We start from the raw sequence: 111,075 nt of genomic DNA on the forward strand, positions 1-111,075 counted from the left end.
TCGAAGACGGGCAGTCCGGCGAGCCGGGAGACGTACGCCCTGGTCACCGTCGTCACGGGCTGAGGCTACCGTCGGGGGTGTGGCCGCCCCCGCCTCCGTGGAGTACGAGGTCGTCGACGTCTTCGCGGCGCGGGCCTTCGCCGGCAACCCGCTCGCGGTGGTGTTCGACGCCGACGACCTGACCACCGCGCAGTGCCAGGCGCTGGCCGACGAGTTCGCGCTGTCGGAGACGTCGTTCCTCTGCGCGCCCACCGAGCCCGGCGCCTCCTACCGGGTCCGGATCTTCACCCCCTACGCCGAGCTGCCGTTCGCCGGACACCCGAGCGTGGGTGCCGCGCACACCCTCGTCCGCACCGGCCGGCTCCCCGCGGGCAGGCTGCACCAGGAGTGCGGCGCCGGCGTCCTGCCGATCGACGTCACCGAGGACGGCGCCACGCTGACCGGCGGGCGGCCGACGCTGGAGGACGGTCCCGACCCGGTGGCGCTGGCCGAGGGCCTGGGGCTGTCGGCGGCCGACGTCGCCGGGCCGCCCGCGCACGTCGCCGGGTGCGGCCTGCCCTTCGCCTTCCTCGCCGTGCACCCCGACGTCGTCGACCGCGCCGTGCCCGACCCCGCCGCGCTGGCCGGGCTCGGGGTGGGGGAGGGCGTCTCGGTGCTGTCGTGGGACGGCGCCACCGCGTACGCCCGCGTCTTCGCGAACGACCTGCGCTGGGGCGAGGACCCCGCCACCGGGTCGGCCGCGCTGGGCGCCGGCGTCTGGCTGGTGGCCACCGGGCTGGTCGCGCCCGACGGGACGTCGTCCTACACGGTGCGCCAGGGCGAGGCCATGGGCCGGCCCTCGGTGCTCGCGTGCACGGTCACCGCCGACGGAGGCCGGGCCACCGGGGCCACGGTGGCCGGCGCGGTGGTGCCGGTGGCCGCGGGCCGCATCCGGGTCCCGGGGTGAGCTCGGGGCAGGCCGCCGTCGCGCCGTCCCCGTGGGCGGTGCACCGGCCGGAGGGCCGCGACCTCGCGCTCATGGCGGTCGCCGTCGTCGGCGTCTCCTTCTCCGGGCCGCTCACCGCCCTGGTGACCACGTCGTTCCTCGCCATCGCCTTCTGGCGCAACGCCGCCGGCGCCGCGCTGCTCGTGCCGGTGCTGCTCGGCCGGGAGCGCGCCACGCTCACCGGGCTGCGGCCGCGGCAGCTGGGCAGCTCGGTGGCCGCCGGCCTGTTCCTCGCCGCCCACTTCGCCGCCTGGCTGCCGAGCCTGTCGATGACCAGCGTCGCCGCCTCCACCGCGCTGGTCACCACCACGCCGATCTGGACGGCGCTGGCCGCGCGGGTCTCCGGCGTGCGGCTGCCCGCGCAGGTCTGGTGGGGGCTGGTGCTCGCGGTGGTCGGCGTCGCGCTGATCGCCGGGGTCGACGTCACCGTCAGCCTGGACGCGCTGGCCGGTGACGGGCTGGCGCTGCTGGGCGCGGTCTGCGCCGGCGGCTACATGCTGGCCGGCGCGCGGGCGCGCACCCGGCTGGCGACCTCGGCCTACTCCGTCGTCTGCTACTCCACCTGCGCGCTCACCCTGGCCGTGGCGGCCCTGGTGACGACGACGCCGCTGGCCGGGTTCAGCACCCGCGACTGGCTGCTCATCGCCGCGATCACCGTCTGCGCGCAGCTGTTCGGGCACACGCTGCTCAACCTGGTGCTCGCCGGCGTGGGGCCCACCGTCGTCGGCCTGGCCGTGCTGCTCGAGGTGCCCGGCGCGCTGCTCGTGGCGCTGGTGCTGCTGGGCCAGACGCCGCCGCTGCTGGCGCTGCCCGGCATGGTCGCCGTCGTCGCGGGGGTGGCGCTGGTGGTGCGGGCCGCCCGGCCGCCGACGCCGGTCGAGCCCGCCACGTGAGCGTCGTTACCCTCCGGTAGCCGAAGACCCCACCCGCTGAGTCGTCCACCCACCCCACCACCCCGACGGAGGCATCCGTGGCCGAGCTCCGATCCCGTCGTTCCAACCTCGCCGTGCCGGGCAGCAACCCGCGGTTCCTGGAGAAGGCCAAGGGGCTGCCGGCCGACCAGGTCTTCCTCGACCTCGAGGACGCCTGCGCGCCGCTGGCCAAGCCCGGCGCCCGCAAGAACATCGTCGCGGCCCTCAACGAGGGCGGCTGGGGCGAGAAGATCCGCACCGTCCGCGTGAACGACTGGACGACGGAGTGGACCCACCGCGACGTGATCGAGGTGGTCGAGGGCGCCGGCGCCGAGCTCGACTGCATCATGCTGCCGAAGGTCGCCGACGCCGCCCAGGTGGCGGCGCTGGACCTGCTGCTCACGCAGGTCGAGAAGGCCAACGGCCTGCCGGTCGGGCGGATCGGCATCGAGGCGCAGATCGAGACCGCGCAGGGCCTGATCAACGTCAACGACATCGCGTTCGCCAGCCCGCGGATCGAGACGATCATCTTCGGCCCGGCCGACTTCATGGCCAGCATCAACATGAAGTCGCTCGTGGTCGGCGCCCTGCACCCGGACTACCCGGGCGACCCGTTCCACTACATCCTCATGCAGATCCTCATGGCCGCCCGCGCCCGCGGCGTGCAGGCCATCGACGGCCCCTTCCTGCAGGTGCGCGACGTCGACGCCTTCCGCGAGGTGGCCAAGCGCTCCGCCGTCCTCGGGTTCGACGGCAAGTGGGTGCTGCACCCGGGCCAGATCGACGCCGCCAACGAGATCTACGCGCCGTCGCAGGCCGACTACGACCACGCGGAGCTCATCCTCGACGCCTACGACTGGTCCACGTCGGAGGCCGGCGGCGCGAAGGGCTCGGCGATGCTCGGCGACGAGATGATCGACGAGGCCAGCCGCAAGATGGCGCTGGTCATCGCCGGCAAGGGCCGCGCCGCCGGGATGAGCCGCACCTCGTCGTTCACCCCGCCCGAGGACTAGGGGGCCCGGCGCGCCGGGGTCAGGGGGCGAAGGACGCGCCCACGGTGGCGACGACGACGATCGCGACGACGACGCCCAGCACGGCCAGGGCGGTACCGATGCCGCCGATGACGATCCCGGCCAGTGCCAGGCCGTCGCCCTCCTCGCCGGTCTGCCGGATCTGCCGGCGGGCCAGGATGCCGAGCACCAGGCCCGCCGGCGAGGCGACGAAGGCGAAGACCAGCGCGAGGATCGCCAGGGTGTTCGTGGGCCGCCGGTAGGGCGGCCAGCCCGGTGGCGGTGGGCCGTAGGCCTGCGCGCTCCCGTACCCGGACGGGTCCTGGCTGCTGCTCATCGCGTCCTCCTCGGTGCTGCCAGCGGCACCGTAGAGGGCGCGGGGTCCCCGGCGCGGGCGCGCGACCACGGACACGACGACGCGTCCGGAGGGGACTGCTCCATACTCACCGGTAACACGGACACCGGAGTCCCGGAGGAGCAGACGTGGCCCGACTGGCGCAGACCGCCGACCTGACCGACATCCAGCAGGAGATCCTGGCGACGGTCCGCAGCTTCGTGGACAAGGAGATCATCCCGCACGCCCAGGAGCTGGAGCACGCCGACGCCTACCCGACGGAGATCGTCGAGGGGCTCAAGGAGCTGGGCATCTTCGGGCTGATGATCCCCGAGGAGTACGGCGGCCTGGGTGAGTCGCTGTTGACCTACGCGCTGGTGGTCGAGGAGATCGCCCGCGGGTGGATGAGCGTCAGCGGCGTCATCAACACCCACTTCATCGTCGCCTACATGATCCGCCAGCACGGCACCCAGGCGCAGAAGGAGCACTTCCTGCCGCGGATGGCCACCGGCGAGGTCCGCGGCGCGTTCTCGATGTCCGAGCCGGGCCTGGGCTCCGACGTCGCCGGCATCCGCACCAAGGCGGTCCGCGACGGCGACTCCTACGTCATCGACGGCCAGAAGATGTGGCTGACCAACGGCGGTTCCTCCACCCTGGTCGCCGCCCTGGTGCGCACCGACCTCGGCGCGGACAAGGCGCACCAGAACCTGACGACGTTCCTCGTCGAGAAGCCGGCCGGCTTCGGCACCGTCGCCCCGGGCCTGACCATCCCCGGCAAGATCGACAAGATGGGCTACAAGGGCGTCGACACCACCGAGCTGGTGTTCGACGGCTACCGCACGAGCGCGGACGCGATCCTCGGCGGGGAGCCGGGCCGCGGCTTCGCGCAGATGATGGACGGCGTCGAGGTCGGCCGGGTCAACGTCGCCGCCCGCGCCTGCGGCATCTCCATCCGCGCCTTCGAGCTGGCCGTGGAGTACGCGCAGCAGCGGGAGACCTTCGGCAAGCCGATCGTGGCGCACCAGGCGATCGCCTTCCAGCTCGCCGAGATGGCCACCAAGGTCGAGGCGGCGCACCTGATGATGGTCAACGCCGCGCGGCTCAAGGACGCCGGCCGGCGCAACGACGTCGAGGCCGGCATGGCCAAGCTGCTGGCCAGCGAGTACTGCGCCGAGGTGACCACGCAGTCCTTCCGCATCCACGGCGGCTACGGATACTCCAAGGAGTACGAGATCGAGCGCCTCATGCGCGAGGCGCCGTTCCTGCTCATCGGCGAGGGCACCAGCGAGATCCAGAAGACGATCATCAGCCGCGGACTGCTCCGGGAGTACGGCATCGAGCGCTGAGCCGGCGGGTCGGTCCGCGGCGGGACGTGCTCTGCCCCGCGGGTGTGGGCAGAGCACGACCGCGCCCGGATCACCTCGCCGGCCGGCTCAGGTCGTAGACGGTGACGCCGTCGATCGTCTGCGCGGTGTAGTGCTCCGCCACCCACGCCACGATCTCCGCCGACGCCGAGCTGCCGCCGTCGCCGGCCATCCCCAGCCCGCCGCCGACGAACCAGTGGACCCGCCCGTCGGCGACGTACTGCTGGAACTGCTCGAGGGTGGGCGAGGGGTCACTGCCGTTGAACCCGCCGACCGCCATCACCGGCAGCCCGGTGGCCAGCTGGTAGCCGGCGGCGTTGTTGGACCCGACCGCGGCGGCCGCCCAGGTGTACCCGTCGGCGTCCTCGCTGAGCGCGGCCACCAGCTCCTCGCCGACGTCGGAGGCGTCGAGCAACCCGCCCGGCCCGCCGCCGGCGCCGCCTCGGGGGCCGACCGGGACCGCGGTGTTGCCCGGCGCGGTCCCCGGCGCCACCCCGCCCGGTGCGGCACCGCCGGCAGCGGCCGGCGGGCGGCCGAGTGCGGCACCGCCGGGGCCCGCGAAGCCGGCGCCGGCGACGGCCGGACCGGCGCTCGGGATGGAGCCGGTGTGCGGGGTGGCGGCGGTCTGCACGGCGTAGGCGGCCGGTCCGGCGACCCCGCCCAGCAGCCCGGCGGCCAGCACCGCGGCGGCAACGGCGCGGCCCAGCCGGTCGACGACGACCAGCCCGAGCGCCGCGACCAGCCCCACGGCCAGGACGGCCCAGCGCAGCCACGGCAGGAAGTCCGCCGAGCGGCCCAGCAGCACCCACGCCCACAGCGCGGTGCCGGCCAGCACGAGCGCCAGCACCAGCCGCGCCCCGGCCCGGTCCCGGCGCCGCCAGAGCAGCGCGCCGCCGATGGCGACCAGGGCGGCGACCGCGGGGGCGAGGGCCACCGTGTAGTAGGCGTGGAAGATGCCGGCCATCAGGCTGAAGGTCAGGCCGGTGACGGCGAGCCAGGTGCCCCAGGTGAGCAGCGCGGCCCGGCGCGGGTCGGTGCGGGGTGCCCGGCCGACGGTGACCAGCCCGGCGGCCAGCAGCGCCAGCGCGGCCGGCAGCAGCCACCCGACCTGCCCGCCGACCTCGGCGCCGAACAGCCGCAGCAGCCCGGTCTCGCCCCAGCCGCCACCCGGCGCGCCGCCGACGCTGCCGGTCTCCTCGCCGGTCAGCCGGCCGAGGCCGTTGTAGCCCCAGATCAGCTCCCACACGGAGTTCGTCTGCGAGCCCCCGACGTACGGGCGCGACGCCGCGGGCACCAGCTCGACGACGGCGACCCACCAGCCGCCGGCCACGACCGTCCCCGCCCCGGCGCCGAGCAGCTGCAGCACGCGGCGGCGCAGCGTTGCCGGAGCGGCCACCAGCCACACCAGCGCGAAGCCGGGGACGACGAGCACCGCCTGCAGCGTCTTGGTGAGGAACGCGAACCCGAGCAGCACCCCCACGGCGACCAGCCCGCGGGTGGAGGCCCGCTCCAGCGACCGGGTGAGCACGTACGCGGCCGCGGTCATCAGCAGCACGAGCAGCGCGTCGGGGTTGTCGAAGCGGAACATGAGCGCGGCCACCGGGGTCAGCGCCAGGACCGCCCCGGCGAGCAGCCCCGCGCCCGGGCCGGCCACCCGGCGCACGGCCAGGTACAGCAGCCCCACGGTGGCCACGCCCATGAGCGCCTGCGGCACCAGCAGCGACCACGGGCTCAGGCCGAACAGCCGCACCGACAGCGCCATCACCCACAGCGACGCGGGGGGCTTGTCCACGGTGATCGAGTTGGCCGCGTCGGAGGAGCCGTAGAAGAACGCCTCCCAGCTCTGCGAGCCGGCCTGCGCGGCCGCGGCGTAGAAGGCGTTGGCCCAGCCCGACGCCGAGAGGTCCCACAGGTACAGCGCGCCGGTGGCGGCCAGCAGGCCGAGCAGCGCGGGCCGCACCCAGCGCGGGTCGGTGGGGTGCCGGCGCAGCAGCCGGGCGGCCCGGCCGGCGCGCGCGGGTGCCGGGGGAGCGGCGGGCGCCGGGGGTGGCGGCACGGTGGCGGTCACCGGGCGGTCTCCGTCTCGGGGAGGGCGGCCGTGGCGGGCGCGGCCACGGGGGTGCGGGGGGTCCGGGCGCCGCGGAAGACCCAGTCGCGCAGCAGCACGAAGCGCAGCAGCGTGGCCGCGGCGTTGGCGGCGAGCAGCACGGCGAGCTCGACGGCGCGGGCCGGCGAGGGGGCGGCCAGGTGCAGCAGGCCCAGGGAACCGCTGGTCAGGGCGAGGGCGAGGGCGAACACGACGAGCCCCTGCAGCTGGTGGCGGCCGGCCCCGGGCCCGCCGCGGATGCCGAAGGTGACCCGCCGGTTGGCCGCGGTGTTGGCCACCGCGGTCACCAGCAGGGCGACGAGGTTGGCCGGCTGGGCGGCCAGGACGCCGCGCAGCAGCAGGAACAGCAGCAGGTAGGCCGCCGTCGACAGCACGCCGACCGCGGCGAAGCGCACCAGCTGGCCGGCCGGCGACGACGAGTCGCCGGGCAGCCGGTCGGGCAGCGGCCCGCGGCCGATCGAGTCGCGCAGCTGCGCCAGCGGCAGCCGCCCGGTGGCCAGCGCGCGCAGCACCCGGGCGATGCCGGCCAGGTCCGCGCGCGCCGTCGCCACGACGTCGACCCGGCTGTCGGGGTCGTCGACCCAGTCGACGGGCACCTCGTGGATCCGCAACCCGGCCCGCTCGGCGAGCACCAGCAGCTCGGTGTCGAAGAACCAGCCGGTGTCCTCGACCAGCGGCAGCAGCCGCACCGCGACGTCGGCCCGGATGGCCTTGAAGCCGCACTGGGCGTCCGACAGCGAGGTGGCCAGCGTGCGGCGCAGGACCAGGTTGTAGCAGCGGGAGACGACCTCGCGCCGGAGGCCGCGGACCACCCGCGACGAGCGCGCCAGCCGGGTGCCGATGGCCAGGTCGGAGTGGCCGCTGACCAGCGGGGCGACCAGCGGCAGCAGGGCGTCGAGGTCGGTGGAGAGGTCGACGTCGGTGTAGACGAGGACCGGCGCGTCCGACCGCAGCCAGGCCGTGCGCAGCGCGCCGCCGCGGCCGGGCTCCGGGATCTGCAGCACCTCGACCCCGGGCAGCTCCGCGGCGACCCGGTGCGCCACCTCCGGGGTGCGGTCGGTGCTGCCGTTCTCCGCGACGGTGATGCGGAACGACCAGGGCAGGGACTCGGTCAGGTGGGCGTGCAGGCGGCGCAGGCACGGCTCGAGGTCGGTCTCCTCGTCGTGCACCGGGACGACGACGTCGAGCACGGGCCGTCCACGGCCGGCGGTACCGGCGCGGTCGTGCGCGCCGAGCAGGAGCGGGGGCATGACGCCGACGGTCGCGCCCGGGGCTGGGCCGGCCTGGTGCGCGCGCTGGGGATCGGCTGTGACCGGCGGGGCGCCACCGGTGGCCGTAGGTTCGGGGCCGTGCGTGCCGTGGGAGTGGTCCGGTTCGGCGGGCCCGAGGCCCTCACCGTCGTCGACGTGCCGGACGAGCCCCTCGGGCCCGGGCAGGTGCGGCTGCGGGTGCGCGCGACGGCGGTCAGCCCCACCGACACCCACCTGCGCGAGGGCGCCTACGCCGGGCGGGACCCGGTCACGACCCCGCCGTGGGTGCCCGGCATGGACGCCGCCGGCGAGGTGGTCGAGGTGGGCGAGGACGTCGACCGGGTGCGGGTCGGCGACGCGGTCATGGCGGTCGTCGTCCCCACCGGCGCGCACGGCGGCTACCGCGAGGACCTCGTGCTGCCGCAGGGCTCGGTGGCCCGGGTGCCGGCGGGGACGGACGCCGTCGCCGCGTGCACGCTGCCGATGAACGGGCTCACCGCCCGGCTGGCGCTCGACCACCTGGCGCTGCCCCCCGGGTCGGTGCTCGCGGTGACCGGCGCGGCGGGCGCCTTCGGCGGCTACGTCGTCCAGCTGGCGAAGGCCGACGGGCACACCGTCGTCGCCGACGCGTCCGAGGCCGACGAGCAGCTGGTCCGCGACCTCGGCGCCGACGTCGTCGTCCGGCGGGGGGACGACGTGGCCGAGCGGATCCGCGCCGAGTTCCCCGGCGGCGTCGACGGGCTGGCCGACGGGTCGGTGCAGGACGCGCTCGTGCTGCCCGCGGTCCGCGACGGCGGGAAGGTGGCCACCGTGCGCGGCTACCGCGGCGACGGGTCGGGCCGGGTCGAGGTGTTCCCGACCCGGGTGCGCGACTACGCCGAGAACGGCGCCGCACTGGACCGGCTGCGCGAGCAGGTGGAGTCCGGCGCGCTGACCCTGCGGGTGGCCCGCACCTTCGCGCCGGAGGAGGCGCCCGAGGCGCACCGCGCGCTGGCCCGCGGCGGCGTGCGCGGGCGGCTGGTGATCACCTTCTGAGCCCGCGCGGGGCCCCGGTCGCGGCCGGCCGGGCGGGCCTGCCAGGGTGAGGGGGAGTCCCGCGGCAGCGGTGCCCGGGCCGACCGCGGAGGTGGCGCAGATGGTGCACAGGCTCGTCGTCAGCTACGGACAGCCCGACGACCCGGCAGCGTTCGACGCCCACTACCGCGACACGCACACGCCGCTCGCGGTGCAGATGCCCGGCCTGGTGCGGCTGACCACCGGCCGGCCGCAGTCGATGGACCCCTCGCAGCCTGCGCCCTACCTCGTCGCCGAGCTCGACTTCGACTCCGAGCAGGCCATGGGCGCCGCGTTCGCCTCCGACGAGGGCAGGGCGACCGCGCGGGACGTCCCGAAGTTCGCCAGCGGCGGCGCCACCATGACCCACTACGAGGTGAACGAGGTGCACGTCTCCCGGTGAACGGCGCCCAGGCCCTCATCCGCACGCTCGTCGACGCCGGCGTCGACGTCTGCTTCGCCAACCCCGGCACCTCCGAGATGCACTTCGTCGCCGCGCTCGACGACGTCCCGGGGATGCGCGGCGTGCTCACCCTGTTCGAGGGGGTCGCCACCGGCGCCGCCGACGGCTGGGCACGCATGACCGGCCGCCCCGCCGCGACCCTGCTGCACCTCGGGCCGGGCATGGGCAACGGGCTGGCCAACCTGCACAACGCCCGCCGCGGCCGCACGCCGATGGTCAACGTCGTCGGCGACCACGCCCGCTCGCACAAGCGGCTCGACGCGCCGCTGGAGAGCGACATCGACGCGGTGGCCGGCACGGTGTCGGGCTGGGTGCGCCGGTCGCTGACCCCCGAGGACCTCGCCGCCGACGCCGCCGAGGCCGTCGCCGCGGCCGCGCGCGGGCAGATCGCCACGCTGGTGCTGCCCGCCGACGTGTCCTGGTCCGAGGGCGCCGCGGTCGCCGACCCGGTGCCGCCGCGCCCGCGGCCGCAGGTGCCCGCCGCCGTGGTGTCCGACGTGGCGACGGCGGTGGGCTCCGGTGAGCCGACCGTGCTGCTGCTCGGCGGGGACGTCGTGGCCTCCGAGGCGGGGCTGCTGGCCGCCGGACGGGTCGCCGCGGGCACCGGCGCCCGGCTGCTGGCCGAGACGTTCCCCGCGCGGATGGTGCGCGGCGCCGGGCTGCCCGACGTCGGCAAGCTGCCCTACCCGCCGGAGGTGGCGATCAAGGCGCTCGCCGGCACCCGGCACCTGGTGCTGGCCGGCGCCACCTCCCCGGTGCACTTCTTCGGCTACCCGGGCGTGCCGGGGACGCCGGTGCCCGACGACTGCGCCGTGCACGTGCTGTCGGCGCCCGGCGAGGACGGCGTCGCCGCGCTCGAGGAGCTCGCCGGGAAGGTGGCCGGCGGCGCCGAGCCGCGGCTGCTCGAGGCCTCCCGCCCGGAGCTGCCCACCGGCCGGCTGACGCCGCGGGCGGTGTCGGCGGTGGTCGGGGCGGTGCTGCCCGAGCGGGCGGTGGTCGTCGACGAGGCGATCACCTCCGGCGTGGGGATCGCCGAGCTGACCTCCGGCGCACCGCGGCACGACTGGCTGGCGCTGACCGGCGGGGCGATCGGCGACGGCCTGCCGATGGCCGTCGGCGCGGCGGTGGCCTGCCCCGACCGGCCGGTGCTCGTGCTGCAGGCCGACGGCAGCGCGATGTACACCGTCCAGGCGCTGTGGACGATGGCCCGCGAGCAGCTCGACGTCACCGTCGTCCTCTACGACAACGCGTCCTACGCGATCCTGCAGGGCGAGCTGTCGCGGGTCGGCGCCACCGGCGGGGGCGAGCGCGCCGGGCAGCTGCTCGACCTGGGCGGCCCCACGCTGGACTTCGTCTCCCTCGCCACCGGGATGGGCGTGCCGGCCACCCGCGCCGAGACCGCCGAGGAGCTGGCCGGGCAGCTGCGGACGGCGCTGGCCGAGCCCGGCCCGCACCTGGTGCAGGCGGTGCTGCGACCGGCGGGCTGAGCACCTCCCACCCCGCACCCCGCACCCCGATGGGGGGAGCGGCGGGCGGCCCGGTTTGAGTCGGGTCGGTGGCGCGCCGATGAGCACTGCGTGTTCCCGACCCCCAGGGCAGCCGACCGCGCCGTCGGCAGCTCCCCGACGCCCCCGGGCCGCAGCCGCGCCGTCGTCGGCGTGGCCGGTGCGCTCGCCGCGGTCGGCCTCCTGGGCCAGGCCTCCCTCGCCGGCACGGTCGCCGGCACCGCGTCGTACTTCGCCGTCGTGGCGCTGGCCGTGGCGCTCGCCGTCTCCGGCGCCCGGCGCGGGGGCGCGCGGCTGGTCGCCCTCGGCGTCGCGCTGTCCGCGGCCGGCGACGTCGTCTGGCAGGCGCACCACGCGCTGACCGGCGCCGGCACCGCCACCTGCCCGGCCGACGTCCTGTGGCTGGCCTCCTACGGCGTGCTCGCCGCCGGCCTCTGGCGGCTCGCGCACGGCGAGCTCACCAGCCGGGAGCAGCAGCTCGCCGGCTGGATCGACGCGCTGGTCGTCCTGGTGGCCGGCCTGCTGGTCGCCTGGCAGCTCTCCATCTCGGCGACCGTGCACGACGGCTCGCTGTCGGTGCTCGACCGGGTGGTGCAGGCGCTCTACCCGGCGGCCGACGCCGCGCTCATCGCGGTCGTGGTCCGCCTGGTGGCCACCCGGCGCCGCGGTGACCGGGCGCCGCTGGTCGCCACGGCGGCGTGCGCCTGCTGGCTGGTCTCCGACCTCGCCCTCCTCCTGCAGTCGGGCAACGACGGCTTCGGCTCGTGGGGCGACTCCGGCTGGCTGCTCGGCTCCCTGCTCCTGGCCGCGGTCACCTGGGTCCGCCCGGCCGCACCGGCCCCGGCCGCGCCCGGTGCCGACGACGGGCGCTCGGGCCTGGGCCGCCTCGCCGTCTGCCTCGGCGCGCTCGTGGTGCCGCCCAGCGTGGACGCCGTCTCCCACCTCGACGGCCACTCCGCCGGGCTCGCGGTCTTCGTCAGCACGGTGCTGCTGGCGGCGCTGGTCTTCGCGCGGGCGGCGCTGCTGCTGCGCTCCGAGGCCGCCGCCCGCTGCCTGGTCCGCTCCCGGGAGCAGTACGCGGTCAAGCTCGCCGCCTGGTCGGCCGACGCGGTGGTGGTCGTCGACCGGGACCGCCGCTTCCTCAGCGACCCCGCCCCGCTCGCCGCCCTGCTCGGCGTCGAGCCGTCGGAGCTGGCCACCGTGCACGACGCCGTCCGCGTCGCCGGCGCCGACCCCGGGCGCGCCGACGCCTTCTTCCAGCAGGTGCTGGCCAATCGCGGCACCGTCGTCGACGGTGAGCTGTCCACCCGCCACCGCGGCGAGGACCGCTCGCTGGGCATCCGGATGGTCGACCTCACCGACGACGGCGACGTCCGCGGCATCGTCCTGCACGTCACCGACGTGACCAGCCGGCGCAGCGCCGAGCGGATGCTGGTGCACACCAGCCTGCACGACGGGCTGACCGGCCTGGCCAACCGCACGCTGTTCACCGACCGCGTCGGCCAGGCGCTGCTGCGCACCGTGCGCGGCGGCGGCTCGGCCGCGGTGGTGACCGTGGACCTCGACGGCTTCAAGGCGGTCAACGACACCCTCGGCCACGACGCCGGCGACTTCCTGCTCTTCGAGGTGGCCGGGCGGCTGCGCGCCGCGGTGCGCGCCGACGACACCGTCGCCCGGCTCGGCGGCGACGAGTTCGCCGTGCTCGTCGAGCAGCCCGGCGACGGTGAGGCACAGGCCCAGGCCACCGCCGAGCGGCTGCTCGAGGTGCTGACCCGGCCGATCCAGGTCGACGGCACGGCGGTCACGGTGACCGCCGCGGTGGGCATCGCCGTCGGCCGCGGCGACGTCCCCGCCGGCTCGCTGATCGCCGACGCCGACCTCGCGCTGCAGGCCGCCCGGGCCGGCGGCCGGGGCCGGGTGCAGCGCTACGACCCCGGGATGCGCGCGGCCGCCGAGGCCGCCCGCGAGCTGGAGCAGGAGCTGCGCGGTGCGCTGGAGCGCGGCGAGTTCCGGCTCGTCTACCAGCCGGTGGTCACCCTGGCCGACCGGCGGGTGACCGGCTTCGAGGCGCTGCTGCGCTGGGCGTCGCCGCGGCTGGGCCCGGTGGGCCCCGACCGGTTCGTGCCCGCCGCCGAGGCGGCCGGCTTGATCGGCGAGATCGGCGCGTGGGTGCTGCGCGAGGCGTGCGCCACCGCCGCCGCGTGGCGGCAGGCCCACCCCGGCGCCGGCGACCTGACGATGGCGGTCAACCTGTCGGCCGCGCAGCTGACGTCGGCCGGCCTGGTCGAGCAGATCTCGGTCGCGCTCGCCGAGAGCGGGCTGCCCGCCGGCGCGCTGGTGCTGGAGGTGACCGAGACCGCGCTGGTCCGCGACCCCGAGCACGCGGCCGCCTCGCTGGCGGCGCTGCGGGCGCTGGGCGTGCGGCTCGCCCTCGACGACTTCGGCACCGGCTACTCCTCGCTGGCCCACCTGCGGCAGTTCACCGTCGACGTGCTCAAGATCGACCGCTCGTTCGTCAGCACGATGGCCGAGGGCGAGCCGATGCCGGCGATCGTGCGCGGCACCATCGACCTGGGCCGCACGCTGGGCCTGGAGGTGCTGGCCGAGGGCATCGAGCACGAGCACCAGGCGCGGCTGCTGGCCGAGGGGCGGTGCGACTCGGCGCAGGGCTACCTCTTCGCCCGGCCGCTGGAGCGCGCCGACGCCGAGGCCGTGCTGCTGGAACAGGCCGCCTGCCCGGACGCCGCGGTCCCGTCGCCGCGCGCCGCGGGCCCTGTCCCGGCCGTGACCCGGCCGTGAACCGACCTGACCGGGAGGAGGGAGGTGGTCCTCATGCTGCGTCGTCTTCGTCGACTCGCCCGCGGCCGGCTGTGGCGCTGAGCGCCCGTCCCGGCGCCGCGAGGCGCTGAGCCCGTGACGAGGCGCCGCGAGCACCCCGGTCCGCCCGGGGACTCGCGGCGCCTCCGCGTCCCGTCCCGAACCGTCCCGTCCCTGGGGGAGCCGTGCACCTGGCCGACGACGTCCTCTGGCGTGCCAGCAAGCGGGGTCTGCTGGTCTCGGTGCCCGACGGGGACGCCGCCCTGCTCGAGCACCCGCGTGCCACCCGGCTGCCGGACCTCCTGGCCGACGGGCCGGACCGCGCCACCCTGGCCGCGCGCCTCGGCGGGCCGGACGGCGAGCGGCTGGTCGCCGAGCTCGTGGACGCCGGCGTCCTGACCGACCCCACCGACGTCGCGGACCGCCCCGCCGGGGACCCGCGCCGCGACCGCCGCGTGGTGCTCACCCGCTCCGGGCTCGAGGTCGCCGGCATCGAGCGGCCGGCCCGGTGGATCGACCGCCATCTCCTGCCGCTGCTGTGCTCGCTGCCCGGGCGGTTCCTGTTGGCCGCGGTCGTGGTCGCAGGCCTCGTCTCGATGACCACGGGACGGCCTGCCGGGCCCGCGGTCACCGACCGTCCCGTGGTCGACGCGCTGGTGGGCTTCGTCGTCGGCCTCCTGCTCGCCGCGCTGCACGAGCTGGCCCACGCCGTCGCGCTGGTCCACTTCGGCCGCCGTCCGCGCCGGGCGGGTTTCGGCTTCTACTGGGGCGGGATCTCGTTCTTCGTCGACTCCACCGAGGCGCTGACGCTGCCCCGGCGGGCGCGGGTCGTGCAGGCACTCGCCGGGCTGATGGTGGACGTGGTGACCACCAGCCTGCTCGCGATCACCGCGCAGGTGAGCTCCTCGGTGCTGGTCGCGGGGGTGGCCTGGCGGCTCGTCGTCCTGGGGCTGCTCGACCTGGTCACCAACCTGCTGCCGGTCCTCGAGGTCGACGGGCACTGGGCGCTGGCCGACCACCTCGACGAGCCCGACCTCGCCCCCCGGGCACGGGCCGCCCTCGCCGACGCGCTGCGCGGCACCTCCCGCCCGGGGACGCCCCGCTGGATGGCGGTCTACGGCGCGGTGACCCTGGTCGGCGGGCTGGCCCTGCTCGCCGGCGGGGCGCTGGTGTGGTGGTCGGCGTTCGACGACCTGCTGGGCAGCCTGTTCGCCGGGGACCTGGCCGAGGTCGTCGTCGGGGTCCTGCTGGTCACCCCGGTGGCGCTCGGCGCGCTGGTCAGCTCCCTCGGGCTGCTGCTGCAGGGGCTCGTCCCGGACGACGCCGGCCGTGAGGCGGCTGGTGCGCCGGCAGCGCACACCGTCACCGGCGCCCCCGCTCGCGACGCCTAGCCACCGACCCCGACGGCAGCCTCGGGCGCGGGGAGTGCGCCGACCTGCATCAGGAAGCTGGCCAGGTTCCAGTACTCCGTGAGCTCGACGATCTTCCCCTCGCGGATGCGGCCGACGCCCGCGCCGACGATGCGGAACGGGCGGTGGGTCGCGGGCAGGCCGGGCAGGTCGCCGGTGTGCACGCCGGTCATGGCCCACTGCTTGGTGAAGGAGTCGCCGTCGACCAGCACGTGGATCACCTCGAGGCGGAGGTCGCCCCACGCCGCGAGCAGGTCGACGAAGTCCTGCCGGGCGGCCGCCCGGCCCTCGACGCGCTGACCCGTGCCCACGTTGAAGAAGACGCAGTTCTCGTCCATGTAGTCGGCGTACGTCTCGACGTCGTGCCGGTCGAAGGCCGCGCTCCAGTCGAGGACGGTGGACCGGGTGTCGCCGCTCATCGGTCCCTCCGGGGGTCGGTGGGAGTGGTACGGCGGTGAAGTTAGGGAGCACCGGGGCGCCGCGACAGGGCCCGAAGCCCCCGCGTGCGCAACCCGCCTCCAGCTCCGCGGGGGCCGACGGTGTGCGCTGACGGCGCGTTCCGGTCGAGGAAGTGCGCCGTCAGCGCACACCGTCACTCGGCCGCCACCGGCGAGGATGTGCCGGCCGACCTCGCCGACCCCCTGCCGTCGTCACCGGGTGCGGACGAGCGTGACGACGTCAGGGTCGCCAGTTGTCCAAGCCGAACCTGACGAGGTCGGTCATCGCCCGGTACCCCGCATAGACGTCCCGTGTCGGATCGAGTCCGTCCGTCTCGTACCCGCTCGTGACGCCGATGGCGTACGGATCCGTGCCCGCGAAGTACCAGAGCGGTCCGCCCGACCAGCCGGCCGAGACGTGGTGCACCGTCTCGTACTCCCTGCCGGGGTCGTCACTGTCGATGTCGCGGATGCCGAGTGCGAAGTTGACCGCGGGGCGGCCACCGAAGGTGTCCGGGTAGCCGGACGAGATGTAGTCGCGACTCCCGATGTCGCCGTCCCCCGCGCTGCGTGTGCCGAGCCACCCGAGGGCGTTCCCGAGCGGTTGGTACAGCCTGCACACGGCGTAGTCGTAGCCGAAGGGTGAACTGCCCTGTGGCCGGTAGCCGCGGTACTCGGACACGTACGAGGAGCCGAACGGTGTCGGGTTCGAGTCGCCGGATCGGTACGCGGGGATGAACTGCACCCACCAGTTCGCCTGGTCCCACGGCATGACGTGTCCGGCGGTCAGGACGAGGTTCGGTCCCACGAGGTACCCGGTCCCGCCTCCTGTCGGGGTGTAGACCTTGCCGATGGTGCGCCACGGGTACGGGAACCGCTCCGCCTCGGACGCGAACGGCTCGAGGAACACCCGGTCCCTGGTGAGGCCGGAACGCTGGGCGGAGAGCGGGTACGGCGCGAGTTCGGGGAGGAACCGCTGTTCGACCCACGACGGGCGGTATCCCTCGGTGTGTGCGTCGTCCTTCGGCGGTGCTGCACCGGGGTCGAACTCGAGTGCGGTCTGCGCGAGTCCTGGAACGGTGGACCTGATCTGGCCGTCCGACTCGAGGACACGCCAGTCCGCGGTCGCTCCGGGTGGATCGCCGACCCGGAGAGCCGCCGTCTCGGTGTAGTCCGACCGGATGTAGATCCCGCTGTCCGGCTTGATCAGTGCAGCCACGTCGGGCGGCATCGTCTCCGTGGCCGGGATGGGAGCGCTCGCACGTAGTTCGTCCAGCGTCAGCCCGGGAGCCGGAGCGGTGGCCGGTGTCGTCATGGGGTCCTCCTCGTGGTGGGCGCAGAGCTCCGTCGATCGGAGAGCTGCTGGAGGGATCGCTCGGGAGTCGACGCCGGAGGGCACCGGTGCGCTCAGGTGGGTGGACCGCCGCCACGCTAGGTCCGCCGCGTCACCCAGCCGTCACCGCGGCGTCACGCCCGTGCCGGCGCGGCCATCCCCTCGTCTTGCCACCAGGTCGGCACGACCGCGCCGCCAGCCACACGGTTCCGGTGCCACCCTGCTCACCCGGCGGCCGGACGAGGCTCCCCCGGAGCAGGTGCAGCGGGCCGCAGCTCGTGCGCGACGGCCGGTGGTGTGCGCTGATGGCGCACTCCCTCGACCGGAGTGCGCGCTGGGCGCGCACCGTCACCCGGGACGACCGAGGTGCCCGGCCGGCGGTCGCCCGGTCGGGTGGGATCGGCCGGAGCTGTCCACAGATCGGCTGACGGGGCGCCCACGCAGCGTCGCCGCCGACCTATCGTCCCGTCGTCCTGGGCACGGAACGGCTGGTCGACGGGGGTGCGGTGCCGACTGCGACGAGCGCGCTCGACGTCGTCGACGGCGAGGTGCGCGAGCTGATCCGCCGCCGCGGCCTGGACCCGTTCACCGACCCCGCGCCGGTGCGGGTGCTGGTGCGCGACGTGGTCGCCGACTACGCCGAGCGGTCGCTGACCTCGGCGCTGCCGCCGATCGCCGACCCCGACGCCGTGGTGCGCGACGTGCTCGACCGGGTGGCCGGGTTCGGGCCGCTGCAGCGCTGGTTCGACGACCCCGAGGTCGAGGAGATCTGGGTCAACGAGCCCGGGCGGGTGTTCGTGGCCCGGCGCGGCCGCAGCGAGCTGACCACGACGATCCTGGGTGCCGGGCAGCTGGCCGACCTGGTGGAGCGGATGCTGCGCACGTCGGGACGGCGGATCGACATGAGCCAGCCCTTCGTCGACGCGGTGCTGCCCGACGGGTCGCGGCTGCACGTGGTCATCCCCGACGTCACCCGGCGGCACATGGCGGTCAACATCCGCAAGTTCGTGCTGCAGGCGCACTCGCTCGACGAGCTGGTCGCCGGCGGCACGCTGACGACGCAGGCCGCCCGGTTCCTGGAGGCCGCCGTCGCCGCCGGCCTGAACGTGCTCGTCTCCGGCGGCACGCAGGCCGGCAAGACCACCCTGCTCAACTGCCTGTGCGCGGCGATCCCGGCGCGGGAGCGGGTGATCACCTGCGAGGAGGTCTTCGAGTTGCGGGTGCCGCTGCCCGACGTGGTGGCGATGCAGACCCGCCAGCCCAACCTCGAGGGCGCCGGTGAGATCCCGCTGCGGCGGCTGGTCAAGGAGGCGCTGCGGATGCGGCCCTCGCGGATCGTCGTCGGCGAGGTGCGCCAGGAGGAGTGCCTCGACCTGCTCATCGCGCTCAACAGCGGCCTCCCCGGCATGTGCACGCTGCACGCCAACAGCGCCCGCGAGGCGGTGGTGAAGATGTGCACGCTGCCGCTGCTGGCCGGCGACAACATCGGGCACGCCTTCGTCGTCCCCACGGTGGCCGCCAGCGTCGACCTGGTGGTGCACGTGGCCACCGAGCCCTCCGGGCAGCGACGGGTCCGCGAGGTAGTCGCGGTCCCGGGCCGGTCCGAGGACGGCGTGGTGGAGCTGGCCGACGTCTTCACCACGCGCGAGGGCCGGCTGGTGCGCGCGGAGGGCTTCCCGCCGCACCAGGAGCGCTTCGTCGCCGCCGGCCTCGACCTGGCCGCGCTACTGGAGTCCCCCCGGTGATCGGCGCCCTCCTCGGGCTGCTGCTCGGCGTCGGATTGCTGCTGGTGTGGCGCAGCGGTCCGCGGGCGCCGCGGCGGCGGACCGGGCCGCGTCCTCCGGGGCGCCGGGCGCGGCTGCTCGCCGAGGCCGGGCTGACCGGGATCAACGCCGCGCAGCTGGTGGCGCTGCAGGTCGGCCTGGGCCTGCTCGCGCTGGTCGTCGTCCTGCTGACGACGGGGACGGTGACGGTGAGCCTGGCGTTCGGCGTCTTCGGCTTCGCGCTGCCGCACGTGCAGGTGCGCCGGCTGGCCGCCCGCCGCCGCGCCGACCTGCGCGAGGTGTGGCCGGAGGTGGTCGACAACCTGGCGTCGGCGGTGCGGGCCGGACTGTCCCTGCCGGAGGCGCTGTCGGCGCTGGGCACCCGCGGGCCGGAGGTGCTGCGCCCGCCGTTCGCCGGGTTCGCCGCCGACCACCGCTCCAACGGCCGGTTCGGCGAGAGCCTCGACCGGCTCAAGGCCGACCTCGCCGACCCGGTCGGCGACCGCATCGTGGAGACGCTGCGGGTGGCCCGCGAGGTCGGCGGCAGCGACCTGGGCCGGGTGCTGCGGACCCTGGCCACCTTCCTGCGCGAGGACGCCCGCGCCCGCGCGGAGCTCGAGACCCGGCAGGGCTGGGTGGTGCAGGCGGCCCGGCTGGCGGTGGGCGCGCCGTGGGTGGTGCTGCTCCTGCTGGCCACCCAGTCGACGACGCTGGCCGCCTACGACTCGCCGCTGGGCACCGGGCTGCTGGTGGTCGGCGGCGCGGTCTGCCTGCTGGCCTACCGGCTGATGCTGCGGATCGGGCGGCTGCCGCAGGACGTGCGGGTGCTGCAATGAGCGCGTCGCTGCTCGGCATGGTGCTGGGCGCCGTGGCGGCCTCCGGGCTGCTGCTCGTCGTCACCTTCGCGCCGCCGTTCCGGTCGGTGCGGCTGGTCGACCGGCTCGCGCCCTACGTGCACGACACCCCGCCGCCGTCGCGCCTGCTCGGGACCGCGACCGAGCCCGGCCTGCTCTCCGCCGCCCGGCGGGTGTTCGGCCCGGTGGTCGCCGACGGCGCGCGGCTGGTCGACCGGGTGCTCGGCGGCCGTGCCGCCGTCCGCCGGCGGTTGGACGCCCTGGGCGGCGACCAGACGGTGGAGGACGTGCGGGTCGAGCAGGTGGTGTGGGGCGGCCTCGGACTGCTCGGCGCGGCCCTGCTGGCCGGTGTCGGGTCGCTGGCCGCCGGGAGCGTCAACGTGCTGTCGGTGGCGCTGCTGTGCGTCGGCGGGCTGCTCGGCGGGGTGCTCGGTCGCGACTGGTGGCTGACCCAGCAGGTGCGGCGACGCGAGGAGCTGCTGCTGGCGGAGTTCCCGGTGGTCGCCGAGCTGCTGGCGCTGGCGGTGACGGCGGGGGAGAGCCCGACCGCGGCGATCGCGCGGGTCACCCGGCTGTCGGGTGGCGAGCTGGCGCGCGAGCTCGGCTCGGCGCTGGGCCGGGCTCGCGCCGGGATGCCACTGGTCGAGGCGCTGCAGCAGGTGGCCGACCGGACCTCGGTGGAGGCGCTCGCCCGCTTCGTCGACGGCCTGCTGGTGGCCATCGAGCGCGGCACGCCGCTGGCCGAGGTGCTGCGCTCCCAGGCCGCCGACGTCCGGGAGGCCGGTAAGCGGCGGCTGCTCGAGGCCGGTGGCCGCAAGGAGATCCAGATGATGGTGCCGGTCGTGTTCCTGGTGCTGCCGGTCACCGTCCTGTTCGCCCTGTTCCCGGGGCTGATCAGCATCGTCTCGCTGGCGCGGTGAGCGCCGGTGCACAACGGAGGAGGACGACGGATGCGGGCCCTGGCCTGGCTTCTCACGCTCACGGCGGCACTGGCCGCGCGGCTGCGGGGCGGCGATCCCGAGCGCGGCGACGTCCCGGGCTGGGTGATGATCACGGTGATGACGGCGGCCCTGGTGCTGGCCATCCTCGTCCCGTTCCGCGAGGCGATCGTCGCGGCGGTGACCAACGCGCTGGCGTCGGTCACCAATGGCGGTTAGGCGGCCCGGCAGCCCGGACGACGGCGAGCGGGGGAGCGCCGTCGTCGACTTCGTCCTCGTCTCGGTCCTGGTCGTGGTGCTGCTGCTGGCGGTGCTGCAGGTGGCCGTCTACGTGCACGTGCGCAACGTGGTGGTCGCCGGCGCCCAGGAGGGTGCCCGGTTCGCGGCCAACGCCGACGTGCCGGTGTCGGAGGCGACCGGCCGGACGCTGGCAGTCGTGGCCCGGGCGACGACGGAGCAGACGGCCGACGGCCTGCAGTGCACCGCGGCCGAGGAGGTCGACGCCACCGGCCTGACCCTGGTGACGGTGCGCTGCGCGGGCGCGGTGCCCACGCTGCTGGCCGGGCTGGGCGACGTGCTGCCGCTGGAGGTCACCGGCCGGGCGGTGGAGGAGGCGCCGTGAGGTGGCTGCGGGCGCGGCTGGGCAGCGGGGAGCGCGGCTCGGCGCTGGTGGAGTTCGTGTTCGTGGCGCTCGTGGTGTTCGTGCCGCTGGTGTACGTGGTGGCCGGGTTCTCCGCGGTGCAGCGCGGGGTGTTCGCCTCCACGGCCGCGGCGCGGGAGGCCGGCCGGGCGCTGGCCACCGCGCCGGACCCGGCCAGCGGGCTGGCGCGGGCTCAGCGGGCGGCGCAGCTGGCGGTGGAGGACCAGTCGGTCGACGCCACCGACGTCGTGCTCGGCTACGCCCCGCCCGGCGCCGGCTGCGACGCCGCGGGTGCGTACGCGCCGCAGCTGACGCCGGGGGAGGAGTTCTCGGTGTGCGCCACGGTGACGGTGCGCATCCCGCTGCTGCCGGAGTTCGTCGACGCCAACACCGCCACCGGCCAGTTCGTCGTCGAGACCGACCGCTACGTCGACGGCTGACCGGCGAGCGCCTGCTCGCGCAGGGGTGGGGTCGGCTCAGCAGAGGTGTTCGCGCGCCGCGTACACCAACGCGCTCGTCTCCGAGGGGGTCAGCCCGTTGTCGATGAAGCTCGCTCGGACGGCCCAGTCCTCCATGCCGGCGTCGTCGGCATCGCAGACCGTCTCCCCGCTGTCCACGAGGGTGCTGTCCGGGATGTCGAGGAAGGACGAGGACGACTGCCGCACGGTCTCGAGGAAGTCGCCGCTCGAACCCCCGAAGAGCCACCCGATCACCGTGAGAGCCAGCCACGCGGCGCCCACGACGAGGACCAGTGCGCCGACCGCGCCGAGCGCGGCTGCTGCCTGACCCAGGCGATCCGGCTTCTCGTACGCCTCCCGGTCGAACTCCGGGATGTCGACGTGCTGCCTCGTGCTCTCCTTGGCCTCCTCCAGCTCCGCGGCCAGCTCCTCCTCGGTCCAGTCGCCCGCGAGGTGCCGTGCCTCGAACGCGGCGCGGACCTTCTGCCGGGCCGCGACGAACGCCGGGACCTGCTCGTAACCGCCCGCCTCGGCAGCGAGCTCCAGGACCGCGGCGTACCGCCGGAGGCGCTGGGTCTCGATGTACCCCTCGGCACTCTCCTGGGGACTCGCGCTGCGGCGGTTGACCGCGCTCACGGTCAGCCACGGCTGCTTCCAGTGGACCGATGGCACACGCATCTCCTCCGCCGTCACCGACCTCGTCCGCTCCCGGTTGTCGGCACACCGCCGTCCGGGCTCAAGGCCAGTGGGGCGTCGACGACCCCGGGGAGCCCGGGCGGCCCGCCGTCCGGTCGCGCGGCTGACCGCAGGTCGTGAGCATGGGGGTCCCCGAGACGACGAGGAGGCCGGGATGGACGCCGCCCAGCTGCGCGCACTGCAGGCTCCGCTCAAGCAGCGCTACCGCGACGAGCCGGGCTCGGCCTGCGCGACGATGTCCGCCGAGGCGGACTTCTCCGCCCCGGGCATCACCGCCACCGTGCAGACGTGGTCCGGACCCGTCCGCGCCGGCCTGCACCCCTCCACCGGGGGCGACGGCAGCGACGCCTGCTCCGGGGACATGCTGCTGCAGGCGCTGCTGGCCTGCGCCGGCGTGACCATGCGCAGCGTGGCGACGGCGATGGGGGTCGACGTCCGCTCGGCCCGGCTGACCGCGCGCGGGGAGATGGACGCCCGCGGCACGCTCGGGGTCTCCCGCGAGACCCCGGTCGGGTTCGGCTCGATCACCGTGGACGCCGAGCTGGACACCGACGCCGACGACGCCACCCTGACCAGGCTCGGAGAGCTGACCGAGCGGTACTGCGTGGTGGCCCAGACGCTGGCCCGGCCGCCGCACCTGACCGTCCGCCGGGCCGGCGGCTCGGGCTCCTAGGGGCCGACCGCTGTCCCGCGGTCGGTCGTGCTCTGCCCCGCGGGTGTGGGCAGAGCACGACTGCGCCCGGACCTCCTCCCGCCGGGCGGGCCGGCGGGCGGGCCGGCGGGCGCCAGCGTTTGCCGGCCCGACACCCCGCTCCTAGCCTCCGGGCAGGGTCAACAGCGCCCTCCGCGACGGCGACGGGAACGACGATGTCCACCTCACCTGCGGAAGCGCCTGCCCTCGACCGCCGGGCCCTGCGCAAGCTGATGGCCGCCGGGCTGATCGGCAGCTCGATCGAGTGGTACGACTTCTTCATCTACGCCACGGCGGCGGCGCTCGTCTTCGGTGAGCTGTTCTTCCCCAACGCCTCCCCGCTCGTGGGCACGCTGCTGTCCTTCAGCACGTTCTGGGCCGGCTTCATCGCCCGGCCCATCGGTGGGCTGGTCTTCGGCCACTTCGGCGACAAGGTCGGCCGCAAGCCGGCCCTGGTCACCTGCCTGGTCCTGATGGGGTCGGCGACCTTCCTCATCGGCCTGCTGCCGACGGCCGGCTCGATCGGCGTGCTCGCGCCGATCGCGCTGGTCCTGCTGCGGTTCCTGCAGGGCATCGCGGTCGGCGGGCAGTGGGGCGGGGTCATCCTGCTGCTCACCGAGAACGCCGGACGGGACCACCAGGGGCGCGCGGGCACCTTCGGGCAGATGGGCGTCCCCATCGGCGTCATCCTCGGCAACGTCGTCTTCCTGACGGTGAGCGCCACGGTGAGTCCCGAGGCCTTCGTCTCCTGGGGCTGGCGCATCCCGTTCCTGGCCAGCGCCGTGCTGCTGCCCGTCGTCATGTTCATCCAGCTGCGGGTCGAGGACACCCCCGTCTTCCGGCAGCTGCAGGAGCACCACGCCAAGGACCCCGGGGAGCAGGTCGCGCAGGCGCCGCTCACCGAGGTCGTGCGCAAGCACCGCCGGCCGGTGCTGCTCGGCGCGGGGCTGCTGTTCGGCACCAACGCGATCTTCTACATCAGCATCGCCGGGGTCCTGGACTACGCCACCCGCGACCTCGGGGTCGACCGCGACCAGCTGCTCACCATCACCCTCGTCGCCTCGGCGATCTCGGTGTTCGTCATCTACGCCAGCGGCGCGGTGTCCGACCGCGTCGGCCGCCGGCCACCCATCCTGATCGGCGCGGCGGTCATCGCCCTGTGGGCGTTCCCGTTCTTCTGGCTCATCGACACCGCGTCGCTGCCGCTGATCTTCCTCGCGCTCGTCGGCGGGCTCATCGGCTCCTCGCTCACCTACGGCCCGCTGGCCGCCTACCTGGCCGAGCTGTTCGAACCGCGGATCCGCTACTCCGGGGCCTCGCTGGCCTACCAGCTGGCCGCCATCCTGGTCAGCGGGGCCACCCCGTTCCTCATGGCCGCGCTGCTGGCGGCCACGGGCACCACCGCCGCGGTGTCGGCCTACGTCTGCCTGATGGGGCTGATCACCTTCGTCTGCGCGTTCGTCCTGCGGGAGACCCGCACCCGGGAGGAGGTCCGCGGCGGGGCCCTGTCGCCAGCGCCGGAGAGCGGTCGACGAGCGGGCTGACCCCGCGCCCGACACGCCGGGTCCGCCGGACACGCCGGGCCCGGCCGACGCCGCGCGCACCCGGCCCTGGCGGGTGTCCGCCGTCCGCGGCACGGTGCTCGGACGGGGACGAGGAGGCGTGCGAGCGCCGTATCAGCTCCGCTCCGTCCGCCTCCTGGGGGAGTGGCCCGCGTGGGTCACGGCCCGACCACGGAGGGGGACGACGCCGTGCGACACCAGGACTACGAGCGCTACGAGGGCGGCAGCGAGCAGGCGGAGCTGGAGACCTTCGCGGAGCTGGCGCGCGAGCTCATGGCCGTGCAGGAGCGCAACCGCCGGGTGCGGGGCGCACCGAGCGTGGACCGCGCCTTCCACGGCAAGACCGTGCTCGCGCTGCAGGACGGCTGCCTGCGGGTGCGCCAGGACCTGCCGGCCGAGCTGAGCCAGGGCTGCTTCCGGCCCGGCGCCGAGCTCCCGGTCACCGTCCGGTTCTCCAACGCCAGCGGCGTCGCCCAGCCCGACACCGCCCGCGACATGCGCGGCGTCGCGCTGCGCGTCCACGCGGGCGGCGACACGGTGCACGACCTGCTGATGACCAACTGGCCGGTGTCCCCGGCGGCCGACGCCCGGCAGTTCGTGGCGATGGCCTCGGCGGTCGCGGGCCGGACGTCGACCCCGGGCAAGCTGCTGTCCCTGGCGCTGCGGCTGCCCCGCCGGGTCGGCCTGCGCGCCACCGTCCGGATCATCGGCAACCTGGTCCGGTCCGCGCGCCGCTGCGACAGCCTCGCCCGGGAGACCTACCACAGCCGCGGGGCGGTCATGTGGGGAGACGCCGGCCCGGTCCGCTACCGCTTGGCCCCGGCGGCGTCCCCGACCGTCCCGCCGAGCAGCGGCCCGGACAAGCTGCGCGCCGACCTCGCGCGCCGGCTCGCGGCCGGCGACGTCGAGTTCGACCTGCAGGTGCAGCGCCACGTCTCGGAGCGGCGGACGCCGGTGGAGGACACGGCCCGGCGGTGGCGCGGCGACGTCGTGACCGTGGCCCGCCTGGTGCTGCCCCGCCAGGACCTCGACACCCCGCAGGCCCGCCTCGTCGAGCACCGCGTCGACCGGCTGGCGTTCAACCCGTGGAACACCACCGAGGAGTTCCGGCCGCTCGGCAACCTCAACCGGGCGCGGCGGGCGGCCTACGAGGCCAGCAGCGCCCACCGCCTGCACCAGCGGTTCCCCGCCGAGGAGAGCCGGCGCACCGCCCTGCTCAACGAGCTGGTCGGCCGGGTGTTCGCGCGCGTCAACCGGCGCCGCCCCTGGCACCGGCTGCCGTCGCGGCTGGCCCTGCTGAACCTGGCGGTGCTGCGCCGGCAGCTGCGCCGGCACAACCTGGTCGACCCCGACGCGCCGGAGCGGGTCGAGGTGCGGCGCCCCGGACCCACGCCGCCCCCCGAGGCGGTGGCGCACCGGACCGCCGACGGCTCCTGGAACGACCTGTCGGACCCCGGCATGGGTGCGACGGGGGCCCGGTTCGGCCGCAACCTGCCCGTCGACGCCGGCCAGTCCGACCGCCCCGACCCGGTGGAGGTCGCCGAGGCGCTGCTGACGCGCAAGGAGTTCATCCCCGCTCCCTCGCTCAACGTGCTCGCCGCGGCGTGGATCCAGTTCCAGGTGCACGACTGGGTGCAGCACCGCCGCCACCCGGTGGGCGTGCGCAGCATCGACCTCCCGCTGCCGGCCGGCCGCCGCTGGCGCAACACGACCGACGGCGAGCCCGAGCAGGTCATGCGCATCGGCGAGGACGACGGCGACCGCAACCAGGTCTCGCACTGGTGGGACGGCTCGGAGGTCTACGGCAGCGACCCCGCGAAGGCGGCCCGGCTGCGCGAGGACGACGGCCGCGGCGCGCGGCTCCGCCTCGAGGACGGCCACCTGCCCACCGGCCCCGACGAGGTGGTGCTGACCGGCTTCTCCGACAGCTGGTGGCTGGGCCTCAGCGCGCTGCAGACCCTGTTCGCGCGGGAGCACAACGCGGTGTGCGACGCCCTGCAGGACGAGTACCCGGACCTCGACGACGAGCGGACGTACCAGACCGCGCGGCTGGTCGTCTCCGCGCTGATCGCGAAGATCCACACGGTGGAGTGGACGCCGGCGATCCTCGGCACCCCGACCCTGGACACGGCGATGTCGGTCAACTGGCGCGGGGCGCCCGACCAGTGGCTCACCCGCCTCGGCATCCGGCTGCTGGACCCGCACGCCCTCCACGGCATCCCGCGCACCCGGCCCGACCACGCCGGCGTCCCGTTCTCCCTCACCGAGGAGTTCGTGACGGTGTACCGGATGCACCCGCTGATCCCCGACGAGTACGTGTTCGTCGACTCCACCGGCGGCGAGCCGCGCACGCTCCGGTTCGACGACATCTCGGGACGCAAGACCCAGCAGGTCTTCCGCGAGATCGGGCTCGCCGACTCGCTGCGCTCCCTGGGCAGCGCCTGCCCGGGCGCCATCACGCTGCACAACTTCCCCGACGCGCTGCGGCGCTTCGAGCGGGACGGGGAGGTCGTCGACCTCGCGGTGGTGGACCTGGTGCGCACCCGCCTCCGGGGCGTGCCGCGCTACAACGACTTCCGGGCCGGGCTGCACCTGCCCCGGATCCGCGCCTTCGAGGAGCTCACCACCGACCCGGACACCCTGGCCGCGCTGCGGCGGCTGTACCCGTCGATCGACGACGTCGACACCGTGGTCGGCCTGCTCGCCGAGACCCCGCCGACCGGGTTCGGGTTCAGCGACACCGCGTTCCGGGTGTTCCTGCTCATGGCGTCCCGGCGGCTGCAGAGCGACCGGTTCCTCACCGTGGACTTCCGGCCGGAGGTGTACACGCCGCTCGGGATGGACTGGGTCGAGCGGGGGGGCTTCGCCGACGTCGTCCGGCGGCACTGCCCGGAGCTGGCCGGGGTCGTCGGGACCGGCAAGGCGGCGTTCGCCCCGTGGCGCTGACCCGCCGGTCCCGCGACCCTCACGCCGCGCACGCCGGGCGGGCGTCCGCCAGGTAGCGGCTGAGCGCCGGCGTGGCCTCCAGCCGGGCCAGGGTGCGGGCCCGCGTCGGGCCGATGCTGCCCACGGGCATGCCCAGCCGCGCGCTGATCTCCCGGTAGCTCAGCGGCGGGTCGGCCACGAGCAGGAGCAGCAGGTCCCGCTGGGTGCTGGACAGCCCGGCCAGGCCCTCCCGCACGGCCTCGACCTGCTCGGCCTGCAGCAGGTCGGCGTCGACCTCGGGGTCCTGGCCGGCGAAGGCCCGGGTGGCGTCGTCCAGCGGGTCGACCGGCAGCGTCCGCTCGCCGGCGCGAGCCACGCGGAGGCTCTCGCAGCGGGCCGTCGTCGCGATCCAGCCGGGCAGCGCGAGCGGCTCGCGCAGGCGGTCGAGGTGCTCCACCAGGCGCAGCCAGACCACCTGGGCGACGTCCTCGGCGTCGTGCTCACCGAGCCGGAACCGGCCGGTGACGGCGCGGACGAGCGGGGTGAAGCGCTGCACGAGGCACTCCCAGGCGCGGGCCTCGCCGCGGCGGGCGGCCGCCACGAGCGCGGTCAGGTCGGCGCCGGCGTCGTCCCGGGTGGGCGCGTCGTGGGGGGTGTCGAGCACGGTCATGTCCGTCCTCCGGAGCGTCCGTTCGCTGGTGGGACGACTGTCGAGCGGCCGGACGAGGCAGGTCCAAGCCCATCAGGGGCGGCGGGCGCACCCCCAGCCGCGGGCCCGGGCGCGCGCTCCCCGGGACGCGAACGGGACACCTCCAGCGCTGGAGGTCCTACGCTGGAGGTCCAGCTCGCGACGGGGCCGGGGGAAGCCGATGTCGGAGGACGACCTGGCGACGGTGCTCAGCAACGTCGCGTCCGACGCCCGCCCGGCCACCCGGGTGAAGATCGCCAACAGCCCGGAGACGCGCGCCTTCCTCGACGTCGGCCTGCAGCTGCTGTGCGACGACCTGCTCGACCACCGCGGTCCCGACCTGATGGACGACCACGACGCCGGCACGCGGCTGTTCACCGGGCTGTCGCAGGCGCGGCTGATCGAGCGCGCCGAGCACGAGGACGCCCACCGGGAGCACCCGCGGATGCTGACCGTGGGGATGTTCCGGGACCGCTGGCGCTACAAGAGCCGCTACACCGAGGACCTCATCGCCTACCTGCTGCGGCCGGCCCTGGTGGAGCACGCCATCCGCGACGTGGCCGACGCGGCGCGGGGACTGCCCGAGGACCTGCCCTTCACCGAGCTGGTCCGGCAGCTGGTGGCCCGGGTGATGGCCGTGACCCTGAAGGACCAGCTCTGGAGCCTCCAGACGGTCGTCTGGGTCGCCCTGCCGAACCACCCGCTGGTGCAGACCTTCCTCAAGGTCCAGCACGAGCAGTGGATCGCGTACTGGACCGCCACCTACGAGCGGCTCGCCCGCCGCTTCGACCTGCAGCTGCGGCCGGAGTACACCTGGCACGACGTCGCGGAGGTCTTCCACGCCACGGCGGAGGGTGCCCGGCTGCGGGCGCGGGTGACGGGGTCGGCCGCGGTGCTGTCCTCGGGGGACGACGTCCTCGTCGGGGCCATCCACATGCTGGTGCCCGGGCTGTTCCTCAATCCGGAGAGCACCGCGCGGCGGTCCTAGGCGGGCACGCCCGCGAGGGACGGCACGGGACCCGAGCCGTTCCCCTGCGGCGACGGGGGAGGGCCGGGCGGGCTGCCGGCGTCCTCCGGCACGGACAGGCAGCGCCGACCCAGCTCGTAGCCCAGCCGCTTGTAGGAGGAGAACTTGGCCTCGTCGAACCACTGGTCGGCCGTGCTGTCGTGCGGGAACACGGGGTCGGTGGCGGCGTAGGCGAGGACCTCGTAGGGCAGGTCCCGCCAGAGCACCGCCTTGGCGAGCACGAGGACGCCGCTGCGCTGCCCCTCGGGCAGCCCGCTCTCCTCCGGGTAGGTGACCCGCAGGGTGACGACGCCCCGCGCGCACAGCCGGGCGTTGAGCGCGGCCAGCGGGTCCTCCGGCGCGAAGGGCTCCCCGCTGCCGGGGACGAGGTCGAAGAGGTCCACCCCCGGCTCCGGCTCGATCTGCACCCCGAGCTCGTCGCGCGCCAGGCGCAGGGCGGCGGCGAAGGTGCCGGCGGTGGGGGGCGCGTCGCCGCTGGCGTCGACCACGTACACCGTGCGGCACCGGCGGCGGAGCGCCTCGACCAGGCCGAGGTTCTCGTAGTGGCCGCCGTCGGTGACGTGCAGCAGCCGCTGGAAGTACGGGTGCACGCCCAGCACCTCCCGCAGCAGGTAGGGGAAGCGGCGCACGCGGGGCAGGCCCGGCAGGGTCCAGTCGTCGGCCGCGGCGAGCTCCTGGCGCAGCAGCAGGTAGTCCGGGTGGGGCAGCCACGACCCGAGCCGGGCGCCCGAGACGGCCAGCAGGCTCCCGTACCAGGACGACGCCCGGCCCATCGACGAGGCGAAGGCCGCGCCGCTGATGGCCACGGCCGCCTGGACGGTCAGGTCGCGCTGCAGCTGCCGGTGGCAGGCCGCGACCGCCAGCGGCGTCGGGACCCAGCCGACGTCGGGACCCCCGATGTGGTCGCTGCCGAGCACGTAGGAGACGGCCCGCAGCCCGGGGGCGGTGCGGTCGTCGTCGACCAGGTTGGCCGCGGCGGCGAACAGGAACCGCGGTGGCGGCGATCCCCAGTCCTCGGGGTCGACGCGGCCGTGGGTGCTCAGGGTCGTGGGCTCGGCCGGCGGGTAGGGGACGGCCACCCCGCGCTCCGCCCGGACGGCGAAGGCGGCGGCCAGCCGGGTGCGGTAGAAGGGGTGCAGGCTCAGCGCGGTCTCGTCGACGAGCCCCCCGAGGACCAGCCAGACGGCGCCGACGGCGAGGGCGGTCCACAGCGCCGTGGTGTCCGCGTGGGTGGACACGGCCGCGCCGAACACCAGCAGCCAGACGGCACCCAGCAGGACGAGCACGAGGGTGACGAGCAGCAGCCGCACCACCGAGGCCGGCGTCGTCCCCGCTGTCGTGGTGGACCGGGCGCGCCGGCCCAGTCCGGTCACCCTGCGGGGCTTCTTCGCGACGGCGGCCACCAGCGCCGCGAGGTAGCTGAGCAGCACGGTGGCCAGCGGTCCGCCGATGGTCAGGGCACTGCTCTGCCCGGTGCGCGCGTAGAGCCAGCAGCTCGCGAACGTGACGGCCGGGACCGCGAGGACGACGGTGGCCACGACGGCGGTCAGGGCGGCGAGCGGTCCCGCGACGCGCGCCGGCACCCGGCACACCAGCGCGTCGCGGTCCCACCAGCTGGCCAGGACCGCGCCGGCCATCCAGCACAGGCACGCGGCGCCGGCGAGGACGCCCAGCCCCCAGAGGGCGGCCGCGTGCGGTGCCGGGTACTCGACGACCGACGAGCCCCCGGCCGGGACCCGGACGGAGCCCAGCTGGGTGACCGGGACGGCGTCGTAGAAGACCCCGGCCAGCACCCCGACGACGACGGCCCCGCTGAACAGGACGAACAGGCTGCCGACCAGCCCGCGGCCCAGCAGCGCCAAGGCCAGGACCAGCCTGCCCGCCGTGCTCGCCAGGTAGCTGGAGTGCCGCCGGAGGTGGTCCTCGACCACCCCGCCCGGTGCCAGGGCGTGGTCCGGGTCGCGGTCCACGCCGTCGCCGCCGGCCGAGCCACCCCGGGTCAGGGCCTGCACCAGTGCACCGGCGGTGTAGCCGCCGCCGGACACGGACACGACGTAGTCGGCCTCCCGCACCACCGGCCGCAGCGCCTGCAGGGCGCCGAGGGCCACGCTGGCCGAGCGCACACCCCCACCGGACAGGCAGACGGCCACCCGCCGACGGTCCGCGGCCGCGCTCGCCTCCGGCTCCCCCGGCACGCGGTAGGCGTTGCGCCACCGCGTGGAGTCGAGCTGCTCCGGGGGCACCGCACGCGGCACGTTCCCGGGCGGCGGCGGTTCCAGCGGCGGCGGGGCGATGACCCCGTCGGTGCCGAGCCCGGCGGTCCTCCTCAGCGCGCGCGGGTTGTTGCCGAGCGCCCGGGCGCACGTCAGCACGAGACCCGCCAGCGCGGTCAGCGCGGCGGGGACCGCGGCCGACCACTTCACCGTCGCGGCCGCCCCGGCGGCGGTGGCGGACCACCCGGCGCTCCCGCCGTCGTGCAGGAGGACGTTCTCCGCGACGTCGGCGACCACGGTGGCGACCGCGCAGATCAGCCCGAGGTCCGCCACCCGCCGGGACGTCCGGCTCCAGGTCGTCATCCGGGCGAGCCGGCACAGGACGACGAGGGCGTACCCGTAGCCCACCACCAGCGCGAGGTCCGGTCCGAGGGTGTCGCGCACGAGCGCCGGGTCGTCGGGGGGCTCGCCCCCCAGCACGGTGGACACCAGGCCGGGGACCGGCGGGGCGAGGTGCCGGTAGGTCGCCCACCCGGCGGCCGCGGCGGCGACGGCGGACGCGGCGAGCAGGACGGCGGCCGTCCGGGGGATCCGCCCCGTCTCCTGGGCGGTCGGCCGCATCGTCGACCCGCGGCGGCGCCCCGCCGGGGGATCGGCCGCGCTCGGGCCGGGAGGGGTCGACTGGGTGCGGTGAGCGGTCACCGTGTCCTCCGCCGGGGGGTGCGGTCCGGGAGGCGGTCGCCGTCCCCGCGGGGCGCCGGCCGCCGTCGTCCGGAGGGCCGAGGGGGCGTGCAGATACGTGCCGGGTGTCGCCGCGTCGCCGAGCGCCTGGTCTGCACGTGCCCTCACTCCCCGCTGCAGCGGCCCGCCGACGAGGCGTCGGGGAACCGGTGCCCGCAGGTGGCGGCGACCTCCTCGAACGGCGAGCCCACCGGGGTCACCGCGTAGAGCCCGTCGCAGGCGGCCAGGTCGCCGTCCAGGCAGTCCTGCGCCAGGAGGTCGAGGAGCTGCGTGCAGCCGCCGCGGTCACCGCCCGCGCAGGCGGTCAGGAGGGAGGTGGCGAACGGGTCGTCCCGGGTGAGCGGCTCCAGGACGTAGAGCCGGTCGGGCAGGACGAGGTCGGCGGTGCCGCCCCCGCGAGGGGGAGGAGCAGGAGGAGGAGGTGTCGCGCCGGTGTCGGGCGCCGGGGTCGTGTCGGGCGCCGGGCCCGCGGACGAGGGCGAGGGGGTGCCGGTCGCCGGGGCGGCCGGCGGGTCGCCGGCATCCCCGTAGAGGGTCGTCAACGGCACCACCGCCGCGGCGACGACGCCCGCCGCGACGAGTCCCCCGCCGATGGCCAGCCGGCGTCCCCAGGACCTCCCGCGGGGAGCGGATGGGGGACCCGGGACGGAACGGGGTGGGTCGAGGTTGAGCCCGTCGCGGAGCCACTCGTTCTGGCTCGCGCCGTCCCCCTCGCCGTGCCCGCCGCCGCTCGACACGTCGTCACCCCCGGGCCAGGACCATGGCCAGGACCAACAGGGCCACCTGCGTCATGAGCACGACCACGGTGACCCGGTAGGCGGTCATCCGCCGGCGCAGGCGGCGGTCGTTCGAGGCGATGCCCGCGACCATGGCCTGCGTGGCCGCGGTCAGGACCTCGTCGCAGTCCTGGCCCGCGCAGTCGAGGATCTTCCGCGCGCTGGGCCCGAACAGCCAGCCGCGCGTGGGCCAGAGGACCACCATCACGCCGGCGCCCACGACGACGACGCAGGAGAGCAGCAGCCAGCCGGCCCAGGCGGGGAAGACCGGACCCCGCCGGGGGTCGACGTTGAGCAGCCCGACGGTGGCGGCGAAGGACGTGCCCACCGCGGTGGCGGCCAGCAGCGCCGTCGCCCGGTTCCGGACGTTGGCCAGGGTGGCGTCCTGCTCGCGGAGGGCGGTGCGGGCCTCGTCGTAGGCCAGGCGGACCACCGCGTCGGTCACCGCTGCTGTGTTCCGGCCCCGCCGCCCCGCGGTCGAGCGGGCCGGCGGAGGGCGTCGGGGAGCGGCGTCCGCACTCGTGCGGGCGGGACGCGTGCGCGGGCGCCGGCGACCGACGTCGTCCCGGGCTGCTGCGTCGACGGCCGGCGGCACGGGTCAGCCCGGGGTCAGCGGCGGGTTCGGGAGGACGCCGGTCACGTCGATCTCGGCCCGCGACACCTTGCCGTCCAGGTCGTCCCTCGGGTGGTACCGCACCCGGACGCTGCTGTCCTCGTAGGAGCGCTCGAAGGAGTGGACGCCGTACTCGCGGATGTGCCGGCGGGTCGTGATCTCGACCCAGTCGTCGGACCTCCGGCCGCTCGAGTCGTCGTAGAGGCGGATGGTCGTGTTCGCGGGCAGGTCGACGATGCGCAGCGACCGGGCTTCGTCGTTGCGGAAGCCCGGCGTGCGGTTGAAGCGGATGACCGGTGGGTCGTCGTCCTCGGACCACACCCCGACGACGTCGCCCCGGCAGCCGTTGTCCTCGAAGAAGACCAGCGCGCCCACCGGGGACCTCCGTCGCGGTCGTGCGGGACGCCGGGCCGGCCCCGCTCCGGCCGATCGTCGGCTCCGGGCGTCACCGTTGCGTCACCGCGCGACGGTCAGCCGGCGCGGTCGGCCAGCTCGCGGAGGCGGTCGGCCAGCTGCTGCGCCTGCTCGGCGGCCGCCCGCAGCCCGTCCCGGTCGGGCGGGGGAGGCGGCAGCGCCGGGCCGGACGGGCTCATCGGCCCGGCCTCCAGGTCGACGTCGAAGGCGATGTCCTCGGCGCGGTGCCAGGTGGCGAACACCTCCAGCGGGCGGCCGTCCTGGTCCTGCGTCTGGCCCTCCAGCAGCAGCAGGGGAGCGCCGGTCCGGGTCTCCAGCTCGCGGGCGAGGTCGGTGTCGGCGGCGACCGCGCGCACCTGCCGCCGCCCCCCGGTGGGGCGGGCGCCGAGCCGCCGGGTGAGCACCTCGTGCAGCGAGGCGTCGGTGAGCTCCTCGGCGGTCAGCCCGGCGCAGCGGGGGAGCGGCAGGGCGGTGCGGATGCGGGCCAGCGGCCGGCCGTCCACCCGCCGCAGCCGCTCCAGCCGCAGCACCCGGTCGCCGCCGAGCCAGCGGTCCTGCGCCGAGGAGGCCGGCTCCTCGGTGAGCGACAGCACCGCGGTGGTGACCTCGAGGCCCTCGGCGGCCATCTGCGTGTAGAGCCCGCTGGCGCGCTGTACCAGCCGGTGGTGCTGCCGCGCGGGCGCCACCACGCTGCCCCGCCCGCGGCTGCGCTCCACCAGCCCCTCGGCCACCAGGGTCGACAGCGCCTGCCGGACCACCGAGCGGGCCACCCCGAACCGCTCCTGCAGGGCGACCTCGCTGTCCAGCGCCGACCCCGGAGGCAGGCGGTGGTCGCGGATCTGCGCGCGCAGCGCGTCGGCGACCTGCACGTGCAGCGGCCGCCCCGCGGCCCGGTCGAGAGCCGGCACGGGCACCGAGCCTAGGCGCCGAGCCGGACGGCCGAGGTCTGCGCGGTCTGCCAGACCTGGTCCCAGCCCTGGGCGAGCGCGGCCGCGCGCCGGCAGGACAGCACCAGGCTGCCCTCGCGGGCGATGCCCTGGCCGGCGATGTCGAAGGCGGTCCCGTGGTCCACCGACACACGCACCACGGGCAGGCCGACGGTGATGTTGACGCCGTCGTCGCCGTAGACCGCCTTGAACGGGGCGTGGCCCTGGTCGTGGTAGCAGACGACGACCATCTCGTACTTGCCCTTGACCGCGGCCGGGATCAGCGCGTCGGCCGGCAGCGGGCCCACCGCGTTGACGCCGTCGGCGCGCACCGCCTCGACGGCGGGGGCCAGCACGTCGGCGTCCTCGTCGCCGAAGATCCGGTTCTCCCCGGCGTGCGGGTTCAGGCCGGCCAGCGCCACCTCGGCGTCGGGCCTGCCCAGGGCACGGGTGAAGGCGCCCGCCAGCCGCAGCACCGCCTGCGTGCGCTCGGGGGTGACCGCCTCGATCGCCTGCCGCAGCGACACGTGGGTGGTCAGGTGGAACAGGTAGAGGTCGCCGGCCGACAGCACCAGGCTGAAGTTGTCCACGCCGAACTCGTGCGCGAGCAGCTCGGTGTGACCGGGCCAGGCGTGGCCGGCCGCGTGCATCGCCGCCTTGTTCAGCGGCGCGGTGACGATGCCGTCGACCGCGCCGGACTTGGCGAGGTCGCACGCGGCGACGACGAAGCGGTAGGAGCCGTCGCCGGCGACCGCGCTGAGCCGGCCCAGCGGCACCTCGGGCATCGGTTCGCCGACCTGCACCACCTCGACGGTGCCCGGCTCGTTGGCGGCCGCGCGCGGGTCCTCGATCGGGCGGACCGCGCCGGCGTCACCGCCGACGGCCCGCACCGCCCGGCGGACCGCGCCGACGTCGCCGACGACGACGGGCACGCACTCGGCGCGCAGGTCGTCGTGCCCCAGCAGGGCCTTGGCGGTGATCTCCGGGCCGATGCCGGCGACGTCGCCGATGGTCACGGCGAGCGTGGGCTTGTCCACGACTGTCCTCTCCTCGTGCGGTCTGTTCAGGGTCGCCGGGCGTGCGCGACGGCGCGGACGAGGGTGTCCGGGTCGCCGAAGCCGCCGGCCTTGGTGGTCACCGGGAGCCCGTCGGCGTCCCCGCCGACCAGCCGGCCGTGCGGGACGCCCTCGGTCACCGCCCCGAGCACCTCGATGCCGGTGCACCCCCACCGGTCCACCAGGGCCCGGGCGCCGTCGCCGCCGGTGACCACGACCCGGCCGAGGGGACGGTGGGCGTGCAGCCGCGCGACGAGCCCGGCCAGCGCGGCGGCGACCGCGTCGGCGCGGACCCCGGGGGTGCGCTCCTCCGGTGCGGTCACCAGGACCAGGCCGGGCAGCGGCCCGGCGGGGACGGCGCGCTCGACCCAGCCGGCCCACGCCGCCTCCTCGGCCAGGTCCGCCGCGGTGGGGGCCAGGTGCAGCAGGTCGCCGCCGCACTCCTCGCGCAGGCGGGCCTCCTGCTCGCGCGCGGTCCGGTGCAGCGAGGTGACCAGCACGAGCAGCGGCCCCTCGCCCGACGGCGGCGGCTCCCCGGGGCCGGCGGCCGTCGCGGGGCGCCACCGGCCGGCCAGCGCCCCGGCGAGCCCGGCCGAGCCGGCGGGCACCGCGTCGGGACCCACGCGGTCGACCGCCTCGGCGAGGCGGGCGAGATCGGCGTCGTCCCCGGCGTCGACGGTGACCACCCGGGCGGTGCGGCCGGCCGCGGTGAGCGCGGCGGCCAGCGCGGCCGGGTCGCCGTCGGCCGGCTGCGGGACGTGCACCGAGCCGGGCAGCAGCTCGGCGAGCCGGGAGGTGGCCACCGGGGTGACCGGGTCGCGCCCGGCCGGGCCGTCCTCGAGCAGCCGGCCGCCGGCCAGCACGACGCCGCCGGCGACCACCCGGTCCATGGCCGGGTAGGCGGGGCAGACGACGGCGAACGCGGCCGGCCGCACCGCCGACCAGCTCTCCAGCGCGCCGCGCACCTGAGCGGCGACCGAGCCGCGCACCGTGGAGTCGACCTTGACGTAGAGCCGGTCGACCCCGGAGGCGTGCAGCCGGGTGACGGCGGCGGCGGTGGCCGGGGCGGCGGCGTCGCCCAGGGCGCGGGCGTCGGTGCACTCGGCGAGCACCGCGTCGGCGGGGAGCCGGTCGGCCCCGGGGCGCAGCCGCAGCAGCGTGGGCCGGCCCTGGCGGGCGAACTGCACCGAGGTGTCGGTCGCGCCGGTCAGGTCGTCGGCGACGACGCCGATGCGGCTCACCGGCCGTCCCCCGCCGTCCTCCCGTCGGGTGCCGACGGGGCGGGTCCGCTCACCGTGGCGACCGGGACGTCGACCTCGTCCTCGCTGGTCAGCCCGCCGGCGCGCTTGAGCACGAAGGACGCGACGATCGGCGCGAGGATCGCGGTGACCAGGGCGGAGGCGGCCACCTGGGCGGTCGCCGTCCCGACGTACTCGGCGAAGCGGGGGTCGGCGGCCGCGACGATCCCCGGGGTGGCGATCGCGTTGCCGGCGGTGGTCGCGGCGGCGAAGCCGATGCCGGCCTTGCGGCCCCGGCGCAGCACGAAGCGGTAGCCGACGTAGACCAGCGCACCGGTGATGAGGACGACGGCGACGCCGATCACCAGGCCGCCGATGCCGCCGGTGACGACCGCACCGAGGTCGATGCCGGTGCCCAGGGCGAAGGCGAAGAACGGGATGACGATGTTGGGCACCGGGCGCAGCACCTCGCGCCACTGCGGGTCGAGGTTGCCCACGAGCGCGCCGAGGAGGAACGGCACGAGCGCCGCCACCAGGGTGAGCACGGGGATGTCGCCGAGGCCGGAGGCGCCGAGGAACAGCAGGCTGAAGAACGGGCCGTCGTTGATCGCCGAGGCCAGGTAGGCGCCGCGGTCGCGGTTGTCGCCGTACTTGCCGGTGAAGGCCAGCCACAGCCCGCCGTTGCTGTTGTCGAAGGCGGCCAGCAGCCCGAGGATCGACAACCCCCAGAAGCCGTCGAGGCCCACGACCAGGCCCAGCAGCACGATCAGGCCGGCCGGGATCAGGCTCTTGAACAGCAGGATGACGCCGGTGTGCGCCAGCACCGGGCCGCCGGTGCGGAACGTGACCTGGGTGCCGGTGGCGAAGATCAGCAGCGCGATGAGCGGCAGCGCGCTGTCCTGGAACAGCGCGGTGGTGAAGCTGCCGATGCCCAGGGCGCCCGGGGCGAAGGTGCCGAGCACCGAGCCGAGCACCAGCGGGATGAGCATCAGCCCGCCGGGGATGCGGTTCATCGTGGCGAACAGGGGCACCCGGGACCGCTCGGTGCCGGAGGGGGCGGAACTCATGGAGCACTCCTCGGTGCGCAGCTCTGCGCCGTCAGTTGTGCGTACAAGATGTCCGTACCGTTGTACACGCGACGGGGCCCGAGGGGAAGACGTGCGGGGGGACGGGTGCGCGGGGCAGTAGCTGGGGCCGCCGTCGACGGCGGCCCCCGTGAGCGCGCCCGGAGCGATCGGCACGGGCGGTGACGGCACACCCGAGCCGGGGGACTGCTGCAGGGGGAGGAGGAACGGGAGGGGGTCACCCGGGACGGCGACCGGACAGGGGAGGTCGCCGCCCGGCGCCGGTGGGCCGGGCGGCGACCTCGCGCCGCGTCAGGGGGTCACTCGCCCCAGGGCACGTAGTCGGTGCCGCCACCGAGGGCGGTGAGCACGATCATGCCGACGAACGCCAGCACGATGAACGCCACGACCGCGGCGAACAGCAGCGGGCCGCGCTCCTCGATGCCGCGCTTCTCGGTGGGCGGTGCCGGGGTGCCCGACGCCTCGGTGGCCGGCCGCGGTTCCTCGGCGGGGGCGGACGGGTGGTCGACGGGCGCGCTCATGGTGCCTCCCGGGGCGGGCCGGCCGACGAGGCCGGCGGCCGGACGCCGCTGCCTCGGCGTCCGGTCCCACGCTAGGGCGGGCGGGTGCCGCCGGGGCGGGTCGGAGGTCCCACGCGGCGGTGACCTTCCGCGTCGGCCCTGACGGGCACCGTGACGGCACGCGCGCGGACGGGCGGGGCGGGCCGGCGGCGGGGCGACGGACTCCGGCCCCGTGCGGGGCGGGCCTACCGTCCGCCGGACGGGGCCGCCTCCGCCGGGACGGCAGCGGCCGGGATCGGCATCGGGGAGCGGGGATGGAGCTCACTGCCGGGACGGTGTTCGCCGGCTACCGCGTGCTGCGGCAGCTCGGCGTCGGGGGCATGGGGTCGGTGTACCTCGTGCAGCACCCGCGACTGCCGCGGCAGGACGCGATGAAGGTCATCCACCCGCACCTGTCCTCCGCCCCCGGGTACGCCGCGCGCTTCGAGCGCGAGGCCGAGCTGGCCTGCACGCTCGACCACCCGGCGCTGGTGCGGGTGCACGACCGCGGCTGCGACGAGGGCCGGCTGTGGCTGACGATGCAGTTCGTCGACGGTGCCGACGTCGACCAGGTCCTGCGCCGGGAGGGCCCGATGACGCCGGCCCGCGCCGTCGGCATCCTGGAGGCGGTCGCCGACGGGCTCGACCACGCCCACGCGATGGGCCTGGTGCACCGCGACGTCAAACCGGCCAACATCCTGCTGTCGAAGCGCGGTGTGACCGGGGAGCGCGCCTTCCTCGGGGACTTCGGCATCGCGCACACCAGCGAGGCCACCCGGCAGCTCACCGACACCGGCGCGCTGCTCGCCAGCCTGCCGTACGCGGCTCCCGAGCAGCTGCTCGAGCGTCCCGTCACCGGGGCGGTCGACGTGTACGCGCTCGGCTGCGTGGTGTTCGAGCTGCTCACCGGGCAGCGGGTGTTCCCCCACGCCTCGCCGCTGGTCCTCATGGGCGCCGTCCTCGCCGGTCCCCGGCCCGAGACCTGGGACGCGCTGCCCCCCGGCCGGACGGGGCTGCGGGAGGTGCTGCAGCGCGCCCTGGCCGCGGACCCGGCCGACCGCCCGCCCTCCTGCACCACCCTCGCCGCGGCCGTGCGCGACGCGCTCGCGCCGGTGCCGACGACCGTGGGACCGGCACCGGTGCCGGCCCCGACCCCGGTGCCCAGCCCCGCCCCGGCCGGCGTGGGCACGGCCGCGCACCCCGACCCCTGGTCGGACCGGTCCCCGCAGTCCTCACCCCCTCCTCCGGGCCCGCCGTCGTGGCCGCCGCAGCCCGCCGTCGGGTCGCCGGCCGCCGCCGGCGGGAGCTGGGACGGGCGGGGGACGACGGACCCCGGCCCGCAGGCCGGGCCGGGCGGCTGGGCCGGGGGCCGGTACCCCACCGACCCGTACCCCGGCGGCCCGCACCCCGGTGAGCCACTCCCCGGCGGGCCCTACGCCGGGGGGCCGTACCCCGGTGGCCCGTACGCCGGCGGCACCCATCCCGGTGGCCCGCCTCCCGACGGGTCGCACACCGGCGGTGCGCGGGCGTCCGGGACCGGCTCGCGGGCACCCCGCCGCTGGCCGTGGCTGCTCGCCGTCCTGCTGCTGCTCGCCGCGGCGGCGGTCGGGATCGTCGTCTGGCGGCCCTGGGCGCTTGACCGCCCGCCCTCCCTCGCGGCGGACGCCGGGGCCGAGGGCGTCGAGCTCCGGTGGCAGCCGGTCGAGGGGGCCGTCGCCTACGAGGTGCACCGCGACGGGGTCCTGCTCGACCGGTCGGACGCCACGACCTACCTGGACACCGGGGCGGGCAGCGGAGCCCGCGTGACCTACTCCGTGGCCGCCGTCGCCGGGGACGGTGAGCGTTCGGCCCTGACCACGGGGGAGACGGTGGTCAGCGCGCTGCACCCGGTCGGTGACCTCACCGCCGAGGTCGTGATGACCGGCGTGGCCCTCTCCTGGACGGCGGTCGACAACGCCGAGCGCTACGAGGTCCACCGGGACGACGACGTGCTCGAGCGCAGCGCCGCCGGCTCGTCCTTCCTCGACGAGGACCCGCCCCCGGGCACGCACGACTACTCGGTCGTGGCCGTCGACGAGGACGGGGACGCGCCCTCGTCCACCGCGTCCCTCGTGCAGGAGGTCAGCCCGTGGCTGGCTGCGGCCGACCTCGCGGCGGCCTTCCGCGACCTGCTGCCCGAGACCCCCGGTCCCGGCGGGTGGAGCGACGCCACGTGCCAGACCTACGAGCCGCGCAGCTCGTCCCCGGCCGCCGCGGGGATCGCCTGCACGTACCCGTCGGGCCTCTACCTCGAGCTCACCCAGTACCCGGACCAGGCGGCGCTGGAGGAGCGGATCGCGCAGCTCGACGAGATCGCCGACCCGTCGGCACCGCAGGGCATCGACGGCGGCGGGTGGTACCGGCAGGGCCCACCGGGCACCGACCGGGCCTGGGAGGCGTGGGGCTTCGTCCAACCCGAGCGGCGGCTGATGGAGGTCTACGTCGAGTGGGTCGGCCACTCGATCGCCGACCTGGACGCGGCGTTCTACAACACCGCGCCGTACTGACCCGCGGTGTCCTGCGGGGTCTCCCGTCGACGCGACGGCGGCCGCCCGGTCCGGCGCGGGACCGGGCGGCCGCTCGGTGGGAGCGCGGTCAGCCGCCGCGCTCGATCTCGGCCTGCACGATGCCGTTCACCGCGGTCCGCAGCGCCTCGCTGGAGGAGTCGCCCTCGGCCAGCGCCGCACGCGCGTCCTCGGGCAGCAGGCCGGGGTCGACGTCGTCCAGCCAGGTGACGTCGCCGCCGACGGTGCGGCCCACCCGCAGGCCCTCGTCCCCCTTGCGCAGCACGTACCGCTCGCCGTCGATGTCGAGTGTCAGGTCGTCGCTCATGGGCGGCCACCTACCCGGCGCGGGCCGCCGCACGCACCCCGCAGGATGACCCCGTGGACGTCGTCGAGGTGGTCGTCACCGGTCCGGACGCCGACTGGCTGGCCGGGTACACCCGGACGCTGGTCGAGGAGCGGCTGGCCGCCTGCGGGCACCAGCTGGTCCCGATCCGGTCGGTGTACCGGTGGGAGGGGCGGGTGCACGACGAGCCGGAGGCCCGCGTCGCGCTGCACACCCGCGCCGCGCTGGTGCCGGCGCTCACCGCCCGCACCGCCGAGCTGCACCCCTACGACGTCCCCTGCGTGCTCGCCCTCACCGTCGCCGGCGGCAGCCCCGAGTACCTGCGCTGGGTGCTCGCCGAGACGCGCGAGCCCTGATCAGGGCACCAGCACCAGCTTGCCGCGCACGTGCCCCTCGCGGCTGCGCCGGTGGGCCTCGGCCGCCCGCTCGAACGGGTACACCTCCGCGACCGGCAGCCGGAGGCGGCCCTGCGCGACCAGCTCACCGACCTCGGCCAGCCGCGGGCCGGCGTCGCCCCCGCCCGTGGTCACCTGCACGCCGAGCTCGGCCGCGCCGAAGTCGGCGATGGTGACCACCTTCCCGGGGTCGCCGGTGAGCGCGACGAGGTCGCGCACCGAGCCGCGCCCGACGGTGTCCACCGCGCCGGCCACGCCGTCGGGCAGCACCTCGCGCACCCGGTCGGCCAGGCCCTCGCCGTAGGGGATGGGGACCGCGCCGAGCGAGCGGACGAAGTCGGCGTTGGCCGGGCTCGACGTGCCGACGACGACCAGGCCCCGGCTGACCGCGACCTGCACGGTGCAGCTGCCGACCCCGCCGCTGGCACCGTCGACGACGACCGTGCGGCCGGTCCGCAGGCCCAGCAGGTCGAGCACCCGGACGGCGGTCTCGCCGGCCACGCCCAGCCCGGCGGCCTCCTCGAAGGACGCGTTCGGCGGCTTGGGCGCCCACGCGCGCAGCACCGCGAACTCCGCGGCGGTGGCCGAGCCCAGGCCGAACACCGGGTCGCCCACGTGCACGCCGGTGACGCCCGCGCCGACCTCGTCGACGACACCGGCCGCGTCGGCCCCGGGGACCCGCGGGCCCGCCAGCGGCCGGCCGCCGGCCATCGCACCCGAGACGACCTTCCAGTCGATCGGGTTCACGCTCGCCGCGCGGACGGCGACGCGCACCGCGCCCGGCCCGGCGTGCGGCTCCTCGACCTCCCGGACGGACAGGACGGCCTCGGGGTCCCCGTACTGGCTGTGCACGACGGCGCGCACGGCGCTCACCTCCCGGACGTGGGACGACGTCCGGCTGCAACCGCGGGGACCGCCGCGCCCTTCCCGGTCGGCCCGCCGGCCGCTGCGAGGATGGCGGCGTGACACCGGCCGCCCGCGACACGACCGCCGTCCTCCGCGACCTCGGCGCCGCCCTGCTGGCCGCCCTGCCGGCCGGTGCCGGCCGCCTGCGCTACCGCGCGGTGGTGGTCGGCGACGTCCGCCGCGACGACCTCACGGCGGAGTCCGCCGACGGGCGGGTCCCCGTGGCGGTGCCCGCCGCCGTCCGCACCACCGTCGAGGAGCTCAAGCGGGTCATGTGGACCCCCGAGCGCGGCACCTGGCTGCAGACGGACATGACCCTCGACCGCTCGTCGGGCCGGCTGCTGCCGCTGTTCAACGCCGAGGCCGAGCCCGGTGGCCCGCCCGTGCCGCGGGAGGCGCTGGTCGCCGAGCTTCAGGCCTTCCCCCGGCCGCCGGAGGCCGTCCCCGGGTGGATGGCCGAGCGGATCGGCTGACCGCCCCGAGCGCGGGGCGCACTACCCTGGGTCGACGTGGCCGCTGACTTCGCCGTCGTCCTGGACGAGCTCGACACGACACTGCAGAGCATCGAGTCCGTCATCGACGTCGACCGGCTCCGCCGCGAGGTCGCCGAGCTGGAGCAGCAGGCGGCCGCGCCCGACCTCTGGAACGACGTCGAGGCCGCCCAGGCGCTGACCTCCCGGCTGTCCTACCTGCAGGGCGACCTGCGCCGGGTCGAGGAGCTGCGCCGCCGCCTCGACGACGTCGGCGTGCTGCACGAGATGGCCGAGGAGGAGTCCGACGAGGCCACCGCCGCCGAGGCCGAGCGCGAGCTGGCCGCGCTGCGCAAGGAGATCGACGAGCTCGAGGTCCGCACGCTGCTCAACGGCGAGTACGACGCCCGCGAGGCGCTGGTCACCATCCGCTCGGAGGCGGGGGGCGTCGACGCCGCCGACTTCGCCGAGATGCTCATGCGGATGTACCTGCGCTGGGCGGAGCGGCACAGGTACCCGGTCGAGGTGATGGACATCAGCTACGCGGAGGAGGCCGGCATCAAGTCGGCCACGCTCGCCGTCAAGCAGCCCTACGCCTACGGCACCCTCTCGGTCGAGCAGGGCACCCACCGGCTGGTGCGCATCTCGCCCTTCGACAACCAGGGACGGCGGCAGACGTCGTTCGCGGGTGTCGAGGTGCTGCCGGTGGTCGAGCAGACCGACCACGTCGAGATCCCGGAGAACGAGATCCGCATCGACGTCTTCCGGTCCTCGGGGCCGGGCGGGCAGAGCGTGAACACCACCGACTCCGCCGTCCGGATCACCCACCTGCCCACCGGGATCGTCGTCTCCTGCCAGAACGAGAAGAGCCAGATCCAGAACCGCGCCGCGGCGCTGCGGGTCCTCCAGGCCCGGCTCCTGGTCAAGCGGCAGGAGGAGCAGCGCGCCGAGATGGACGCGCTCAAGGGGGAGGGCAGCAGCTGGGGCAACCAGATGCGCTCCTACGTGCTGCACCCGTACCAGATGGTCAAGGACCTGCGGACCGAGCAGGAGACCGGCAACACCAGCGCGGTCCTCGACGGGGACATCGACTCCTTCATCGAGGCCGGCATCCGCTGGCGCCGTCAGCAGGAGACCGTCGCCGCGTCCTGACGCGGACCGGCGCCACCGCCCCCCGGCGCGCCGTCCCGTCGGGGACGCGCCGGGCCGACTCGCGGCGAACGGGTCGTGGGGAGCCCCCGGAGAGGTACCGTGGCCCCTCGTGATCGAACTGCAACACGTCACCAAGCTCTACCCGGCCAGCGCGCGGCCGGCCCTCGATGACGTGTCGACCGAGATCGACAAGGGGGAGTTCGTCTTCCTCATCGGCTCCTCGGGTTCGGGCAAGTCGACCTTCCTGCGCCTCCTGCTCAAGGAGGACGACCCGACCCGCGGCACGGTCGTCGTCAACGGCAAGACGCTGAACACGATGAGCAAGTGGCAGGTCCCCAAGCTGCGCCGCACGATGGGCTGCGTCTTCCAGGACTTCCGGCTGCTGCGCAACCGCACCGTGGCCGAGAACGTGGCCTTCGCCCTGGAGGTCATCAACAAGCCGCACCGCACCATCAAGCGCGTCGTCCCCGAGGTGCTGGAGATGGTCGGCCTCGAGGGCAAGGCCGCCCGGCTGCCGCACGAGCTCTCCGGTGGCGAGCAGCAGCGGGTGGCGATCGCCCGCGCGTTCGTCAACCGGCCGCTGGTGCTGCTGGCCGACGAGCCCACCGGCAACCTCGACCCCGAGACCAGCGAGGGGATCATGCTGCTGCTGGAGCGGATCAACCGCACCGGCACCACGGTGATCATGGCGACGCACGACTACCACATCGTCGACTCGATGCGCCGCCGCGTGATCGAGCTCAACGGCGGCCAGATCACCCGCGACCAGTCGCGCGGCGTCTACGGCGTCGGCCGCTAGGTCCCCGCCCCACCGCCGACCTGCACCTCACGCAAGGGAACCCATGCGCGTCAACTTCGTCCTCTCCGAGGTGGCCACCGGGCTGCGTCGCAACCTGACCATGACGGTCGCGATGATCCTGACCACGGCCATCTCGCTCGGTCTCATGGGCACCGGCCTGCTCATCGCCGGGATGATCTCCGACATGAAGGAGATCTACTACGACAAGGTGCAGGTCTCCATCTTCCTGGCCGACGACGTCACCGACGAGCAGCGCACCGCGATCGAGACGCAGCTGTCGGACTCGCCCGAGGTGGCCAGCTTCGTCTACGAGTCCAAGGAGGAGGCCTACGAGCGCTTCCAGCAGCAGTTCTCCCAGCAGCCCGAGCTGGTCGAGAACACGCCGCCGGACGCGCTGCCGGAGAGCTTCCGGGTCGAGCTGGTCAACCCCGAGCGCTACTCGGTCGTCGCCGCGGAGTTCCCCAACGGGCAGAACGGCGTGGACCAGGTGCGCGACGAGGGCGACTTCCTCGACCGCCTGTTCAGCCTGCTCAACGGCGCCCGCAACGCCACGATCGCGGTGGCCGTCGTCCAGGCGCTGGCCGCGCTGCTGCTGATCTCCAACACGATCCAGCTGGCGGCCTTCAACCGGCGCAACGAGACCAACATCATGCGGCTGGTCGGTGCCTCGCGCTGGTACACCCAGCTGCCGTTCATCCTCGAGGCCGCGCTCGCCGGGCTGATCGGCGCGCTGCTCGCCGTCGGCGGGCTGGTGCTCACCAAGGTGCTGTTCGTCGACAAGACGCTGGCCGGGCCGATCAAGGCCGGCATCATCCCGCCGGTCGACTGGAGCGCGATCGCCACGATCAGCCCGATCATCGCCGCCGCCGGCGTGGGCCTGGCCGCGGTCGCCGCCTACGTGACCCTGCGCCTCTACGTCCGGCTGTGACACCGTCGGCCTCCGGCCTCCCACCGCGGCCAGGTGCCGTCCCCCGGTCGCGCTGAGCCCCTCCGTCGGACCCGTCGGGAGCCCTCCGGGCCCCGCGCCCGGTCCGACACCCGTGCGCGTCACCGGCCCGCGGCGGGTAGGGGAGGGACGTGACGACGACGGCTGGTGCCACCGCCCACGACACCGCGGACGACCTCGACACCGGCCGGGCCGACGTCCGCCCGGCCCTGCGGCGGCTGGGGGAGGTCGGCGCGTTCGGCGCGGACGACGACGACCCGACCGAGGCGCTGCTGGCCTCGGTGCGGATGCTGCGCCAGCTCGCCGCGGTGTCGCTGTCGACCGCCTTCTCCGCGTGGTCGCAGCGGATGGTGCTCGAGTACCTCCGCTGCTTCCCGCCGCCCGCGCCGCCGGACGGCCTGCTCGCCGCGCTGCGCGCGGGCACCGTGCCCGGCGCCACCGCGCTGGCCCCCGCGGTCGCCGACCTCGCCGGCACCGGCACGCTCCCGGTCACGGCCGTCCGCGACGGCGCCGGCTGGCGGCTGTCGGGGACCGTGGGCTGGGCGTCGAACCTCTTCGACGACGCCGTCGTCGTCGCCCCCGCCCGCACGGCCGACGAGGGCCGGCTGGTCGTGCTCTTCCGCCGCACCGACCCCGGCGTGACGCCGACCCGGCCGCACGACACGCTGGGCCTGCGCGGCACCGGCACCGGCGGGCTGCACCTCGACGGCGTCGCCGTCGGCCCGGGACAGGTGCTCGGCGATGACCTGAGCGCGTTCATGGCCGTGTGCCGCCCGGCGATGATGCTGCTGCAGACCGCCCTGGCACTCGGCCTCGCCGACGCGGCGCTGGCCGCGGCCCAGGAGCACCTCCCCGCCGTGCTGCGGGCCGACGGCGACGCCCTCGCCGAGCGCCGCGACGACCTTGCCCGGCGGCTGGAGGACCTCGCCGGCGACCGGGTGGGCGTCGGCCCCGGCGACCTCGCCCGGCTGCGGCTGGCCGCGCTCGACGTCGCCGCCGAGGCGGTGCGGCTGGAGACCGCGGTCGCCGGCGGGGCGGGGTACCTGGCCGGCAGCGGCACCGCCCGCCGCGTGCGGGAGGCGGCGTTCCTGCCCGTGCAGGCCCCCACGTACGGGCAGCTCCGGCGCGAGATCAGCGCGGCGGGTCCCCGGCAGTAACCTGGGGTCCATGCCGCGGGAACAGGGGCGCAAGCTGATCGCCCAGAACAAGAAGGCGCGGCACGACTACTCGATCCTCGACACCTACGAGGTCGGCCTGGTGCTCACCGGCACCGAGGTGAAGAGCCTGCGGGCCGGCCGGGCGTCGCTGGTCGACGGCTTCGCCACCGTCGACGGCGGCGAGGTGTGGCTGCAGCACGTGCACATCCCCGAGTACACGCAGGGGACCTGGACCAACCACGCCCCGCGGCGCAAGCGGAAGGTGCTCATGCACCGCGAGGAGATCGACAAGCTCATCGGCAAGACCCGCGAGGGCGGCCTGACGCTCGTGCCGCTGGACCTGTACTTCAAGGACGGCAAGGTGAAGGCGACCCTCGCGCTCGCCAGAGGCAAGAAGTCCTACGACAAGCGGCAGGACCTGGCCGAGCGCGACTCCCGCCGGGAGATCCAGCGCGCCTTCGGCCGCTACGTGAAGGGACGTCGGTGAGGGGCATCGCCTACGACCGCTTCGGCGGCGCCGACGTCCTGGACCTCCGCGACGACCTGCCCGACCCGCCCGTCGGTCCCGACACCGTCCTGGTGCGGGTGCACGCCAGCGCGGTCAACCCGGTCGACCTGCTCATCCGGGAGGGCGGGCTGGCCGGCGCGTTCCCGCACCACTTCCCGATCGTGCCCGGCTGGGACGTCGCCGGGGTGGTCGAGGTGGCCGGTCCCGCGGTGACCGGCTTCGCCACCGGCGACGAGGTGTACGGCTACGTCCGCCGCGACGACGTCCAGTGGGGGACGGCGGCCGAGCTGGTGCCCGCCCCGCAGCGCTGCCTGGCGCGCAAGCCCTCGTCGCTGTCGTTCGCCGAGGCCGCCGGGGTGCCGCTGGCCGGGATGACCGCCTACCAGGCACTGACCGAGGCGCTCGAGCTGGGCGAGGGCGAGCGCGTGCTGGTGCACCGGGCGGCCGGCGGCGTCGGGTTCCTGGCCGTGCAGATCGCCGTCGCCCTGGGCGCGCACGTGGTCGGCACCGCCAGCCCGCGCAACCACGGCTTCCTCACCGACGCCGGCGTCGCCGAGGTGCTCGACTACTCGGCCGGGCCGGTCAGCGGGCAGCTGTCCGAGCCGGTCGACGCCGTCCTCGACCTGGTCGGCGGGGAGACCCTGGCCGACGCGCCGGCGCAGGTGCGCGACCCCGTGCGCATCGCCAGCGTCGTCGACCCCTCGGTGCGCCAGATGGGCGGGCGCTACGTCTTCGTCCGGCCGGAGCACGAGCACCTCGAGGAGCTCGCCCGGATGGCCGACGCCGGGCAGCTGCGGGTGCCGGTGGCGCGGGCGTTCCCGCTGGAGCGCCTGGCCGAGGCGCACGAGCTGGTCTCCGGCGGGCACGTGCGCGGCAAGGTCGTGGTCACCCTCCGCTGACCACACCCGGCGTGGCGACCGGCCGCCGGGGCACCGGCCTCCCGGGGAGCCCGCCGGGCGAGCAGCCTGCCCGCATGCCCGGGCCTCGGCGTGCGCTGTCCCTGCTGGTCCCGCTGGTCACGGCGGTGGCGCTGGCCGGTGTCCCGGCGACGGCGGTCGCCGACACCGCGCGGACGCCGGACACCGCGGAGCTGCAGGCCGCGCTGAGCGACCTCGTGCGGCAGCCCGGCGGCCCGCCCGGCGCGATCGTGACGCTGGGCCGCGACGGGGACCTCGACGTCCTCACCGCGGGCGTCGCCGACCTCGCCACCGGCCGCCCGCCCGCGGCCGGGGACGCCGTGCGGGTCGCCAGCGTGGCCAAGGCGTTCACCGCCGCCACGGTGCTGACCCTGGTGTCCCGCGGTGTGCTCTCCCTGGACGACCCCGTCGGCACCTGGCGCCCGGACCTGCCGCCGGCCTGGCAGCCGGTCACCCTGCGCCAGCTGCTCGGGCACACCAGCGGCATCCCGGACTTCAGCCGGAGCGAGGCCTTCGTGGACGCGCTGCTGGCGTCGCTGCAGGACCCGCCACCGCCGCGGGAGCTGCTGTCCCACGCCGAGGACGAGCCCCTGCTGTTCGCGCCGGGCTCGGAGTACCGGTACTCGAACTCCGACAACGTCGTGGCCGGCCTCGTCGTCGAGGCGGCCACCGGCCGTCCCTACGCCGAGGTGCTCGCCGCGCTGGTGCTGCGACCCGCCGGGCTCCGGGCCACGGGCCTCCCGGCCGGGTCGGACCTCCCGAGCCCGTACCTGCACGGCTACGACGTCTCCGAGCAGCCGCCCGAGGACGTGAGCACGGCGATCGCCGCGGGCTGGTCGTGGGCCTCGGGCGGGATCGTGTCCACCCCGGCCGACCTCGCCCGGTTCATCGGCGCCCACGTCCGCGGCGACCTCACCGACCCGGAGACCCGGGCCGAGCAGCTCACCGTCCGGCCGGGCTCGTCGGAGCCGCCCGGCCCGGGGGAGAACTCCGCCGGCCTCGGGGTGTTCCGGTACGACACCCGCTGCGGCACCGTGTTCGGCCACACCGGCAACACCGCCGGCTACACCCAGTTCGCCGCCGCCACCGCCGACGGCGCCCGCACGGTCACCGTCTCGGTCACCGGGCAGCTCACCCCCGCCGGTGCGCCGGAGCTGTTCCCGCACCTGCGGGCCGTGTTCGAGCTGGCCACCTGCGCCGCCGTCGCCGGACACCGGTGAGCCCGGTCCCCGGGCCGCCGCTACGTTCGCTCGGGTGAGCTGCGATCCACCGGTCGACGACGCCGACGTCCCGCGGTTCTGGCGGGAGCTCGGGCTGCCCGGGCTGGTCGACGTGCACGTGCACTTCCTGCCCGAGCGGGTGCAGGCCAAGGTCTGGTCCTACTTCGAGGCCGCCGAGACGCACTACGGCGCCGCGTGGCCGGTGCACTACGCGCTGCCCGAGGACGAGCGGCTCGCCGTCCTCACCCAGCTCGGCGTCCGGGCCTTCCCGACACTGCCCTACCCCCACAAGCCGGGGATGGCCGCCTGGCTCAACGACTGGTCGCACGAGTTCGCCGCCGCGCACCCGCAGGTGCTGTCGTCGGCGACGTTCTTCCCCGAGCCCGAGGCGCCGCGCTACGTGGCCGAGGCGCTCGACCGCGGCGTGCGGGTGTTCAAGGTGCACGTGCAGGTCGGCGCCTTCGACCCGCGCGACCCGCTGCTCGACCCGGTCTGGGCCCGGCTGGCGGAGAGCGGCACTCCGGTGGTCATCCACTGCGGGTCGGGTCCGCTGCGCGGCGAGCACACCGGGCCGGCGCCGATGACCGGCCTGCTCGAGCGCCACCCGCGGCTGCAGTTGGTCGTCGCCCACCTGGGCATGCCGGAGTACCGGGAGTTCCTCGACCTGGCCGAGCGGTACGAGCGGGTGCACCTGGACACCACCATGTTCGCCACCGACTTCACCGAGCGGCTGATGCCCTTCGACCCCGCCGACCGGCCACGGCTGGCCGCGCTGCGCGACAAGGTGCTGCTGGGCAGCGACTTCCCGTCCATCCCCTACCCCTACGCCGAGCAGCTCGCCGCGCTGTCCCGCCTCGGCCTCGGCGACGACTGGCTGCGCGCGGTGCTCTGGCACAACGGCGCCCGGCTGTTCGGGGTGGCCGGGTGAGGCTCGGCCGCCGCCGGTCCCCTCGGCCGGGGGACCGGCGCGCCCGTCCAGCGGGTCAGGCGGTCGGAGGCCGGTAGTCCGGCCGGATCTGCCCGGCCGCGTCGACCTCCTCGGGCGTCATGAGCACGACGGTGCGCAGCCGCGCCACCCCGCTGCCGTTGATGGTCAGCGCCACGGCGGCCGCGGTCCGGGCGTCCGGCAGCTCGACGATCGAGTAGACGTCGTCGGTGCCGAAGGCGAAGTCGAAGGTCTCCACCCGGCCGCCCACACCGGCGCACATCTTCTCGATGGCCGCGCGCCGCGCGGTGCCGCCCGCCGCGAGGACCGCCTGTGCGCCCTCCGGTGCGTAGTCGGCGATGAAGAGGAAGCGGGGCATCTCGACCTCCCGGGCTCGACCCCCGTGCCCGGTCGATGCTGCCGACGGGTCCCGGCGCGGCACAGGTCCTCCGGCACCGGCGCCACAGGACCGGCGTGGCGGCGACGCAGCGTCGGGACGGGAAACCGGTCGCGACGCCGCCCACCCCGACCTACCCTCGCGTCCCGTGCCCGACGTGCTGCCCGCCGACGTGACCGGCCTCCCCGCCGGCCTCACCGCCCGCCCGCTCACCCTCGACGACGCGGACGCCGCGGCGCAGCTGCTGGCCGCCGCCGAGGCCGTCGACGACACCGGCGAGCACGAGGACGCCGACGACCTCACCGAGTGGTGGGGCCGCGAGCTGGTCGACCTCCCGCGCGACGGCCGGGCGGTGGTGACCGCCGAGGGGCGGCTGGTGGGCTGGGCGACGTCGATCGCCCCGCGCGGCGGCCGGGACGCCCTCCGCATCTGGAGCGAGGGCCGGGTGGACCCCGCGTGGCGGGGCCGCGGCGTCGGGCGGGCGCTGCTGGCCTGGCAGGTGCGGCGCGGCACCGAGCAGCACGCCGAGCACGCACCGCCCGGACTCCCGGGCCGGCTGGTCGCGGCGGCCTACCCGGCGATGACCTCGGCCGCCCGGCTGTTCGAGCGCTCGGGCTTCACCGCGGAGCGCTGGTACCACGCCATGGAGCGCGACCTGGCCGACCTGCCGGAGGGGCGCCCCGCCGCCGGCGTGCAGCTGGTGCCCTTCACCTGGGACCGCGACGACGAGGTCCGCCGCGCGCACAACGCCGCCTTCACCGCCCACCACGGCTCCACCGAGCGCGACGAGCAGGCCTGGCGCAGCTGGTTCACCGGGCAGCGGGCGTTCCGCCCCGACCTGTCGGTGCTGGCACTCCGCGACGGCGCGGTGGCCGGGTACGTGCTGGGCTACGTGTACGAGGCCGACACCCGGGCCACGGGGGTGCCGACCGTGCACCTGGGCCAGATCGGCGTCCTGCCCGCCGCCCGGGGCACCGGCGTGGCGACCGCCGCCATCGCCGCGTCGCTCGGGGCCGCCGCGCGGGCGGGCTGCGGCCGGGCCGCCCTCGACGTCGACAGCGAGAACAGCACCGGCGCGCTGGCCCTCTACGAGCGGGTCGGGTTCCGCACCGTGCGGACCCGCACCGCCTGGTCCCACGCCGTCCCGCCGGCCGCCGGGTGATGCGCCCGGCCACGGAGGCCGACCTGCCGCTGGTCGAGGAGGCCGAGCGGGCCTACGTCCGGGACGTCGAGCCCGGGCAGCTCGCGGCCTGGACCGCCGCGCTCGACCGCAACCGGGCGCTGTGGCGGGAGGACGTGGGCCGCACCACCGTGCTGGAGGTCGAGGGGGAGACCGCCGGGTTCGTCGCGTGGACGCCTGCCGACGGGGCGGCGCTGGTGGTGACCGTGCAGGTGCTGCCGCCGTTCCGCCGGCGCGGTTACGGGCGGCGGCTGCTGGAGGCCTGCGCCGCCCAGGCCGCGGCCGCCGGGCACGGCGAGGTCCGGCTCGGCGTGCACCGGGACAACCCCGCCCGCGCGCTCTACGCGTCCGCCGGCTTCGCACCGGCCGGCGAGGACGGCGAGTGCCTCCTCCTCCGTCGGGCGGCCCGGGCCGCTCGCTAGGGTCGCCGGCATGGTCAGCGTCGATCAGCCCGCGTCCGTCGACCCCGCGGTGGCCGGGCGGGCCCACCGCGCGGTCGAGCCGCTGCACAACCACGTGTACTTCGTGCCGGAGACCGAGGAGCACCTCACCGCGGCCGGCCTGCGCCCGGGGCGGATGGTCTACTTCGCCGGCCGCGCCGCCCCCATGGGCGCGGTCGGCCCGGGCGTGGTGACGGCGACGTTCTCGAACTTCTCCCCGGCGGTGGTCGCCCGCCACGTCCCGCGCGCGTGGACGCTGGCCTCCCCGGAGCAGGTGGTCACCGCCCGCGCCGCCGCCGCCCGCGCCTCGCTCACCCGGCTGCTCGGCGGGGAGGAGGCTGCGGCCGCGCCGGAGGTGGCCGAGCTCGGCGACCTGCTCGCCGACGCCTGCTCGGTGCTGACCGCCGAGGGCCGCCCGCTCTACGCCGGGCATGCCGACCTGCCCTGGCCCGAGGACGCGGTCACCCGGCTCTGGCACGCCGCCACGCTGCTGCGGGAGTGGCGCGGCGACGGGCACGTCGCCGTCCTCGTGCGGCACGGCCTGTCGGGGATGGAGGCGCTGCAGACCCACGTCGCCACGGGCCGGGCGTTCCTCGAGCCGGTCGCCCAGACGCTGCGCGGCTGGACCGACGAGGAGTGGGCCGCCGGGTGGGCCCGGCTGGCCGAGCGCGGGCTGGTCGACGGCCGCTCGCTGACCGAGGCCGGGCAGCGGCTGCGCGGCGAGCTGGAGGCCGAGACCGACGCGCTGTCGCTCACGCCCTGGCGGCACCTCGGACCGGACCGCACCGCCCGCGTCGTCGCGCTCGGCAAGCAGCTGTCGGGCACGATCGTGGCCGCCGGTGCCTACCCCGCCGGGGTCTTCGCCGGCCGGTGAGCGCCCGGCTGCCCGACGGGCCCGCCGAGGGACCTGCCGCCGACCTGCTGCGGGCGCGCCGCGGCGGGGTGCTGACCACCCTCGACCGGCTGCTGCTGCACAGCCCACCGGTCGCCGAGGGCTGGAACGCGCTGCTGGGCGCGCTGCGCGGGGCCACCACGCTGCCGGCCGACCTGCGCGAGCTCGTCGTGCTGCGCGTGGCGGTGCTCAACGCGGCGGAGTTCGAGTGGACGTCGCACGAGCCGATCGCCCGCCGGGCCGGGCTCACCGACCTGCACCTGCGGGTGCTGCGCGCCGCCGACGCCACCGCCGAGCCGGTGTGGTCGCCGGTGCAGGCCGCCGTCCTCGCCTTCACCGACGCCTCCACGCGGGACGTCGCCGTGCCCGAGGCGGTCCTCGCCCGCGTGCGGGAGCACCTCGACGACCGCCAGGTGGTCGAGCTCGCGGTGCTGGTGGGCGGCTACGGCATGGTGTCGCGCTTCCTGGTGGCGCTGGGGGTGCCGCCCTCCGACGGGGAGGTCCCCGGCTGACACGCCGGGGTGGACGGCGGGTGGACGGCGGGTGACGTCGTCCCCTCCCGGTGGGCCCGGGCCGGCACCGCGTGTCACGATGGACGACGGCCCGCGCGACGCCGGCCGCCACCGACGGGAGGGAGGGAGAGCGCCGTGCGCAGCGAACCCCCCAGTCCCAGTCCCGAGGTCCTCGCCCGCTAGCCCCCCGGTCGCCGCGCGCCCGGTGCGGAGTCGCGGCGAGGACCGCAGCTGTGTCCTCGCCGTCCAGCGTCCCCGGGAGCCCGTCATGGCCGACCGCCGCCTCGCCCCCCTCTCCGCCCTCGCCCTCGGGCGCCGTCCCCGGCCGGCCCCGCCCCGCCGGGTCGTCGTCCCCGCGCCGCCGCCCGAGCCGGAGCGCCAGTCGCGGCTGGTGGACAACGCCGTCTACGCCGGCGGCCGCCGCGTGGCCACCCCCGGGTCGGCCGCCGAGAGCCACGACTGGCTGACCGAGGGCTTCGACGACCGGATGGTGTGGCTGGGCCTCTACCGGCCCGAGCCGGCCGAGCTGGGTGAGCTCGCCGAGCAGTACGGCCTGCCCGACCTCGCCGTCGAGGACGCCATCCAGGCCCACCAGCGGCCGAAGTTCGAGCGCTACGGCGACACGCTGTTCGTCGTCCTCAAGGCCGCGCGCTACCTCGACGCCGTCGAGCAGGTCGAGTTCGGCGAGCTGCACCTGTTCCTGGGCCGGCAGTTCGCGATCACCGTGCGGCACAGCGAGTCGCCCGACCTGGCCCGCGTGCGGCGCCGGCTGGAGAGCGAGCCGGCGCTGTTGGCCAAGGGCAGCGAGGCGGTCCTCTACGCGATCCTCGACGCCGTCGTCGACGGGTACACGCCGGTGGTGCTGGGGCTGGCCAACGACATCGAGCAGATCGAGACCGAGGTCTTCCGCGGCGACCCGGGCGTCTCGCGGCGCATCTACGAGCTGTCGCAGGAGGTGCTGGAGTTCCAGCGGGCCGCGCGGCCGCTGACCGGCATCCTCGCCGCGATCACCGCCGGGTTCGACAAGTACGGCGTCGACGAGGACCTGCGCAGCTACCTGCGCGACGTCGCCGACCACGTCGTGCAGGTCAACGAGCGGGTGGAGGGCTTCCGCCAGCAGCTGCGCGACATCCTCACCGTCAACGCGACGCTGGTGGCGCAGCGGCAGAACGAGGAGATCCGCGAGCTCACCGAGGCCTCGATCGCGCAGGGCGAGGAGGTCAAGAAGATCTCCGCCTGGGCGGCCATCCTGTTCGCGCCGACGCTGGTGGGCACGGTCTACGGGATGAACTTCGCGGACATGCCCGAGCTGTCGTGGCACCTCGGCTACCCGTTCGCGCTGGTGCTGATGCTGGGCGTGAGCCTGACGCTGTACGCCGTCTTCAAGCGCCGCGACTGGATCTAGGGCGGCCGCCCGCGATCATCGGCGAGTGGCTGCCCCCACCGGCGTGTCGAGCCGCCACCTGCCGGTGATCACGGGTGCCGGGAGCGGCGGGGAACACCGCGGTGGCCTGCCCGGTTAGGATGGGTGCACAACTGCACAGGGGGTGAATGGTCTCGACTGCGGTCGGGTGACCAGGGGAAGCGAGCCGAGGAAGCCGACGATGAGCTCGTTAACCACGCGTCGGAAAACACACAAGCGCCGACAAGAGTCAGCGCGCGTACGCCCTCGCTGCCTGATCAGCGAGTGTGACGCTGTCAGCCCGGGTTCGGTCATCGGCCCGGTGTCTGGCATCAGCTAGATGACTCACCGTGCGTGCCGGTCGCGGGCGCGCACGGGACACCTCACAGCGACTGGGCCTGTCATCTCGACGTGTTCGTGCGATCGGGAGGGCCGAGCAGAGGCACAGCGGACTGCGCTCGGAGAAGCCCTGGTGATGCGTCGCAGGACGCGGGTTCGATTCCCGCCACCTCCACCCCTGTCCCACACGGAGGGCCCGGTCAGCCGACCGGGCCCTCCGTGCGTCCGGGCCCGGTGGCGGCCGGGCGCCACGGGCGCAGCCGCGGGACCCATCCCCGCACGTGGCGCCGGTAGTCCCGGTACTCGTCGCCGTACTCCGCCTCCAGCGTGGGCTCCTCGTAGCCCAGCACGAACAGCACCACGGCGACCAGGACGACGCCGGCGTACACGAGCGTCCCCCAGCTCCCGCACAGCAGCGCCTGCCCGAGGACGATCGCCAGCACCGCGAGGTACATCGGGTTGCGCACGTGGCGGTAGGGCCCGACGACGACGAGGTGGGCGGTCGGCGCCGGCGGCGCGGGCGTCCCGTCGGCCCGGGCGAACCGGACGAACGCGTCGAGCAGCACGACCGCCCCGGCGGCGATCCCGGCGCCCGCCACCACGGCGACCGGCGACGCCCAGCCGCCGCTCCAGGGGATCCGCCACCCCGAGATCAGCCCCGGGACGAGTCCGGCGACGACGCCGGGCGCGAGCAGGAGGAACACCGTCGTGCCGACCCAGGAGCGCACGCGCACGCGGTCCACCGGTCGAACCCTGCCAGGGTGTGCAGCGCGGTGGTCACCCAGCGCGCGGCCGGCAGGCGTCGGTCGCGGCCCGCCTCGGCGGCGTCGGCGCGCGAGGGCCCCGCGTCGCGCGGCGCGCCGTCGAACGACGCGAGCGCAGCGGCCGGGACCGCCATCCCCAGCGTCGATCGCCAGCGGGACAGCCTCCGGCCGTCGAGGTCCTGCTTCAGGCGGGCGAGGTCCTGCGTGACCATCTCTCTGCTCCTCTCGTCCGGCCCGCCGGGCGGCGGGCGGGGGGACCGGTCCGCCGGCGGGCCGCCGGCGTCACCAGTTGGCGGGTGGGTCGCTCGCGGGGAACGAGTGCCGCCCCCACTGGTCGATGACGTCGTCGCGGGCGGCGGCGGTGTCCGTGCTGCGGGCACGGACGCGGACGTCCCCGCGGCGCACCCGGACGGTCGGCGCCGCCTCGGGAAGTGGGGTGCGAGGTGGGCCGAGGACGCCTCCGGCTGCGTCCGGCTGCACGGCGCGGATGAGGACGGTGGTCATACCGGGTATCTCCCGAGGTGTCGTCGTCCACGATCCTGCCCTCCCACCGCGCGGGGATCGAGGGGCCCGGTCGGAGATCTCGGGGGACACCTGCTTGCCGATGAACGGCAGGATCGAGGTCGGGCGCAGGAGGTCCGGGCGGGTCGAGGTGGCCGGTCCCCGGCAGCGGCCTCGTCCGTGGGAGTCGGCGTGTGTGCACGGCACACACCCGGCCCACCGGTGACTGTGCGGCGGACACCTGTCGCCCTCCGTCGAGCAGTCGCAGTCTGTGACCCGGAACACCGCCGGACGGTCGCGGACAAGGGAGTCCTCGTGTCACAGCGCAGACGCACCACACTGACCACCCTCGGCATCGCCGCGGCGCTCGCGCTGCAGGCGGCCCCGGCCGCGGCCGCACCCGGGGGCCCGGGCGCGGGACCGCGGCCCTGCACGGCGGACGACGCCGTCGAGGTCCCCGGCGCGGAGCACAGCGTCACCGCCTGCCTGCCCGACCTGACCACGGCCGGCCTGCAGACGGCCCCGCCCGGGCAGTACACCGACGTCACGGACTGGACGGGGCTGCACGTGCCCGGCACGCAGAACCCGACCGGCGTGCCGGGGCTGCAGGTCGACGGCTACTTCCCCGACACGTCCACCTCCAACACCCTCCACGGCTGGGACCACGACAGCCAGTTCGTGCTGCGCATCCCCGACGACTGGAACGGCGGCCTCGTGGTGACCGGCGCGCCCGGCACCCGCAAGCAGTACGCCTCGGACTTCCTGGTCTCGGACTCCGTGCTGGCCCAGGGCTTCGCCTACGCCTCGACGGACAAGGGCAACAACGGCGTCGACTTCTACCGGGACGGCGTCGCGCCCGGTGACGCCGTCATGGAGTGGCACGACCGGGTGACCGAGCTCGCCGTCGCGGCGAAGGCCGCCCTGCGCCAGCACCTCGGCCGGGCGCCGGAGCGGACCTACGTGGCCGGCATCAGCAACGGCGGCTACCTGGTGCGGTGGCAGCTGGAGAACCGGGCGCACCTCTACGACGGCGGCGTCGACTGGGAGGGCACCCTGTTCACCCCGGACGGGCCGAACCTGTTCACCTACCTGCCCACCGCGGTGCGCTACACCCTGGGTCAGGCCGGTGCCGAGGACATGTACGCCGCCGGGTTCGCGCGCGGCTCCGAGCCGCTGTGGGAGTACCACAGGCAGGTCTACTGGGGGCTGACGCAGAAGACCTACCGGGCCGAGTTCGACCCGGCGTACGACCCGGCGTGCCCGGGACCGACGGCCGGCGCGACGCTGCCCGCCATCCTGGCGCCCTGCCCGAGCGACGCCGGCTACGACACCTGGTTCGCCGACCCGCGGTCGCAGGACGTCCACGACGCCCTGGCCCGGATCAGCCTCACCGGGAAGATCAAGAAGCCGCTGCTCACGCTGCACGGCACGCTGGACACCCTGCTCCCGATCGGCACCGACAGCGACGTCTACGCCGAGATGGTCGCCGACCAGCACCGCGACCGGCTGCACCGGTACTACCGCATCGAGGGCGGCAACCACGTCGACAGCCTGGTGGCGCTCGACCCGCTGCACCTGCGGCCGATGCTGCCCTGCTTCCGCACCGCCTTCGACGCGCTGACGGCGTGGGTCGAGGAGGAGGCGCCGCCGCCGGCGAGCACGACGGTCCCGCGCCCGGCCGGGGTGGTCGCGACCGACCCGGCGCTGCTGGACACCTGCTCGCTGGGCTGAGCAGCCGGTCACTCGAGGGGGTCCCGGGGCGGACGACGTCCGCCCCGGGTCCCCCGGCCGACGATCAGCCGACGATCACCACGTCCTCGGTGAACGCGGTGACCAGCGCCGGGTCGGCGAAGTTGTCCACGTCGGCGACGGCCGCGGCGAACTCCGCGGACTGCCCGGCGGCGGCGAAGGCGTCCTGGTCGTCGAAGGACAGGCTGGCCACGCCCAGGAAGGGCGGGTCGCCCTCGGGCGCGCCGACGGCGTGCTGCTGCACGTAGCGGCGGACGCCGGGCACCTTCGCCGCGATCGGGCCGTGCGTCTCCCGCCAGTAGCGCAGCGCCTCGGCGCGGTCGGTGCCGGGCTTCTCGTGGAGCACGAAGGTGACCGTGAACATCGTCGTCCTGCCTCTCCGGCGACCGCCGCGGCAGGACGCGGCGGCCGCGGTCGTCGGTGCTGGGAGGCCGACGCTAGACCCGCCGTCCACCGGGTGTCCGGGCTCGGACGACGGGCTGGTCCCGAGACGGCCACGTCCGGCAGAGTGACCCGCGTCACCCGCCTGAGCAGAGGAGCCGCCGTGATCGAGAACGCCTTCTACACGCCCGAGGTGCAGGGCGCCTACCAGCTGCACTCGCTGGGCGGCTTCGACCTCGAGGAGGGCGGGTGGATCCCCGACCTCCAGCTGGCCTACGCCACCTACGGCGAGCTGAACGCAGCCCGGGACAACGCGGTCCTCATCCCCACCTGGTTCAGCGGCACGCACGCCACCTGGGAGCAGGTCTACATCGGCCCCGGCCGCGCGCTGGACCCCACCCGCTGGTTCATCGTGGTGGTCAACCAGATCGGCAACGGGCTGTCGACCTCACCGCACAACACCGACGGCGACATCGCCATGTCCCGCTTCCCGCAGGTCCGCATCGGCGACGACGTCCGCGCGCAGCAGCAGCTGGCCGCGGAGCTGTTCGGCATCGAGCGGTGGGCGCTGGTGGTCGGCGGCTCGATGGGCGCGCAGCAGACCTACGAGTGGGCCGTCCGCTACCCCGACCAGGTGCTGCGCGCCGCCCCCATCGCCGGCACCGCGCAGAACACCCCGCACGACTTCCTCTTCACCCGCACGCTGATGGACGCGATCACCTCCGACCCCGGGTGGAACGGCGGCGAGTACCGCTCGCACACCGAGGTCGCCGGCGGGCTGCGCCGGCACGCCGACATCTGGGCGGTGCTCGGGCTCTCGACGGAGTTCTGGAAGACGGAGTTCTGGCGTGGGGTGCAGCTGCCCGACGTCACCTGGTCGACGTTCGAGGAGTTCCAGGAGCGGTTCGTGCAGGCCACCTTCGCGGCCATGGACCCCAACGCGCTGCTGTCCATGGGCTGGAAGTGGCAGCGCGGCGACGTCGCCCGCAACACCGGCGGGGACCTCGCCGCGGCGCTGGGCCGGATCACCGCGAAGACCTTCGTCATGCCGATCGACGAGGACATGTTCTTCCCGGTGCGCGACTGCGCCGCCGAGCAGGCGATGATCAAGGACAGCGAGCTGCGCGTGCTGCCCAGCATCGCGGGCCACTTCGGCCTGTTCGGCTTCGAGCAGACCTACCTGGCCGCGGTCGACCGCAACCTCGGGGAGCTGCTCGACACGGCGGTCTGACCCGCTCAGCTCCCGTCACCGGGCGGGGCCGGGACGGCCCCGCCCGGCGCGTTCGGTGCCGCGCCCTGGGCCTGCACGTCGTCGGCCTCGGCGGTGCCCACCAGCTCGCTGACCCCGGCGGTGTCCTCGCCGTCGTGCCGGTCGCGGCCCTTGGTGTCGTCGCTGCGGGGGTGGTCGACGGCGCTCTGTCGCTCGGTCACGGGTCCTCCCGGTGGGGGTCGGGGACGTCGCCGACGCTCCTACCCGCGGAATGGCCGGCCGTCCCCTCCAGTTGGCCCCCGGCGGAGACCCTGCCGCACCCGAGGAGCACCGCATGACCACGTACGCCGTCACCGGAGCCACCGGAGGACTGGGCCGACGCGCCGTCGAGGAGCTGCTCGACCGCGGCGTCCCCGCCGGTGACGTCGTCGCCGTCGTCCGCCGTCCCGACGCCGCCGCCGACCTCGCCGCCCGCGGCGTGCAGGTCCGCGAGGGCGACTACTCGCGGCCGGAGACGCTGCCCGGTGCGCTGGCCGGCGTCACCCGGCTGCTGCTGGTCTCGGGCAGCGAGCCCGGCGCGCGGGTGGCGCAGCACCGCGCGGTCGCCGAGGCCGCCGCCGCGGCCGGGGTGCAGCGGCTCGTCTACACCTCCATCGCGCACGCCGACACCTCGACCAATCCGCTCGCCCCCGAGCACCGGGAGACCGAGGAAGTGCTGCGCGAGGTCGGCGTCCCGACGACGGTCCTGCGCAACAGCTGGTACGTCGAGAACTACACCCGCCAGCTCGACCAGTACCTCGCGAGCGGCGAGATCCTCGGCGCCGCGGGGGAGGGACGGGTGTCGGTCGCGCCGCGGGCCGACTACGCCGTCGCCGCCGCGACCGCCCTGCTCGCCGACCAGGAGGGCAGCGGCGTGCTCGAGCTCGGCGGCCCCGGGGTGACGCTGGCCGAGCTGGCCGCGGCCGTCACCGAGGCCACCGGCACCCCGGTGCGCTACCGCGACCTGCCGGCCGACGAGTACGCCGCCGCGCTGCAGGAGGCCGGGATGGACGCCGGCACCGCCGGGTTCGTCGCCGGGATCGACGCCTCCATCGCCCGCGGCGAGCTCGACACCGGCGAGGAGACCCTCACCGCGCTGCTCGGCCGCCAGGTGACCCCGCTGGTCGAGGCGGTCCGCGCCGCCCGGGACTGAGGGCGCCCGCACCGTGGGCCCGGCCGAGGCCGCCATCGCCTCCGAGCGGCTGCTGCGGCCCGGCGTGCCCGACTCCGCCGCTCCCGGCTCGGCGAAGGTGCTGCTCGTCCGCTCCGCCGCACCGCCGCTGGCCTCCTCGACGCTGCACCTCGTCCCGTGCGGCACCGACGCCGACTGGGCGCGGTACGCCGACGCGCGGGTGGCCGTGGAGGCGGGCCTCGGCCTGGACGAGCCGGCCGCCCGGGCGATGGTGGCCGGGCTCCGCGCACGTGCCGCACGGCTCCCTCTCCAGCTGTGGCTGGCCCCCGGGACGGACGGCGACCCGGTGGCGGCCGTGGCCGCGTTCCGGCTGCTCGCCGACCCGGCGACGGCTCGGCTGCAGGAGGTCGACGTGTTCCCCGGGCACCGGGGGGCCGGGCGCGGGGACGCCCTGCTCGAGGCGGTCCGCCGCCTGCTCGTCGCCGACGGCGTCACCCGGCTGGTGCTCGGCGCCGACGAGGACGACTGGCCGCTGTCCTGGTACCGCCGCCGCGGCTTCGTGCCGGTCGCCCGGGTGCCGCGGGCCTGACCTCACGTCGACGGCGGCGAGTGGTGCTCGTGGCCGATCAGCCAGCGCCCGAACTGCCCGCGACCCTGTGCCTCCCGGAACGGCCGCCACTGCTGCAGGTGGTCGGGGATGCCGGTGACCGTCATCGGCGGCGGGACCCCGCACCTCGTCGGTGTCCCTGCGGGGCGGACCGGTGCGACCGGCGGATCTCATCCCACGGGGTGAGGTCCGCGACCGGGCTCCAGTGCGGCGCCGTCGGTGCCGATCCCGGGAGCATGAACCCCATCGCGTGCCGCGCCGTCGCGCAGGCCGGCCTGGTCGCCGCCACCGCCTCGGCCGACGACGAGGCCCCCTGGCCGCTGCTGCTCGTGGCCGGCTGGCACACCACCGCCGCCGACCTGGTACTGGCCGACGTCCGGCTGGCCGACGACCTGGCCGCCCTGCCGGTCTGAGGCGCTACTCGGCGCGCGCGAAGGCGCGGCCCGTGGGCCCGTGCGAGCGGACCACGACCAGCACGTCCTCGCTCTGCAGCGTGCCGATCAGCGGGTCGTCGTAGCGCAGCGTGCGCCCGCCGCGGGTGACCGAGAGCACGATGTCGCGCAGGTCGCGCGGGCCGAGCCCGACCTCGCCGGAGTTCACCGTGCGCTGCGAGATGTCGAGCCCCTGACCGCCGGTGAGCAGGTCCTCGACGACGGAGACCACCCGCGGGCTGTCGGTCGACAGGCCGAGCAGCCGCCCCGAGGTCGCCGAGGTCGTGATGACCGTGTCGGCACCGGACTGGCGCAGCAGCTGGGCGTTCTCCTCCTCCCGGACACTGGTCGTGATCGGCACGCTGGGGTTGAGCTGGCGCACGGTGAGGGTGATGAGCACCGACGCGTCGTCCCGGTTGGCCGCGACGATCACCGCCCGGGCCCGCTCGACGTGCGCCCGGCGCAGCACGTCGGTGCGCCCGGCGTCGCCGACGATCCCGGTCAGCCCGATGGAGTTGGCCTCGTCGACGGCCCGCTGGTCGGCGTCGACGACGACGATGTCCTCCAGCGGCGTCCCGGTGGCCCGCAGCGACCGGACGGCGCTGCGGCCCTTGGTGCCGTAGCCGCACACGATGACGTGCTGGCGCACGTGGGACCTCCAGCGTCGGATGCGGAACTCCTCGCGCGAGCGCGTGGTGAGCGCCTCGAGCGTGGTCCCGATGAGCACGATCAGGAACATCACGCGCAGTGGCGTGATGAACAGGATGTTGACCAGCCGCGCGCCCTCGGTGATCGGCGTGATGTCGCCGTACCCGGTGGTCGAGAGCGTGACGGTGGAGTAGTAGACCGCGTCGAGCAGGTCGATGCCGACCTCGTCGCCGTCCCGGTAGGAGTCGCGGTCCAGCCACACGATGAGCACGGTCAGCGCCAGGAAGAACGCGGCCAGCACGACCCGCTGCCACACCTGCCGGACCGGGGACTGCTCCACGTGGGCGATCTGCACCCCGGTGTGCGGGTCCTCGTCCGCGTGTCCGCCCATCACGTCCGCGGACGATAGCGAGCGACGGCGGTGCGCACCGCGAGGCCGGCGCGCACCGCCCCCGAACGGGTCAGCCGGAGACGGCCTCCCGCTCGCGCGCGGCCAGTTCGCGCTTGAGCACCTTGCCCGCCGCCGACACCGGGATGGCGTCGATGAACACCACGTCGCGCAGCCGCTTGTAGTGGGTGACCCGGTCGTTGACCGCGGCCATCACCGACTCGGCGGTCAGCGCCCGCCCGGCGTCGTCGTCGCGGCGCACGACGTAGGCGACCGGCAGCTCCCCGGCGGCCTCGTCCGGCCGCCCCACCACCGCGGCGCCGGCCACCCCCGGCAGGCCGAAGAGGATCTCCTCCAGCTCCCGCGGGAACACGTTGTAGCCCTTGTAGAGCAGCATGTCCTTGGTGCGGTCGACGATCGCCAGGTAGCCGTCCTCGTCGAGCACCCCGACGTCGCCGGTGTGGAACCAGCCGTCGGCGTCGATCGACTCCGCGGTGGCCTCGGGCCGGTGCGCGTAGCCGCGCATGACCTGCGGGCCGCGGATGCACACCTCGCCCCGCTCGCCCACCGGCAGCGGGTCCCCGCCGCCGAGCGGGCGGATGGTGATCTCGGTGTCGAAGATGGGCACCCCGACGGTGCCGGCCTTGCGGGTGCCCGAGCGGAACGACGGGTTGCCGGTGGCCATCATCGTGACCTCGGTGAGCCCGTAGCCCTCGCCGATGGTGGCGTTGGGCAGCACCGCCTGCAGCCGCTCGATCAGCGGGACCGGCAGGGGCGCCGCGCCGCTGGAGACCCCGCGGACCGAGGACCAGTCGGCCTCGGCGAAGCCGGGCACCTGCAGCAGCGCGACGAACACCGGCGGGGCGCCGCCGATGCTGGTGACGCGGTGGCGCTGGGCGTCCTCGACGTACCTCACCGGGTCGAAGCGCATGTGGACCACCGTCGTGGTGCCGGCCATCACCATGCCGTTGAGGTAGCCGATCGCGCCCATGGCGTGGAACCACGGGGTCAGGTTGATCAGCCGGGCCTCGCCCAGCCGGGTCGGGCACTCGTCCTCGCCGAGCACCTGCCGGATCGTCACGTCGCCGGCCTCGTCGAGCTCGGGCAGCGACCCCGACGTCCAGCACGACGACTGCAGCACGTTGGTGACCACGTTGCGGTGCGGCAGCTCGACGCCCTTGCTCACCCCGGTGGTGCCGCCGGTGTAGGCCAGGTGCGCGAGGTCGGTGGCCGGGTCGATCACCGCGTCGAGGTGCCGGTCGGTGGGGTCGGCGGCCAGCAGGTCGGCGAGGTCGACGTCGGTGTCCTGCAGGCCCTCCAGCCGGGACGAGAAGTCGAGGGTGTGCGCCTCGCCGGTGACGACGACGGTGCGCACCGGGGTGGCCGCCAGCGCGGGGCGCACGAACGGCAGCACCTGGTCCCAGGTGACCAGCACGGTGGCGCCGGCGTCGGTGAGCTGGGCGGCGAGGTCGGCGGCCGGCAGCAGCGGGTTGGTGGGGGAGAAGACCGCGCCGGCCATCACCACGCCGTAGTAGACGGCCGGGTACTGGCGGCAGTTCGGGACGTGCACGGCCACCACGTCGCCGCGGCCCACCCCGTGGTCGGCCAGCCAGTTGGCGACCGCGCACGCCCGCCGGCCCAGCTCCTCGAACGTCAGCTCGACGTCGTGGTCCACGAACGCCGTCCGCGTCCCCCAGCGGCGCACCGCCGCGCGCAGGACCGACCCGACCGGGACCGTCGGGTAGTCCAGCGAGCGGGGCAGCCCGGGCGGCCAGCTGGCGGCGGTGGGCGTGGGCGCGTCCTGCGTGGCGGTCATGCGGGTCCTTCCGGTCCGGGGCCGTTCCACCACAGCGTGGCCCAGCCCACACCGCCTGTCGAGCACCCTCCGGTGGGGTCCGACCGCGGCTTGCGACGATGACCGGGTGAGCGACCAGCGCAGGGCCCTCGTCCTCGGCGGCGGCGGGATCACCGGCATCGCCTGGGAGATCGGCCTGCTGGCGGGGCTCGCCGAGGCCGGGGTCGACCTGACCGACGCCGACCTCGTCGTCGGCACCTCGGCCGGCAGCGTCGTCGGCGCCCAGGTGACCAGCGGCGCCGGGCTCGAGGAGCTGTACCGGCGGCAGCTCGCGCCCCCGGCGTCGGAGCGCGCCGCCCGGATGGGGCGCGGGGCGCTGGCCGCGTTCGCCTGGGCGGTGCTGCGCAGCCGCGGCAGCGACACCGCGTTCCGCCGGCGGGCCGGCGCGCTCGCGCTCCGCGCCGAGGCCGCGGGCACGACCCCGTCGGAGCAGGAGCGGCTCGACGTCATCGGCTCGCGGCTGGTCTCCCAGGAGTGGCCCGACCGGGCGCTCACCGTGACCGCCGTCGACGCCGCCACCGGCGAGTTCCGCACCTTCGACCGCGACTCCGGGGTGCCGCTGGTGCACGCGGTCGCGGCCAGCTGCGCCGTCCCCGGCGTCTACCCGCCGGTGACCGTCGGCGGCCGCCGCTACGTCGACGGCGGGATGCGCTCGGCGGCCAACGCCGACCTCGCCGAGGGCTGCGAGCGGGTCGTCGTGCTCGCGCCGATCCCGCGCGGAGCCGGGCCGATGGCCAGCGTCGACGCGCAGGTCAGCGGCATGGTGGCGCGGGTCGCCGTCGTCTCGCCGGACCCGGCCGCCCGCCGGGCCATCGGCCGCAACGTGCTCGACCCGGCGGCCCGCCGTCCCGCGGCCGAGGCCGGCCGGGCGCAGGCGGCCTCGGTGGCCGCGCAGGTCGCCGCCGCCTGGTCCGGCTGAGCGCGGTGTGATCCCCGGCGGCCCGGGATGCCGGGAGGCACCCGGTGCGTTACCGCTCCTCGTGAAGGTGGAGATCTGGTCCGACGTCGTCTGTCCCTGGTGCCACATCGGCAAGCGCCGCTTCGAGGCCGCGCTGGCCCGCTTCCCGCACCGGGACGCCGTCGAGGTCGAGTGGAAGGCGTTCGAGCTCGACCCGGGTGCGCGCTCGGCCGCCGCCGGTGAGCCGGTGTCGCCGACGGAGTACGCCGAGCGGCTGGCGCGCAAGTACGGCACCTCGGTGGCCGGTGCCCAACAGATGACCGACTCCATGACCCAGCAGGCCGCCGCCGAGGGCCTGGACTTCCGCTTCGACCGGGCCGTGCGTGCCAACACCTTCGACGCCCACCAGGTCATCCACCTGGCGGCCGAGCGCGGGGTGCAGGACGCGGTCGAGGAGCGGCTGCTGACCGCCTACTTCGGCGAGGGCGAGGCCGTGGGCGACCACGAGACCCTCGTCCGGCTGGCCGCCGAGGCCGGGCTGGACGCCGACGAGGTGCGCGCGACGCTGGCCGACCAGCGCTACGCGGGCGCGGTGCGCGCCGACGAGGCCGAGGCGCAGGCCTTGGGCATCAGCGGCGTGCCCTTCTTCGTCGTCGACCGCAAGTACGGGGTGAACGGCGCCCAGTCGCCCGACGTCCTGCTGCAGGTGCTCGAGCGCGCCTGGGCCGAGCGCACGCCGCTCATCCCGGTGGTCACCGGCGGCGAGGTCTGCGGCCCCGACGGCTGCTCCGTGTAGTCCCCCCGTGCGACTCGGCGGAGGTGCACCGTGCACTTCCGCGGAGTCGCGCGGTCAGACGACGGGCTCGGCCACCAGCGAGCCGGCGGAGTGCTCCTCGCGCAGCCGGGTCTTGAGCACCTTGCCGCTGGGGTTGCGCGGGAGCGCGCCGACGACCGAGTACTCCCGCGGGTTCTTGTAGCGGGCCAGCCGCTCGCGGCACCACGCGGTGAGCTCCTCGGGCGTCGGTGGGTCGGCCGGGTCCCGCGGGGCGACGACGGCCAGCGGCGCCTCGCCGTAGCGCGTGTCGGGGACGCCGATCAGCGCCACCTCGGCCACCTTCGGGTGCGCGGCCAGCACGTCCTCCACCTCGGCGCAGTACACGTTCTCGCCGCCGGTGATGATCATGTCCTTCTTGCGGTCGACGACGTAGTAGTAGCCGTCCTCGTCCTGCCGGACCAGGTCGCCGGAGTGGAACCAGCCGCCGGCGAAGGCCTCCGCGGTCGCCTCCGGCTTGTTCCAGTACTCCTTCATCACCATCGGGCTGCGGTAGACGATCTCGCCGACCTCGCCCCGCGGCACGTCCTGCATCGCCTCGTCGACCACCCGGACCTCGACGTTGAGCATCGGCGTCCCGATCGAGCCGATCTTGCGCACCGAGTCCTCGCCGCGGAGGAAGCAGGTCACCGGGCTGCACTCCGTCTGCCCGAAGGCGGTGACCACCTCGGCCTGCGGGAAGGTGTCGATCATCGTGCGCAGCAGCGTCGTCGACGCCGGGGCCGCGCCCCAGGAGATGCGCCGCAGCGAGGACAGGTCGCGCTCGGCGATGCCCGGGACCGCGACCACCGCCGCCCACATCGCGGGCACCAGGAAGATGCTGCTCACCCGCTCCCGCTCGATGAGGTCGAGCGTGGACACCGGGTCGAAGCCGCCGGACCTGAGGATCACGTGCGTGCCGCCGAGCAGCAGCGGCGGCAACCCCCCGGCCAGCCCGGCGATGTGGAACAGCGGCGCACCGGGGACGCCGACCTTGTCCTCGGCGTCCCAGCCGAGGTGGGTGACCTGGCTGAAGACGTGCATGAGCAGGTTGTGGTGGGTGAGCACGGCGCCCTTGGGCCGGCCGGTCGTGCCCGAGGTGTACATGATGAACGCGGGGGAGTTCTCGTCGACCTCGACGTCGAGCGGCTCGGGCGACGCCGCGGCCAGCGCCTCCTCGAGGTCCCCGCCGACGGTGAGCACCGTCCGCAGGTCGGGGGCCTGCTCGCGGGCCTTCGCGGCCACCTCGGCCAGCGCGGCGTCGACGACGAGCGCGGTGGCACCGGAGTCGGCGAGCACGTAGGCCACCTCGTCGGCGACCAGCCGGAAGTTCACCGGGACGACGACGGCACCGAGCCGGACGCCGGCCAGGTAGGCCTCCCACACCTCCATCGAGTTCAGGCCCAGCACCGCCACGCGGTCACCCGTGCCGACGCCGCGGTCGGCCAGGACGCGGGCCAGCCGGGTGACCCGCTCGTCGACCTCGGCGTAGGTGCGCCCGCCGCCCTCGAAGCGCAGTGCCCACGCGTCCGGGGTCCGGCGGGCCCAGCGGGCGAGCTGGTCGGCGGCCGTCATGCCGCGGCCCTGCAGGGTGGGGATCGGGGCGCTCACGGGTCCTCCTCGGTCGGGGTGTGACCCGCGTCATGCTGGTGGGCGCGCGGAGTGGCGGTCAACCCTGACCGGAGGGTGGGGGGAACAGCAGCCGGGTGGCGAGTGCCTTCCACAGCGCCAGGTGCGGGTCGGTCGCCGCCGGGCGGTCGGCGAAGGCGTACACGCAGGCCACGCCCCGCATGCTGGTGAACAGCAGCTCGCACAGCTCGGCGTACAGCGGCGCGGCGGCGACCTCCGGGCCCCAGATGCCGTCGGCCACCCGCCGGATCGCCGCGCGCAGCCGGCGCTCCTCGGCCCGCAGCGCCGTGCGCAGCCCGGGGTCGGTGCGCGCCGCCGTCCACAGCTCCATCGCCGCCCAGAACGGCGGCTCGTGGAAGGTCGCCCACATCAGGTCGATGGCCCGGTCGACCCGCTCGGGCCCGGGCGGCTGGTCGGCCATCAGCGCGGCCGCGCGCTGCTCGACCCCGGCCAGCAGGGTGGTCGACAGGTGCCCCGCGGCGGCCACCAGCAGCTCGGCGCGGGAGGGGAAGTGGTGCAGCAGCCGGCCGCGCGAGACCCCGGCCCGGGCCTGGACGGCGAGGGTGGAGGCGCCCGCGTAGCCGTCCTCGACCAGGCAGGCGACGGCGGCGTCGAGGATGAGCGCGCGGCTGCCCTCCGACCGGGCCGAGCGCGCGGGGGCAGCGGTCACCCGGCGCAGGGTAGGCCCGCGCCGCGCCCACCGACAGTCACCGTTGACCGTTCGGGGTGACCGCTGTCACGCTGCGGCCGTCCCCGCCGACGACGAGAGGTGCTGCCCGTGGACTTCGACGACACCCCCGACGAGGCCGCCTACCGTGCGCAGGCGCGGGCCCTGCTCGCCGAGCACGACGCCGAGCTGCTGCACGTGCGGCCGGGCGAGTCGGCCGACGCGCGGCTGCGGGAGGCCGAGCTGCGCGCCACCCAGCGGGTGCTCGCCGACGCCGGCCTGGTCGGCGTCACCTGGCCGCGGGAGTACGGCGGCCAGGGCGGCACGCTGGTGCAGCAGGCGATCGTCGCCCAGGAGCTGTCCCGCGCCCGGGTGCCCACCCTGATCAACCACATCGGCATCGGCATGTGCGGGCCCACCGTCATCGCGCACGGCAGCGACGACCAGCGCTCCCGCTACCTGGCCCGGCTGCTGCGCGCCGACGACGTCTGGTGCCAGCTGTTCAGCGAGCCGGCGTCGGGCTCGGACCTCGCGGCGCTGCGCACGTCGGCGGTCCGCGACGGCGAGGACTGGGTGGTCAACGGCCAGAAGGTGTGGACGACGCTCGCCCACGTCGCCGACTTCGGCATCCTGCTCACCCGCACCGACCCGGAGCGGCCCAAGCACGCCGGGCTGACCATGTTCGTCGTCGACATGCACGCCCCGGGTGTCACGGTGCGGCCGCTGCGCCAGATGAGCGGGGACGCCGGCTTCAACGAGGTCTTCTTCGACGACGTCCGCATCCCCGACTCCGAGCGGCTCGGCGAGCCCGGCGAGGGCTGGCGGGTCGCGCTGACGACGCTGATGAACGAGCGGGTGGCCATCGGCGGGGCCGGCAGCGACATCGGCCAGTCGGCCGAGGCGCTGGCCGCGCACACCCGCGACCGGCTGCCCGCCCTCGGCGCCGAGCAGCAGGCGCTCGCCCGCCAGGCGGTCGGACGCGCGCTCGTGGCCGCCCTGGCCGCCCGCTACACCGGCTACCGCCGGTTCACCACGCTGTCCCAGGGCGGGGTGCCCGGGCCCGAGGCGAGCGCCGGGAAGCTGGGGGGCACCGCCGCCGCCCGGCTGGTGTCCGACGCCGGCGTCCGGCTGCTCGGCGACGACGCCGTGTACGGCGCCACCGCCGACGGCGACGAGACCTGGCAGAAGGCGGCGGCCTACGTGCCCGGCATCGCGATCGCCGGCGGCACCGACCAGGTGCTGCGCAACATCCTCGGCGAGCGGGTGCTCGGCCTCCCCGCCGAGCCGCGCACCGACAAGACCGCTCCGTTCTCCGGAGGACGCAGGTGAACTTCGACCTCTCCGACGACCAGCGCGCCGCCGCCGCCGGCGCCCGCGAGTTCTTCACCGGCTCGGTGCCGCTGTCGGCGGCCCGCGCGGCGCTCGAGGGCGACGGCGCGCCCGCGCCCGGCCGCAAGGCGCTGGCCGACATCGGCTTCCTCGGCATCACCGTCCCGGAGTCGGCCGGGGGAGCGGGCGGCAGCGTGCTCGACCTCGCCGTCGTCGCCGAGCAGGGCGGCGCGGTGCTCGCCGGGCCGTCGCTGGTCACCGCGGCCCGCGCGGCGGTGCTGCTGGAGGGCGCGCCCGACCTCGCCACGCAGCTGGCCGACGGGTCGGCCGCGATGGCCGTGCTCGACGGCCCGGTCACCGGCTCGGCACCCTCGCTCGACGCCGCCGACGCCACCCTCTTCCTCGGCCTCGACGACGGCGCGCTCGTCGTCGGCGAGGGGGAGGTGGTGCCCGGCAGGCCGCTGGACGCCACCCGCGGGCTGGCCTCGGTGCGGTTGACCTCCCGGCGCGTGCTGGCCGAGGACGCCGGGGAGCTGTGGGCGCGCGCCCGCGCGGTGGGCGCGGTGGTGATGGCCGCCGAGGACCTCGGCGCGGCCGACCGCGCGGTGCTCATGGGCGTGCAGTACGCCCAGCAGCGCGAGGCCTTCGGCCGGGTCATCGGCTCCTACCAGGCGGTCAAGCACATGCTGGTCGACGCCTGGGTGGGCGTGGACCAGCTGCGCTCGCTGGTGTGGTGGGCGGCCTGGGCGGCCGACTCCGCGCCCGGCGAGCTGCCGCTGGCCGCGGCGGCCGCGAAGGCCTACGCCGCGGAGGTGTTCGAGCGGGCCGCCGAGACGGTGGTGCAGGTGCACGGCGGGATCGGCTTCACCTGGGAGCACGACGCGCACCTCTACTGGCGGCGGGCCAGGGTCGACCGGCTGCTGCTCGGGGACGCCGCCGAGCACCTCGACGCCGTCGCCCGGCTGGCCGTCGACGGCGCCCTGGGATGACGTTCGAGCAGCTCCGCTACGAGGTGGCCGATCGGGTCGCGACGATCACCCTCTCGCGGCCCGAGCGGCTCAACGCCTTCACCGCGGTCATGGCCGCCGAGCTGGCCCGGGCCGCGGCGGCCGCCGACGCCGACGACGCGGTGCGGGTCGTCGTCGTCACGGGGGAGGGGCGGGCGTTCTGCGCCGGCGCCGACCTGGCTGCCGGGGCCGGCGGCCTGGGTGACCGCGCCCGCGGGGAGGCGCCCGCCGACCCGGCCGGCCGGGGCACCGTCGGCGGCCTGCCGCGGGACTGGGGCGGCGTCGCCTCGCTGGCGTTCGCCGCGCTGCGCAAGCCGGTGGTCGCGGCGGTCAACGGCCCGGCGGTGGGCATCGGCGCCACGCTGACCCTGCCGATGGACGTGCGGATCGCCGCGGAGTCGGCGCGCTTCGGGTTCGTCTTCGCCCGCCGCGGCATCGTCCCGGAGGCGGCCTCGTCGTGGTTCCTGCCGCGGGTGGTCGGCATCAGCCAGGCGGTGGAGTGGGTGGCCACCGGCCGGGTGTTCGGCGCCGAGGAGGCGCTGCGCGGGCGGCTGGTGTCCCGGGTGGTGCCCGACGCCGAGCTGCTGCCGACGGCGCACGCGCTGGCCGCCGAGATCGCCGACAACACCAGCGGGGTCGCCGTCGGCGCGGCCCGGCAGCTGCTGTGGTCGATGCTCGGCGCGCCCTCGCCCTGGGACGCCCACCGCGCCGAGACCCGGGCGCTCGCCGAGCTGGCCACCGGACCCGACGTGGCCGAGGGCGTGGCCGCCTTCCTGGAGAAGCGGTCGCCGGAGTTCACCGCCCCGCTCGGCGACGGCGAGGTCGCCGGCGTCCCGCGCTGGCCGCTCCCCCCGGAGGACGCGACCGGCGGGTGACCGGTCCGCTGGGCGCGGCGGCTCAGTCGGGGTCGAGGTGGCGCAGCAGGGTGCGCCCGATGTCCTCCATGGCGGCGACCTGCTCGGCGGAGAGCTGGTCGAACAGGTGGGTGCGCACGCTCTCCACGTGCACCGGCGCGGCGGCCTCCAGCGCGGCGAAGCCCTCGTCGGTGAGCACGGCCAGCAGCCCACGGCCGTCCTCGGCGCACACCTGGCGGCGCACCCACCCGCGCTCCTCCAGCCGGGAGACGGCGTGCGAGAGCCGGCTGCGGGAGGACAGGCAGCGGTCGGCGAGCTCGCTCATCCGCATCTGCCGGTCCGGCGTCTCCGACAGCTGCACCAGGATCTCGTAGTAGGCGTGCGGGATGCCGGTGGCGCGCATCAGCTCGCGCTCGAGCCGCTCCTGCAGCAGCTGGGTGCTGTAGAGCCAGGCCCGCCAGGCGCGCTGCTCCCCGGTGTCGAGCCAGCGCGTGCCGTCGTCCTCCGCGTCCGGGGCGGCGCCCGGGGACACCTCCGTCGTCATGCCCCCAGGGTACTGGCGGAATAGATGAGCTCTCAACTACGCTTATCGGATAGAAGGTCAAACGCTCAACCAGTTGGAGGTCACCATGACCAGCACCACCGCCGTCCAGATCCCCGGCTACGTCGCCGGCACCTGGGACATCGACGCCGCCCACTCGACCGTCGGCTTCTCCGTCCGGCACATGATGGTCAGCAAGGTCCGCGGCTACTTCACCCGCTTCACCGGCGAGCTGGTCACCGCCGAGGACCCGGCGCAGTCGTCGGTCACCGCCACGATCGACATGGACTCGATCGACACCCGCCAGGAGCAGCGCGACGCGCACATCCGCTCGGCGGACTTCTTCGACGTCGGCAACCACACCGAGATGACCTTCCGCTCCACCGCCGTCGTCGCCGACGGTGAGGACTGGACGGTCCAGGGCGACCTGACCATCAAGGGCACCACCAAGCCGGTGACCCTCGCGCTCGAGCTCAACGGTTTCGGCCCCGACGCCTACGGCGGCTACCGCGCCGGCTTCAGCGCCAAGACCTCCATCTCGCGCAAGGCCTACGGCGTCGACATCGACATGCCCATGGACGGCGGCGGCGTCGTCGTCGGCGACAAGATCGACGTCGAGCTCGAGATCGAGGCCGTGCTCCGCACCGCCTGATCGACGCGCTACTCCGCCGTGATCACCGGCGGGTGGCTGTGCGCACCGGAGTGTCGCGCCGCCACCCGCCGGTGATCACGGCGGACCGGCGACCCGGCCCGGGGGACACTGGGGTCATGACGACGTCCGCGCTGACCCGCGCCCGCACCCGGCTGTCCTCCGCCCTGCTCGTCGCCGTCGGGCTGGCGGCCGGCTTCGGCGTCGCGCAGGGCACCGGGATCCGCGCGCTGGGCGGGGCCGTCTTCGCCGGCGCCGGGGTGGCCGCGGGGTACCTGTGGGTGCAGCGCCGCGGCTGGGCCGTCGCGCTGGGCCTCGGCGCGCTCTACGTCGGCGCGTTCGTCCTGGCCCACGTGCTGGCCCTCGGCGTCGGGATGGCGGCCTGGCTCGCGGTCGGCCTGGTGACGCTCGCCGCCGCCGGGCTCACCTACGCCGTGGCCGACCGTCCCCGGCCGCGTGGGCTCATCCGCTGACCCCCCGGCGCGGTGACGGCTGAGCGGCTGCTGGCCGGGCTGGGAGCGGGGGCGACCTCCGGGGGTGAGTCCGCTCACGTCGGTGAGCGCGCCTCGAGCGCCTAGAGTGGGAAGGTCGCCGGGCCGGCGGCCGTTACGTCTGGTACCGCGTGCGCAGCCGCCGCGGGAACCCCCGAACTCCCCGAGGTGCCCTTCCGCATGCCCACCCGCGACGACCTGCGCAACGTGGCGATCATCGCCCACGTCGACCACGGCAAGACCACCCTGGTCGACGCCCTCCTCCGCCAGGCCGGTGCCCTCGGCCGCGCCAAGGGCGAGGGGACCGACGCCGACACGACGCAGGACCGCGTCATGGACTCGATGGACCTCGAGCGCGAGCGCGGGATCACCATCCTGGCCAAGAACACCGCGATCCGGCTGGCCGACCGGGACGGCAACCCGGTCACGGTGAACATCGTCGACACCCCCGGTCACGCCGACTTCGGCGGCGAGGTCGAGCGCGGACTGTCGATGGTCGACGGCGTCGTCCTGCTCGTCGACGCCTCCGAGGGCCCGCTGCCGCAGACCCGCTTCGTGCTGCGCAAGGCGCTGGGCAAGGGGATGCCGGTCATCCTCGTGGTCAACAAGACCGACCGCTCCGACGCGCGCATCGCCGAGGTCGTCGACGAGACCTACGAGCTGTTCATGGAGCTGCTCGAGGACAACGGCCTGGACACCGACGCGCTCGAGTTCCCGATCGTCTACAGCAACGGCAAGACCGGGCAGGCCTCGCTCACCCGCCCCGCCGACGGCGAGAGCCCTGACAGCCCCGACCTCGGCCCGCTGGTCGAGACGCTGCTCGACACCATCCCGGCGCCGACCTACGACGCCGAGGAGCCGCTGCGTGCGCAGGTCACCAACCTCGACGCCTCGCCCTACCTGGGCCGACTGGCGCTGCTGCGCATCCACTCCGGCACGATGAAGAACGGGCAGACCGTCGCCTGGTGCCGCACCGACGGCTCGATCAAGAACGTCAAGATCACCGAGCTGCTGGTCACCGAGGGGCTCACCCGCACCCCGGCCCAGAGCGCCGGCCCCGGTGACCTCGTCGCCATCGCCGGCATCGAGGACATCATGATCGGCGACACCCTCGCCGACCCGAACGACCCGCGCCCGCTGCCGCCGCTGACCGTCGACGAGCCGTCGATCTCGATCACCATCGGCATCAACACCTCGCCGATCTCGGGCCGCTCGGGCAAGAAGCTCACCGCCCGGCTGATCAAGAACCGCCTCGACCAGGAGCTGGTCGGCAACGTCTCGGTGCGCATGCTGCCCACCGAGCGCCCCGACACCTGGGAGATGCAGGGGCGCGGCGAGCTGGCGCTGGCCATCCTCGTCGAGCAGCTGCGCCGCGAGGAGTTCGAGCTGACCGTCGGCCGCCCGCAGGTGGTCACCAAGGAGATCGACGGCAAGCTCCACGAGCCGGTCGAGCGGGTCACCATCGACACCCCCGGCGAGTACGTCGGCACGCTCACCCAGGCGCTGGCCTCCCGCCGCGGCCGCATGGAGAACCTGGTGCACCACGACACCGGCTGGGCGCGGATGGAGTACGTCGTCCCCTCGCGCGGGCTGATCGGGTTCCGCACCGAGTTCCTCACCGAGACCCGCGGCACCGGCGTCCTCAACCACAACCTCGAGGGCTACGAGCCGTGGCTGGGCGACATGCGCGCCCGCCCGACCGGCTCGCTGGTGGCCGACCGGCAGGGCGTGGCGACGTCGTACGCGATGTTCTCGCTGCAGGAGCGCGGCTCGCTCATGGTCGCGCCGGGCACGGAGGTGTACGAGGGCATGATCGTCGGGGAGAACTCCCGGCCCGACGACATGGACGTCAACATCACCAAGGAGAAGAAGCTCACCAACATGCGGTCCTCGACCGCGGAGGAGCTCGAGCGCCTGGTGCCGCCGCGGCTGCTCAACCTCGAGCAGGCGCTGGAGTTCTGTGCCGAGGACGAGTGCGTCGAGGTCACCCCGGCCGCCGTCCGCGTGCGCAAGGTGGTCCTCGACCAGAACGAGCGCGGCAAGGCGAAGAACCGCAAGCCCAAGCCGTGAGCCACGTGTGCACCTCCGCGGAGGTGCACACGACGGGAGCCCCCGTCCGGTCCGCCGGGCGGGGGCTCCCGTGCGTCTCCGCGGAGGTGTCCCGGGTACCGCGGTGATCGACTCGTGACGGGTCGTGATGACGAGCCGCGCGGGGCCGACAGGCCCGGCCGCCGTGCACCGGGACGCGCCGACACGCCGACCTACCGTCGGCCAGCGGACCCGGACGCGGGCCCGCGGGCGCGAGCGGGAGGCCACGAACAGATGACGACGACCCGGGTAGCAGACGGACGCGAGGGCTTCCGCGGTGGCATCGACGTCCGGGTGAGCCTGCGGGCCGACGTCGGGTCGGGCACCAACGCCTTCGACGGGGCCTGGTTCCCCCGCAGCCGCGACCTGACCGTGGAGGTCCCCGAGCTCATCGCGGCCCTGGACCGCCGGGGTCTGCGCGTCGAGCGGTTCACCTACCCCCTCGACGCCTGGCAGCCGGCGCCGCGCAAGGTCGTCGTCGACGGCCGGGTCGTGCGCACCGGCGGCTTCCGCAGCATGGACCCCGGGGTGGTCTGCCTGAGCTGGGCCGGGGGCAACCGGCGCGCCGACCTGCTCGTCGTCCCGCCGGAGACCGACGTCATCACCGGTGTGCGGGCGCTGCGCCTGTGCACCCGGCGGGGCCTGCCGCGCTCGCCGCAGATGGTGCTGGCCGCGGCCCGCTCCCAGCCGCTGCCCCAGGTGCCCGACCTGCCGGTGACCCGCGCCGTCTGAGGCCCGGCCGGCCGTCGACCGCCCCCCACCACGAGCGGAGGCCCCGCCCGGCGGGTGCCGGACGGGGCCTCGGGTGGCCCGCCGAGGGGCCGTGCTCAGTCGCGCGGGTCGCTGGGGCGGCCGGCCTGGATGCTCCGCTCGTAGTCCGCGACGTCGGCGGCGTCGGGGGTGTGCAGGCGGCGCTCCTCCGCGGCCAGGCGCGCGGCCTCGGCGGCCAGGGCGTCGGCGGACTCCTGCGCCCGGTCCTTGCGGTACTGGCGGTAGGAGTGGACGACGGCGGCGGCCCAGATCGCGTAGATCACCGCGTAGACGGCGTAGCGCACCGGGTCGGAGGCGTCGATCCAGTCGCTGCGCAGCAGGGTGCGGGTGTTGGTCAGCACGATCATGCCGCCGACCAGCGAGCCGAGCAGCCGCGGCGGCACGTGCCGGACCAGCCAGGCGGCGATCGGCGCGGCGACCAGGCCACCGGCCAGCAGGCCGAGCGCCCACAGCCAGTTGACGCCCTGCGACCCGAGCGCCAGCAGGAAGCCGAGGCTCGCGGCCAGCGCCACGAGGAACTCCGACGTGTCGATCGAGCCGATGACCTTGCGCGGCTCCATCCGCCCGCTGGACAGCAGCGCCGGCGTGCCGACCGGGCCCCAGCCGCCGCCGCCGGTGGCGTCGACGAAGCCGGCCACGAGGCCGAGCGGGGCCAGGAAGCGCTTGCGCACCGGCTTGCCGAGGTTGCGCCGGTCGATGCCGCGCAGGGTGAAGCGGACCAGCAGGTAGGCGCCGAGGGTGAGCAGGATCAGGGACATCACCGGGGCGGCGACCTCGGTGGAGAGGCTGGACAGCACGTTCGCGCCGACGAAGGCGCCGACGGCACCGGGGACGCCGACCTTGGCGACGACCTTCCAGTCGACGTTGCCGAACTTCCAGTGCGACAGGCCCGACATCAGGCTGGTGCCGATCTCGGCGAAGTGCACGGTCGCCGAGGCGGCCGCCGGGTTGGTGCCGAAGGCCAGCAGCAGCGTCGTCGACGTGACGCCGTAGGCCATGCCCAGGCTGCCGTCGACGAGTTGTGCGCCGAGGCCCGCGAGGGCGAGCAGGATCAGGGTCTTCACGGGGCAGGCTCCGGTGGGGAGGCGCCGGGCGCGCGGCGGCGCGGCTCACGGCGAGGACGAGCGGGGGCTGGGGCTCAGTGGCGCCGGGAGCGGCGCGGGCAGCCAGGAGCGCCGGGTACGGCGCGCGGCTCAGCAGCCCGGACAGGCAGCGGTGCAGACGCGCAGCAGGTCGACGTGGATGCGCCCCACGAGGAGCACCGTCGTCGCCGTCACGGGAGCTATGTCTACCAGATCGATCGGGATTGGTAGAACCGGGCCCGCGGTGGCCGGGGTCACGCCCGCCCCGGGGCGGAGGTCAGGCGACGACGAGGTGGGTGACGAGGTAGGCCAGTGCGGCCACCGCGCCGGCGGCCGGCAGGGTGACCACCCAGGCCAGCACGATGTTGCCGGCCACGCCCCAGCGCACCGCCGAGAGCCGCCGGGTGGCGCCGACGCCCATGATCGACGTCGTCGTGATGTGCGTGGTGGACACCGGGACGGCGAAGACCGTCGCGGTGGTGACCATGACGCCGGAGGCGACCGTCTGCGCGGCGAAGCCCCCGGCGGGGGTCAGCTGGATGATCCGCCGGCCCAGGGTGCGCATGATCCGGAACCCGCCCGCGTAGGTGCCCGCGCTGATGGCCAGGGCCGCGGCCAGCACCACCCACAGCGGCACCTCGAAGCTGTCGATCTCCCCGGCGGTGAACAGCGCCAGCGTGATGATGCCCATCGTCTTCTGCGCGTCCTGCAGGCCGTGGCCCAGCGCCATCGTCGCCGAGCTGGCGATCTGCGCGTACCGGAAGCCGCGGTTGGCGCGGGTGACGTTGGCGCCCCGGAAGCACCACAGGATCGCCAGCATGAACAGGTAGCCCAGGCCGAAGCCGACCAGTGGCGAGAGCACCATCGGGATGACGACCTTGTCGAGGATCCCCACCCACTGCACCGAGTGCGCCGCGGCCAGCGCGGCGCCGACCAGGCCGCCGATGAGCGCGTGCGAGGACGACGAGGGCAGCCCGAAGTACCAGGTGATCAGGTTCCACACGATCGCGCCGATGAGCGCGGCGAACACGATCTCCAGTCCGTCGCTGCCCTCGGGCGCGTCGATGATCCCCGCACCGACGGTCTTGGCCACCTCCGTCGACAGCAGCGCACCGACGAGGTTCATCACCGCGGCCAGTGCCAGCGCCACCCGCGGGGTGAGCGCCTTGGTGGAGACGGCGACGGCGATCGCGTTGGCCGCGTCGTGGAAGCCGTTCGTGTAGTCGAACGCCAGCGCGACCGCGATGATGACGACCAGCGCGACGAGGGTCGCGTCCATCGGCGGTCAGGACTCCTTGACCGAGATCGTCTCGACCACGTTGGCCACGTGCTCGAAGGCGTCGGCGGCCTCCTCGAGCTGGTCGGCCACCTCCTTGAGCTTGAGGATCTCCAGCGCGTCGAACTCGCCGCTGTAGAGGCGCGACAGCAGCCGCCGGTAGAGCTTGTCGGCCTCGTTCTCGATGCGGTTGACCTCGATCCAGTACTCGGAGAGGTCCTTGAGGGTCCGCAGCCGCGGCATCGCCTCGGCGGTGGTCTGCGCGGCACGCTGCAGCAGGGCGGTCTGCTGGCTCATCTCGGCCGGCAGCGTGCCCAGGCCGGTGAGGACCACCAGGTCGGCGGCGGCCTCGACGAAGTCCATGACGTCGTCGAGGTCGCTGGCCAGGTTGTAGATGTCCTCGCGGTCGAAGGGCGTCACGAAGCTGGAGTTCAGCTGCCGGAAGATCGCGTGCGTCGACTGGTCGCCGGCGTGCTCGAGCTCACGCAGCCGGGCGGCCAGCTCGTCGCGGCGGGCGTGGTCGTGGATGAACTCGCTGAGGACGTCGGTGGCCGCCACCAGGTTCTCCGCCGAGGCGGTGAACAGCGGGTAGAAGCTCTGGTCCTTGGGGGTGAGGCTGAAGGGCACGCGAGGCTCCGGGTCGGACGGCTGGGGGCGGTCGCCCACCGCGCGAGCGGTCGTACGGCCGTCGGGCAGCATAGGTACCCCGGCACCGGCGGTTCAGCTCCCGGTCACCCGTGCGGGCCAGTCGTGCGCGTCACCCGGCGTGGCGTCGAGGGCCGTGACGAGGTCGGCGCGGGCACGGGCCACCCGGGAGCGGATCGTCCCGACCGGGCACCCGGCCACCTCGGCGGCCTCGGCGTAGGACAACCCGAGGAGCTGGGTCAGCGCGAAGGCCTCGCGGCGCTCGGGGTCCAGCCGGGCCAGCAGGTCGGCGACGGCGGCGCCCTCGCCCACCCGGTCGGCGCCGTCGGCCGGGGCGAGGGCCTCCAGGTCGGCGTCGTCGCGGACGAGGGTCAGCCGGCGCCGGCGGCGCGAGCGGACGGCGTCGGCGCACACCCGGCGGGCGATGGCCAGCAGCCAGGTCCGCAGCGACGAGCGGCCCTCGAAGCGGTGCAGCGAGGCGAACGCCCGCGCGTAGGTCTCCTGGGTGAGGTCGTCGGCCGACTGGCGGTCGCCGAGGGCGGCGCACAGCCGCCACACGTCGGACTGGGTGGCCCGCACGAGGGTGGCGGCGGCCAGCGGGTCGCCATCGACGGCGGCCGCGGCGACCCGCTCCAGCTCGTCCACGTCACCCCTCCGTCGCACGAGTCCACCCGGCCGGGAACCGGACGGCCCTCCGCGACGACTACTGCTGCATGCAGTGTGCACCGTTCCGCGAGGCGGCCTCGGCGCGACTCGACGGCGAGCCGCTCGGTCTGCCCGCCGCCGACCTCGACCGGCACCTCGCCGCGTGCCCGGACTGCGCCCGCTGGGCGGCCGCGGCCGGGCAGGTGACCCGCCGGGCGCGGCTGGCGCCGGCGCCGGAGGTGCCCGATCTCACAGCCGCCGTGCTGGCCGCCCTGCCGCGGTCGCTGCCGGGCACGGCCGCCGCGGCGCGCGCCCGGCTGGTCCGGACGGCGCTGCGGCTGGCGCTGCTGGCCGCGGCCGTCGCGCAGGCCGGGCTGGCGCTGCCCGCGCTGCTGACCGGCACGGCGACCATGAGCGCGCCGGTGCACGTGGCGCACGAGACCGGCGCCTGGAACCTCGCCGTCGCGGCCGCCTTCCTCGCCGTCGCGGCCGCCCCGCGGCTGGCCGCCGGCGCGCTGCCGTTCCTCGCCACGTTCACCGTGCTGCTGACCGTCACCACCGTGCGCGACCTGCAGGCCGGGCACGTGCACGCCGACCGCGCGGCCGCCCACCTGCTGCTGCTGGCCGGGGTGCTGCTCATCGCCGTGGTCGCCTGGCGGCAGCGTCCCCGCCGCCGGCCGGCCGCGGTGCTCGGCCGCGGGCGGGTGGCCGCGTGAGCGCCCGCGCCGTGCGCCGCCCCGCGCTGCTGCTGCTCGTGCTGCTGGCCGGCTGGCTGGGGCTGGGCGTGGCCACCGCGGGCCCCGCCGCCGCGCACGCCGAGCTGGTCTCCACCGACCCGGGGGACGGCGCGCGGCTCGACGCGGTGCCCGGCCAGGTCACCCTGCGGTTCACCGAGGGCGTCTCGCTGGGCGCGGGCTATGCGCGCGTGCTCGGCGACGGCGGCGAGCGGGTGGACACCGGCGCGCCGACGGTGGACGGCGACACGGTCACCGTCCCGCTGCGCGGCGACCTGCCCGACGCCAGCTACGTGGTCACCTACCGGGTCGTCTCCGCCGACTCGCACCCGATCAGCGGCGCGTTCGCCTTCGTCGTCGGCGACGGCGCGCTGGCCGACGCCGGCGCGGTGGCCGGCGACCCCGCCGTCGACCCGGTCGTGGCCGCGGCGCTGCCGGCGGCGCGCACGCTCGGCTTCGCCGGGCTGGCCGTCGGGCTCGGCGTGCCGGCGTTCCTGGTGCTGTGCTGGCCGGCCGGGTGGGCCTCTTCGCGTGTGCGGCGGCTGACCACCGTCGGCCTGGGTGCCGTCGCCACCGGCGCGGTGCTCACCTTCCTGCTGCAGGGGCCCTACACCGCCGGCGCCGGGCTCGGCTCGGTGCTCGACCCGGCGCTGCTGGCCACCACCGGCGCCTCTTCCTTCGGGCTGACCACGCTCGGCCGCGCGCTGCTCGCGCTGCTGCTGGCCGCCGTGCTCCTGCCGCTGTGGCGCCGCGCCGCCCCGCCCCAGCCGCAGGAGGCGGCCGGGCTGGCCGTGCTGGCCGGCGGGGTCGTGCTCACCACGGCCGCGGTCGGCCACCCGGTGGCCGGGGCCCTGCCGGTGCTGGCCACGGCCGTCGCCGCGGTGCACGTCGCGGCCATGGCCCTGTGGCTGGGCGGGCTGGTCGCGCTGCTGGCCGGTCTGGTCCGGCCCGGCGCCGACGCCGGCGAGCTGGCCGGCGCGCTGCCGCGCTGGTCGCGGCTCGCCTCGGGCGCGGTGGCCGCGCTGGTGGTCACCGGCGTCGTCCAGTCGGTGCGCGAGGTCGGCTCACCGGCGGCCCTGGTGTCGACGACGTACGGCCGGCTGCTGCTGGCCAAGCTGGCGCTGGTGCTGCTCCTGCTGGCCGCCGCCGGGGTCTCGCGGGTCTGGGTGCAGCAGCACCTCGGGGTCAGCCGCCCCCGCCCGGGCGGGCGCCGCCGGGTCACCGCGCACGCCTTCGCCGCCGCCCCCGCCCCGGGCCCCGCCGGCGACGAGGGCGACGACGGGGCCGTGGCGGCCGCGGCCCGGGAGCGCGCGGCCGCGCAGGCGCGGGGCGCCGTGGAGGACGTCGCGCCCCTGCGCCGCTCCGTGCTGGTCGAGGCCGCCGTCGCCGCCGTCGTGCTGGCGCTGTCGGCGGTGCTGGTCGGCACGCCGCCGGCGCGGGCGACGCTGGCCGAGCCGGTCGACGTCACGCTGCCGCTGCAGTCGGCGGCGGGGGAGTCCGGCAGCGTGCAGGTCTCCGTCGACCCGGCCCGCCCCGGCGCCAACACCCTGCACCTGTACCTGTTCGACGACGCCGGCCGGCTCGCCCAGCCCGAGGACCTGCGGGTCACGCTCACCGAGCCCGAGCAGGAGATCGGCCCGCTGCAGGTCGACCTCGAGCCGGCCGGCCCCGGCCACTGGGTGGCCGACGGGATGAGCATCCCCGGCGCCGGCACCTGGACCCTCGCGGTCAGCGTCCGCCTGGACGAGTTCACCGCGACCACCGCCAGCACCGACTTCCCGGTGCGCTGAGAGAAGCTGAGAGAAGGAGAACCGTGTCCCTCACGTCCCTGCGACCGCTGGCCCGCGCCGGCGTCGTCCTGGCCGCCGTGCTCGCCGCCCTGGTCGCGTCCGTCGTGGTCGCGAGCAGCGCGTCGGCGCACGTGACGGTCTCGTCGGCCGACGCGGCCGCCGGCGGCTACGGGAAGCTGGTCTTCCGCGTGCCCAACGAGAGCGACACCGCCAGCACCGTCGCGCTGCGCATCTCGATCCCCGCGGACGCCGCGCTGGCCTCGGTGCAGACCCAGCCGCTGCCCGGGTGGACGGTGTCGACGACGTCCGCGACGCTGGACGAGCCGGTGACCGTGCACGGGCAGGAGATCTCCGACTACGTCTCGGTGGTGGAGTTCCGCGCCGACGCCGGCGGCGGCATCGCGCCGGGCCAGTTCCAGGAGTTCGCGCTCTCCGGCGGCCCCTTCCCCGACGCCGACCGGCTGAGCTACCCGGTCGTGCAGACCTACAGCGACGGCACGGAGTCGGCCTGGATCGAGCCGACCGTCGACGGCGAGGCCGAGCCGGAGAGCCCCGCCCCCGTGCTGTCGCTGACCGCCGCGGCCGACGGTGGCACGGCCGCCGCCTCCGACGCCGCGGCGGACACCGCCGCCGCCGACGGGCACGGGCACGACGCGGAGACGACCGGCGAGCCGGCCGGCCTGGCGCTGTTCCTGTCCCTGCTGGCGCTGGCCGTGGGCCTCGCGGGCGTCGTCCTCGGCTGGCGCGCCGGCCGACGTACCGTGTCCTCGTGACCGCTCCCGCGCGCGGCCGGCTGGCCGCGCTGCTGCTCTCCGCCGGGCTGGTCCTGTCCGCCTGCGGCTCCGGCGACGACACCGCCGCGGCCGACGAGGGGCACGACCACTCCGGCGGGGCGGCCGCCTCCCTGGAGGGGCCCGGCGACGAGTACGCCGGCATCGACCTGCGCGATCCCTACCAGCGGCCGTCGTTCACCCTCACCGACACCACCGGGGCCGACTACGACTTCGCCGCGGCCACGGCGGGGCGCCCGACGCTGCTGTTCTTCGGCTACACGAACTGCCCCGACGTCTGCCCGACGACGATGGCCGACGTCGCGCTCGCGCTGCGCGACGTCGACCCCGCCCTGGCCGGGCAGGTGCAGGTGGTGTTCGTCACCACCGACCCCGCCGCCGACACCCCCGAGGTGCTCGCCGAGTACCTCGGTCGCTTCGACGCCGACCTGCCCACCTCCTTCGTCGGGCTGACCGGGTCGCAGGACGCCATCGACCAGGCGCAGCTCTCGGCGGGGGTGCCGCTGGCCGAGGACGCGGGGCGGCTGCACAGCTCGCTGCTGCTGCTCTACGGCACCGACGACCAGGCGCACGTCGCCTTCGACGCGGGCAACACCGCGCGGGACGTCGCCGGCGACCTCGCCGCGGTCGCCGGCGCCTCCTGACCGTGCGCGCGCCGCTCGGGCGGCTGGTCGTCGTCCTGCTCGGCGTGCTGGCCTGGCTGGCCCTGGCCGGGCCGGCCGCGGCGCACGTCGGCGGGGGCGCGGCCGGCAGCGACTTCGACGGCCGGGTGACCGCCGTGCAGCCGGCCGTGCCGGGCGTGAGCGTGCGGGTGCTGCAGTTCGGCGACGAGTTCGAGCTGGTCAACACGACGGCCACCGAGGTGACCGTGCCGGGCTACTCCGACGAGCCCTACCTGCGGATCGGCCCGGACGGCGTGTGGCGCAACGAGCACAGCCCGGCCACGTACATCAACCTCGACCGCTTCGGCCGGGTCACCCTCCCCGCGGGGGCCGACCCCGCGGCCGAGCCGGAGTGGGTGCAGGTGTCCACCGAGCCGCAGTACGTGTGGCACGACCACCGCACCCACTGGATGAGCGAGGGGCAGCTGCCGCCGGCGGTCGCGGCCGACCCCGCGCGGGCGCAGACCGTCTTCGAGTGGACGGTGCCGATGGCGCACGGGACGACGCCGGTGACCGTGCGCGGCGTGCTCACCTGGAGCCCGCCGCCCGCGCCGGCGCTCACCTGGACGCTGCACCTGGCGCTGCTGGCCGCCGTCGCCGCGGCGGGCCTGCTGGCGCGGACGCCGCGGGCGCTGGCGGTGGCGCTGGCCGTCGGCGGGGCGGCGGCACTGTGGCACGCGGCGAGCACGCCCGAGCCGCCGGCCACGGTCTCGTCGCACGCGGCGGCGCTGGCGTCGGCGCTGCTGCCGGCGCTGACCGCGGGCGCGGTCGCGGCGGGCGGGGTGGTCGCCGCCCGCCGCGGCCGGGGTGTCCTGACCGGGTTGCTCGCCGTCGTCCTGGGCTGGCTGCTGCTGGTGCAGGGCCTGCCCGACGTCGACGTGCTGTGGAGCGCGCACGTGCTCAGCGGCGGGCCGGGCTGGGCGGCCCGGGTGGCCGTCGGCGTCCTGGTGGCCGGGGGAGCGGGACTGGTCGTCGGCGGGCTGGCCGCGACGCGCCGCTTCCGCGACCCCGAGCGGACCCGGCCGGCGCCGCAGCCCCGACCCGTCGGCTGAGGCCGCTGCGGCCGGGCCGTGCTGCGTCAGTCGGTCGTGCTGGGCACCGGGTGCAGGCGCGGGCGGCCGGCGGCCAGGAGCGCGTTGGCGCGGTCGAGGTCGGCCTCGAAGTCGACCTCGACGGCGGTCCACCGGGAGATGTCCAGCGGCCGGAAGCGCAGGCCCGCCTCGGCGATCGCGGTCTCCATGCCGCGCTCGAAGTAGTCCTGGTCGCCGCAGGCCTCGAGGTGCTCGACGAGCGTGGCCTTGTCCGCCGACGAGACGAAGTTGATGCCCACCGCCTCGCCCAGGCCGCCGGTCACGGTCTTGGACAGCTCGGCGACGTAGCCGTCGGCGTCGAGGGTGTACTTGACCTCCTCGTCGGCCACGGTGGAGGTGTCCACGCAGACGAAGCTCTCGTCGGCGGCCAGCGCGGGCAGCACCGACTCGAGCACGGCGGCGTCGAACACCACGTCGCCGTTGAGCCACAGCACGCCGCCGGCGCGCGTCGTCCGCAGGCCCCGCAGCAGGCTCTTGGACGTGTTGGTCCGCGCGAAGTGCGGGTTGTAGGCGAAGCGCAGGTCGGGCGCGGCCTGCATGAGCAGCTCGCACTGGAAGCCGACGACGGCGGTGACGTCCACCTCCGGGCCGAGCACCTCCGCCAGCGTGTCGAGCTGGCGGTGCAGGATGCTGCGGCCGTCGAGCAGCGGCGTGAGCGGCTTGGGCAGCGGGCGGCCCAGGCGGGTGCCCATCCCGGCGGCCAGGACGACGACCTGGACGGGGAGCGGTTGCTGCCGTCCGGCGGTCCGGGTCTGCAGGCCGGTGGTCGGCACGAGGTCAGCGATGCGCACGTGGGTCCCCTCCTCGGGTCGTGGCGACCGCGCCGGCGGGGGATCCGCCGGGCGGGAAGAACAGGTCGAGGACGCGGTCGGTGGCGTGGCCGTCCTCGAGGGAGGTGAAGGTCTCCCGGAAGCGCGCGTAGCGCTCGGCGTGTGCCGCGCTCACCGCGTCGAGGTCGGCGATCGCGTCGAGCAGCTCGTCGCCGGTCGCCAGCAGCGGGCCGGGCGCGATCTCCTCGATGTCGACGTAGAAGCCGCGCAGCCGGTCGCGGTAGTCGGCCAGGTCGTAGGTGAACAGCAGGATCGGCTTCCCGGTGACCGCGAAGTCGAACATCGTCGAGGAGTAGTCGGTGACCAGCAGGTCGGCGGCGAGGTAGAGGTCGCGGATGTCCGGGTGGTTGGACACGTCGCGGACCGGCAGGCCGGCGATGGACTCCAGCCGGTCGGAGACCATGTTGTGCAGCCGCAGCAGCAGCACGTGGTCCTCGCCGAGCCGCTCGGTGAAGGCGGCGAGGTCGACGGGGAACTCGAAGTCCCGCTCGGCCTTCCCCTCGAAGACCAGGTCGTCGCGCCAGGTGGGGGTGTAGAGGACGACGGTCTTCCCGTCGTCGATGCCCAGCTGCGCGCGGACCTCCGCCCGCACCCGGTTGCGCCGCGGGCTGCTGAGCAGGTCGTTGCGGGGGTAGCCGGTCTCGTGGATCGGCCGCGGGAACCCGAAGGCCTGCCGGAAGCGGGCGGTGCTGTACGCGTTCGGCGAGAGCATCACGTCCCAGCGGGCGATGTCGTGCTCGAGGTAGGCCAGCCGGCCCTCCGGCGCCCACAGCACGTCGTTGTGGATGCGCTTGAGCGGCGTGCCGTGCCAGGTCTGCAGGTAGAAGGCGTCCGGCCGCTTCTCCCAGTCCAGCGGCACGTGGTCGTTGGAGACGACGACGTCGGCCGCCTCGAGCGCGGCGGTGCTCTCCGGGCTGCCGAAGGGGATCGTCTCGACGTCGACCGGGAACGCGCCCTCGGCGACGGCGGAGGTCAGCCAGGTGTGCTGCACGTGGTCGCCGCGGGCGACCAGCGCCTCGTAGATCGCGCGCGGGCTGTCGGAGAACAGGCCGCGGAAGCTGGTGTAGACGATCCTCATCGACCACCTCCGGTCAGGACGGGCAGCAGCAGGTCGGTGAGCTCCTGCCAGGACGAGACGACGGTCAGCACGCCGGCCTCGCGCAGGGCGGCCGCGCGGTCGGCGCGCTCCGCCTCCTGGACGAAGAGCAGGTTGCCCACGGTGGGGCAGCCGGCGCCCACCGCCGACAGCGCGCCGGGCACGGAGTCCTCGACGGCGAGCCCCTCCGCCGGCGCGATGCCCAGGCTCGCACAGGCGTGCAGGTACACCGCCGGGTCGGGCTTGCTGGTGGGCACCGGGAGGGAGTCCTCGGCGCTGAAGCGGTCCGACGGCGGGACGAGCTCGTCCAGGCCGGTGGCCGTGAAGCAGGCGGCTAGGCGGGCCAGGGCGCTGGAGCTCACCGCGGCCAGGCGCAGGTGCGGGGCCAGCGCGGCCAGGGCCGTGGAGGTCGGCGGGTGCGGGCGCAGGTGGGTACCGAGGTGCGCCGTCACCGCGCGCCGCTCCTCGGCCACCCACGGCTCGACGTCGACCTCGGGCCGGCCGGCCTCGGCGGCCAGCCGCCGCGACGTCGTCCGGAAATTCATGCCGGTGGTGGCCAGGCGCAGCTCCTCCGGCGTGAAGTGGCGCTCGTCGCCGAGCTCGGCCAGGAAGCGGTTGGTGACCTCGGCCGAGGCGACGAACGCGGGCTCCTCGGAGGGGAAGAGGTTGCCGTCGGCGTCGCAGAGCAGCGCGGTCAGGCCGGCGACCACCTCGCGGGGGAGGACCGCCGCGCCGGTGAGGGCCGCGCTCACCGGGCGTCCGCGGGCAGGACGGGGACCACCGGGGCGGCGGGGCGCGCGGCGACCGTGGCGGCCACGGTGGAGGCGACCGTGGCCCGGAGGCCGTCGCGCTCCAGGCGCCGCAGCACGCCCTCGAGCTCGTCGGCGAAGCCCGGGACGGTGCCGAGGTCGCCGAAGACCGAGGTGTCGCCCAGCAGCGGGCGCGGGTCGCTGCCGCCGGCCAGCGCGAGCGACTGGAGCACGGGGCCGCGGTCGTCCTCGACCGGCAGCGGCCGGCCGGCGTCGTCGGTGCGCTGCAGGTAGCGCACCCAGCCGGCGACGGCGAGCGTCAGCAGCGCGTGCGGCCGCCCCTCCTCCAGCGCCTGGCGCAGCGAGGGCAGCAGGTGGTGGGGCAGCTTGGTGGAGCCGCGGCGGCACAGCCGGGACAGCCGGTCGGCGATCGCCGGGTTGGCGAAGCGCTGCAGCAGCGTGGCCTTGTACTCGTCGAGGTCGATGCCCTCGGGGCAGGGGATGAGCGGGGTGACCTCGTCGTCCATGAGCGCGGTGGCGTAGCCGGCGAACACGGGGTCGGCGACGAGCTCGTCGATGCGCTCGTGGCCGGCGAGCGTCCCCAGGTAGCCCAGCGCGGAGTGGGTGGCGTTGAGCAGCCGGGTCTTCATCAGCTCGTGCTCGGTGACGTCGCGGACGAACCGCACGCCCACCCGGTCCAGCGGCGGCCGGCCGTTGCAGAAGGTGTCCTCGACGACCCACTGGGAGAACGGCTCGGTGACCACCGGCCAGCGGTCGTCGACGCCGTAGCGCCGGGCCACGGCCGCGCGCTCCTCCGGCGTGGTCTGCGGGGTGATCCGGTCGACCATGCTGCTGGGGAACGCGACCCGGTCGGTGATCCAGCGGGCGAGCACCTCGTCGCGCCGGGCGGCGAACCCGACGACCGCGGCGCGGGTGGCGTCGCCGTTGCGGTGCAGGTTGTCGCAGGAGACGACGGTGAACGGCGGTGTGCCGGCCCGGCGGCGGCGGTCGAGCGCCTCGACGAGGAAGCCGAACACGGTGCGCGGCGCGGCCGGCCGGGTGAGGTCCTGCCGGACGTCGTCGTCGGGGGTGAAGGCGCCGGTGGCCGGGTCGAGCAGGTAGCCCGCGCCGGTGATGGTCATCGTGACCAGGCGGGTGCGCGGGTCGGCGAGCCGGTCGAGCACCGCGGCGGGGTCGTCGGGGGCGAACAGGTAGTCGGTGAGCACGCCGACGACGCGGGCCCGTTCCCCGTCGGGGCTGCGCTCGACGACGGTGTAGAGGTTGTCCTGCGGGGCGAGGGCCTCCTGCAGCAGGCGGTGCCGCAGGCCCACGCCGACCACGCCCCAGCCGCTGGAGAGGCGCCGCTCGGCGATCTCGTCGAAGTAGGTGAGCTGGTGGGCGCGGGAGAAGCCCCCGACGCTGAGGTGGACGACGGCCGGCACCAGCGCCGCCCGGTCGTAGGTCGGGACCGTCAGCCGGGAGCCGTGCTGCCCGAGCGTCGCCGTCGTCAGCGGGCGGAGGGGGACGACGGGGGCCACCGCCGCTGCCGTCGGACCCCGTGCGGGGCGCTCGGGCTCTGCCATGCGGCATCGGTCCTTCCTGTCGGGGCCGGAGGGCCGGGAGCGCTGCACCCGCGGAGGGGAGCGCGTCCTCGGGCCGCACCGGAGCGATCATGTGATCACGAGCGGGGGTCCCCGTGCACACCGGTCCCGGGTGCGCGGGGCGCCGGGGATCGCTGGGGCGGTCCACGGCCGGTCGGCGGCGTTCCTGGGGGCGGGTCGTGAGCCCGGGCTCGGCGCACACCTGACCGGCGCGCGCTGTTCGACGCCGGGAGAGCTGCCCTGCCCCCTGCAGCGACCCGCCAAACGGAGGAGCGGCGCGTCGTGATCGAGGACACACGGGCGTGTCTGCGACGACGCGCCGTACGGATGGTCACGAAGCAGTCACGACGTGTTTGGATGGGCACGACCGAATCGGGACTCCCCGGAGTCCGCTCCCCACGAGACGGGCAGGTGCATGGGCAACCACCGGAGGTCCGCGGACGTCCTCGTCCGCCCCGCCAGCGGGTCGCACCGCGCGATCCCCGGCCCCCGGTCGGCGCGCCCCGGCCGGCCGGCTCCGGGCGCCCTCCGTGCGACCGCCGTCCCGACCGGCGTCGGCGGCTTCCCGGCGGTCCCCGCGCCCCGCGCCGCGGTCGACCCGGTGGCGGCCTGCCCGACCGACGTCCTGGAGGCCGGCGTCCTCACGGACACGGACGCCGCGGCCCCGCCCGACCTCGACACCGAGTTCGACGCGGGACTCGACGCGGACACCGGAGCCCACCCCGAGGCCGCTGCGCAGGTGCTGCCCGAGCCCGCCGGACGCCGGCCGGGCGGGCGCCCGGCCGGCCGGCGTCGTCCCGCCCTGCTGCTGGCGGCCCTGGTGGCCGGCGCGCTGGGCGCCGGTGTCCTCGGCCTGCCCGGCGCCCCCGACGCCGCGGCCGAGGGGACCGCGGTGCTCGACGCGCAGATGGAGCTGGCCACCGGCGACGAGGCGGTCGAGGTCATGCCGATGGCCTCGATCACCGAGGCGGAGGCCCAGGCCCGCCTGCAGGAGGTCGCGGCCTCCCGTGCCCAGCGGGCCGCTGCCGAGGCCGCCGCCGCCGAGGCCGCCGCGGAGGCGGCGCGGCCGAAGTACGTCCTGCCCGTGGCCGGGGCGCGCTTCACCAGCGGCTACGGCGGGCGGTGGGGCACCTTCCACTACGGCATCGACCTGGCCGCGCCCATGCGCACCCCGGAGATGGCGGCGGCCGACGGCGTCGTCGTCCGGGCCGGTGCGGCCAGCGGGTTCGGCCTGGCGGTCTACGTCCTCCACGAGAACGGCGACGTCACCGTCTACGGCCACATGGACGAGATCCTGGTCGAGCCGGGGCAGTACGTGGAGGCCGGCGAGACCATCGCGCTGCTCGGCAACCGCGGGCAGTCGACCGGCCCGCACCTGCACTTCGAGGTGCACGAGGGCGGCATGAACGGCACCCGGATCGACCCCGTGCCGTGGCTGGCCGAGCGCGGCGTCGAGGTGTGAGCGGCGGCCGCCCGGACGACGCGCGGGACCCCCACCGCGGGGGCTCGCGGACGGCGGGGTAGAGTTCTCCCCGGCCCGAGCGAGACCGGGCGGGCCGGTACGGGGCTGTGGCGCAGCTGGTAGCGCACCACACTGGCAGTGTGGGGGTCAGGGGTTCGAGTCCCCTCAGCTCCACCCCGATGACCAGGCCGTTCCCCCGCGGGGGAACGGCCTGAGTCGTCCCTGGTGCCACCGTGGTGGACGCTGGTGCCACTGCGGGGCCGGCCCGGTCCCAGATCGCGCGGCGCACGTGCCCTGCCGCGTCGCGGCCGAGTGCGGGCACCACGCGGTCGCAGACCTCCGTGGTCGTCTGCAGCTGTGCGTGACCGAGCACCAGGTGACGACCCGGTCGCCTTCGCCTCCGCGCCGCAGGGGGCGGCGTCGATCCCGTCGCGACCTGCGTTCCGCTGCTCCGACCGCGGCTTCGCGCGAGCGATCCGCCCCGGCCCCTCGCGCCGGGGTGCGCTCCAGGTCGGGTCACGGCGTCTCCGAGCGGTCCATCCGGGGCGAGCCGGTGTGCTTTGACCAGTTCTGCGCGCCCGGGGCCTCTGCCGCTCGAACGGGCACGGGATCGCCGAACTCGGGCCCGAGACCGCGGTCACCCCGACGTCCCGAAGGCAGCCCTGTGGGCCGCGTTCCGGCTGCGATCCGCTGCAGGGTCCTCTGCGTTCCCTGCCATCTGCCGTGGAGCTGCGTCCTGGTCGCGCCGAGACGGACGCCGGGGCGGACCTTCGCGGATCTGGCGGGCGTAGCGTTCGGTGCGCCCTCCGTGCGGCGGTGGGCGGCGTCGTCCGGCCGCCGCGAGGCGGGCCGGCACCTGGCCGGCTCAGTACGGTGCGCGAGCCGGCCGGGGTCGTTGCGCGGCCGTGACGTCGGCGCCCGACCCGATGCCCTCGGTGTCCGGGGTGAGCGCCGCGAGGACGTCCTCCTCGTCCTCGTGGGCGCGCCGGACGGCGGCGTGCAGCAGCCGGAGCTGGCGGTCCAGCGGCTCCTGCCGGTCGGGCGGTGCCACGCTCTTGAGGTCGGCCAGGGCCGCGCACATCCTCCGCGTCACCTGCGGCACCGACGCCCCGGCCAGGCGGATCTCGTCGAAGGCCAGCCGGACGTAGCCCTCCCAGCTGACGGAGCGCTCGAGCAGGCGCACCACGCCGTCCTCGTCGCGGTGCTCACCGCCGGGCAGGGGACGCGGGGCGATCTGGCGCAGCAGGTCGTGCAGCCGGTGCAGCGACTGCACCGTCGTCGTCGGGTCGTTGAAGGGCTGCGCGATCGACCGCACCGCGATGTCGACCAGCTTGCGGAAGCCGTAGGCGAGGTCCTCGGTGTGCCCGCGCTCCGGGCCGAGCAGGACGTGACGGGTGACGTCGGCGGCCCGGAGCCGTTCGACCGGGCGGTCGTCGGCGCTCGCCGCCGACCCGGTGCCCGGGTGCACCCGGAACAGCGGCGCTCCGCCGACGACGAAGTCCCCGACGACGGGGACGAGTTCCAGCACGCAGTCCGCCCGCCGGGCCGCGGCGACCAGCGCCGGCCGGTCGACGCGGACCACGTTGCCGGGCTCCGCGGCGACCACCTCGCCCGGGTCGCCGGTGACGACGGGCAGCTCCCCGTGCTGGCGGACGATGAACTCGCGGCTCCGGTCGCCGACGAGGTCGATCAGCCCGGCGACCCGCAGGCCCTGGCCGGCGTGGTGCACGAACAGGACGAGCACGACGAGGCTGGCGAGCATCAGGACGTAGGACAGCAGCATCGACAGCCCGGGCACCGTGCCGGTGTCGGAACCGCGGACCTCGCGGAGGGTCAGCACCGCGACCAGGAAGGTCGCGCCGAACAGCCCGATCGCCAACTGGTTGAACCGGTCGGTGAGCAGCGCCCCCACGATGCGGGGCGAGAACTGGCCCATCGCCAGCTGGACCGCGACCAGGGTGACCGTCAGGACGAGGGTGGTCAGCGACACCAGGGCGCCGGCGAACGTGGACAGGATCGTCTGCGCGTCGGACGGCGTCCCGGTCAGGCCCTGCGGGACGAGCCGGTAGCCGGTCGCCCGGTCCACGGCGAGCGTCCCGACGGCGAGGAGGGCGCCCGCGACCAGGCAACCGACCGGCAGCAGCCACAGGCTGCTGCGGACGAGGTGCTGGAGCCGCAGCCGGCTCATGCGCTGGAGGCCTGCGGGGCCGCCGCCCGGGTGGACGACTCGGACGCGGACATGGTCTCCCTCCGGGTGGACGGGTGCGGACGTGCTCGACCCGGCGGCCTCGTGGCGCGCCGGGTCCTCCAGGGAACCGGGGGCAGAAGGGGGCGCACCATCGGCAGAACGCCCGATTCACGTCCGGCAGGGCGACGGGACCAGGGGCACGTAGAGGCCCTCGCGCTCGGCCCGCACCGCGGCGAGCGTCCTCGTGGGCGCGTCGAGCTTGGCGAGGACGTGCTCGAGGTGGGTGGCGACGGTGCGCGGGGCCACGACCAGCGCGCGGGCGATCTGCTGGTTGGAACACCCGTCGACCAGCAACCCGAGCACCTCCAGCTCGCGCGGCGTCAGCCCCCGCAGGTCGGTCGCTGGGGACAGGACCACCGTGCCCAGCACACTCGCCGTTGCCTCCTCGGGACCGGCCAGGACGGTCACGCGGACGTGCCCGTCCGGGGCGTGGCGTCCTCCGCGCGGCCAGAGGAAGGACGCGAAGACCCGGCCGTCGTCGACGCAGGAGCGGGCGGCGGTGACGACGGGCGATCCCTCGGCGAGCAGTGCGTCGCCGTCGAGGCCGGGCAGTGGCCGGACGGCGCTGCCGCGGCACAGCACCGTGCCGCCGGTTGCCCCCCGCACCAGCCGCGCTGCCGCGGCCAGCGAGCGCAACGGATCCGACCCGCGCGCCAGGACGGGCGTCAGTTGGTGCAGCCGGCGCCGCAGGGCGAGGGGCGGCGGCTCCTTGCTGCTGAAGAGCAGCGCCAGGTGCCCGACGTGGCGCCGGCCCCCGTCGAACAGGGCGACTCCCAGGGACCCGTGGAAGCCCGCGGGGAGGAGGCACTCGGCCCAGGTCCGCAGGTCGGCGGCCGGGTAGGGCAGGTCGGACGAGCTCAGCGGCAGGCGCGCGGGGTCGGTGTGGGTCAGCTCGATGTCGTGCGCCGTCGTGGGGCCGCTCAGGTACCGCAACGTGCTCTCGTCGAGGCCGGTGCTGGCCGCGCAGGTGTAGCCGCTGCTCATCGGGTCGGCAGTGGCCAGCCACGCGGCGTCGAACGGCACGAGGCGATGGAGCAGCTCCAGCATCTCCTGCGATCGTTCGGGGAGGGCACTGGTCGAGTCAGCGATCTCGGCCAGCCCCCGGCTCGCGGTCTCCATCGGTGCTCCCGGGGCCGAGGCCTCGACAGGACACGCCGACTGTTCAACGGTGCCGACGCCTGACCCCGGGCACGCGTTACCGCGAACAGGGACGGAGTAGTCCCGTTGGGGATGACGAATGTGTCGCAGTGGTCTGAGGTACCGGCTAACGACGCCGACGACGCGGGTGCGCCGCGGAGCACCGGGGGGGTCGTGGAGTCGCGCTGCCCCGGAGACCTCCTCGGCCGCCGCAGGGGCGGACGTCACCCGGCACGACCTGCCGCCCGGGTCCACCAGGCCTGCCCGTCCGGGCCGTGCAGAGCGCGCTGGGCGGCCGCGGCCAGGCCGATGCCCGCCAGGGCGGCGGCCGACGGTCTCGGCGACCAGCGCAGCGCGGCGATGGCCCAGCCGACGGGCGCCTCGGGTTGCCGATCGGACTCACGACCCGGTGCCGCCCTCGCCGGCTGCGGCGACGTCGTCGCGAAGGCGTCGAGCATCCCGGGGACGAAGGCGGCCATGTCCTGGGGCCCTCTGCTGGTGGTGAGGTTCCCGTCCCGGACGAGCTCCTGGTCGAGCCAGGTGGCACCCGCGTTGACCAGGTCGTCGCGGATCCCGGGCCAGGAGGTCAAGGTCCGTCCGTCCAGGAGTCCCGCCGACGCGAGCACCCACGGTCCGTGACAGAGGGTGGCGACGGGCTTGTCACTCGCGACGAAGGCGCGGACGAACTCCCGTGCCGGGGCGGACTGCCGCAGGAGGTCGGGGTTGATGAAACCGCCGGGCAGCAGCAGGCCGTCGTAGTCCCCGGGATCGGCGTCGTCGATCGTCCTGTCGACGCGGACCCGGCTGGCCGGCATGTGCAGGTTCACCCCGCGGATCCGTCCGCGCCGCAGGGACACGACGTCCACCTCGGCGCCGGCCGCCTCCAGGGCCCGCAGCGGGACGACCAGCTCGACCTTCTCGAAGCCGTCGGCCGCCAGGGCAGCGAGGCGGCGGCCCTCGAGCCTGCGTCTGGTGCGCATGTCGTCCCCCTGGTGCTCGATGGCGCAGCGATGACGGGGAGCCTCCTGGCGGCGACCGCCTCGTGGTGCTGCGCGTGGTCGTCCCCGGTCCCGGCCCGCACGGGCCGGCAGTGCGGTCGGCTCTCAGCGCTGGGAGCGTCCGGAGCCATCAGAGCGAGACCCGGGGACGGCGGGGATCGGCAGATCTGCCGATCTTTCGGCGTGACCCCGCGGTGGGGCCGGACGTGGGGTGGCTGCGGTGGGACGGCCGGCGCAGAGTCAGTGAGCCGGTGAGCAGGAGCCGGCCACTGGGCGGCCCGTGGTGCTCTCAGGAGCCCGGGGCCCACGCGCCAGGAGGCGGTCGCATGCGAGCGATGGCGTACCGAGGTCCCTACAAGGTCAGGGTGGAGGAGAAGCAGCGGCCGAGGATCGAGCACCCCAACGACGCCATCGTCCGGGTGCAGCTCGCCGCGATCTGCGGCTCGGACCTGCACCTCTACCACGGCCTGATGCCGGACACCCGGATCGGTCACACCTTCGGCCACGAGTTCATCGGTGTGGTGGACGAGGTGGGGTCCTCCGTGCAGGACCTGCGGGTCGGGGACCGGGTGATGGTGCCGTTCAACGTCTTCTGCGGCACCTGCTGGTACTGCGCGCGAGGTCTGTACTCCAACTGCCACAACGTCAACCCGAACGCCACCGCCGTCGGTGGCATCTACGGCTACTCGCACACGACCGGGGGCTACGACGGCGGCCAGGCGGAGTTCGTGCGGGTGCCGTTCGCCGACGTCGGCCCGTCGAGGATCCCGGACTGGATGGCCGACGAGGACGCGGTCCTGCTGACCGACATGACGGCGACCGGCTACTTCGGAGCTCAGCTCGGCGACATCGTGCAGGGCGACGTCGTTCTCGTCTTCGGCGCCGGGCCCGTGGGACTGGTGGCGGCCAGGTCGGCCTGGCTGATGGGAGCCGGCCGGGTCATCGTCATCGACCACCTGGACCACCGGCTGGAGAAGGCGCGGACCTTCGCCCACGCCGAGACCTACAACTTCACCGAGTACGGCGACATCGTCCTGGAGATGAAGAAGGCCACCGACTGGCTCGGCGCCGACGTCGCCATCGACTGCGTGGGCGCCGAGGCGGACGGAGACTTCGTCCAGCACGTCACCTCGGCCAAGCTCAAGCTGCAGGGCGGCTCCCCGGTCGCGCTGAACTGGGCGATCGACTCCGTCCGCAAGGGCGCGACCATCTCGGTGATGGGCGCCTACGGCCCGCTGTTCAGCGCCGTCAAGTTCGGCGACGCGATGAACAAGGGGCTGACGTTCCACACCAACCAGTGCCCGGTCAAACGGCAGTGGCCCCGGCTGTTCGAGCACGTGCGCAACGGCTACCTCAAGCCCAGCGAGCTGGTCACCCACCGGGTGCCGCTCGAGGACATCGCCGAGGGGTACCACGTCTTCTCGGCCAAGCTCGACGGCTGCATCAAGCCCCTCGTCGTCCCGACCGCGGCGTGAGCGGCAGGAGACCCCGATGACCTACACACCGCACAAGCCGCCGATCGCGGAGTCGCCCGAGGAACTGCGCAGGCGCATCCCGGGCTGGGGCGTCGACCTCGACCCCAGGGACCGGCCGTCGGTGCCCAAGCTCCAGTTCCAGGAGGACTTCACCGGCGCGCACTGGGAGTTCCCGGAGCGGCAGCCGGAGAAGTACCCGCGGGAACGCTCGGTCGAGCACGGGATGCTGACCCCGGTCTTCGGCACCGCCCAGCCACTGTCGGGCGTCTCGGGTGCCATCCGTCGCCACGCGTACCGGTACGCCGAGGGCCGGATGGCGCACTGGCTGCTGCTCGTCCTCGGCGACCGGGTGGACGCGTGGGAGCACCACCTGAAGTCGCTGCTCACCCTCCGCCCGGACAACCCGATCACCGAGACCGGGGTGAAGGCCGAGTTCACCCACCACGGCCTGAGGTCGCGGGTGGGGCAGCACCGCACCGACCTCAAGCACCAGGTGCTCGACCCGGTGATCGTCGGTGGCCCGTGGATCGCCGCGGCGGGGGCCGCCTACGTCGGCGCCCGGAGCATGGCGAGGTCGCTGGCGCGCGTGGGGTCCGACGGCCGGCGGCCGGTGCACTGAGCCCGGCCGGACCGCCCGTGGAGGAGCCCCGCACGACCGCAGCCACGGTGCCCGCCGTGACCCTGCCCGACGGCACCGCCGTCCCGGCCCTCGGCCTGGGCACCTGGTACCTGGGTGAGGACCCCGGCAGGTACGACAGTCAGCTGGACGCCCTGCGCACGGGCATCGACATCGGCCTCACGCTGGTCGACACCGCCGAGATGTACGGCGACGGCGCCGCCGAGGAGCTCGTCGGCCGGGCGATCGCCGGCCGGCGGGACGACGTCTTCCTGGTCAGCAAGGTGCTGCCGCACCACGCCACCCGCCAGGGCACGGTGGACGCCTGCGAGCGGAGCCTGCGCCGACTGGGCACCGACCGCCTGGACCTGTACCTGCTGCACTGGCGCGGCCGGGTACCGGTCGACGAGACCGTCGCCGCCTTCGAGTCGCTGGTCTCCCGCGGACGCATCCGTTCCTGGGGCGTGAGCAACTTCGACGTCCCCGACCTCGACCAGCTGGCCGGGCTGCCCGGCGGCGACCGGGTACAGACCGACCAGGTGCTCTACAACCTCGCCCGGCGCGGCCCTGAGTACGACCTGGTCCCCTGGTGCCGCGGCAGGCGCGTGCCCCTGATGGTGTACTCGCCCGTCGACCACGGCGGGCTCCTCGAGCACCGGGCCGTCCGCGACCTGGCCGCGGAGAAGGGGGTCACCCCGGCCCAGCTGGCCATCGCGTGGGTGCTGCGGCTGCCCGACGTGTTCGCCGTCGCCAAGGCCTCGACCCGCGCGCACGTCCTCGAGAACCGCGCGGCGCTGGAGATCGGCTTCAGCCAGGCGGAGCTCGACCGGCTCGACCGGCTCTTCCCCCCGCCGCCGCGCAAGGTGCCGCTCGAGATCCGGTAGGACCGGCCGGCGAGACGAACGTGAGGGCCCGCCCACGAGCCCCGGCCGGCCGGTGCGCAGGCCCCCTCCACGGCCCGCGCACCCCGGGACGTGCTGTACGCCGCCCTCGCGGCGTTCGTCACCGCCACCACGGTCCGTGGACGGCACGTCTCCGCAGTAGCGTGAGCCGTGGACCTGCGCCAGCTCAGGTACTTCCTGGCGGTGGCCGAGGAGGGCCGTTTCAGCCGTGCGGCCAAGCGGCTGCACATCACCGCACCCTCCCTCTCCCAGCAGATCCAGGCCCTGGAACGAGAACTGCGTGCGCCCCTCTTCGAGCGCACGCCGCAGCGCGTCGAGCTCACGCTCGCCGGGCAGGCACTGGTCGAGCGGGCCAGGGTGGTCCTCGCCGAGGTGGAGCGGGCCCGAGCGGACGTGCGCGCCGCCGCGGCGGGTCGTCAGCGGCTGACCCTCCGGGTGGCCAACATGGCAGACCTGGTCCTGGACGCTCCGTTGAGGAGCCTGGGCCTGGGCATCGACGGGCTCGAGGTCTCGGTGAGCTCCAGCCGGGGGGACGACGCGCTGGACGCCGTCCGTCAGGGTCGTGCCGATGCGGCGGTCGTCTGGAGCCGGGCGCCGGGCGACCGCGACCTCGACGGCGTCGTCCTCGGCTCGGTGCTGTTCGGCGTGGTCGTCCCGCTCGGGCACCGGGCAGCCGACTCGGCGAGGGTGCCGGTCGCCGCCCTCGCTCACGAGGTGCTGGTCATGTTCCCGCGCGGACCCTTCACCGGCATCTGGGACCGCACGGTGGACCACTTCTTCCCCGGTGGTGCCAGAGCCGGTCAGGTCGTCGTCGAACCGAACCTGCTCAAGAGTCCCGAGGCGGTGCTGCGCGCGGTCGCCGCGGGCGTCGGCATGGCCGCGGGCATCCTGGGGATCGTCGACGGCATGGGCATCGACGGGGTCATGGCCCGGCGTCTCGAGCCCGACCTGCGGCTCGAACTGGAGGCCGTCTGGCGGGCGCCTGCCGGGCGGTCCGTCCGCAGGCTCGTCGACTTCCTGGTGCGGTCCGCGCGGGACCCCGGTACCGCCATCGAGGCGGCCGAGCACCTCGGTGGCACCGGGACGTCGATCACGGTGTGAGGACCACCTTCTCGCAGTGCTCCTGCTCGTGCTCCGAGACCTCGTGACCGTGTGGCGCGTCGGCCAGCGTCAGCCGAGGGGTGGTCACCCGGGTGGGGTCGATCTCGCCGCGCTCGATGCGCTCGAGCAGCGGGCGCATCGGCTCAGGTCGGTCCCATCGCCCGCGGGGGGATGCGTAGCCCGCCACGGAGGGCGCGCACGGTGGCCGCCGTGAGGTCACAGGTGCCGAGGGCGACGAGGCTCCGCCCCAGGGAGTCGGCCACCGCCTCCGCGGCCACGTGGAGGAGCTGCGCGAGGGCCGGGACGTCGGTGACGCCCTCGATCGCGAGGCCCAGGACGCGGAGGTCCAGGACGGTGAGGCCGCGCAGGTCGCCCGGTGCGCCCAGGAGCACCGCGGCGGAGAGGTGGTCGAGGTCCGGGCGGGCGGAGTCGAGCGCGGTGACCCGGACCAGCTGCTCGCTGCCGGTCCCCGGTCCCGGAACGAGGAACGAGGTGTGCGCGCCGCTCGCGGCCAGCTCCTCAGCGGCGACCCCGAGGACCGGGGAGCCCGGCGCCAACAGGCGGTCGTCGGGCAGACCCGGCAGCGGCAGGACGTCGCCTCCCCGGGTGAGGACGACGCCGGCCCGGGCGTTCTCGACGATCCGGGCGGTCTCCGCGATGTCCCGGGTCCGGTCCAGGTCGTCGGCGATCACCCGGGAGACGGCCGCGACGACCCTCCGGTCGGCCCGGCCCGGTCGCGACGGATCGTCGGAGAGCAGGCTGAGGAAGCCGATGTGCCGCCCGCCCGTCGTGACCAGCGGGGCCGCCAGACCCTCGCGGAACCCCGCCGGGAGCAGGTGGTCGGCCCACGCGCGGACCTCGGACAGGGGGGTCGGGATCTCGCTGGCCAGCATCGGCGGACGCTGCCGGTTGAGACCCAGCAGGTCCACCTCGTCGTCAGCCTCCGGACGGCCGAAGTAGGCGACCAGTGCCTCGGCCGGACCGGTGGTGGCTAGCGGGACGTGGGTCTGCCGCTCGGGGTCGCGTGCGGCGAGCCAGCCGGCGTCGAAGGGCAGGATCCGCGCGAGCTTCCGCAGGTGCTCCGCAGCCCGTTCTGGCACGGCGGCGGACGACGCGACGACGCCCGCGACCTCCGACCACACCCTCCGGAGCTGCGGTTGGCTCCCGCTCATCGGGGCTCACCTTCCCGGACGCACGGGTGGACGTACAGCCCGACGCGTTCGGCACGGTCAGCGGCCGGGTTCGCGGGGGTGTCGGAAGCGCCGGCGGGCACCGGGGGTCGGAGCGGGCCGCGGTACCGCTGCTCGGCCTGCCCTCCGGTCAGACGAGCCCTTCGTCGTGGGGCTCGATGCCGGCCGAGGGATCCACCCCCTCGTCGGCGTCCGGCTGGACGGGGCCCTCGCCGGGCTCGGAACCGGAGCCGGCGGCGGTGTTCCGGGAGGACCGCTCCGGATCGGTCACGTCGGTGGTCGTCGGCGCCTGACCGATGCGCCTGGCGGCCTGCCCGGTCCCGGTCTCCTCGAGCTCTGACTCGCTCACGACTCCTCCATCCAGGTCGTGCGCTGCGGGTGCTCTCGCGGTCGGCCGCGGGAGGACGCCGGTCGGTTCTCCCACCGTGGGACGTGCCGCCGCGGGAAGCCATCGGCAGACCTGCCGACGTGCGCGGTGTCGAGCTGTCGTCCGTAGGGGGCCGCCCGTGGCCGAGCCGGAAGACGGTGCCGGCGCCCGGGACGTCGCCGGTCCGGTATCGGCAGGTCTGCCGATACCCGACGCCCCGCCGCGCCGGGTGCAATCGGGGTCCCGACCCGAGCCGGGAGCGGGACCACCCAGACGAGGAGGCAGCGTGAAGGCAGTCGTGTACGACGGACCCCGCCAGGTCAGCGTCAAGGACGTACCGGACGCGCGGATCGAGCGGCCGACCGACGTCCTGGTGCGGATCACCTCGACGAACATCTGCGGCTCGGACCTGCACATGTACGAGGGCCGGACCGACTTCGAGACCGGCCGCTGGTTCGGGCACGAGAACCTCGGCCAGGTGGTCGAGGTCGGCGACGGGGTCGACAAGGTCGAGGTGGGGGAGTACGTCGTCCTGCCGTTCAACATCTCGTGCGGGCACTGCAAGAACTGCGAGCAGCAGCTCACGAACTACTGCCTGACCGCGCAGCCGGTGCCGAACATGGCCGGCGCGGCCTACGGCTTCGCCGACATGGGTCCCTGGGCCGGCGGCCAGGCCGAGCTGCTGCGGGTGCCGTGGGGGGACTTCAACTGCCTGCGGCTGGGGGAGGACGCCGAGCAGCGCCAGACCGACTACGTGATGCTGGCCGACATCTTCCCGACCGGCTACCACGCCACCGAGCTGGCCGGCGTGGAGCCCGGCGACCAGACGGTCGTCTACGGCGCCGGCCCGGTGGGGCTGATGGCCGCCCTCTCGGCCACCATCCGCGGGGCCGGCAAGGTGATGGTCGTCGACCGGCACCCCGACCGGCTGCGGCTGGCCGAGTCGATCGGCGCGATCGCCATCGACGACTCGAAGGTCGACCCGGTGCAGGCCGTCCTCGACGAGACGATGGGGCTGGGCGCGGACAACGGCTGCGAGTGCGTCGGCTACCAGGCGCACGAGCCCGACGGGCAGGAGCAGGCCAACCTGACGATGAACCGGCTGGTCGCCTCGGTGCGCTTCACCGGCAAGATCGGCAACGTCGGCGTCTTCGTGCCCCAGGACCCGGGCGCCAGCGACGAGCTGGCCAAGCAGGGCAAGCTCGCCTTCGACTACGGCATGTTCTGGTTCAAGGGCCAGCACATCGGCAGCGGCCAGGCGCCGGTCAAGAAGTACAACCGGCAGCTGCGCGACCTCATCGCCGGGGGCAAGGCCGAGCCGTCGTTCATCGTCAGCCACGAGCTGCCGCTGGACCGGGCGCCCGAGGCCTACGAGCACTTCGACGCCCGGGACGAGGGCTGGACCAAGGTCGTCCTGCACCCGGCGACGGCGGGTGCGTGACGTGGCCGGGGAGCTGGACGGACGACGCGTGGCGATCCTCGCCGCCGACGGCGTGGAGCGGGTCGAGCTCGAGCAGCCGCGCCGCGCCCTGGACGACGCCGGTGCCCGCACCGACGTCGTCTCGATCAAGAGCGGCGAGATCGCTGCCCGCGACAACGACCTGGAGGACGCCGGCACCTTCGGCGTCGACCGGCTGGTCGGGGCCGCCTCGGTCGACGACTACGACGCGCTGCTGCTCCCGGGCGGCACCGTCAACCCGGACAAGCTGCGGATGGAACCCGCCGCCGTGGCCTTCGTCCGGGACTTCGTGCAGTCCGGCAAGCCCGTCGCCTCGATCTGCCACGGTCCGTGGAACTTCGTCGAGGCCGACGTCGCGCGAGGACGGCGGCTGACGTCGTTCCCGAGCATCCGCACGGACCTGCGCAACGCCGGGGCGGAGGTCGTCGACGAGCGAGTCGTCACCGACGGCAACATCACCACCAGCAGGTCGCCGGACGACCTGCCGGCCTTCTGCGCGCGCATCGTGCAGGAGTTCGCCCGGGCACCTCGGACCGCTTCAGTGGCGGGTGGCTCGTGACGAGCGCGCTGGGGACCGTGGCGTCGCTGGCGGCCCGGGCGGGCGGCTCCGTCGTCCGCCAGGTCCTCTCGGTCCTCGAGCACGGCAGTGGCGCAGGTGCGGTGAGCGCTCCGGCGTCCGGGTGGCTGGTGGTGAGCATCAACCGCGAGCCGACGGAGATCGACGCCACCTCGCTGCCGGCACCGCTGGCCGCGTACGGCGACCGCATCCAGACGCGGATCCGCCCCGCCGCGGACGGCAAGGGCACCGAGCTGGCCGTACGGCTGACCCAGCGCTCGGGGAACGCCTCCGGACCGGCACGGCTGCTGGGCAGCGATCCGCAGGGTGACCTGCGGTCCGCGCTGCGGAAGGCCAAGCAACTGATCGAGGTGGGTGAGGTGCTCGCGGTGGACCCGGCCCCGCACGGCAGGCGGAGCGCCACGCCCGCCGGCGCCGCGCTGGAGGCGGTCGCGAAGCGGGCGCCCAAGGGAGGAGTGCTGTGAAGGCGGTGACCTGGCGGGGCGTCAACGAGATCGGCGTGGAGGACGTCCCGGAGCCCAAGATCCTCAACGACCACGACATCATCCTCGAGGTCGGCCTGTCGGTGACCTGTGGCTCGGACCTGCACCTGCTCGGCGGCTACATCCCCGCGATGCGCGCCGGTGACGTGCTCGGCCACGAGTTCATGGGCACGGTGGCCGAGGTCGGCAAGGGCGTCACCAAGCACCGGGTCGGCGACCGGGTCGTGGTGGTCTCGTTCATCGGCTGCGGGCAGTGCTGGTACTGCGAGAACGAGCTGTGGTCGCTGTGCGACAACGGCAACCCCAACCCGGGGATCACCGAGGCGCTCTGGGGCCAGTCCATCGGCGGCTGCTTCGGCTACTCCCACGCGATGGGCGGGTGGGCGGGCAGCCACGCCCGCTACATCCGCGTGCCCTACGCCGACCAGGGGGCCTTTCCGATCCCGGACGGCGTCTCCGACGAGCGCGCCCTGTTCGCCTCCGACGCGGCTCCCACCGGCTGGACCGGGGCGCACCAGGCGGAGGTGAAGGCCGGTGACGTCGTCGCGGTGTGGGGCGCCGGCGGTGTCGGGCAGATGGCCGCGCGCAAGGCGATGCTCATGGGCGCCGAGCGGGTCGTCGTCATCGACCGGTTCGACAACCGGCTCGAGCAGGTCCGCACGCACATCGGGGCGGAGACGCTCGACTACGAACAGGTCGACGTGCCCGCGGAACTGCGGGAGATGTCCGGCGGGCGCGGTCCGGACGTCTGCATCGAGGCGGTGGGCATGGAGGCGCACAGCCCGGGCCCGCAGTACCTCTACGACCAGGTCAAGCAGCAGTTGCGGCTGCAGTCGGACCGGCCGACGGCCCTCCGGGAGGCCATCTACGCCTGCCGCAAGGGCGGGACGGTGTTCGCGCTGGGCGTGTTCGGCGGCCTGGTGGACAAGTTCCCGATGGGGGCGGTCATGAACAAGGCGCTGACCCTGCGCGGCGCCCAGCAGCACGGGCACCGCTACGTCCCGGAGATCCTCGACCTGATGAGCCGGGACGAGGTGAAGACCGAGCACCTGGCGACCCACGTGATGCCCCTGGACCAGGGGCCGCGCGGGTACGAGATGTTCAAGAACAAGGAGGACGGGTGCGTCCGTGCCGTCTTCCGGCCGGGTGGCTGAGGCGCCGACGGGCGGCCCACCGTACGGCTCGCCGCGGGGCGACCCGGTGGGCGCCGCATCCCCGACGGACGCGGTCGGAGGCCGCAGTCTCCCCGCGGTCGGGCCCCCGTCGTCTCCGGCGGTGCCCCCGAGCCGCGCGGCCCCTCCCTCCTCCGCGGACGGTCGTGCTCTGACCGCGGGTGTGCTCAGAGCACGACCGCGCGCGGACCCCACCCCCGGTCGGCCCGGTCAGGCCCAGGGCAGCCGGCCGCGGGCGGCCCAGTAGTCCCGCGGGTCCTCCGGCTCGACCAGCTCCGCGGCACCGATCGCCGCCACCCGGGTCGCGGCGGCGTTGCTCGCCAGCTGCCCGACGGTCACCGCGCCGCTGAGCACGACGGAGCTCCACGGCTGGGCGAGCGCGGCGCCCAGCGCGACGGCGTCCACGCCGACCCCGTGCTCCCGGGCGGCCGCGGCCAGCGGGCTGCCGGCCGGCACGCCGCGGTCGGTGAGCCGGCCGTTGGCGACGCCCTCCTTGACCACCACCCGCAGGCCGGCGGCGTGTGCCTCGGCCAGCGCGCCGCCCACCGAGGGCTCGAGCAGGTTCCAGGTCGACTGCACGCTGCTGAACAGCGGCCGGCCGTCGACGGCGATGTCCAGGCCGCGGCGGACGGCGTCGGCCTGCTGCGGCCCCGACGTGGAGAAGCCGACCTCGAGCCCGCCGTCGCGCAGCCCGGCCAGCGCGCGCAGCAGGGGTGGATCGGACCACAGCGGGCTGTCGCCGGTCAGCGAGTGCACCTGGTAGAGCCGCAGCCACGGGCCGAGCAGGTCGGTGCTCTCGCGGTGCTGGCGCTCGAACGCCGCGAGGGAGTGCTCCTTCACCTCGTGGGTCCGCGCGTCGGTGCGCCAGCCGCCGGTGTAGCGGTAGCCCCACTTGCTGGCGACGAACGGCGCCCGGTCCCGCCGGCGCAGCCACGAGGCGAGGAACTCCTCCGCCCGGCCGTAGGAGCGGGCGGTGTCGACGTAGCCGATGCCCAGTCCCACCGCCGCGTCGAGCAGCTCGTGCGTGCGGGCGCGCAGCGCGTCGGGGGACCGGTCGGCGGGGAGGTCGCGGTCGCGGCCCAGGGTGATGTAGGCCGGCCGGCCGGCCGCTGCCAGCCCGAGCCCGAGCACCGCCTGTGGAGTCGTCATCGCCGTCCTCCCTACCAGCCCGACGGCGCGACCCGCCCGTCCGGGCGACCTCGCAGCCACGGGCTTGCAGCAGTCGGCAGACTGCCGGGGTGATCGAGAGCGCCGATGCCGCCGGGACGACGTCCCGTGCCCCTGACGTCGCGGCGCCCCGCCGGCCGCCCGCGCCGTCCGAGACCGACGACGCCCTGCTCGTCCCCGGCGAGACCTGCTGGCGGATCGAGCGAGCCGACCGGCACGCCGTGTTCGTCGACGCCGCCGACTACTTCGCCACCCTCAAGCAGGCGGTGCTGCGGGCCGAGCGGCGGGTGCTGTTCATCGGCTGGGACTTCGACCCCCGCATCCGGCTCGACCCGCGCACCCCGGGGCGGCCCCGCGAGGACCGCCTGGGCCACGTGCTCGAGCAGGCGGTGCGGGCCAACCCGCGCCTGGAGATCGGCGTCCTGCAGTGGGACCTCGGCATGCTCGTGGCCCTGGGCCGCCGGATGGCCCCGCTCGTGCTGCTCGACCGGCGCACGCCCGACCGGCTGCGGTTCACCGTCGACACCCACCACCCGATCGGCGGCGCGCACCACCAGAAGATCGTGGTCATCGACGACTGCCTGGCCTTCGCCGGCGGCATCGACGTCACCGCCGACCGCTGGGACACCCCCGAGCACCGCACCCGGCACCCGCTGCGCCACCGGCCGCACTCCACCCGGCTGCGCGGCCCGTGGCACGACGTCACCAGCCTGGTGTCCGGGCCGGCGGCCCGGGCGATCGGCGACCTCGCCCGCGAGCGGTGGGAGAGCGGCACCGGCGAGCACCTGGAGCCGGTCACTGACGTCGCGCCGTGCTGGCCCGACGGCGTCGAGCCGTTCCTCACCGACGTCGACGTCGCGATCTCGCGGACCCGTCCCGAGCACGGCGGGACGGAGCTGGTGCACGAGATCGAGCTGCTGTGGCTGGCCGTGGTGGCCGCCGCCCGGCGGACGGTCTACATCGAGACGCAGTACTTCGCCAACCGCCGGGTCGCCGAGGCCATCGCCGAGCGCCTGCAGGAGGAGGACGGCCCCGAGTTCGTCGTCCTCAACCCGCAGACGGCCGCCGCCTGGCTGGAGGTCAAGGCGATGGACACCGCTCGCGCCAAGCTGCTCGACCTGGTGCGCCGTGCCGACCGGTACGACCGCTTCCGGCTGCTCGTGCCGGTCACCGAGGAGCGCCGGCCGGTCTACGTGCACGCGAAGGTCACCTGCGTCGACGACCGGCTGCTGCGCATCGGCTCCTCCAACCTCAACAACCGGTCGATGGGCCTGGACACCGAGTGCGACGTGTCGATCGAGGCCCGCACCGGTGACCCCCGCGAGGAGGAGGTGCGGGCCGCGGTGCTCGCCCTGCGCCACCGGCTGCTCGGCGAGCACCTCGGGGTGGACCCCGACGAGGTGGCCGCCGCCGTGGAGCGCTGCGACGGGTCGCTGGTGCGCGCGATCGACTCGCTGGTGCGGCCGACCGGGCGCTCGCTGGTGACCTTCGAGCCGCCCGAGCTCGACCCGGTCGAGCGTCTCCTCGCCGAGACCGAGCTGCTCGACGCCGAGCACACCCCCAACCGCTGGCGCCGGGTCAAGCAGGCCTTCGCCGGCCGACGGCGCCGCCGGCGGGGCTGAGGTCGCCGACGTCTCGTTCCGGTGCCGGGGCGCCGGGTAGGGGCCGGGCATGGGCTCTGCGACCTTCGACTTCACCGGCTCCGTCGTCCTCGTCACCGGCGGCGGCTCCGGCATCGGCCTGGCGATCAGCCGGGCGTTCCTCGACGCCGGTGCGACCGTGGCCGTCACCGGCCGCCGGCGCGACCGGCTGGAGTCCGCGCTCGCCGGCGTCCCCGGGGAGCGCGCCGCGGCCCTGCCGGCGGACGTCTCCGACCCGGCCCAGGTGCGCGGGGTGGTCGCCGACGTCGTCGACCGGTTCGGCCGGCTCGACGTCGTCGTGAGCAACGCCGCCGGCTACGAGACCGGCGAGCTGACCGACCTGCCCGACGAGGCCTGGGAGCGGCTGCGCGCCACCAACGTCGACGCGTTCTTCCACCTGGCCAAGGCCGCGCTGCCCCACCTGGCGGCCTCCGGCGGCAACCTCGTGTCGGTGTCCTCGGTGTCGGGGCTGCGCGGCGACTGGGGCCAGGCGGCGTACAACGCCACGAAGGCCGCGGTCACCAACTTCGTGCGCTCGCTGGCGCTGGACTGGGGGAGCCGGGGGGTGCGGCTCAACGCCGTCGCGCCGGCCTTCACCCTCACCGAGCTCACCGAGGGCGTCGGCCGCGACGAGGCCTCCCTCGCGCCGTTCCGCGACCGGATCGCGCTCGGCCGGCCCGGCGAGCCCGGGGACGTCGCCCCCACCGTGCTGTTCCTGGCCAGCGACGCCGCGCGCTACGTCACCGGCGCGGTGCTGCCGGTCGACGGCGGCACCAGCGCCTCCACCGGTCAGCCGCACGTCTGACCGTGGCCGCGCGCGAGGCGTCCGACCGGCTGGCCTGGGTCGCACGCGCGGTGGCCGCCGCGCCCGGCGAGCGGGTGCTCGAGGTCGGCTGCGGCCACGGCGTGCTGGTGACCCTGCTGGCCGCCGCCGTCGGCGAGGCCGGCCGGGTGGTCGCCGTCGACCGCTCGCCGCGGATGGGGGAGGCCGCCACCCGGCGCAACCGGGCGGCGGTCGAGGCCGGCCGGGTCCGGGTGGTCGTGGCGCCGGTGGCCGACGCGGACCTCGGCGGCGGGGACTTCGACGTGGTGGTGGCCTCCGACGTGCGGGCGCTGTGGACGCCGGGACCGGAGTGGGACGTCGTCGACCGCGTGCTCGCGCCCGGGGGCCGGGTCGTGCTCGCCGCCTCCCTGATGGACCCCGGCGGCGGCCCGCGGTTGGTGGCGGCGCTGACCGGCCTCGCCGGCTCTCGCGGCCTGGCCGTCACCGCGGCGACGGCCACGACGGCGACCCGCCCGTACCCGACGGCCGCGGTCGAGTTGCGCCGCGCCGCCGCCGCCGGGTAGAGCAGGCCCCACGGACCACGGGAGGACCTGCGATGACCGACGGGCTGCTCGGCGACCTCTACGACTACGAGACCCTGCTGAGCGGGGACGAGCGCAAGGAACTGGTGGGCATCCGGCGCTTCCTGGACGAGGAGGTCCGGCCCCGGGTCAACGGGTCGTGGGAGACGGCCACCTTCCCGATGGACCTGATCCCGCGGTTCGCCGAGGAGGGGATGGTCGGGCGCAGCTACGACCTGGAGCACCGGCCGCGGGCGTCGCGGCTGTTCACCGGGTTCATCTCCCTGGAGGCCTCGCGGGTCGACCCGTCGATGGCGACCTTCCTCGGGGTGCACAACGGCCTGTCGATGGGGTCGATCGTGCTGCTGGGGTCCGACGAGCAGCGGGCGCGCTGGGTGCCCGACATGGTCTCGCTGCAGAAGATCGGCGCCTTCGCGCTGACCGAGCCGCACGGCGGGTCCGACGTCGCCCAGGGGCTGGAGACCACCTGCCGCCGCGAGGGTGACGAGTGGGTGGTCGACGGCGCCAAGCGGTGGATCGGCAACGGCACCTTCGCCGACGTCGTCGTGGTGTTCGCCCGCGACGTGGCCGACGACCAGGTGAAGACCCTCGTCGTGGAGAAGGGCACGCCCGGCTTCACCGCGACGAAGATGGAGGGCAAGTACGCCCTGCGCACGGTGCAGAACGCCGACATCGTCTTCGAGGGCTGCCGGGTGCCGGCGGAGAACAAGCTCGCCGAGGGCAACTCCTTCCGCGACGTCAACCGGGTGCTCAAGCTGACCCGCGGCGGGGTCGCCTGGAACGCCGTCGGCTGCCAGATGGGCGCCTTCGAGGCGGCGATCGCCTACGCCAAGGAGCGGCGGCAGTTCGGCCGGCAGATCGCGGGCTTCCAGCTGATCCAGGACCTGCTGGCCCGCATGGCCGGCAACGTGACCGCCAGCCTCGGCATGGCGGTGCGGGTGTCGCAGCTGCAGGAGGAGGGTGTCTTCCGCGACGAGCAGGCGGCGCTGGCCAAGGCCTTCGTCACCGGTCGCGCGCGC

112 protein-coding genes, 1 tRNA gene and 1 other RNA gene (2 of these 114 cut by a window edge) are annotated in these 111,075 nt (G+C 75.4%); 69 read left to right on the top strand and 45 right to left on the bottom strand.

Annotation, left to right across the window (positions count from 1 at the left end; translation table 11 throughout):
- Window positions 1–56, bottom strand: partial view of a magnesium transporter MgtE N-terminal domain-containing protein gene (locus BLQ97_RS09360; RefSeq protein ID WP_091365362.1) — the 5' portion only. The gene continues 1,183 nt to the left of window position 1, outside the view; the window shows 56 of its 1,239 coding nt (coding positions 1–56); the start codon lies at window positions 54–56; its stop codon lies beyond the left edge, outside the window.
- Between the two features lie 23 nt (window positions 57–79).
- On the opposite strand from BLQ97_RS09360, the gene BLQ97_RS09365 reads away from it, so the two are divergent.
- From BLQ97_RS09365 to BLQ97_RS09375, 3 genes are all read left to right on the top strand, one after another.
- Window positions 80–946 (top strand): PhzF family phenazine biosynthesis protein, encoded by an 867-nt coding sequence (locus tag BLQ97_RS09365; protein ID WP_091365364.1) that lies wholly within the window; start codon window positions 80–82, stop codon window positions 944–946.
- Window positions 943–1,878 (top strand): DMT family transporter, encoded by a 936-nt coding sequence (locus BLQ97_RS09370; RefSeq protein WP_245692009.1) that lies wholly within the window; start codon window positions 943–945, stop codon window positions 1,876–1,878. Before BLQ97_RS09365 ends, BLQ97_RS09370 begins: the two co-directional genes overlap by 4 nt.
- Window positions 1,879–1,955: 77 nt before the next feature.
- On the top strand, window positions 1,956–2,909 hold the full coding sequence (locus BLQ97_RS09375; RefSeq protein WP_091365367.1) for an HpcH/HpaI aldolase/citrate lyase family protein: 954 nt from the start codon (window positions 1,956–1,958) through the stop codon (window positions 2,907–2,909).
- 19 nt (window positions 2,910–2,928) lie between these two features.
- Here BLQ97_RS09375 and BLQ97_RS09380 read toward each other — a convergent pair whose 3' ends face one another.
- Window positions 2,929–3,243: a DUF4190 domain-containing protein gene (locus tag BLQ97_RS09380; RefSeq protein WP_091365815.1), complete on the bottom strand. Its 315-nt coding sequence runs from the start codon at window positions 3,241–3,243 to the stop codon at window positions 2,929–2,931.
- Between the two features lie 146 nt (window positions 3,244–3,389).
- Here BLQ97_RS09380 and BLQ97_RS09385 point away from each other — a divergent pair, with 146 nt between their 5' ends.
- Window positions 3,390–4,586, top strand: coding sequence for an acyl-CoA dehydrogenase family protein (locus BLQ97_RS09385; protein ID WP_091365369.1), 1,197 nt, complete (start codon window positions 3,390–3,392; stop codon window positions 4,584–4,586).
- A gap of 70 nt (window positions 4,587–4,656) precedes the next feature.
- Here the strand turns inward: BLQ97_RS09385 and BLQ97_RS09390 are convergent, their stop codons facing one another.
- A complete protein-coding gene (locus BLQ97_RS09390; RefSeq protein ID WP_091365371.1) occupies window positions 4,657–6,672 on the bottom strand; it encodes an ArnT family glycosyltransferase in 2,016 nt (671 codons plus the stop codon).
- Window positions 6,669–7,961 (bottom strand): bifunctional glycosyltransferase family 2/GtrA family protein, encoded by a 1,293-nt coding sequence (locus tag BLQ97_RS09395; RefSeq protein ID WP_091365373.1) that lies wholly within the window; start codon window positions 7,959–7,961, stop codon window positions 6,669–6,671. Before BLQ97_RS09395 ends, BLQ97_RS09390 begins: the two co-directional genes overlap by 4 nt.
- Window positions 7,962–8,060: 99 nt before the next feature.
- On the opposite strand from BLQ97_RS09395, the gene BLQ97_RS09400 reads away from it, so the two are divergent.
- From BLQ97_RS09400 to BLQ97_RS09420, 5 genes are all read left to right on the top strand, one after another.
- The gene (locus tag BLQ97_RS09400; RefSeq protein ID WP_091365816.1) at window positions 8,061–8,996 is read left to right on the top strand and encodes an NADP-dependent oxidoreductase; all 936 of its coding nucleotides are present in this window, start codon (window positions 8,061–8,063) and stop codon (window positions 8,994–8,996) included.
- A gap of 100 nt (window positions 8,997–9,096) precedes the next feature.
- Window positions 9,097–9,417, top strand: a complete 321-nt coding sequence (locus BLQ97_RS09405) for an EthD family reductase (RefSeq protein ID WP_091365817.1) — start codon at window positions 9,097–9,099, stop codon at window positions 9,415–9,417.
- A complete protein-coding gene (locus tag BLQ97_RS09410; RefSeq protein WP_091365375.1) occupies window positions 9,414–10,964 on the top strand; it encodes an acetolactate synthase large subunit in 1,551 nt (516 codons plus the stop codon). Before BLQ97_RS09405 ends, BLQ97_RS09410 begins: the two co-directional genes overlap by 4 nt.
- A gap of 90 nt (window positions 10,965–11,054) precedes the next feature.
- Window positions 11,055–13,781: a putative bifunctional diguanylate cyclase/phosphodiesterase gene (locus BLQ97_RS09415; protein ID WP_091365378.1), complete on the top strand. Its 2,727-nt coding sequence runs from the start codon at window positions 11,055–11,057 to the stop codon at window positions 13,779–13,781.
- Window positions 13,782–13,984: 203 nt separating this feature from the next.
- Entirely contained in the window at window positions 13,985–15,190 is a 1,206-nt protein-coding gene (locus tag BLQ97_RS09420) for a hypothetical protein (protein WP_091365380.1), read from the top strand.
- On the opposite strand, the gene BLQ97_RS09425 is transcribed toward BLQ97_RS09420, so the two are convergent.
- Together BLQ97_RS09425 and BLQ97_RS09430 are read right to left on the bottom strand one after the other, a co-directional pair.
- On the bottom strand, window positions 15,187–15,627 hold the full coding sequence (locus tag BLQ97_RS09425; RefSeq protein ID WP_091365382.1) for an ester cyclase: 441 nt from the start codon (window positions 15,625–15,627) through the stop codon (window positions 15,187–15,189). The genes BLQ97_RS09420 and BLQ97_RS09425 overlap by 4 nt on opposite strands.
- A gap of 259 nt (window positions 15,628–15,886) precedes the next feature.
- Window positions 15,887–16,960, bottom strand: coding sequence for a trypsin-like serine peptidase (locus BLQ97_RS09430; protein ID WP_139173544.1), 1,074 nt, complete (start codon window positions 16,958–16,960; stop codon window positions 15,887–15,889).
- 524 nt (window positions 16,961–17,484) lie between these two features.
- Between BLQ97_RS09430 and BLQ97_RS09435 the strand changes: the two genes are divergently transcribed.
- Genes BLQ97_RS09435 through BLQ97_RS09460 form a run of 6 tightly spaced genes read left to right on the top strand, consistent with a single transcriptional unit; the run spans window position 17,485 to window position 21,613 of the window.
- Window positions 17,485–18,723 (top strand): TadA family conjugal transfer-associated ATPase, encoded by a 1,239-nt coding sequence (locus tag BLQ97_RS09435; RefSeq protein WP_245692011.1) that lies wholly within the window; start codon window positions 17,485–17,487, stop codon window positions 18,721–18,723.
- The gene (locus tag BLQ97_RS09440; protein ID WP_091365386.1) at window positions 18,720–19,577 is read left to right on the top strand and encodes a type II secretion system F family protein; all 858 of its coding nucleotides are present in this window, start codon (window positions 18,720–18,722) and stop codon (window positions 19,575–19,577) included. The genes BLQ97_RS09435 and BLQ97_RS09440 overlap by 4 nt, the downstream gene beginning before the upstream one ends.
- The gene (locus tag BLQ97_RS09445; protein WP_091365388.1) at window positions 19,574–20,515 is read left to right on the top strand and encodes a type II secretion system F family protein; all 942 of its coding nucleotides are present in this window, start codon (window positions 19,574–19,576) and stop codon (window positions 20,513–20,515) included. Before BLQ97_RS09440 ends, BLQ97_RS09445 begins: the two co-directional genes overlap by 4 nt.
- Before the next feature lie 30 nt (window positions 20,516–20,545).
- Window positions 20,546–20,752, top strand: a complete 207-nt coding sequence (locus tag BLQ97_RS09450; RefSeq protein ID WP_091365390.1) for a hypothetical protein — start codon at window positions 20,546–20,548, stop codon at window positions 20,750–20,752.
- Window positions 20,742–21,155 carry a TadE/TadG family type IV pilus assembly protein gene (locus BLQ97_RS09455; RefSeq protein ID WP_091365391.1) on the top strand — a complete coding sequence of 138 codons (414 nt, stop codon included), beginning with the start codon at window positions 20,742–20,744 and terminating at the stop codon, window positions 21,153–21,155. The genes BLQ97_RS09450 and BLQ97_RS09455 overlap by 11 nt, the downstream gene beginning before the upstream one ends.
- Complete coding sequence (locus BLQ97_RS09460) at window positions 21,152–21,613, top strand: hypothetical protein (RefSeq protein WP_091365393.1); 462 nt, start codon at window positions 21,152–21,154, stop codon at window positions 21,611–21,613. The genes BLQ97_RS09455 and BLQ97_RS09460 overlap by 4 nt, the downstream gene beginning before the upstream one ends.
- A gap of 36 nt (window positions 21,614–21,649) precedes the next feature.
- On the opposite strand, the gene BLQ97_RS09465 is transcribed toward BLQ97_RS09460, so the two are convergent.
- Window positions 21,650–22,303, bottom strand: coding sequence for a DUF732 domain-containing protein (locus tag BLQ97_RS09465; RefSeq protein WP_139173546.1), 654 nt, complete (start codon window positions 22,301–22,303; stop codon window positions 21,650–21,652).
- 178 nt (window positions 22,304–22,481) lie between these two features.
- On the opposite strand from BLQ97_RS09465, the gene BLQ97_RS09470 reads away from it, so the two are divergent.
- The 3 genes from BLQ97_RS09470 to BLQ97_RS09480 all read left to right on the top strand — a co-directional run bounded on the left by BLQ97_RS09470 (window position 22,482) and on the right by BLQ97_RS09480 (window position 27,526).
- Window positions 22,482–23,000: an OsmC family protein gene (locus tag BLQ97_RS09470; RefSeq protein WP_091365396.1), complete on the top strand. Its 519-nt coding sequence runs from the start codon at window positions 22,482–22,484 to the stop codon at window positions 22,998–23,000.
- A gap of 194 nt (window positions 23,001–23,194) precedes the next feature.
- The gene (locus tag BLQ97_RS09475; RefSeq protein ID WP_091365398.1) at window positions 23,195–24,562 is read left to right on the top strand and encodes an MFS transporter; all 1,368 of its coding nucleotides are present in this window, start codon (window positions 23,195–23,197) and stop codon (window positions 24,560–24,562) included.
- Between the two features lie 207 nt (window positions 24,563–24,769).
- The gene (locus BLQ97_RS09480) at window positions 24,770–27,526 is read left to right on the top strand and encodes a peroxidase family protein (protein WP_217637114.1); all 2,757 of its coding nucleotides are present in this window, start codon (window positions 24,770–24,772) and stop codon (window positions 27,524–27,526) included.
- Between the two features lie 19 nt (window positions 27,527–27,545).
- Here the strand turns inward: BLQ97_RS09480 and BLQ97_RS09485 are convergent, their stop codons facing one another.
- The gene (locus BLQ97_RS09485) at window positions 27,546–28,175 is read right to left on the bottom strand and encodes a sigma-70 family RNA polymerase sigma factor (protein WP_091365400.1); all 630 of its coding nucleotides are present in this window, start codon (window positions 28,173–28,175) and stop codon (window positions 27,546–27,548) included.
- Between the two features lie 199 nt (window positions 28,176–28,374).
- Here BLQ97_RS09485 and BLQ97_RS09490 point away from each other — a divergent pair, with 199 nt between their 5' ends.
- Window positions 28,375–29,181, top strand: coding sequence for a hypothetical protein (locus BLQ97_RS09490; protein ID WP_091365402.1), 807 nt, complete (start codon window positions 28,375–28,377; stop codon window positions 29,179–29,181).
- On the opposite strand, the gene BLQ97_RS09495 is transcribed toward BLQ97_RS09490, so the two are convergent.
- The 9 genes from BLQ97_RS09495 to BLQ97_RS09535 form a co-directional block, all read right to left on the bottom strand.
- On the bottom strand, window positions 29,178–32,135 hold the full coding sequence (locus BLQ97_RS09495; protein ID WP_139173548.1) for a patatin-like phospholipase domain-containing protein: 2,958 nt from the start codon (window positions 32,133–32,135) through the stop codon (window positions 29,178–29,180). The genes BLQ97_RS09490 and BLQ97_RS09495 overlap by 4 nt on opposite strands.
- A gap of 143 nt (window positions 32,136–32,278) precedes the next feature.
- On the bottom strand, window positions 32,279–32,716 hold the full coding sequence (locus tag BLQ97_RS09500; protein ID WP_139173550.1) for a hypothetical protein: 438 nt from the start codon (window positions 32,714–32,716) through the stop codon (window positions 32,279–32,281).
- 199 nt (window positions 32,717–32,915) lie between these two features.
- Window positions 32,916–33,395 carry a hypothetical protein gene (locus BLQ97_RS09505; RefSeq protein WP_091365410.1) on the bottom strand — a complete coding sequence of 160 codons (480 nt, stop codon included), beginning with the start codon at window positions 33,393–33,395 and terminating at the stop codon, window positions 32,916–32,918.
- Window positions 33,396–33,548: 153 nt separating this feature from the next.
- A complete protein-coding gene (locus tag BLQ97_RS09510; protein ID WP_091365412.1) occupies window positions 33,549–33,938 on the bottom strand; it encodes a hypothetical protein in 390 nt (129 codons plus the stop codon).
- Between the two features lie 95 nt (window positions 33,939–34,033).
- Complete coding sequence (locus BLQ97_RS09515; RefSeq protein WP_217637115.1) at window positions 34,034–34,885, bottom strand: GntR family transcriptional regulator; 852 nt, start codon at window positions 34,883–34,885, stop codon at window positions 34,034–34,036.
- A gap of 11 nt (window positions 34,886–34,896) precedes the next feature.
- Window positions 34,897–35,940, bottom strand: coding sequence for a 4-hydroxythreonine-4-phosphate dehydrogenase PdxA (gene pdxA, locus BLQ97_RS09520; protein ID WP_091365415.1), 1,044 nt, complete (start codon window positions 35,938–35,940; stop codon window positions 34,897–34,899).
- 26 nt (window positions 35,941–35,966) lie between these two features.
- Window positions 35,967–37,199: a four-carbon acid sugar kinase family protein gene (locus tag BLQ97_RS09525; RefSeq protein WP_091365418.1), complete on the bottom strand. Its 1,233-nt coding sequence runs from the start codon at window positions 37,197–37,199 to the stop codon at window positions 35,967–35,969.
- A complete protein-coding gene (locus tag BLQ97_RS09530) occupies window positions 37,196–38,263 on the bottom strand; it encodes a 2-keto-3-deoxygluconate permease (RefSeq protein ID WP_091365424.1) in 1,068 nt (355 codons plus the stop codon). The genes BLQ97_RS09525 and BLQ97_RS09530 overlap by 4 nt, the downstream gene beginning before the upstream one ends.
- Window positions 38,264–38,580: 317 nt before the next feature.
- Window positions 38,581–38,802, bottom strand: a complete 222-nt coding sequence (locus tag BLQ97_RS09535) for a hypothetical protein (RefSeq protein ID WP_091365427.1) — start codon at window positions 38,800–38,802, stop codon at window positions 38,581–38,583.
- A 293-nt stretch (window positions 38,803–39,095) separates the two neighbouring features.
- Here BLQ97_RS09535 and BLQ97_RS09540 point away from each other — a divergent pair, with 293 nt between their 5' ends.
- A complete protein-coding gene (locus BLQ97_RS09540; RefSeq protein WP_091365429.1) occupies window positions 39,096–41,366 on the top strand; it encodes a serine/threonine-protein kinase in 2,271 nt (756 codons plus the stop codon).
- A gap of 88 nt (window positions 41,367–41,454) precedes the next feature.
- On the opposite strand, the gene BLQ97_RS09545 is transcribed toward BLQ97_RS09540, so the two are convergent.
- On the bottom strand, window positions 41,455–41,691 hold the full coding sequence (locus tag BLQ97_RS09545) for a hypothetical protein (protein WP_091365432.1): 237 nt from the start codon (window positions 41,689–41,691) through the stop codon (window positions 41,455–41,457).
- A 53-nt stretch (window positions 41,692–41,744) separates the two neighbouring features.
- Here BLQ97_RS09545 and cutA point away from each other — a divergent pair, with 53 nt between their 5' ends.
- On the top strand, window positions 41,745–42,065 hold the full coding sequence (gene cutA, locus BLQ97_RS09550) for a divalent-cation tolerance protein CutA (RefSeq protein ID WP_091365434.1): 321 nt from the start codon (window positions 41,745–41,747) through the stop codon (window positions 42,063–42,065).
- Here the strand turns inward: cutA and BLQ97_RS09555 are convergent, their stop codons facing one another.
- On the bottom strand, window positions 42,066–42,968 hold the full coding sequence (locus BLQ97_RS09555; RefSeq protein ID WP_091365437.1) for an NADP-dependent oxidoreductase: 903 nt from the start codon (window positions 42,966–42,968) through the stop codon (window positions 42,066–42,068).
- Between the two features lie 98 nt (window positions 42,969–43,066).
- Here BLQ97_RS09555 and BLQ97_RS09560 point away from each other — a divergent pair, with 98 nt between their 5' ends.
- The 9 genes from BLQ97_RS09560 (at window position 43,067) to BLQ97_RS09600 (ending at window position 51,107) form a co-directional block, all read left to right on the top strand.
- Window positions 43,067–43,483: a hypothetical protein gene (locus BLQ97_RS09560; RefSeq protein WP_091365440.1), complete on the top strand. Its 417-nt coding sequence runs from the start codon at window positions 43,067–43,069 to the stop codon at window positions 43,481–43,483.
- A gap of 36 nt (window positions 43,484–43,519) precedes the next feature.
- Entirely contained in the window at window positions 43,520–44,632 is a 1,113-nt protein-coding gene (prfB, locus tag BLQ97_RS09565; protein WP_091365442.1) for a peptide chain release factor 2, read from the top strand.
- A gap of 109 nt (window positions 44,633–44,741) precedes the next feature.
- A complete protein-coding gene (gene ftsE / locus BLQ97_RS09570; RefSeq protein WP_091365444.1) occupies window positions 44,742–45,431 on the top strand; it encodes a cell division ATP-binding protein FtsE in 690 nt (229 codons plus the stop codon).
- A gap of 43 nt (window positions 45,432–45,474) precedes the next feature.
- Window positions 45,475–46,359 carry a permease-like cell division protein FtsX gene (gene ftsX, locus BLQ97_RS09575; RefSeq protein ID WP_091365448.1) on the top strand — a complete coding sequence of 295 codons (885 nt, stop codon included), beginning with the start codon at window positions 45,475–45,477 and terminating at the stop codon, window positions 46,357–46,359.
- A gap of 149 nt (window positions 46,360–46,508) precedes the next feature.
- Window positions 46,509–47,534 (top strand): acyl-CoA dehydrogenase family protein, encoded by a 1,026-nt coding sequence (locus tag BLQ97_RS09580; RefSeq protein ID WP_091365451.1) that lies wholly within the window; start codon window positions 46,509–46,511, stop codon window positions 47,532–47,534.
- A 10-nt stretch (window positions 47,535–47,544) separates the two neighbouring features.
- Window positions 47,545–48,021 carry an SsrA-binding protein SmpB gene (gene smpB / locus BLQ97_RS09585; protein ID WP_091365453.1) on the top strand — a complete coding sequence of 159 codons (477 nt, stop codon included), beginning with the start codon at window positions 47,545–47,547 and terminating at the stop codon, window positions 48,019–48,021.
- On the top strand, window positions 48,018–48,941 hold the full coding sequence (locus BLQ97_RS09590; RefSeq protein ID WP_091365456.1) for an NADP-dependent oxidoreductase: 924 nt from the start codon (window positions 48,018–48,020) through the stop codon (window positions 48,939–48,941). The genes smpB and BLQ97_RS09590 overlap by 4 nt, the downstream gene beginning before the upstream one ends.
- 74 nt (window positions 48,942–49,015) lie before the next feature.
- A complete protein-coding gene (locus BLQ97_RS09595; protein ID WP_091365820.1) occupies window positions 49,016–50,179 on the top strand; it encodes a serine hydrolase domain-containing protein in 1,164 nt (387 codons plus the stop codon).
- A gap of 34 nt (window positions 50,180–50,213) precedes the next feature.
- Complete coding sequence (locus tag BLQ97_RS09600; RefSeq protein WP_091365457.1) at window positions 50,214–51,107, top strand: amidohydrolase family protein; 894 nt, start codon at window positions 50,214–50,216, stop codon at window positions 51,105–51,107.
- Window positions 51,108–51,162: 55 nt separating this feature from the next.
- Here BLQ97_RS09600 and BLQ97_RS09605 read toward each other — a convergent pair whose 3' ends face one another.
- Complete coding sequence (locus tag BLQ97_RS09605; RefSeq protein WP_091365460.1) at window positions 51,163–51,483, bottom strand: GYD domain-containing protein; 321 nt, start codon at window positions 51,481–51,483, stop codon at window positions 51,163–51,165.
- A 166-nt stretch (window positions 51,484–51,649) separates the two neighbouring features.
- Between BLQ97_RS09605 and BLQ97_RS09610 the strand changes: the two genes are divergently transcribed.
- The 6 genes from BLQ97_RS09610 to ssrA all read left to right on the top strand — a co-directional run bounded on the left by BLQ97_RS09610 (window position 51,650) and on the right by ssrA (window position 56,444).
- A complete protein-coding gene (locus BLQ97_RS09610; protein ID WP_245692013.1) occupies window positions 51,650–52,663 on the top strand; it encodes a GNAT family N-acetyltransferase in 1,014 nt (337 codons plus the stop codon).
- The gene (locus BLQ97_RS09615; RefSeq protein WP_139173552.1) at window positions 52,663–53,103 is read left to right on the top strand and encodes a GNAT family N-acetyltransferase; all 441 of its coding nucleotides are present in this window, start codon (window positions 52,663–52,665) and stop codon (window positions 53,101–53,103) included. Before BLQ97_RS09610 ends, BLQ97_RS09615 begins: the two co-directional genes overlap by 1 nt.
- A gap of 10 nt (window positions 53,104–53,113) precedes the next feature.
- Window positions 53,114–53,995 (top strand): SCO6745 family protein, encoded by an 882-nt coding sequence (locus BLQ97_RS09620; protein WP_091365466.1) that lies wholly within the window; start codon window positions 53,114–53,116, stop codon window positions 53,993–53,995.
- Window positions 53,992–54,525, top strand: coding sequence for a carboxymuconolactone decarboxylase family protein (locus tag BLQ97_RS09625; protein ID WP_217637116.1), 534 nt, complete (start codon window positions 53,992–53,994; stop codon window positions 54,523–54,525). The genes BLQ97_RS09620 and BLQ97_RS09625 overlap by 4 nt, the downstream gene beginning before the upstream one ends.
- A 268-nt stretch (window positions 54,526–54,793) precedes the next feature.
- Window positions 54,794–55,930: a magnesium and cobalt transport protein CorA gene (locus BLQ97_RS09630; RefSeq protein WP_091365468.1), complete on the top strand. Its 1,137-nt coding sequence runs from the start codon at window positions 54,794–54,796 to the stop codon at window positions 55,928–55,930.
- Window positions 55,931–56,068: 138 nt separating this feature from the next.
- Window positions 56,069–56,444, top strand: a transfer-messenger RNA (tmRNA) gene (gene ssrA, locus BLQ97_RS09635).
- Window positions 56,445–56,466: 22 nt separating this feature from the next.
- On the opposite strand, the gene BLQ97_RS09640 is transcribed toward ssrA, so the two are convergent.
- Both BLQ97_RS09640 and BLQ97_RS09645 read right to left on the bottom strand, forming a co-directional pair.
- Window positions 56,467–57,009 carry a methyltransferase family protein gene (locus BLQ97_RS09640; RefSeq protein ID WP_217637117.1) on the bottom strand — a complete coding sequence of 181 codons (543 nt, stop codon included), beginning with the start codon at window positions 57,007–57,009 and terminating at the stop codon, window positions 56,467–56,469.
- Window positions 57,010–57,312: 303 nt separating this feature from the next.
- The gene (locus BLQ97_RS09645; RefSeq protein WP_091365470.1) at window positions 57,313–57,534 is read right to left on the bottom strand and encodes a hypothetical protein; all 222 of its coding nucleotides are present in this window, start codon (window positions 57,532–57,534) and stop codon (window positions 57,313–57,315) included.
- Window positions 57,535–57,846: 312 nt separating this feature from the next.
- Here BLQ97_RS09645 and BLQ97_RS09650 point away from each other — a divergent pair, with 312 nt between their 5' ends.
- Window positions 57,847–59,262 carry a tannase/feruloyl esterase family alpha/beta hydrolase gene (locus tag BLQ97_RS09650; RefSeq protein WP_245692014.1) on the top strand — a complete coding sequence of 472 codons (1,416 nt, stop codon included), beginning with the start codon at window positions 57,847–57,849 and terminating at the stop codon, window positions 59,260–59,262.
- A 64-nt stretch (window positions 59,263–59,326) separates the two neighbouring features.
- Here BLQ97_RS09650 and BLQ97_RS09655 read toward each other — a convergent pair whose 3' ends face one another.
- Window positions 59,327–59,644 (bottom strand): EthD family reductase, encoded by a 318-nt coding sequence (locus BLQ97_RS09655; RefSeq protein WP_091365472.1) that lies wholly within the window; start codon window positions 59,642–59,644, stop codon window positions 59,327–59,329.
- A gap of 180 nt (window positions 59,645–59,824) precedes the next feature.
- Between BLQ97_RS09655 and BLQ97_RS09660 the strand changes: the two genes are divergently transcribed.
- Window positions 59,825–60,892 (top strand): alpha/beta fold hydrolase, encoded by a 1,068-nt coding sequence (locus BLQ97_RS09660; protein WP_091365474.1) that lies wholly within the window; start codon window positions 59,825–59,827, stop codon window positions 60,890–60,892.
- A gap of 5 nt (window positions 60,893–60,897) precedes the next feature.
- Here BLQ97_RS09660 and BLQ97_RS09665 read toward each other — a convergent pair whose 3' ends face one another.
- Window positions 60,898–61,092 carry a hypothetical protein gene (locus BLQ97_RS09665; RefSeq protein WP_091365477.1) on the bottom strand — a complete coding sequence of 65 codons (195 nt, stop codon included), beginning with the start codon at window positions 61,090–61,092 and terminating at the stop codon, window positions 60,898–60,900.
- Between the two features lie 113 nt (window positions 61,093–61,205).
- Between BLQ97_RS09665 and BLQ97_RS09670 the strand changes: the two genes are divergently transcribed.
- Window positions 61,206–62,063: an NAD(P)H-binding protein gene (locus tag BLQ97_RS09670; protein WP_091365479.1), complete on the top strand. Its 858-nt coding sequence runs from the start codon at window positions 61,206–61,208 to the stop codon at window positions 62,061–62,063.
- Window positions 62,064–62,076: 13 nt separating this feature from the next.
- Window positions 62,077–62,631 (top strand): GNAT family N-acetyltransferase, encoded by a 555-nt coding sequence (locus BLQ97_RS09675; protein WP_091365480.1) that lies wholly within the window; start codon window positions 62,077–62,079, stop codon window positions 62,629–62,631.
- Window positions 62,632–62,633: 2 nt separating this feature from the next.
- Here BLQ97_RS09675 and BLQ97_RS24200 read toward each other — a convergent pair whose 3' ends face one another.
- Window positions 62,634–62,756 carry a DUF2868 domain-containing protein gene (locus BLQ97_RS24200; RefSeq protein WP_139173554.1) on the bottom strand — a complete coding sequence of 41 codons (123 nt, stop codon included), beginning with the start codon at window positions 62,754–62,756 and terminating at the stop codon, window positions 62,634–62,636.
- 129 nt (window positions 62,757–62,885) lie between these two features.
- Between BLQ97_RS24200 and BLQ97_RS23290 the strand changes: the two genes are divergently transcribed.
- The gene (locus BLQ97_RS23290) at window positions 62,886–63,062 is read left to right on the top strand and encodes a hypothetical protein (protein ID WP_175471653.1); all 177 of its coding nucleotides are present in this window, start codon (window positions 62,886–62,888) and stop codon (window positions 63,060–63,062) included.
- A gap of 4 nt (window positions 63,063–63,066) precedes the next feature.
- Here the strand turns inward: BLQ97_RS23290 and BLQ97_RS09685 are convergent, their stop codons facing one another.
- Both BLQ97_RS09685 and BLQ97_RS09690 read right to left on the bottom strand, forming a co-directional pair.
- The gene (locus tag BLQ97_RS09685; protein WP_091365483.1) at window positions 63,067–64,119 is read right to left on the bottom strand and encodes a potassium channel family protein; all 1,053 of its coding nucleotides are present in this window, start codon (window positions 64,117–64,119) and stop codon (window positions 63,067–63,069) included.
- 70 nt (window positions 64,120–64,189) lie between these two features.
- Window positions 64,190–65,932: a class I adenylate-forming enzyme family protein gene (locus BLQ97_RS09690; RefSeq protein WP_091365485.1), complete on the bottom strand. Its 1,743-nt coding sequence runs from the start codon at window positions 65,930–65,932 to the stop codon at window positions 64,190–64,192.
- A gap of 106 nt (window positions 65,933–66,038) precedes the next feature.
- Here BLQ97_RS09690 and BLQ97_RS09695 point away from each other — a divergent pair, with 106 nt between their 5' ends.
- Both BLQ97_RS09695 and BLQ97_RS09700 read left to right on the top strand, forming a co-directional pair.
- Entirely contained in the window at window positions 66,039–66,890 is an 852-nt protein-coding gene (locus tag BLQ97_RS09695) for a patatin-like phospholipase family protein (RefSeq protein WP_217637118.1), read from the top strand.
- A gap of 67 nt (window positions 66,891–66,957) precedes the next feature.
- Complete coding sequence (locus BLQ97_RS09700) at window positions 66,958–67,665, top strand: DsbA family oxidoreductase (RefSeq protein ID WP_245692016.1); 708 nt, start codon at window positions 66,958–66,960, stop codon at window positions 67,663–67,665.
- A 54-nt stretch (window positions 67,666–67,719) separates the two neighbouring features.
- Here the strand turns inward: BLQ97_RS09700 and BLQ97_RS09705 are convergent, their stop codons facing one another.
- Both BLQ97_RS09705 and BLQ97_RS09710 read right to left on the bottom strand, forming a co-directional pair.
- Window positions 67,720–69,291 (bottom strand): long-chain-fatty-acid--CoA ligase, encoded by a 1,572-nt coding sequence (locus BLQ97_RS09705; RefSeq protein WP_217637119.1) that lies wholly within the window; start codon window positions 69,289–69,291, stop codon window positions 67,720–67,722.
- A 58-nt stretch (window positions 69,292–69,349) separates the two neighbouring features.
- On the bottom strand, window positions 69,350–69,979 hold the full coding sequence (locus tag BLQ97_RS09710; RefSeq protein WP_245692017.1) for a TetR/AcrR family transcriptional regulator: 630 nt from the start codon (window positions 69,977–69,979) through the stop codon (window positions 69,350–69,352).
- A 108-nt stretch (window positions 69,980–70,087) separates the two neighbouring features.
- On the opposite strand from BLQ97_RS09710, the gene BLQ97_RS09715 reads away from it, so the two are divergent.
- From BLQ97_RS09715 to BLQ97_RS09725, 3 genes are read left to right on the top strand one after another with little or no spacing between them, the layout of a single operon-like run.
- Complete coding sequence (locus tag BLQ97_RS09715; RefSeq protein WP_091365825.1) at window positions 70,088–71,305, top strand: acyl-CoA dehydrogenase family protein; 1,218 nt, start codon at window positions 70,088–70,090, stop codon at window positions 71,303–71,305.
- Window positions 71,302–72,294 carry an acyl-CoA dehydrogenase family protein gene (locus tag BLQ97_RS09720; RefSeq protein ID WP_091365494.1) on the top strand — a complete coding sequence of 331 codons (993 nt, stop codon included), beginning with the start codon at window positions 71,302–71,304 and terminating at the stop codon, window positions 72,292–72,294. The genes BLQ97_RS09715 and BLQ97_RS09720 overlap by 4 nt, the downstream gene beginning before the upstream one ends.
- On the top strand, window positions 72,291–73,187 hold the full coding sequence (locus BLQ97_RS09725) for an enoyl-CoA hydratase-related protein (RefSeq protein ID WP_091365496.1): 897 nt from the start codon (window positions 72,291–72,293) through the stop codon (window positions 73,185–73,187). The genes BLQ97_RS09720 and BLQ97_RS09725 overlap by 4 nt, the downstream gene beginning before the upstream one ends.
- 22 nt (window positions 73,188–73,209) lie before the next feature.
- Here the strand turns inward: BLQ97_RS09725 and BLQ97_RS09730 are convergent, their stop codons facing one another.
- A complete protein-coding gene (locus tag BLQ97_RS09730; protein ID WP_091365498.1) occupies window positions 73,210–73,710 on the bottom strand; it encodes a MarR family winged helix-turn-helix transcriptional regulator in 501 nt (166 codons plus the stop codon).
- 85 nt (window positions 73,711–73,795) lie between these two features.
- Between BLQ97_RS09730 and BLQ97_RS09735 the strand changes: the two genes are divergently transcribed.
- The 4 genes from BLQ97_RS09735 to BLQ97_RS09750 all read left to right on the top strand — a co-directional run bounded on the left by BLQ97_RS09735 (window position 73,796) and on the right by BLQ97_RS09750 (window position 77,667).
- Window positions 73,796–74,359, top strand: coding sequence for a YceI family protein (locus BLQ97_RS09735; protein ID WP_091365499.1), 564 nt, complete (start codon window positions 73,796–73,798; stop codon window positions 74,357–74,359).
- Between the two features lie 116 nt (window positions 74,360–74,475).
- Window positions 74,476–74,829, top strand: a complete 354-nt coding sequence (locus BLQ97_RS09740; protein WP_091365501.1) for a hypothetical protein — start codon at window positions 74,476–74,478, stop codon at window positions 74,827–74,829.
- A 198-nt stretch (window positions 74,830–75,027) separates the two neighbouring features.
- Window positions 75,028–76,917, top strand: coding sequence for a translational GTPase TypA (gene typA, locus BLQ97_RS09745; RefSeq protein WP_091365503.1), 1,890 nt, complete (start codon window positions 75,028–75,030; stop codon window positions 76,915–76,917).
- 252 nt (window positions 76,918–77,169) lie between these two features.
- On the top strand, window positions 77,170–77,667 hold the full coding sequence (locus BLQ97_RS09750) for a DUF5994 family protein (RefSeq protein ID WP_091365505.1): 498 nt from the start codon (window positions 77,170–77,172) through the stop codon (window positions 77,665–77,667).
- 95 nt (window positions 77,668–77,762) lie between these two features.
- On the opposite strand, the gene BLQ97_RS09755 is transcribed toward BLQ97_RS09750, so the two are convergent.
- From BLQ97_RS09755 to BLQ97_RS09770, 4 genes are all read right to left on the bottom strand, one after another.
- A complete protein-coding gene (locus tag BLQ97_RS09755) occupies window positions 77,763–78,770 on the bottom strand; it encodes a sulfite exporter TauE/SafE family protein (protein WP_091365507.1) in 1,008 nt (335 codons plus the stop codon).
- Between the two features lie 295 nt (window positions 78,771–79,065).
- On the bottom strand, window positions 79,066–80,067 hold the full coding sequence (locus tag BLQ97_RS09760; RefSeq protein ID WP_091365510.1) for an inorganic phosphate transporter: 1,002 nt from the start codon (window positions 80,065–80,067) through the stop codon (window positions 79,066–79,068).
- Between the two features lie 6 nt (window positions 80,068–80,073).
- Entirely contained in the window at window positions 80,074–80,691 is a 618-nt protein-coding gene (locus tag BLQ97_RS09765) for a DUF47 domain-containing protein (protein WP_091365513.1), read from the bottom strand.
- Between the two features lie 93 nt (window positions 80,692–80,784).
- The gene (locus tag BLQ97_RS09770; RefSeq protein ID WP_091365516.1) at window positions 80,785–81,354 is read right to left on the bottom strand and encodes a sigma-70 family RNA polymerase sigma factor; all 570 of its coding nucleotides are present in this window, start codon (window positions 81,352–81,354) and stop codon (window positions 80,785–80,787) included.
- Between the two features lie 68 nt (window positions 81,355–81,422).
- Between BLQ97_RS09770 and BLQ97_RS09775 the strand changes: the two genes are divergently transcribed.
- The 5 genes from BLQ97_RS09775 to BLQ97_RS09795 are packed head-to-tail and all read left to right on the top strand — an operon-like array spanning window position 81,423 to window position 86,383.
- A complete protein-coding gene (locus BLQ97_RS09775; RefSeq protein WP_091365518.1) occupies window positions 81,423–82,070 on the top strand; it encodes a zf-HC2 domain-containing protein in 648 nt (215 codons plus the stop codon).
- Entirely contained in the window at window positions 82,067–83,878 is a 1,812-nt protein-coding gene (locus BLQ97_RS09780; protein WP_245692019.1) for a copper resistance CopC/CopD family protein, read from the top strand. Before BLQ97_RS09775 ends, BLQ97_RS09780 begins: the two co-directional genes overlap by 4 nt.
- A 23-nt stretch (window positions 83,879–83,901) precedes the next feature.
- The gene (locus BLQ97_RS09785) at window positions 83,902–84,651 is read left to right on the top strand and encodes a YcnI family protein (RefSeq protein ID WP_091365520.1); all 750 of its coding nucleotides are present in this window, start codon (window positions 83,902–83,904) and stop codon (window positions 84,649–84,651) included.
- Window positions 84,648–85,313: an SCO family protein gene (locus BLQ97_RS09790; RefSeq protein ID WP_091365522.1), complete on the top strand. Its 666-nt coding sequence runs from the start codon at window positions 84,648–84,650 to the stop codon at window positions 85,311–85,313. Before BLQ97_RS09785 ends, BLQ97_RS09790 begins: the two co-directional genes overlap by 4 nt.
- Window positions 85,314–85,315: 2 nt before the next feature.
- Window positions 85,316–86,383: a hypothetical protein gene (locus BLQ97_RS09795; protein ID WP_091365524.1), complete on the top strand. Its 1,068-nt coding sequence runs from the start codon at window positions 85,316–85,318 to the stop codon at window positions 86,381–86,383.
- Window positions 86,384–86,409: 26 nt separating this feature from the next.
- On the opposite strand, the gene BLQ97_RS09800 is transcribed toward BLQ97_RS09795, so the two are convergent.
- From BLQ97_RS09800 to BLQ97_RS09815, 4 genes are read right to left on the bottom strand one after another with little or no spacing between them, the layout of a single operon-like run.
- On the bottom strand, window positions 86,410–87,213 hold the full coding sequence (locus tag BLQ97_RS09800; RefSeq protein ID WP_245692021.1) for a phosphocholine cytidylyltransferase family protein: 804 nt from the start codon (window positions 87,211–87,213) through the stop codon (window positions 86,410–86,412).
- Window positions 87,200–88,330, bottom strand: coding sequence for a CDP-glycerol glycerophosphotransferase family protein (locus tag BLQ97_RS09805; RefSeq protein WP_091365526.1), 1,131 nt, complete (start codon window positions 88,328–88,330; stop codon window positions 87,200–87,202). The genes BLQ97_RS09800 and BLQ97_RS09805 overlap by 14 nt, the downstream gene beginning before the upstream one ends.
- Window positions 88,327–89,100: an HAD family hydrolase gene (locus BLQ97_RS09810; RefSeq protein ID WP_217637120.1), complete on the bottom strand. Its 774-nt coding sequence runs from the start codon at window positions 89,098–89,100 to the stop codon at window positions 88,327–88,329. The genes BLQ97_RS09805 and BLQ97_RS09810 overlap by 4 nt, the downstream gene beginning before the upstream one ends.
- A complete protein-coding gene (locus tag BLQ97_RS09815; protein ID WP_091365528.1) occupies window positions 89,097–90,680 on the bottom strand; it encodes a mannitol dehydrogenase family protein in 1,584 nt (527 codons plus the stop codon). Before BLQ97_RS09815 ends, BLQ97_RS09810 begins: the two co-directional genes overlap by 4 nt.
- Window positions 90,681–91,113: 433 nt before the next feature.
- On the opposite strand from BLQ97_RS09815, the gene BLQ97_RS09820 reads away from it, so the two are divergent.
- Both BLQ97_RS09820 and BLQ97_RS09825 read left to right on the top strand, forming a co-directional pair.
- Window positions 91,114–92,160 (top strand): M23 family metallopeptidase, encoded by a 1,047-nt coding sequence (locus tag BLQ97_RS09820; protein ID WP_245692023.1) that lies wholly within the window; start codon window positions 91,114–91,116, stop codon window positions 92,158–92,160.
- Between the two features lie 101 nt (window positions 92,161–92,261).
- A tRNA-Ala gene (locus tag BLQ97_RS09825) sits at window positions 92,262–92,334 on the top strand.
- Between the two features lie 691 nt (window positions 92,335–93,025).
- Here the strand turns inward: BLQ97_RS09825 and BLQ97_RS09830 are convergent.
- From BLQ97_RS09830 to BLQ97_RS09840, 3 genes are all read right to left on the bottom strand, one after another.
- Window positions 93,026–94,348, bottom strand: coding sequence for a DUF2254 domain-containing protein (locus BLQ97_RS09830; RefSeq protein ID WP_091365530.1), 1,323 nt, complete (start codon window positions 94,346–94,348; stop codon window positions 93,026–93,028).
- 168 nt (window positions 94,349–94,516) lie between these two features.
- Window positions 94,517–95,527: a helix-turn-helix transcriptional regulator gene (locus BLQ97_RS09835; protein ID WP_091365532.1), complete on the bottom strand. Its 1,011-nt coding sequence runs from the start codon at window positions 95,525–95,527 to the stop codon at window positions 94,517–94,519.
- A gap of 242 nt (window positions 95,528–95,769) precedes the next feature.
- Entirely contained in the window at window positions 95,770–96,525 is a 756-nt protein-coding gene (locus BLQ97_RS09840; protein WP_091365535.1) for a type 1 glutamine amidotransferase domain-containing protein, read from the bottom strand.
- Window positions 96,526–96,869: 344 nt separating this feature from the next.
- Between BLQ97_RS09840 and BLQ97_RS09845 the strand changes: the two genes are divergently transcribed.
- The 4 genes from BLQ97_RS09845 (at window position 96,870) to BLQ97_RS09860 (ending at window position 100,637) form a co-directional block, all read left to right on the top strand.
- Window positions 96,870–98,018 carry a zinc-dependent alcohol dehydrogenase gene (locus BLQ97_RS09845; RefSeq protein ID WP_091365538.1) on the top strand — a complete coding sequence of 383 codons (1,149 nt, stop codon included), beginning with the start codon at window positions 96,870–96,872 and terminating at the stop codon, window positions 98,016–98,018.
- Between the two features lie 16 nt (window positions 98,019–98,034).
- Window positions 98,035–98,637: a hypothetical protein gene (locus BLQ97_RS09850; RefSeq protein WP_091365541.1), complete on the top strand. Its 603-nt coding sequence runs from the start codon at window positions 98,035–98,037 to the stop codon at window positions 98,635–98,637.
- A 56-nt stretch (window positions 98,638–98,693) separates the two neighbouring features.
- Entirely contained in the window at window positions 98,694–99,518 is an 825-nt protein-coding gene (locus BLQ97_RS09855) for an aldo/keto reductase (RefSeq protein ID WP_245692024.1), read from the top strand.
- A gap of 168 nt (window positions 99,519–99,686) precedes the next feature.
- A complete protein-coding gene (locus BLQ97_RS09860; protein WP_091365545.1) occupies window positions 99,687–100,637 on the top strand; it encodes a LysR family transcriptional regulator in 951 nt (316 codons plus the stop codon).
- Here the strand turns inward: BLQ97_RS09860 and BLQ97_RS23295 are convergent.
- The 3 genes from BLQ97_RS23295 to BLQ97_RS09870 all read right to left on the bottom strand — a co-directional run bounded on the left by BLQ97_RS23295 (window position 100,627) and on the right by BLQ97_RS09870 (window position 102,176).
- Window positions 100,627–100,776, bottom strand: a complete 150-nt coding sequence (locus tag BLQ97_RS23295) for a hypothetical protein (protein ID WP_175471655.1) — start codon at window positions 100,774–100,776, stop codon at window positions 100,627–100,629. The genes BLQ97_RS09860 and BLQ97_RS23295 overlap by 11 nt on opposite strands.
- Window positions 100,777–100,780: 4 nt before the next feature.
- A complete protein-coding gene (locus BLQ97_RS09865) occupies window positions 100,781–101,809 on the bottom strand; it encodes a hypothetical protein (RefSeq protein ID WP_175471656.1) in 1,029 nt (342 codons plus the stop codon).
- A 148-nt stretch (window positions 101,810–101,957) separates the two neighbouring features.
- Window positions 101,958–102,176 (bottom strand): hypothetical protein, encoded by a 219-nt coding sequence (locus tag BLQ97_RS09870; RefSeq protein WP_091365548.1) that lies wholly within the window; start codon window positions 102,174–102,176, stop codon window positions 101,958–101,960.
- A gap of 304 nt (window positions 102,177–102,480) precedes the next feature.
- Here BLQ97_RS09870 and BLQ97_RS09875 point away from each other — a divergent pair, with 304 nt between their 5' ends.
- From BLQ97_RS09875 to BLQ97_RS09890, 4 genes are read left to right on the top strand one after another with little or no spacing between them, the layout of a single operon-like run.
- Complete coding sequence (locus BLQ97_RS09875; RefSeq protein ID WP_091365550.1) at window positions 102,481–103,635, top strand: glutathione-independent formaldehyde dehydrogenase; 1,155 nt, start codon at window positions 102,481–102,483, stop codon at window positions 103,633–103,635.
- A 28-nt stretch (window positions 103,636–103,663) separates the two neighbouring features.
- Complete coding sequence (locus BLQ97_RS09880; protein ID WP_245692026.1) at window positions 103,664–104,212, top strand: type 1 glutamine amidotransferase domain-containing protein; 549 nt, start codon at window positions 103,664–103,666, stop codon at window positions 104,210–104,212.
- Complete coding sequence (locus tag BLQ97_RS09885) at window positions 104,209–104,694, top strand: hypothetical protein (RefSeq protein ID WP_091365554.1); 486 nt, start codon at window positions 104,209–104,211, stop codon at window positions 104,692–104,694. Before BLQ97_RS09880 ends, BLQ97_RS09885 begins: the two co-directional genes overlap by 4 nt.
- Window positions 104,691–105,866 carry a zinc-dependent alcohol dehydrogenase gene (locus BLQ97_RS09890; RefSeq protein ID WP_091365555.1) on the top strand — a complete coding sequence of 392 codons (1,176 nt, stop codon included), beginning with the start codon at window positions 104,691–104,693 and terminating at the stop codon, window positions 105,864–105,866. The genes BLQ97_RS09885 and BLQ97_RS09890 overlap by 4 nt, the downstream gene beginning before the upstream one ends.
- A gap of 228 nt (window positions 105,867–106,094) precedes the next feature.
- Here BLQ97_RS09890 and BLQ97_RS09895 read toward each other — a convergent pair whose 3' ends face one another.
- Window positions 106,095–107,033 carry an aldo/keto reductase gene (locus tag BLQ97_RS09895; protein ID WP_091365557.1) on the bottom strand — a complete coding sequence of 313 codons (939 nt, stop codon included), beginning with the start codon at window positions 107,031–107,033 and terminating at the stop codon, window positions 106,095–106,097.
- A gap of 89 nt (window positions 107,034–107,122) precedes the next feature.
- Between BLQ97_RS09895 and BLQ97_RS09900 the strand changes: the two genes are divergently transcribed.
- The 4 genes in view from BLQ97_RS09900 to BLQ97_RS09915 are tightly spaced (at most 49 nt apart) and all read left to right on the top strand, a layout consistent with a single transcriptional unit that may run on beyond the window.
- Window positions 107,123–108,673: a phospholipase D-like domain-containing protein gene (locus BLQ97_RS09900; protein WP_245692027.1), complete on the top strand. Its 1,551-nt coding sequence runs from the start codon at window positions 107,123–107,125 to the stop codon at window positions 108,671–108,673.
- 49 nt (window positions 108,674–108,722) lie between these two features.
- On the top strand, window positions 108,723–109,496 hold the full coding sequence (budC, locus tag BLQ97_RS09905; protein WP_091365559.1) for a meso-2,3-butanediol dehydrogenase: 774 nt from the start codon (window positions 108,723–108,725) through the stop codon (window positions 109,494–109,496).
- Window positions 109,497–109,498: 2 nt separating this feature from the next.
- Window positions 109,499–110,038, top strand: a complete 540-nt coding sequence (locus BLQ97_RS09910; protein ID WP_217637121.1) for a methyltransferase domain-containing protein — start codon at window positions 109,499–109,501, stop codon at window positions 110,036–110,038.
- A 32-nt stretch (window positions 110,039–110,070) separates the two neighbouring features.
- On the top strand, window positions 110,071–111,075 hold the 5' portion of the coding sequence (locus tag BLQ97_RS09915) for an acyl-CoA dehydrogenase family protein (RefSeq protein WP_091365560.1). It continues 171 nt past the right edge of the window; 1,005 of the gene's 1,176 nt are visible here — the first part of the coding sequence; the start codon lies at window positions 110,071–110,073; its stop codon lies beyond the right edge, outside the window.

Source organism: Geodermatophilus telluris (assembly GCF_900102745.1).
GTDB classification, from domain to species: Bacteria; Actinomycetota; Actinomycetes; order Mycobacteriales; family Geodermatophilaceae; genus Geodermatophilus; species Geodermatophilus telluris.

What these genes read in the sequence shown, in the direction of transcription:
- BLQ97_RS09380 (WP_091365815.1), bottom strand. Translation starts at nt 3,243, where the DNA reads ATGAGCAGCAGCCAGGACCCGTCCGGGTACGGGAGCGCGCAGGCCTAC.
- BLQ97_RS09395 (WP_091365373.1), bottom strand. Translation starts at nt 7,961, where the DNA reads ATGCCCCCGCTCCTGCTCGGCGCGCACGACCGCGCCGGTACCGCCGGC.
- BLQ97_RS09405 (WP_091365817.1), top strand. Translation starts at nt 9,097, where the DNA reads ATGGTGCACAGGCTCGTCGTCAGCTACGGACAGCCCGACGACCCGGCA.
- BLQ97_RS09425 (WP_091365382.1), bottom strand. Translation starts at nt 15,627, where the DNA reads ATGAGCGGCGACACCCGGTCCACCGTCCTCGACTGGAGCGCGGCCTTC.
- BLQ97_RS09430 (WP_139173544.1), bottom strand. Translation starts at nt 16,960, where the DNA reads ATGACGACACCGGCCACCGCTCCGGCTCCCGGGCTGACGCTGGACGAA.
- BLQ97_RS09445 (WP_091365388.1), top strand. Translation starts at nt 19,574, where the DNA reads ATGAGCGCGTCGCTGCTCGGCATGGTGCTGGGCGCCGTGGCGGCCTCC.
- BLQ97_RS09450 (WP_091365390.1), top strand. Translation starts at nt 20,546, where the DNA reads ATGCGGGCCCTGGCCTGGCTTCTCACGCTCACGGCGGCACTGGCCGCG.
- BLQ97_RS09455 (WP_091365391.1), top strand. Translation starts at nt 20,742, where the DNA reads ATGGCGGTTAGGCGGCCCGGCAGCCCGGACGACGGCGAGCGGGGGAGC.
- BLQ97_RS09470 (WP_091365396.1), top strand. Translation starts at nt 22,482, where the DNA reads ATGGACGCCGCCCAGCTGCGCGCACTGCAGGCTCCGCTCAAGCAGCGC.
- BLQ97_RS09475 (WP_091365398.1), top strand. Translation starts at nt 23,195, where the DNA reads ATGTCCACCTCACCTGCGGAAGCGCCTGCCCTCGACCGCCGGGCCCTG.
- BLQ97_RS09485 (WP_091365400.1), bottom strand. Translation starts at nt 28,175, where the DNA reads ATGACCGTGCTCGACACCCCCCACGACGCGCCCACCCGGGACGACGCC.
- BLQ97_RS09490 (WP_091365402.1), top strand. Translation starts at nt 28,375, where the DNA reads ATGTCGGAGGACGACCTGGCGACGGTGCTCAGCAACGTCGCGTCCGAC.
- BLQ97_RS09530 (WP_091365424.1), bottom strand. Translation starts at nt 38,263, where the DNA reads ATGAGTTCCGCCCCCTCCGGCACCGAGCGGTCCCGGGTGCCCCTGTTC.
- BLQ97_RS09535 (WP_091365427.1), bottom strand. Translation starts at nt 38,802, where the DNA reads ATGAGCGCGCCCGTCGACCACCCGTCCGCCCCCGCCGAGGAACCGCGG.
- BLQ97_RS09540 (WP_091365429.1), top strand. Translation starts at nt 39,096, where the DNA reads ATGGAGCTCACTGCCGGGACGGTGTTCGCCGGCTACCGCGTGCTGCGG.
- BLQ97_RS09545 (WP_091365432.1), bottom strand. Translation starts at nt 41,691, where the DNA reads ATGAGCGACGACCTGACACTCGACATCGACGGCGAGCGGTACGTGCTG.
- ftsX (WP_091365448.1), top strand. Translation starts at nt 45,475, where the DNA reads ATGCGCGTCAACTTCGTCCTCTCCGAGGTGGCCACCGGGCTGCGTCGC.
- smpB (WP_091365453.1), top strand. Translation starts at nt 47,545, where the DNA reads ATGCCGCGGGAACAGGGGCGCAAGCTGATCGCCCAGAACAAGAAGGCG.
- BLQ97_RS09595 (WP_091365820.1), top strand. Translation starts at nt 49,016, where the DNA reads ATGCCCGGGCCTCGGCGTGCGCTGTCCCTGCTGGTCCCGCTGGTCACG.
- BLQ97_RS09605 (WP_091365460.1), bottom strand. Translation starts at nt 51,483, where the DNA reads ATGCCCCGCTTCCTCTTCATCGCCGACTACGCACCGGAGGGCGCACAG.
- BLQ97_RS09615 (WP_139173552.1), top strand. Translation starts at nt 52,663, where the DNA reads ATGCGCCCGGCCACGGAGGCCGACCTGCCGCTGGTCGAGGAGGCCGAG.
- BLQ97_RS09620 (WP_091365466.1), top strand. Translation starts at nt 53,114, where the DNA reads ATGGTCAGCGTCGATCAGCCCGCGTCCGTCGACCCCGCGGTGGCCGGG.
- BLQ97_RS09630 (WP_091365468.1), top strand. Translation starts at nt 54,794, where the DNA reads ATGGCCGACCGCCGCCTCGCCCCCCTCTCCGCCCTCGCCCTCGGGCGC.
- BLQ97_RS09645 (WP_091365470.1), bottom strand. Translation starts at nt 57,534, where the DNA reads ATGACCACCGTCCTCATCCGCGCCGTGCAGCCGGACGCAGCCGGAGGC.
- BLQ97_RS09655 (WP_091365472.1), bottom strand. Translation starts at nt 59,644, where the DNA reads ATGTTCACGGTCACCTTCGTGCTCCACGAGAAGCCCGGCACCGACCGC.
- BLQ97_RS09670 (WP_091365479.1), top strand. Translation starts at nt 61,206, where the DNA reads ATGACCACGTACGCCGTCACCGGAGCCACCGGAGGACTGGGCCGACGC.
- BLQ97_RS24200 (WP_139173554.1), bottom strand. Translation starts at nt 62,756, where the DNA reads ATGACGGTCACCGGCATCCCCGACCACCTGCAGCAGTGGCGGCCGTTC.
- BLQ97_RS23290 (WP_175471653.1), top strand. Translation starts at nt 62,886, where the DNA reads ATGAACCCCATCGCGTGCCGCGCCGTCGCGCAGGCCGGCCTGGTCGCC.
- BLQ97_RS09685 (WP_091365483.1), bottom strand. Translation starts at nt 64,119, where the DNA reads ATGGGCGGACACGCGGACGAGGACCCGCACACCGGGGTGCAGATCGCC.
- BLQ97_RS09690 (WP_091365485.1), bottom strand. Translation starts at nt 65,932, where the DNA reads ATGACCGCCACGCAGGACGCGCCCACGCCCACCGCCGCCAGCTGGCCG.
- BLQ97_RS09725 (WP_091365496.1), top strand. Translation starts at nt 72,291, where the DNA reads ATGACGTTCGAGCAGCTCCGCTACGAGGTGGCCGATCGGGTCGCGACG.
- BLQ97_RS09730 (WP_091365498.1), bottom strand. Translation starts at nt 73,710, where the DNA reads ATGACGACGGAGGTGTCCCCGGGCGCCGCCCCGGACGCGGAGGACGAC.
- BLQ97_RS09735 (WP_091365499.1), top strand. Translation starts at nt 73,796, where the DNA reads ATGACCAGCACCACCGCCGTCCAGATCCCCGGCTACGTCGCCGGCACC.
- BLQ97_RS09740 (WP_091365501.1), top strand. Translation starts at nt 74,476, where the DNA reads ATGACGACGTCCGCGCTGACCCGCGCCCGCACCCGGCTGTCCTCCGCC.
- typA (WP_091365503.1), top strand. Translation starts at nt 75,028, where the DNA reads ATGCCCACCCGCGACGACCTGCGCAACGTGGCGATCATCGCCCACGTC.
- BLQ97_RS09750 (WP_091365505.1), top strand. Translation starts at nt 77,170, where the DNA reads ATGACGACGACCCGGGTAGCAGACGGACGCGAGGGCTTCCGCGGTGGC.
- BLQ97_RS09760 (WP_091365510.1), bottom strand. Translation starts at nt 80,067, where the DNA reads ATGGACGCGACCCTCGTCGCGCTGGTCGTCATCATCGCGGTCGCGCTG.
- BLQ97_RS09775 (WP_091365518.1), top strand. Translation starts at nt 81,423, where the DNA reads ATGCAGTGTGCACCGTTCCGCGAGGCGGCCTCGGCGCGACTCGACGGC.
- BLQ97_RS09805 (WP_091365526.1), bottom strand. Translation starts at nt 88,330, where the DNA reads ATGAGGATCGTCTACACCAGCTTCCGCGGCCTGTTCTCCGACAGCCCG.
- BLQ97_RS09815 (WP_091365528.1), bottom strand. Translation starts at nt 90,680, where the DNA reads ATGGCAGAGCCCGAGCGCCCCGCACGGGGTCCGACGGCAGCGGCGGTG.
- BLQ97_RS09820 (WP_245692023.1), top strand. Translation starts at nt 91,114, where the DNA reads ATGGGCAACCACCGGAGGTCCGCGGACGTCCTCGTCCGCCCCGCCAGC.
- BLQ97_RS09830 (WP_091365530.1), bottom strand. Translation starts at nt 94,348, where the DNA reads ATGAGCCGGCTGCGGCTCCAGCACCTCGTCCGCAGCAGCCTGTGGCTG.
- BLQ97_RS09835 (WP_091365532.1), bottom strand. Translation starts at nt 95,527, where the DNA reads ATGGAGACCGCGAGCCGGGGGCTGGCCGAGATCGCTGACTCGACCAGT.
- BLQ97_RS09840 (WP_091365535.1), bottom strand. Translation starts at nt 96,525, where the DNA reads ATGCGCACCAGACGCAGGCTCGAGGGCCGCCGCCTCGCTGCCCTGGCG.
- BLQ97_RS09845 (WP_091365538.1), top strand. Translation starts at nt 96,870, where the DNA reads ATGCGAGCGATGGCGTACCGAGGTCCCTACAAGGTCAGGGTGGAGGAG.
- BLQ97_RS09850 (WP_091365541.1), top strand. Translation starts at nt 98,035, where the DNA reads ATGACCTACACACCGCACAAGCCGCCGATCGCGGAGTCGCCCGAGGAA.
- BLQ97_RS23295 (WP_175471655.1), bottom strand. Translation starts at nt 100,776, where the DNA reads ATGCGCCCGCTGCTCGAGCGCATCGAGCGCGGCGAGATCGACCCCACC.
- BLQ97_RS09865 (WP_175471656.1), bottom strand. Translation starts at nt 101,809, where the DNA reads ATGAGCGGGAGCCAACCGCAGCTCCGGAGGGTGTGGTCGGAGGTCGCG.
- BLQ97_RS09895 (WP_091365557.1), bottom strand. Translation starts at nt 107,033, where the DNA reads ATGACGACTCCACAGGCGGTGCTCGGGCTCGGGCTGGCAGCGGCCGGC.
- budC (WP_091365559.1), top strand. Translation starts at nt 108,723, where the DNA reads ATGGGCTCTGCGACCTTCGACTTCACCGGCTCCGTCGTCCTCGTCACC.